106 protein-coding genes, 2 tRNA genes, 2 rRNA genes, 3 pseudogenes and 1 riboswitch (2 of these 114 cut by a window edge) are annotated in these 113329 nt (G+C 59.9%); of the genes and pseudogenes, 57 read left to right on the top strand and 56 right to left on the bottom strand.

Annotation, left to right across the window (positions count from 1 at the left end; translation table 11 throughout):
• Nucleotides 1–520, bottom strand: partial view of a two-partner secretion domain-containing protein gene (locus HU742_RS21825; protein WP_186644075.1) — the 5' portion only. 4979 nt of this gene lie to the left of the window's left edge; only the first 520 of its 5499 coding nucleotides appear in the window; the start codon lies at nt 518–520; its stop codon lies beyond the left edge, outside the window.
• Between the two features lie 300 nt (nt 521–820).
• On the opposite strand from HU742_RS21825, the gene HU742_RS21820 reads away from it, so the two are divergent.
• Nucleotides 821–1225: a DUF488 domain-containing protein gene (locus HU742_RS21820; RefSeq protein WP_186644073.1), complete on the top strand. Its 405-nt coding sequence runs from the start codon at nt 821–823 to the stop codon at nt 1223–1225.
• Between the two features lie 120 nt (nt 1226–1345).
• On the opposite strand, the gene HU742_RS21815 is transcribed toward HU742_RS21820, so the two are convergent.
• The gene (locus HU742_RS21815; RefSeq protein ID WP_186644071.1) at nt 1346–1831 is read right to left on the bottom strand and encodes a hypothetical protein; all 486 of its coding nucleotides are present in this window, start codon (nt 1829–1831) and stop codon (nt 1346–1348) included.
• Between the two features lie 287 nt (nt 1832–2118).
• Here HU742_RS21815 and HU742_RS21810 point away from each other — a divergent pair, with 287 nt between their 5' ends.
• Nucleotides 2119–3627: a DUF6630 family protein gene (locus tag HU742_RS21810; RefSeq protein WP_186644070.1), complete on the top strand. Its 1509-nt coding sequence runs from the start codon at nt 2119–2121 to the stop codon at nt 3625–3627.
• Nucleotides 3628–3797: 170 nt separating this feature from the next.
• Here the strand turns inward: HU742_RS21810 and HU742_RS21805 are convergent, their stop codons facing one another.
• Nucleotides 3798–4343 (bottom strand): DUF4256 domain-containing protein, encoded by a 546-nt coding sequence (locus HU742_RS21805; protein WP_186634692.1) that lies wholly within the window; start codon nt 4341–4343, stop codon nt 3798–3800.
• A 221-nt stretch (nt 4344–4564) separates the two neighbouring features.
• Here HU742_RS21805 and HU742_RS21800 point away from each other — a divergent pair, with 221 nt between their 5' ends.
• From HU742_RS21800 to HU742_RS26915, 4 genes are read left to right on the top strand one after another with little or no spacing between them, the layout of a single operon-like run.
• Complete coding sequence (locus HU742_RS21800) at nt 4565–5788, top strand: colicin E3/pyocin S6 family cytotoxin (protein ID WP_225923640.1); 1224 nt, start codon at nt 4565–4567, stop codon at nt 5786–5788.
• 7 nt (nt 5789–5795) lie between these two features.
• Nucleotides 5796–6035, top strand: a complete 240-nt coding sequence (locus tag HU742_RS21795) for a pyocin S6 family toxin immunity protein (protein WP_186644069.1) — start codon at nt 5796–5798, stop codon at nt 6033–6035.
• Nucleotides 6036–6064: 29 nt separating this feature from the next.
• Nucleotides 6065–6343, top strand: coding sequence for a DUF7683 domain-containing protein (locus HU742_RS21790; RefSeq protein ID WP_186644068.1), 279 nt, complete (start codon nt 6065–6067; stop codon nt 6341–6343).
• A gap of 14 nt (nt 6344–6357) precedes the next feature.
• The gene (locus HU742_RS26915; protein WP_367616112.1) at nt 6358–6597 is read left to right on the top strand and encodes a pyocin S6 family toxin immunity protein; all 240 of its coding nucleotides are present in this window, start codon (nt 6358–6360) and stop codon (nt 6595–6597) included.
• Nucleotides 6598–6805: 208 nt separating this feature from the next.
• Here the strand turns inward: HU742_RS26915 and HU742_RS21785 are convergent, their stop codons facing one another.
• Genes HU742_RS21785 through HU742_RS21765 form a run of 5 tightly spaced genes read right to left on the bottom strand, consistent with a single transcriptional unit; the run spans nt 6806 to nt 10359 of the window.
• Entirely contained in the window at nt 6806–7042 is a 237-nt protein-coding gene (locus HU742_RS21785) for a Rieske (2Fe-2S) protein (RefSeq protein WP_186612329.1), read from the bottom strand.
• A complete protein-coding gene (locus HU742_RS21780; RefSeq protein ID WP_186644067.1) occupies nt 7026–7883 on the bottom strand; it encodes an iron-containing redox enzyme family protein in 858 nt (285 codons plus the stop codon). The genes HU742_RS21785 and HU742_RS21780 overlap by 17 nt, the downstream gene beginning before the upstream one ends.
• Nucleotides 7880–8683 (bottom strand): dihydrodipicolinate synthase family protein, encoded by an 804-nt coding sequence (locus tag HU742_RS21775; RefSeq protein WP_186644066.1) that lies wholly within the window; start codon nt 8681–8683, stop codon nt 7880–7882. The genes HU742_RS21780 and HU742_RS21775 overlap by 4 nt, the downstream gene beginning before the upstream one ends.
• A complete protein-coding gene (locus HU742_RS21770) occupies nt 8673–9191 on the bottom strand; it encodes a DUF6190 family protein (RefSeq protein ID WP_186644065.1) in 519 nt (172 codons plus the stop codon). Before HU742_RS21770 ends, HU742_RS21775 begins: the two co-directional genes overlap by 11 nt.
• A complete protein-coding gene (locus HU742_RS21765; protein WP_186635464.1) occupies nt 9184–10359 on the bottom strand; it encodes an aminotransferase class I/II-fold pyridoxal phosphate-dependent enzyme in 1176 nt (391 codons plus the stop codon). The genes HU742_RS21770 and HU742_RS21765 overlap by 8 nt, the downstream gene beginning before the upstream one ends.
• 233 nt (nt 10360–10592) lie before the next feature.
• On the opposite strand from HU742_RS21765, the gene HU742_RS21760 reads away from it, so the two are divergent.
• Nucleotides 10593–11273, top strand: a complete 681-nt coding sequence (locus tag HU742_RS21760; RefSeq protein ID WP_186644064.1) for an acyl-homoserine-lactone synthase — start codon at nt 10593–10595, stop codon at nt 11271–11273.
• On the opposite strand, the gene HU742_RS21755 is transcribed toward HU742_RS21760, so the two are convergent.
• The gene (locus HU742_RS21755; protein WP_186634675.1) at nt 11243–11971 is read right to left on the bottom strand and encodes a helix-turn-helix transcriptional regulator; all 729 of its coding nucleotides are present in this window, start codon (nt 11969–11971) and stop codon (nt 11243–11245) included. The two genes, HU742_RS21760 and HU742_RS21755, sit on opposite strands and share 31 nt — an antisense overlap.
• 208 nt (nt 11972–12179) lie before the next feature.
• Nucleotides 12180–12818, bottom strand: a complete 639-nt coding sequence (locus HU742_RS21750) for a glutathione S-transferase family protein (RefSeq protein ID WP_186644062.1) — start codon at nt 12816–12818, stop codon at nt 12180–12182.
• 96 nt (nt 12819–12914) lie between these two features.
• Here HU742_RS21750 and HU742_RS21745 point away from each other — a divergent pair, with 96 nt between their 5' ends.
• Nucleotides 12915–14015 carry a transketolase-like TK C-terminal-containing protein gene (locus tag HU742_RS21745; protein ID WP_186644060.1) on the top strand — a complete coding sequence of 367 codons (1101 nt, stop codon included), beginning with the start codon at nt 12915–12917 and terminating at the stop codon, nt 14013–14015.
• A gap of 8 nt (nt 14016–14023) precedes the next feature.
• On the opposite strand, the gene HU742_RS21740 is transcribed toward HU742_RS21745, so the two are convergent.
• Entirely contained in the window at nt 14024–14476 is a 453-nt protein-coding gene (locus tag HU742_RS21740; RefSeq protein ID WP_186634666.1) for a MarR family winged helix-turn-helix transcriptional regulator, read from the bottom strand.
• Nucleotides 14477–14651: 175 nt separating this feature from the next.
• Between HU742_RS21740 and aceE the strand changes: the two genes are divergently transcribed.
• The 3 genes from aceE to HU742_RS21725 all read left to right on the top strand — a co-directional run bounded on the left by aceE (nt 14652) and on the right by HU742_RS21725 (nt 19452).
• On the top strand, nt 14652–17321 hold the full coding sequence (aceE, locus tag HU742_RS21735) for a pyruvate dehydrogenase (acetyl-transferring), homodimeric type (RefSeq protein ID WP_186644058.1): 2670 nt from the start codon (nt 14652–14654) through the stop codon (nt 17319–17321).
• Nucleotides 17322–17554: 233 nt separating this feature from the next.
• Nucleotides 17555–18697, top strand: coding sequence for a hypothetical protein (locus tag HU742_RS21730; protein WP_186644056.1), 1143 nt, complete (start codon nt 17555–17557; stop codon nt 18695–18697).
• Nucleotides 18691–19452: a hypothetical protein gene (locus HU742_RS21725; protein WP_186644054.1), complete on the top strand. Its 762-nt coding sequence runs from the start codon at nt 18691–18693 to the stop codon at nt 19450–19452. Before HU742_RS21730 ends, HU742_RS21725 begins: the two co-directional genes overlap by 7 nt.
• An 85-nt stretch (nt 19453–19537) precedes the next feature.
• Here HU742_RS21725 and HU742_RS21720 read toward each other — a convergent pair whose 3' ends face one another.
• Nucleotides 19538–20251, bottom strand: a complete 714-nt coding sequence (locus HU742_RS21720; protein WP_186644052.1) for a FadR/GntR family transcriptional regulator — start codon at nt 20249–20251, stop codon at nt 19538–19540.
• Nucleotides 20252–20347: 96 nt separating this feature from the next.
• Here HU742_RS21720 and HU742_RS21715 point away from each other — a divergent pair, with 96 nt between their 5' ends.
• Nucleotides 20348–21091 (top strand): FadR/GntR family transcriptional regulator, encoded by a 744-nt coding sequence (locus HU742_RS21715; protein WP_186634657.1) that lies wholly within the window; start codon nt 20348–20350, stop codon nt 21089–21091.
• A 3-nt stretch (nt 21092–21094) separates the two neighbouring features.
• On the opposite strand, the gene HU742_RS21710 is transcribed toward HU742_RS21715, so the two are convergent.
• From HU742_RS21710 to HU742_RS21680, 7 genes are all read right to left on the bottom strand, one after another.
• Nucleotides 21095–21817, bottom strand: a complete 723-nt coding sequence (locus HU742_RS21710; RefSeq protein ID WP_186644050.1) for an oligogalacturonate-specific porin KdgM family protein — start codon at nt 21815–21817, stop codon at nt 21095–21097.
• A gap of 132 nt (nt 21818–21949) precedes the next feature.
• Nucleotides 21950–22717 (bottom strand): ABC transporter ATP-binding protein, encoded by a 768-nt coding sequence (locus tag HU742_RS21705; RefSeq protein ID WP_186644048.1) that lies wholly within the window; start codon nt 22715–22717, stop codon nt 21950–21952.
• A 10-nt stretch (nt 22718–22727) separates the two neighbouring features.
• Nucleotides 22728–23567 carry an ABC transporter ATP-binding protein gene (locus HU742_RS21700; protein ID WP_186644046.1) on the bottom strand — a complete coding sequence of 280 codons (840 nt, stop codon included), beginning with the start codon at nt 23565–23567 and terminating at the stop codon, nt 22728–22730.
• A 10-nt stretch (nt 23568–23577) separates the two neighbouring features.
• The gene (locus tag HU742_RS21695; RefSeq protein ID WP_186644044.1) at nt 23578–24486 is read right to left on the bottom strand and encodes an ABC transporter permease; all 909 of its coding nucleotides are present in this window, start codon (nt 24484–24486) and stop codon (nt 23578–23580) included.
• Nucleotides 24486–25523 (bottom strand): ABC transporter permease, encoded by a 1038-nt coding sequence (locus HU742_RS21690; RefSeq protein ID WP_186644042.1) that lies wholly within the window; start codon nt 25521–25523, stop codon nt 24486–24488. Before HU742_RS21690 ends, HU742_RS21695 begins: the two co-directional genes overlap by 1 nt.
• A gap of 34 nt (nt 25524–25557) precedes the next feature.
• A complete protein-coding gene (locus HU742_RS21685; protein ID WP_186644040.1) occupies nt 25558–27180 on the bottom strand; it encodes an ABC transporter substrate-binding protein in 1623 nt (540 codons plus the stop codon).
• A 71-nt stretch (nt 27181–27251) separates the two neighbouring features.
• The gene (locus tag HU742_RS21680; protein ID WP_186644038.1) at nt 27252–28406 is read right to left on the bottom strand and encodes a mandelate racemase family protein; all 1155 of its coding nucleotides are present in this window, start codon (nt 28404–28406) and stop codon (nt 27252–27254) included.
• A gap of 258 nt (nt 28407–28664) precedes the next feature.
• On the opposite strand from HU742_RS21680, the gene HU742_RS21675 reads away from it, so the two are divergent.
• From HU742_RS21675 to HU742_RS21650, 6 genes are all read left to right on the top strand, one after another.
• On the top strand, nt 28665–29081 hold the full coding sequence (locus HU742_RS21675) for a VOC family protein (protein ID WP_186644036.1): 417 nt from the start codon (nt 28665–28667) through the stop codon (nt 29079–29081).
• A gap of 102 nt (nt 29082–29183) precedes the next feature.
• Entirely contained in the window at nt 29184–30179 is a 996-nt protein-coding gene (locus HU742_RS21670; protein ID WP_186644034.1) for a TRAP transporter substrate-binding protein, read from the top strand.
• Nucleotides 30180–30305: 126 nt separating this feature from the next.
• The gene (gene dctP / locus HU742_RS21665; protein ID WP_186644032.1) at nt 30306–31301 is read left to right on the top strand and encodes a C4-dicarboxylate TRAP substrate-binding protein DctP; all 996 of its coding nucleotides are present in this window, start codon (nt 30306–30308) and stop codon (nt 31299–31301) included.
• Between the two features lie 66 nt (nt 31302–31367).
• Nucleotides 31368–32000, top strand: coding sequence for a TRAP transporter small permease (locus HU742_RS21660; RefSeq protein ID WP_186634632.1), 633 nt, complete (start codon nt 31368–31370; stop codon nt 31998–32000).
• Nucleotides 31997–33280, top strand: a complete 1284-nt coding sequence (gene dctM, locus HU742_RS21655; RefSeq protein ID WP_186644030.1) for a C4-dicarboxylate TRAP transporter large permease protein DctM — start codon at nt 31997–31999, stop codon at nt 33278–33280. The genes HU742_RS21660 and dctM overlap by 4 nt, the downstream gene beginning before the upstream one ends.
• Nucleotides 33281–33413: 133 nt before the next feature.
• Nucleotides 33414–35321, top strand: a complete 1908-nt coding sequence (locus HU742_RS21650) for an alkaline phosphatase D family protein (protein WP_186644028.1) — start codon at nt 33414–33416, stop codon at nt 35319–35321.
• A gap of 27 nt (nt 35322–35348) precedes the next feature.
• Here HU742_RS21650 and HU742_RS21645 read toward each other — a convergent pair whose 3' ends face one another.
• The 5 genes from HU742_RS21645 to HU742_RS21625 all read right to left on the bottom strand — a co-directional run bounded on the left by HU742_RS21645 (nt 35349) and on the right by HU742_RS21625 (nt 44100).
• A complete protein-coding gene (locus HU742_RS21645) occupies nt 35349–35849 on the bottom strand; it encodes a methylated-DNA--[protein]-cysteine S-methyltransferase (protein ID WP_186634624.1) in 501 nt (166 codons plus the stop codon).
• A 60-nt stretch (nt 35850–35909) separates the two neighbouring features.
• On the bottom strand, nt 35910–38645 hold the full coding sequence (locus tag HU742_RS21640) for a winged helix-turn-helix domain-containing protein (protein WP_186634621.1): 2736 nt from the start codon (nt 38643–38645) through the stop codon (nt 35910–35912).
• 200 nt (nt 38646–38845) lie between these two features.
• Nucleotides 38846–40210, bottom strand: coding sequence for a DUF1329 domain-containing protein (locus HU742_RS21635; RefSeq protein WP_186612358.1), 1365 nt, complete (start codon nt 40208–40210; stop codon nt 38846–38848).
• 24 nt (nt 40211–40234) lie between these two features.
• Nucleotides 40235–42130: a DUF1302 domain-containing protein gene (locus tag HU742_RS21630; RefSeq protein WP_186644026.1), complete on the bottom strand. Its 1896-nt coding sequence runs from the start codon at nt 42128–42130 to the stop codon at nt 40235–40237.
• A 287-nt stretch (nt 42131–42417) separates the two neighbouring features.
• Entirely contained in the window at nt 42418–44100 is a 1683-nt protein-coding gene (locus HU742_RS21625; RefSeq protein ID WP_186644025.1) for a fatty acid--CoA ligase, read from the bottom strand.
• A 220-nt stretch (nt 44101–44320) separates the two neighbouring features.
• Between HU742_RS21625 and HU742_RS21620 the strand changes: the two genes are divergently transcribed.
• Nucleotides 44321–45310, top strand: a complete 990-nt coding sequence (locus HU742_RS21620; protein WP_496197676.1) for a glycosyltransferase family 2 protein — start codon at nt 44321–44323, stop codon at nt 45308–45310.
• Nucleotides 45307–45921, top strand: coding sequence for a CatB-related O-acetyltransferase (locus tag HU742_RS21615; protein WP_186644023.1), 615 nt, complete (start codon nt 45307–45309; stop codon nt 45919–45921). The genes HU742_RS21620 and HU742_RS21615 overlap by 4 nt, the downstream gene beginning before the upstream one ends.
• A gap of 41 nt (nt 45922–45962) precedes the next feature.
• Here HU742_RS21615 and HU742_RS21610 read toward each other — a convergent pair whose 3' ends face one another.
• Nucleotides 45963–46592: a LysE family translocator gene (locus HU742_RS21610; protein WP_186634610.1), complete on the bottom strand. Its 630-nt coding sequence runs from the start codon at nt 46590–46592 to the stop codon at nt 45963–45965.
• A 125-nt stretch (nt 46593–46717) separates the two neighbouring features.
• On the opposite strand from HU742_RS21610, the gene HU742_RS21605 reads away from it, so the two are divergent.
• The 3 genes from HU742_RS21605 (at nt 46718) to HU742_RS21595 (ending at nt 49563) form a co-directional block, all read left to right on the top strand.
• Nucleotides 46718–47683, top strand: coding sequence for a 2-hydroxyacid dehydrogenase (locus HU742_RS21605; protein ID WP_186634607.1), 966 nt, complete (start codon nt 46718–46720; stop codon nt 47681–47683).
• Nucleotides 47684–47716: 33 nt separating this feature from the next.
• Nucleotides 47717–48715: a methyltransferase gene (locus tag HU742_RS21600; RefSeq protein ID WP_186634604.1), complete on the top strand. Its 999-nt coding sequence runs from the start codon at nt 47717–47719 to the stop codon at nt 48713–48715.
• A 51-nt stretch (nt 48716–48766) separates the two neighbouring features.
• Nucleotides 48767–48888: riboswitch (yybP-ykoY riboswitch) on the top strand.
• Between the two features lie 90 nt (nt 48889–48978).
• Nucleotides 48979–49563 carry a TMEM165/GDT1 family protein gene (locus tag HU742_RS21595; RefSeq protein WP_186634601.1) on the top strand — a complete coding sequence of 195 codons (585 nt, stop codon included), beginning with the start codon at nt 48979–48981 and terminating at the stop codon, nt 49561–49563.
• A gap of 56 nt (nt 49564–49619) precedes the next feature.
• On the opposite strand, the gene HU742_RS21590 is transcribed toward HU742_RS21595, so the two are convergent.
• Complete coding sequence (locus HU742_RS21590) at nt 49620–50435, bottom strand: M48 family metallopeptidase (protein WP_186634598.1); 816 nt, start codon at nt 50433–50435, stop codon at nt 49620–49622.
• Nucleotides 50436–50653: 218 nt separating this feature from the next.
• Here HU742_RS21590 and HU742_RS27155 point away from each other — a divergent pair.
• Together HU742_RS27155 and HU742_RS27150 are read left to right on the top strand one after the other, a co-directional pair.
• A pseudogene (locus tag HU742_RS27155) lies at nt 50654–51934 on the top strand (methyl-accepting chemotaxis protein); the annotation flags it as partial.
• Nucleotides 51935–51949: 15 nt separating this feature from the next.
• Nucleotides 51950–52792 (top strand): methyl-accepting chemotaxis protein, encoded by an 843-nt coding sequence (locus HU742_RS27150; protein ID WP_434581160.1) that lies wholly within the window; start codon nt 51950–51952, stop codon nt 52790–52792.
• A gap of 15 nt (nt 52793–52807) precedes the next feature.
• Here the strand turns inward: HU742_RS27150 and HU742_RS21580 are convergent, their stop codons facing one another.
• Genes HU742_RS21580 through HU742_RS21570 form a run of 3 tightly spaced genes read right to left on the bottom strand, consistent with a single transcriptional unit; the run spans nt 52808 to nt 53921 of the window.
• Complete coding sequence (locus tag HU742_RS21580; RefSeq protein WP_186634592.1) at nt 52808–53431, bottom strand: SOS response-associated peptidase; 624 nt, start codon at nt 53429–53431, stop codon at nt 52808–52810.
• A gap of 36 nt (nt 53432–53467) precedes the next feature.
• Complete coding sequence (locus tag HU742_RS21575; RefSeq protein WP_186634589.1) at nt 53468–53728, bottom strand: putative signal transducing protein; 261 nt, start codon at nt 53726–53728, stop codon at nt 53468–53470.
• Between the two features lie 10 nt (nt 53729–53738).
• Nucleotides 53739–53921, bottom strand: coding sequence for a CPXCG motif-containing cysteine-rich protein (locus HU742_RS21570; protein WP_186634586.1), 183 nt, complete (start codon nt 53919–53921; stop codon nt 53739–53741).
• A gap of 138 nt (nt 53922–54059) precedes the next feature.
• Here HU742_RS21570 and HU742_RS21565 point away from each other — a divergent pair, with 138 nt between their 5' ends.
• Nucleotides 54060–55226, top strand: a complete 1167-nt coding sequence (locus HU742_RS21565) for a 1-acyl-sn-glycerol-3-phosphate acyltransferase (protein ID WP_186634583.1) — start codon at nt 54060–54062, stop codon at nt 55224–55226.
• A 4-nt stretch (nt 55227–55230) separates the two neighbouring features.
• Here HU742_RS21565 and HU742_RS21560 read toward each other — a convergent pair whose 3' ends face one another.
• Complete coding sequence (locus tag HU742_RS21560; RefSeq protein ID WP_186634580.1) at nt 55231–55512, bottom strand: hypothetical protein; 282 nt, start codon at nt 55510–55512, stop codon at nt 55231–55233.
• A 224-nt stretch (nt 55513–55736) separates the two neighbouring features.
• Here HU742_RS21560 and HU742_RS21555 point away from each other — a divergent pair, with 224 nt between their 5' ends.
• Entirely contained in the window at nt 55737–55943 is a 207-nt protein-coding gene (locus HU742_RS21555; RefSeq protein WP_047229420.1) for a hypothetical protein, read from the top strand.
• A 56-nt stretch (nt 55944–55999) separates the two neighbouring features.
• On the opposite strand, the gene HU742_RS21550 is transcribed toward HU742_RS21555, so the two are convergent.
• Nucleotides 56000–56584 (bottom strand): YajG family lipoprotein, encoded by a 585-nt coding sequence (locus HU742_RS21550; protein WP_186612372.1) that lies wholly within the window; start codon nt 56582–56584, stop codon nt 56000–56002.
• Between the two features lie 206 nt (nt 56585–56790).
• Here HU742_RS21550 and HU742_RS21545 point away from each other — a divergent pair, with 206 nt between their 5' ends.
• Both HU742_RS21545 and mqo read left to right on the top strand, forming a co-directional pair.
• Nucleotides 56791–57024, top strand: coding sequence for a hypothetical protein (locus tag HU742_RS21545; RefSeq protein WP_186612373.1), 234 nt, complete (start codon nt 56791–56793; stop codon nt 57022–57024).
• Nucleotides 57025–57758: 734 nt separating this feature from the next.
• Complete coding sequence (gene mqo / locus HU742_RS21540) at nt 57759–59267, top strand: malate dehydrogenase (quinone) (protein WP_186634577.1); 1509 nt, start codon at nt 57759–57761, stop codon at nt 59265–59267.
• Nucleotides 59268–59379: 112 nt separating this feature from the next.
• Here the strand turns inward: mqo and HU742_RS21535 are convergent, their stop codons facing one another.
• Entirely contained in the window at nt 59380–59667 is a 288-nt protein-coding gene (locus HU742_RS21535) for a PA4642 family protein (RefSeq protein WP_186634574.1), read from the bottom strand.
• Between the two features lie 61 nt (nt 59668–59728).
• Nucleotides 59729–60214, bottom strand: a complete 486-nt coding sequence (locus HU742_RS21530) for a hypothetical protein (RefSeq protein ID WP_186644021.1) — start codon at nt 60212–60214, stop codon at nt 59729–59731.
• A 285-nt stretch (nt 60215–60499) separates the two neighbouring features.
• Between HU742_RS21530 and dauA the strand changes: the two genes are divergently transcribed.
• Nucleotides 60500–62215: a C4-dicarboxylic acid transporter DauA gene (dauA, locus tag HU742_RS21525; protein ID WP_186634568.1), complete on the top strand. Its 1716-nt coding sequence runs from the start codon at nt 60500–60502 to the stop codon at nt 62213–62215.
• Here dauA and HU742_RS21520 read toward each other — a convergent pair.
• Together HU742_RS21520 and HU742_RS21515 are read right to left on the bottom strand one after the other, a co-directional pair.
• Nucleotides 62212–62685, bottom strand: coding sequence for a WbuC family cupin fold metalloprotein (locus tag HU742_RS21520; RefSeq protein ID WP_186644019.1), 474 nt, complete (start codon nt 62683–62685; stop codon nt 62212–62214). The two genes, dauA and HU742_RS21520, sit on opposite strands and share 4 nt — an antisense overlap.
• A gap of 4 nt (nt 62686–62689) precedes the next feature.
• Nucleotides 62690–63247: a hypoxanthine-guanine phosphoribosyltransferase gene (locus HU742_RS21515; RefSeq protein WP_181287867.1), complete on the bottom strand. Its 558-nt coding sequence runs from the start codon at nt 63245–63247 to the stop codon at nt 62690–62692.
• A 162-nt stretch (nt 63248–63409) separates the two neighbouring features.
• Between HU742_RS21515 and upp the strand changes: the two genes are divergently transcribed.
• Nucleotides 63410–64048, top strand: a complete 639-nt coding sequence (upp, locus tag HU742_RS21510) for a uracil phosphoribosyltransferase (protein ID WP_186612399.1) — start codon at nt 63410–63412, stop codon at nt 64046–64048.
• Between the two features lie 2 nt (nt 64049–64050).
• Nucleotides 64051–65325 (top strand): uracil-xanthine permease family protein, encoded by a 1275-nt coding sequence (locus HU742_RS21505; protein ID WP_186612401.1) that lies wholly within the window; start codon nt 64051–64053, stop codon nt 65323–65325.
• A gap of 89 nt (nt 65326–65414) precedes the next feature.
• On the opposite strand, the gene hemH is transcribed toward HU742_RS21505, so the two are convergent.
• Nucleotides 65415–66440, bottom strand: coding sequence for a ferrochelatase (gene hemH, locus HU742_RS21500; protein ID WP_186644017.1), 1026 nt, complete (start codon nt 66438–66440; stop codon nt 65415–65417).
• Between the two features lie 13 nt (nt 66441–66453).
• The gene (locus HU742_RS21495; RefSeq protein WP_186634559.1) at nt 66454–67353 is read right to left on the bottom strand and encodes a TIGR01777 family oxidoreductase; all 900 of its coding nucleotides are present in this window, start codon (nt 67351–67353) and stop codon (nt 66454–66456) included.
• 197 nt (nt 67354–67550) lie between these two features.
• On the opposite strand from HU742_RS21495, the gene HU742_RS21490 reads away from it, so the two are divergent.
• From HU742_RS21490 to HU742_RS21465, 6 genes are all read left to right on the top strand, one after another.
• A complete protein-coding gene (locus HU742_RS21490; RefSeq protein ID WP_186612407.1) occupies nt 67551–68537 on the top strand; it encodes an NAD(P)/FAD-dependent oxidoreductase in 987 nt (328 codons plus the stop codon).
• A gap of 173 nt (nt 68538–68710) precedes the next feature.
• On the top strand, nt 68711–69673 hold the full coding sequence (locus tag HU742_RS21485) for a YbgA family protein (RefSeq protein WP_186634557.1): 963 nt from the start codon (nt 68711–68713) through the stop codon (nt 69671–69673).
• The gene (locus HU742_RS21480; RefSeq protein WP_186634553.1) at nt 69673–70611 is read left to right on the top strand and encodes a MerR family transcriptional regulator; all 939 of its coding nucleotides are present in this window, start codon (nt 69673–69675) and stop codon (nt 70609–70611) included. The genes HU742_RS21485 and HU742_RS21480 overlap by 1 nt, the downstream gene beginning before the upstream one ends.
• Nucleotides 70612–70619: 8 nt before the next feature.
• Complete coding sequence (phrB, locus tag HU742_RS21475; RefSeq protein WP_186634550.1) at nt 70620–72095, top strand: deoxyribodipyrimidine photo-lyase; 1476 nt, start codon at nt 70620–70622, stop codon at nt 72093–72095.
• A gap of 89 nt (nt 72096–72184) precedes the next feature.
• Nucleotides 72185–72952, top strand: a complete 768-nt coding sequence (locus tag HU742_RS21470) for an SDR family NAD(P)-dependent oxidoreductase (RefSeq protein ID WP_186644015.1) — start codon at nt 72185–72187, stop codon at nt 72950–72952.
• 28 nt (nt 72953–72980) lie between these two features.
• A complete protein-coding gene (locus HU742_RS21465; protein WP_186634544.1) occupies nt 72981–73286 on the top strand; it encodes a YkgJ family cysteine cluster protein in 306 nt (101 codons plus the stop codon).
• 44 nt (nt 73287–73330) lie between these two features.
• On the opposite strand, the gene HU742_RS21460 is transcribed toward HU742_RS21465, so the two are convergent.
• From HU742_RS21460 to hemA, 6 genes are all read right to left on the bottom strand, one after another.
• A complete protein-coding gene (locus HU742_RS21460) occupies nt 73331–73849 on the bottom strand; it encodes an acyloxyacyl hydrolase (RefSeq protein WP_186634541.1) in 519 nt (172 codons plus the stop codon).
• Nucleotides 73850–73964: 115 nt separating this feature from the next.
• Nucleotides 73965–74756: a glutamate racemase gene (gene murI, locus HU742_RS21455; protein ID WP_186644014.1), complete on the bottom strand. Its 792-nt coding sequence runs from the start codon at nt 74754–74756 to the stop codon at nt 73965–73967.
• A complete protein-coding gene (locus tag HU742_RS21450) occupies nt 74749–75504 on the bottom strand; it encodes a molybdopterin-synthase adenylyltransferase MoeB (protein ID WP_186634535.1) in 756 nt (251 codons plus the stop codon). The genes murI and HU742_RS21450 overlap by 8 nt, the downstream gene beginning before the upstream one ends.
• A complete protein-coding gene (prmC, locus tag HU742_RS21445; protein WP_186644013.1) occupies nt 75498–76328 on the bottom strand; it encodes a peptide chain release factor N(5)-glutamine methyltransferase in 831 nt (276 codons plus the stop codon). Before prmC ends, HU742_RS21450 begins: the two co-directional genes overlap by 7 nt.
• Before the next feature lie 14 nt (nt 76329–76342).
• A complete protein-coding gene (gene prfA / locus HU742_RS21440; protein ID WP_186634529.1) occupies nt 76343–77425 on the bottom strand; it encodes a peptide chain release factor 1 in 1083 nt (360 codons plus the stop codon).
• The gene (gene hemA, locus HU742_RS21435; RefSeq protein WP_186634526.1) at nt 77422–78711 is read right to left on the bottom strand and encodes a glutamyl-tRNA reductase; all 1290 of its coding nucleotides are present in this window, start codon (nt 78709–78711) and stop codon (nt 77422–77424) included. Before hemA ends, prfA begins: the two co-directional genes overlap by 4 nt.
• 181 nt (nt 78712–78892) lie before the next feature.
• Between hemA and HU742_RS21430 the strand changes: the two genes are divergently transcribed.
• The 8 genes from HU742_RS21430 to ychF all read left to right on the top strand — a co-directional run bounded on the left by HU742_RS21430 (nt 78893) and on the right by ychF (nt 85809).
• Nucleotides 78893–80617 carry a tetratricopeptide repeat protein gene (locus HU742_RS21430; protein ID WP_186644012.1) on the top strand — a complete coding sequence of 575 codons (1725 nt, stop codon included), beginning with the start codon at nt 78893–78895 and terminating at the stop codon, nt 80615–80617.
• Between the two features lie 4 nt (nt 80618–80621).
• A complete protein-coding gene (gene lolB / locus HU742_RS21425; protein WP_186644011.1) occupies nt 80622–81239 on the top strand; it encodes a lipoprotein insertase outer membrane protein LolB in 618 nt (205 codons plus the stop codon).
• A 1-nt stretch (nt 81240) separates the two neighbouring features.
• The gene (gene ispE / locus HU742_RS21420) at nt 81241–82092 is read left to right on the top strand and encodes a 4-(cytidine 5'-diphospho)-2-C-methyl-D-erythritol kinase (RefSeq protein WP_186644010.1); all 852 of its coding nucleotides are present in this window, start codon (nt 81241–81243) and stop codon (nt 82090–82092) included.
• Between the two features lie 37 nt (nt 82093–82129).
• A tRNA-Gln gene (locus HU742_RS21415) sits at nt 82130–82204 on the top strand.
• Between the two features lie 47 nt (nt 82205–82251).
• Nucleotides 82252–83193, top strand: coding sequence for a ribose-phosphate pyrophosphokinase (locus tag HU742_RS21410; RefSeq protein ID WP_003171603.1), 942 nt, complete (start codon nt 82252–82254; stop codon nt 83191–83193).
• A 140-nt stretch (nt 83194–83333) separates the two neighbouring features.
• A complete protein-coding gene (locus tag HU742_RS21405; protein ID WP_186634517.1) occupies nt 83334–83936 on the top strand; it encodes a 50S ribosomal protein L25/general stress protein Ctc in 603 nt (200 codons plus the stop codon).
• A 166-nt stretch (nt 83937–84102) separates the two neighbouring features.
• Nucleotides 84103–84687 carry an aminoacyl-tRNA hydrolase gene (pth, locus tag HU742_RS21400; protein WP_003185374.1) on the top strand — a complete coding sequence of 195 codons (585 nt, stop codon included), beginning with the start codon at nt 84103–84105 and terminating at the stop codon, nt 84685–84687.
• Nucleotides 84688–84708: 21 nt separating this feature from the next.
• Nucleotides 84709–85809, top strand: a complete 1101-nt coding sequence (gene ychF, locus HU742_RS21395; RefSeq protein WP_186644009.1) for a redox-regulated ATPase YchF — start codon at nt 84709–84711, stop codon at nt 85807–85809.
• Between the two features lie 149 nt (nt 85810–85958).
• Here the strand turns inward: ychF and HU742_RS21390 are convergent, their stop codons facing one another.
• Nucleotides 85959–87176 (bottom strand): MFS transporter, encoded by a 1218-nt coding sequence (locus HU742_RS21390; RefSeq protein WP_186634513.1) that lies wholly within the window; start codon nt 87174–87176, stop codon nt 85959–85961.
• Between the two features lie 332 nt (nt 87177–87508).
• On the opposite strand from HU742_RS21390, the gene HU742_RS21385 reads away from it, so the two are divergent.
• Together HU742_RS21385 and HU742_RS21380 are read left to right on the top strand one after the other, a co-directional pair.
• Nucleotides 87509–89566 (top strand): methyl-accepting chemotaxis protein, encoded by a 2058-nt coding sequence (locus HU742_RS21385; protein WP_186644008.1) that lies wholly within the window; start codon nt 87509–87511, stop codon nt 89564–89566.
• 103 nt (nt 89567–89669) lie between these two features.
• Nucleotides 89670–89746: transfer RNA gene (locus tag HU742_RS21380), tRNA-Met, on the top strand.
• 135 nt (nt 89747–89881) lie between these two features.
• On the opposite strand, the gene HU742_RS21375 is transcribed toward HU742_RS21380, so the two are convergent.
• Together HU742_RS21375 and HU742_RS21370 are read right to left on the bottom strand one after the other, a co-directional pair.
• On the bottom strand, nt 89882–91207 hold the full coding sequence (locus HU742_RS21375) for an APC family permease (protein WP_186644007.1): 1326 nt from the start codon (nt 91205–91207) through the stop codon (nt 89882–89884).
• A 141-nt stretch (nt 91208–91348) separates the two neighbouring features.
• Nucleotides 91349–92170, bottom strand: a complete 822-nt coding sequence (locus HU742_RS21370) for a carbon-nitrogen hydrolase family protein (protein ID WP_186644005.1) — start codon at nt 92168–92170, stop codon at nt 91349–91351.
• Nucleotides 92171–92293: 123 nt separating this feature from the next.
• Between HU742_RS21370 and HU742_RS21365 the strand changes: the two genes are divergently transcribed.
• Together HU742_RS21365 and ggt are read left to right on the top strand one after the other, a co-directional pair.
• Entirely contained in the window at nt 92294–93094 is an 801-nt protein-coding gene (locus HU742_RS21365; protein WP_186634507.1) for a helix-turn-helix transcriptional regulator, read from the top strand.
• Nucleotides 93095–93189: 95 nt separating this feature from the next.
• Nucleotides 93190–95034, top strand: a complete 1845-nt coding sequence (gene ggt, locus HU742_RS21360) for a gamma-glutamyltransferase (RefSeq protein WP_367616111.1) — start codon at nt 93190–93192, stop codon at nt 95032–95034.
• A 67-nt stretch (nt 95035–95101) separates the two neighbouring features.
• On the opposite strand, the pseudogene HU742_RS27145 reads toward ggt, so the two are convergent.
• Nucleotides 95102–95533, bottom strand: a pseudogene (locus HU742_RS27145) (methyl-accepting chemotaxis protein); the annotation flags it as partial.
• Between the two features lie 108 nt (nt 95534–95641).
• Nucleotides 95642–96328, bottom strand: a pseudogene (locus HU742_RS27140) (PAS domain-containing protein); the annotation flags it as partial.
• A gap of 311 nt (nt 96329–96639) precedes the next feature.
• Between HU742_RS27140 and HU742_RS21350 the strand changes: the two are divergent.
• The 3 genes from HU742_RS21350 (at nt 96640) to HU742_RS21340 (ending at nt 100033) form a co-directional block, all read left to right on the top strand.
• Nucleotides 96640–98058, top strand: coding sequence for a short-chain fatty acid transporter (locus HU742_RS21350; protein WP_186644001.1), 1419 nt, complete (start codon nt 96640–96642; stop codon nt 98056–98058).
• A gap of 112 nt (nt 98059–98170) precedes the next feature.
• Nucleotides 98171–99331: a hypothetical protein gene (locus tag HU742_RS21345; protein ID WP_186643999.1), complete on the top strand. Its 1161-nt coding sequence runs from the start codon at nt 98171–98173 to the stop codon at nt 99329–99331.
• Between the two features lie 174 nt (nt 99332–99505).
• Nucleotides 99506–100033, top strand: a complete 528-nt coding sequence (locus tag HU742_RS21340) for an SET domain-containing protein (protein WP_186643997.1) — start codon at nt 99506–99508, stop codon at nt 100031–100033.
• 10 nt (nt 100034–100043) lie between these two features.
• Here HU742_RS21340 and can read toward each other — a convergent pair whose 3' ends face one another.
• On the bottom strand, nt 100044–100688 hold the full coding sequence (gene can / locus HU742_RS21335; protein WP_186643995.1) for a carbonate dehydratase: 645 nt from the start codon (nt 100686–100688) through the stop codon (nt 100044–100046).
• A gap of 133 nt (nt 100689–100821) precedes the next feature.
• Between can and HU742_RS21330 the strand changes: the two genes are divergently transcribed.
• Entirely contained in the window at nt 100822–101238 is a 417-nt protein-coding gene (locus tag HU742_RS21330) for a serine kinase/phosphatase (RefSeq protein ID WP_186612451.1), read from the top strand.
• Nucleotides 101239–101301: 63 nt separating this feature from the next.
• Here the strand turns inward: HU742_RS21330 and rimI are convergent, their stop codons facing one another.
• Both rimI and HU742_RS21320 read right to left on the bottom strand, forming a co-directional pair.
• Nucleotides 101302–101754, bottom strand: a complete 453-nt coding sequence (gene rimI, locus HU742_RS21325) for a ribosomal protein S18-alanine N-acetyltransferase (protein WP_186612453.1) — start codon at nt 101752–101754, stop codon at nt 101302–101304.
• Complete coding sequence (locus tag HU742_RS21320; protein WP_186644231.1) at nt 101747–102487, bottom strand: energy transducer TonB; 741 nt, start codon at nt 102485–102487, stop codon at nt 101747–101749. Before HU742_RS21320 ends, rimI begins: the two co-directional genes overlap by 8 nt.
• Nucleotides 102488–102707: 220 nt before the next feature.
• Between HU742_RS21320 and mksB the strand changes: the two genes are divergently transcribed.
• Genes mksB through mksF form a run of 3 tightly spaced genes read left to right on the top strand, consistent with a single transcriptional unit; the run spans nt 102708 to nt 107516 of the window.
• Nucleotides 102708–103988 (top strand): Mks condensin complex protein MksB, encoded by a 1281-nt coding sequence (gene mksB, locus HU742_RS21315; RefSeq protein WP_186643994.1) that lies wholly within the window; start codon nt 102708–102710, stop codon nt 103986–103988.
• Nucleotides 103978–104679: an Mks condensin complex protein MksE gene (gene mksE, locus HU742_RS21310; protein ID WP_186643993.1), complete on the top strand. Its 702-nt coding sequence runs from the start codon at nt 103978–103980 to the stop codon at nt 104677–104679. Before mksB ends, mksE begins: the two co-directional genes overlap by 11 nt.
• Entirely contained in the window at nt 104676–107516 is a 2841-nt protein-coding gene (mksF, locus tag HU742_RS21305; protein ID WP_186643992.1) for an Mks condensin complex protein MksF, read from the top strand. The genes mksE and mksF overlap by 4 nt, the downstream gene beginning before the upstream one ends.
• 99 nt (nt 107517–107615) lie before the next feature.
• On the opposite strand, the gene HU742_RS21300 is transcribed toward mksF, so the two are convergent.
• The 5 genes from HU742_RS21300 to HU742_RS21280 all read right to left on the bottom strand — a co-directional run.
• Nucleotides 107616–109919, bottom strand: coding sequence for a PqiB family protein (locus tag HU742_RS21300; protein ID WP_186643991.1), 2304 nt, complete (start codon nt 109917–109919; stop codon nt 107616–107618).
• Nucleotides 109912–110535 (bottom strand): paraquat-inducible protein A, encoded by a 624-nt coding sequence (locus HU742_RS21295; protein ID WP_186635459.1) that lies wholly within the window; start codon nt 110533–110535, stop codon nt 109912–109914. The genes HU742_RS21300 and HU742_RS21295 overlap by 8 nt, the downstream gene beginning before the upstream one ends.
• Complete coding sequence (locus tag HU742_RS21290; RefSeq protein WP_186634474.1) at nt 110522–111181, bottom strand: paraquat-inducible protein A; 660 nt, start codon at nt 111179–111181, stop codon at nt 110522–110524. The genes HU742_RS21295 and HU742_RS21290 overlap by 14 nt, the downstream gene beginning before the upstream one ends.
• Before the next feature lie 148 nt (nt 111182–111329).
• A 5S ribosomal RNA gene (gene rrf / locus HU742_RS21285) occupies nt 111330–111445 on the bottom strand.
• A gap of 161 nt (nt 111446–111606) precedes the next feature.
• Nucleotides 111607–113329, bottom strand: a 23S ribosomal RNA gene (locus HU742_RS21280); it runs 1169 nt beyond the window's last position.

Raw genomic sequence — 113329 nt, 5'->3', positions numbered from 1 at the left:
CACTGAAGCGGTAGTTGCCGGCGAGAAAATCTTCTGTGGATAAGTTGAGCGTCGAGGCCACCAGACCGCCGACATCAACCTGAGCGCTGGGGGTAAACAGCACGCCGTTGGGGTTGACCAAAAACACCTGGCCGTTGGCTTTCAACGCGCCCTGGATCACCGATACGTCCGAGCCCAACACCCGGTTCAATGCGACGGACGAAGCGCCAGGCTGGAAGAATTGGACGGTGTTGCCTTTGCCGATGGAAAAGCTCTGCCAGTCAATGGCGAGCTTATCGCTGCCCTGATGAATGGCCATGTTGTTGCCATTCTGATTAACGCTGCCGCTACCCGCCACGATAGTGCCGCCCGAAGGCAACCCTCCCGCCGCCGCGACCGAGGCGAAGACACCGCCGCCCACGCCGATGAAAAGGCTCAGGGATTGACGGCTTTTGTCTTTGCCATGGCTTTTGACCAACTCGGATGCCACTTGCCACGCGCCCATCACGGCATTCCAGACGACTCGGTAAGCTCTATTCATTTTTGTTCACTCATCCTTAATACGGCGGGTCGCGCCATGACGACCAGGCGGTTCGCTGTCGACAAATCAAATGGAAAAGCGCATCCGGACGGATGGCGGCTCGAAAATCCCACAGTGCTCCGCCCCATCATCTCTGCGACTTGTAGAGCGCGCTTTTGCTTGAGCGCCCAGGGCTTTTGAATGAAGGGATGCGATGAAAATTTTTTTACGCGGGGAGGGAGAGGTACGGCGGATGCAGGCTGGTCGCCTCGTCATGGGCGACCTATGCTGGGGCAGTCCCACTTCGACAGGCGAACCCTGATGATCCAATGCAAACGCGCCTATGAAACAGCGAGCGCCGAGGATGGCGTACGGGTTTTGGTTGACCGCTTGTGGCCGCGTAATTGCCGCAAGGATGCGTTGGTCATTGATGAGTGGCTGCCGGAGGTCGGGCCTTCACATGCGCTGCGCAAGGCGTTCAAAGCGGGGGGGCTTTCATTTGCCGAGTTCAGCGTGGCGTACCGGCGAGAGCTGGCGGGACGGCCGGAGCATTGGTGGAAGCTGGTGGATATTGCCCGGGATGGGACGCTGACGTTGGTGTATGCGGCTAAATCGATGGTTGAGAACAATGCGGTAGTGTTGGCGCAATGGTTGGAGGATGAGGTGGAGAAGCGGGCGGAGGGGAGTTCGCCTGTGTGCTATTTGTCTGATTTTCCGGAACAGTGATATGAGCCTCGTTGTGTTACGGCTCCCGCTTGGGGGTATCGCCTCGTTACACGCTTCGACAAGCTCGCGGGAACTACGCCGTTGTGCGTATCCCGCGGAGCGTGTGCCTTGGTTTTTTTATCACTTGGATCCGGGTACGGAGAGCTTAAGCTTAAAAGATCCTTTGAATGTTTTTTTGCCCCGATCAGTAAAACTAAATGTGCCATCATAAGAATAAAAGTGAAGGCCAACCTTTAGCGCGATCTCCCCCGTTGTCACCCGATGCTCCTGACCGTCCTGGTCGATGTAAAACCAGCCTAAAGAGGGACCGCTGAGGAAATCGCTTGGGTAGCTATATTTTTCTAACTTGTCGGCGCGGCAGTCAAGGACCGGAAAGCCTATATAGATATTCGACTCCGCAGATTTTCCTCCCTGTGCCGAGTTTTGCATAAACCCAACTATGTAGCCGGCACTGTGATAGCCATAGTCCTCGGGGTCGCGGAGCAAGTGTGCCTCAACTTTTTTGAAGATTTGTGGGGATTGTGGACGTTCCTCTATTATCTCTATTAGCTCTACCTGTCCCACCATCGGTAAGGGGCGCTTTGTTTTTTCGTTATCGTCTGTCATTTCCGGTTCCTCAGTAATTTTGCAACTTCCGCTGAAGTTACTCCGGGTACTGTAGGTGGGGGAAAATTGCACAACAACTGTAAGAGTTGACAGTCAATAAGATCATTTTGTTGGTTGGTTCCCCAAGGAGCAGCAAAAACGATATAACCGCCGCGGCTGGGCTCAACTGCAAAACCAGGCCAGTCGACGATCCGGCGCTTGCACCCTCGCCCAGGGACCATGGGTTTGCTTAAGTTCGGCGGTGTGCGGCTAAGATGCGCAGAGAATCCACAAGGAAGACAGGCGTGATGCAATCTCGTTTTGATCCATTGGTTCATATCGATTGGAAAACACCCGGCAGCGACTTGCTCGGGCTGTTACAGCATTACTATCCCGACATCGGTGTGTTTGCCGGCCCGGGATTCGAGGCGTTATTGGATGAACTGTCCAACGAGATGCCCGAGGTCTGCTTCGAGGCGTTGGCGCCGCTGTTGGCGGGTCAGGGTTATGACTTGTGGAACCTGGATGCCGGTGGCGATGATTATCGGCCGGTGATTGTCCCGGCCGATCAGCGCGAGACGTTTGCTCAGCATTGGCAGGACCAGCGCGGCGAGCCGAGGTTCACGGCGAGTTTGATCGAGCCGCCGGAGCCTGCCGCCGCCGAGCTCAAACCGGCCAAACCCAAGCGCGGCAAGGTGAAATGGCTGCAGGAAGTCCATGAGTACCCCGGCGCCACCTATGTACATGAATACAACTACCGCAACGGTTGGGCCGCCATTACCGAGCAGGACGAAGACCAGTGGTTGTGCTTTCTGATCGATTACAACCAATGGCCGCCCGCCGAGCAGGACATGCTCGAACATCGCACCGATGGCGTGGACGGCGCGGACTTGCAGCTCATCGATGCCGATGCCCAGCGCAGCCTGTGGAAGCGTCGGGTCGTACGCGGCGATTACAGTACGGACGACCGCTACCAATATGAAGTTCGGCAAGGCGACGAGATCGCGGCGTTCGGGCCTGTCGGGGTGCAGTGGCCGGAGTTTGAACAGCCTTGCGTGGTGGTGGGTTCGGAGATATTCGAACGCAAGCGCATCTACGAACCCGAGCATTTGACGCGGATCTGGCGGATCACGGCGCACAGCAGCGAGGTGATTTTCGAGTACGCGGATGAACTGACAATCCTGCCCATCGGCGCTGGCCGCTTGCTGTTCATGCAGCACAACGGTCCGAAGTGCTGGACTTGGAATCAAGACCCGCCGCACCAGGCCATTGTCGCCAAACCGATGCCCGCCGAGGCCTACAAGTTGCGCGCCGCAACGGCTTACTTGGGCGGTGACGAGATCCTGTTGTTCAGCGAAGGCGCACGGCAGAACGTCGAGCATACGGGTTATCAAGAGACGGTTCTGGTGGCGTGGCGCTTCAACTTCATCACCGGCGCCACGACCCGGGCGACGTTGGACGGTTTCGGCAGTGAACTGCGCCAGGACACACGCATGCTCGTCACGCAGCCCAAACAAGTCATCACGTTGCGCACGTTTCATGGGCAGCTTCAAGTTGCACGCGGGCATGGGGATTGGTGGGTGTGGAGTTATCGCGCCAACACTTTTGGCACGCAGACCTTGGCGTGGTTTTGGAATCAGGTCAGCAATGAGGTGGTGAAGCTGTCGACCAAAGATATCCCGCGGATCAAGCCGGAGATTCGCTATGTGCCGGCGCAGGATCGGTATCTGGCGTTTGAAGCGGATTTCGTGGCGCGGCTGCCGGCGTTTGCCGAGATGGTCGAGACCAAGGGAAGTGGGGTTTTGGTTTTTGAGTGAGGTGGTTCTGTTGCATGGCGGCGCTTCGAACGCATGAGTTTTTGTGGCGAGGGAGCTTGCTCCCGCTCGGCTGCGCAGCAGTCGTAAAATCTGCGACCGTTTTCCCCTGGCACACCGCAAGGGGCTGCTGCGCAGCCCAGCGGGAGCAAGCTCCCTCGCCACGGACTTGCTTAGACACGCAGCAACCCGCGAAACCCACGCGCCGCGTAATACGACTGCACGCCGTTGTGGTAGATGAACACCCGTTCATAACGGTAGTCACCAAACAACGCCCCGCCGAGGGCGCGAAGTTCGGAAGGTGTCGCCAGCCATGTGGACGTCTTCGCATCGAACTCGCCCAGCGTTTGCAGGGCTCGGTACTGGTCTTCGGTCAACAGGCTGATGCCCATTTCCTCGGCCATTTCCATGGCACTGCCTTTGGGCTTGTTCTCTTTGCGCGCGTCCAGCGCCGCGCGGTCGTAGCAAAGGCTGCGGCGGCCGGTCGGGCTTTCTTTGGCGCAATCGCAGAAGGTGATCACGTCCGTCTTCGGCTCATGGCCGATCACGTCGGGCTCGCCGCCGGTGGCTTCCATCGCCTGGAGCGATTTCAAGGCACCTGGCTGGTTTTCCAGTCGGGCCTGGACGTCGGCCCATGGGATGTCCGGGTGACGGTTCAGGTGGTCTTCGAAGCGCTTTTTCAAGGTTTGGATGAGGCTGTCTTGTTCTTGTTTTTTCATGACCGTGAAATCCCTGGTAATCCGTTAAGTGTCTGTACCGAAGACTGATCGCTGAAATCTCGCCACGTCCCGGCTCCCAGGCCAGACATATGCCGCAAAGGTCCTTGCGTTGCTGGCCGTAGCGCGCATCACCAGAATAGCCCGCCTAACTGAACGCAAGGAACGCAATGCGCTTGATAAGGAGTGCGGATCAGGGGCTCGAACCGACGGAGCTTCCCGAAATGGCCGCACGTTTGGTCGATGACGCGCTGATGCGCGGTCACCCCATCGACGGGCTGGATCAGTTTGGAACGCTGTCGAAGATCCCCCATGACAGCGATATCGTCGAAGCCGTCAGGAACGGCGATTTGTTGCTGGTGAAGCCAGGTTCCGCCGGCGCAGGTGGCAGCTTCATGCCTCGGTCGAGGCCTGCGCCAGAATCGGTCGACAGAGCCCCGGAACAATGGCCATTGCCCAAGCCCCGGGATGACTTGGTGTTCGCCAAATCCTGCACTGCCGCAAACTGGTGCCAAACGGGCATCGGTACGGCCACCGAAGCGGCCTCGAATTTCGGCCGGATCATGGTGGCGGGCGCCATGCTCATGCCCTCGGCGAGCACCGCGATTGCCTCAGCGCTCGGCGCGGATCTGGCGCTAGGCCGCATCGCCGGTGGCGGCATCATGCAGCAGCGCCTCACCTGGGCCATACGCGGCGCGGGCGGACCGGCCAGCGTCTTCGTCCTGGGCATGCTCCCCACCAAAATGGCCGACGGCACGCTTCACACCGATGACCAGCTACGCCGCATGAGCCACGCCACCACCCGAGTGCGCTTCCAATTCCGCCGCGACGCCGAAGGCGTGCTCCAGGTATACGGCATCCACAGCGGCCCCACCGGCGACGACTCCGTGCGCACGGTACAAGTGACCTGGAACGCCGACCAGACCGCCATGGAGGCCAACCTCAACGGCATCACGCTCATATGGACGCCGCAGCAAAGCCCACTCGGCTCGCTTCCACCGCTGACCTATCCCGAAGACATGGGCAGGCAGCTAGGCACGATCCTCGTCCATCCGATAGCGGAGGATGTCGACAGCCAGATCGACGGCCTACCGGGAGAAGATGTCACGGCGGATGACTGTATCTTGGTGTTCCCGGCGGATACGGGGCTGAAGTCGCTTTATGTGGTGTTTGCTCGGCCTTTGGGTGGGGATCATAGTTATTATCCGGCGCCTAAGGTGCTGACTGCTTTTCCTGATGCCCGCAATGTTAAGTTCAAATCGCGAGTGCAGGGAGGCGGCTCTTCTCGCAGAAGGTGGCAAGACAAAAAGGGACGGATCTACGAATGGGACTCCGAGAATGGGAGAGTGGAAGTGTATGACAGACAAGGCGCGCACTTGGGTGAATACGATGCTGAGACTGGCGCCCAAACTAAACCGGCCAAACCGGGCCGCAGAGTAGAGAAATAGGAAGCTTATGCATCTATGTATTAGCGGGTTCCTGCCAGACGAGGATGAAGATGATTCGCTTAAATTTGATCTCGATCTGGATGAATATTTTAACGACCGAATCATGCAGCTTTTAGGCCATAGCAGCCTGAACGCAATGGCTGTGGGGGAATGGTTGTTAACGAAGGATCAGATAAGAGAGATATCCGACATCATCGGCAAACCTCTTCCGACGGATCTGGATTTATTCATCGGAGTACTGGTCTAGCGGGCCTCAAAATATCGAAGAAACATAACATGAAGCACGAGATCCTCGCCTTCGACAAAAGTGTCGAACCGCTCGTTTTCCATGTCGTCGAGGCCTTCAGCAAAAAAAGCGAGACGTTAGCCTTTGAAGTGAAACTGCCTGCTGGCTGCGATGCACAACTTAAGCAAATCATGGGATGGTCGACACCCCTGCGTGGCGATGAGGGTTATGACCTGAGTCCCAGCCAAGCCGCCGCTATTGAAGCATTAACCGGAAAGCAGTTTTACGATGACGACCATATTTTTCAGCTCACTTGCAATGTTTATTGAAGCGGAAGCGCAACGTGCATCTAGAAATAACCGGCTTTTTCCCAGAAGACCACGAAGATGATTTTATTCAGTTCGAGCTAGACGTGGGGTCCGAATTTGAGTCGGCAATCATGGCTATTTTGGGGTGGGAGAGTTTGGCGGACGAGGTCGTTGGCGAGTTGCCCTTGAGCGACGCGCAAGTTCGACAAATAGAGCGAGCGATACAGCAAACACTACCTGAAAATCTCAATCTCTTTATTGGAGTACGGCCATAACGGGATGCGCCGGGAAGATGATGCCTCATCCAATAATGGTTTTTGCTTGCGGCCATGCCAGTAAATTGGTTGGGCTGCTACGCAGCCTAGCGGGAGCAAGCTCCAGTGCACCGGCAAATCGGCGCACAAGTGCCAGTTCTTCACCTCGACCGCCGCGCCTCAAAGGGACGCGGCGGCCGACAGCAATACCGCACCGTCAATATGTGCGCTAACTCAAGCGCTTCACCTCAAGGCGTCCACAAGGGGGCCCACTCAGTTGTTCGCCCGTTTCCAGGCTGAACACCGAAAAGTGCAAGGGACAGGTGATGCTCTTGCGTTGCTCATTGACCACGCCATGTTCCAACCATCCGGCGCGATGAGGACAGGTGTGCGGCACCTGGAAGTGTTGATCGCCAATGATGACGGCGAATGTGCCTGGGCGATGGAACTCAGATGGCTCGCTCAATCATCCGCTCCTTGTCGAAATACTTCTGGTGCCTGGCTTTATCAACAGCGGCATCAAAAGCAACGTTGGTTATTTCGCGTCCCATGCATATCCCCTCCCAGGCTTTGGTCGGGTTCAGGTCGCCTGCCGCCTCCATCGCCTTGAGCAGGCGCTGTCCTTCAATAGCGTGGAATACATCGATGTGGACGTGCTCGGAATAATAGGTATGGGCCTTGATCTGCAAACGTGAACATATCGAGGTGTAGCACTCGAAAAAGAACGGCACAACCGTTTCGAAATAGGTGATGACCCCAGCGAAATACGACGGGTCGTCTGCCCGCATCGCCAGCCAACAGAACATATTGGGAAACGAAAAACCGGCCGCCGCGTTGACGTCGATATAGAACCCCAAGTCGGTGGGCATCTGCAGTTCGTTAAGCAGGTCGATGTACAGGGTCGTGTGGGAACGCTTTAAGTTACCGGAGCCAAATTCGTCGATCATCATGCGCAACATCGGCATCTGGGCGGCGAGGCTCAGCCGCGGCATCAAGTGGTAAAACACCTGCGCCTCGGTCAAGCCATCAAGAGCGAACTCCTGCACCAGGATCTTGAATTCATCGAGGGTCATCTGATCGCTCACGTAAGCCGCGCTGGGCGGTATCACGCTGCGGTCCAACTCCACCAGTTCGGCCAGTTGCTTGCGCAATGCGCTCAGGTCGGTGGGCGGGTTGGCGGTTCGCGTCTTGTCGATGGTTGATTCGATCCAGTCACGTTCGAAGGCCAGGATGTGGCCGTCCAGCGGCTTGAGCTGCTTGATACAGGCGCGATTGGCCAGGAACAGTTGCTTTTGCAGTTCGCTCATGCGAGGGCCTCCTGCTCTGCCAATACCCGGTCGGTGCTGATGACGCCCCGGGCCTTGAGCTCTTTCTTGACCTGGGCATACCAATCGTCCGCGCCCAGTTCGAAATGCTCATTGAGGGTTTCCACCAGCCTGCCGACCGCCGTTTGCCGGGTGGCGATCGCCATTCGACAGAGCCCAGGTTCCAGGTTGGCCAACGACACCACGTTGCCGTCGGATTCCAGGTCCCGTGCCAAGAGCATTTCCCAGCCGATGAAATAATCCAGGCCTTCGCTGCGCAGTCGCTCGATTTCGCTTTGAACGCGCGGTTGCGATGGCGAGTCCTTGATGCCGATGACCCTTGGCAGTTGGGCGATGGCAAGCAACGTTTCAAAGCTTTTCTCGTTACCGGATAACGCCGATTCGTTGTAGATGAAGATATCCAGTGACGTGGCGTCATGCACCGAACGGTAGTGTTCGATGATGTGTTGCTGGCGGGTGCCGGGGGCAAAAGGCGAAGTAAACATGATCGCCTGGGCGCCCAGTTTTTGCGCCAACACTGCGTATTCGATTACCTCGGCTGTCGTCGCCCTTTCAATACCGGCGATGACGGTTTTATCCTGCGCATGCGCCAGCGTCAGCTCCAACATGCGCTGCCAATCCCGCCTGCCAAGCCGCCACCCTTCACCGGACGTCAGGCACGGAATGTAGCCATCAACAAACGGCCTCGAGCAATGCAGCAACCGGCGCACGCTGGCCTCGCAGATCCGCGACTGTTCGTCGAGCGGCGTGATCAAGGGCACATAGATATGCTTACCCGACATGCTGGAAATCCTCCTGCCCGATCGTCATTTCCATAGACTGCTCGTACAAACGCTGAAGTTTTTCAGGGAATGCGGACTGCGAAAGCGATGAAGGAAATGTTTTCAGGAACGGCTTCAACAAACTCAGCTCACGCAGCGAGTCGTCATGGGTAAAAAAGGGTTGTTGGTGCTCAACTACATGAGCCGCCAATAACCTCTTTTCCACGCTCAGGTGCGCCCAGTCAGGTTCCAGGCAGGCCCGTTTCAAAACCTTGTTGCAATAACCTCGGCGCTGGATATCCATGTCCGTGTGAAGGACATCCATGAACGGGTAGTAGACGTCCTGCAAGTGCCGGCTCTTTTTCCAGATGATGGCATCACATATCCCAATCTGGCCGAAGCTCATCAGCACCTGACGCGAATAAAATGCACGGAAGAAACCCAGCGATTTGGCCTGCAACTCAGGATCGCTGTGGTGCATGCCCATGAATACCGTGGCGTCGATAACCGGAACGGAGACTTCAGCCATGATAGTTCTCCAACGCCAGGGCGATGGTTTCGACCGCCTGTTCGAATTCCTCGGGTTTGCGCGCAAGCGCCAGGCGGATGTACTTCTGGCCGGCCTGCGGCTGGCTCCAATAAAAGTATTTGCCAGGCAGGACATAGACTTCGTATGCCATCAGGTAAGCCTGCAAATCATCGGCAGATACGTCATCGCGGAGGATTTCAAACCAGGCGACACTGGTCTCGACCATTGGCGTCAGGTAATTCAGAAAGCTACCTTGCAGATGGCGTCGGGCGACTGCGCGGTTAACGTCGAGTACGGAACGCACCGACTCGAAATCGTCATCACTGCTATCGCGAATATATTGAGTCACCACATTCAGGATGAATGGCGACACGTTCAACAATACGCTCGTCACGATGCTGTAGATGTCAGGGTTAATCGCCCGACTGGCCATGATCGTCGCGCATTTGGTGTCCTGTAGCGGCCAGGTTTTTCCGGTGTCTTCCATGATGATGTACTGGGTACCGATGTCATCCAGGATGGCATAGGCGTCAACACGACTGCCTCCTGCTGCTTTGAAAAAAGCGGCGAAGCAAAAGTCCAGGATGAGCAGTTTGCCGTGGTCCTTGCAGTAACGCGCCACTTCAACAAAGGTGTCGGCGCCCTTGGCAAACATGCTGGTACCGGTCGGGTTATTGGGATCCACCAGGAAAATCGCATCGACATTTGCCGCCGCCGATTGAAGCTTTGCATAGACGTTCGTCGGAGATTGCAGAAGGGTTTCGTCCAACGGCGTCAACGGCACTTCCATGTGCTTGAGCAGGTCATGCAGGTTGTCGAAACAAGGTTCGATCAACCCTACGCGCATATTGCGTTTGCGCAGGTAGGTCGCGGTGATGTGCATTGCAATCGAGGCAGCATAAACCAGATAAATTTCGTCATGTCGCTTGAGCGCATGCTCCTGCCCATGAAAGGTGAAAAAGGCCTGGATGAATTCTTGCTCGCTTTGATATTGGCTTTGGCCTTGCGCGCGATACCAGAGTTCGGGAAGACGGTTGACTATCTCTCGCTGGGTAACACTTTGGTCCTGATGCGTGTGGGCGTCAGCGAGATTGAAGCGTGTCTTCAAGGCAGAAATTTCATGTTGGGTGATATCTTCTTTATCATCCAGACGGGTCATGACACTCATATTGTTATTCCTATAGGTGCTAAAGATGTCTATCTCACTCGGCTGGCTCACGGCACTGTAGATAAACCCTGCGCTATAGTTAACGTTGTTTTCTTGTCCAACAACTGTACCTGGGTGCAGCTTTGTCTTTTCCTGCCTGTATCTAGGTACAGTTGCTTTATTTGAGCACTGTCGCCATGCTCGGCGCGCAATAGCAGTTCAGTATTCAAATACGCAAGGATATTGCAGGAAATATGGACAAGCTCAGCTTCCACGCCATCAACTATTCAGAAGCCTCACAAGAGTTGTTAAATGATTTGTATGGATTGAGAAAGGAAATTTTTTCCGATCGACTTGAATGGCGCGTCACGACTCACCACGGAAGAGAGATCGACGAATATGACAACGCCGAGGCAACCTATCTCGTAGGTTTGTATGCAGGGCGCCCACTGAGCAGTTTGCGCCTGATAAATACGCTGAATCCTTATATGGTCGAAGGCCCGTTCCGTAAATTCTTCAAGTGTGGACTTCCCAAACATGAATCGATTGCTGAATCCAGTCGCTTTTTTGTGGATAAGACCCGTTCCCGAGCCATGGGATTGAGCGAAGTACCGCTTACCGAAATGCTGCTTTTGGCAATGCACGATCATGCTGCCCGGCATAACCTCGATTCGATCATAACGGTGGTCAGCCAAGCCATGTCGCGCATCGTCCTCAGGGCTGGTTGGCGCTACGAAATCATGGATACTGGCGAAGCCTCACCCGGCGAAAAAGTCCTGCTGCTCAATATGCCAGTGCGCCCCGAGAACGATTGGAGCCTTAAGCAAACGATAGAGTCCAAGCAGCCCGGTGGCGTGCCAATGACCGCCAAACAGCCCGCTATCGCCAGCACGGCTGGCGATTTTCAGACCAGTCCCAAGCTGACAGCTTTGTAGACGGCCTGTTTAGCGTTGCAGACGCATAGCTTGTCTACAATGTTCGCCATATGGAATTTCACGGTGCGCACCGAGATGGCGTGGATTGTGGCGATTTCGCTGTAAGCCTTGCCCATGACGACCCATTTCAATACGCCAAGCTCTCGGTCCGACAGACCGGCCTCGGTCAGCTCCGGAAATAACTCGTTCAACGAAAAGCATTCGGTCAATCTGTGGTGAAACTGCACGAGCGTCATCTGGATTTCTGCCGCCCTGCGCATCATGGTTTGTTCGAAGTCTTTACGGCGCTCAGTATTGCTGATACTCAATGCAGCGAATAAACCATTGGCATCGTGCAGGTTGAAAGTAAAGCCGTCCGATATCTGATATTGCTCCGACGATGCAAAAACCGCCTGCCCTTGACCGGATGCCTTGGACTCAAGCGCCTCATGCCAGAAGAAAGGCGCTATGCACTTCATGCCGTGCTTGATGACCGGGTCGATAAGATGATAGTTCTCGGCCTTGTACACATCGAGCCAACGTTTGGGATAGTTGGAAAAAATTCTTGGCTTTACATCGCGCCCTTTATACATGACGAAGTAAGCGTAATGGCACCCTTCCAACGGACGCAGGCATTTTTCAAATGTACTCTTGAGTCTTTCATCCAGCTCAGACCCGGTATTTATGATTCGCCGGCCTTTCACAGCTTGACTGCTCATAAAAATTCCCTTTTTTATGGATTTATTTCTTTTACAGATTTCCTTGTAGAGCTGTGGAAGCATTCAATCCAAGTCTCAAGTCGTAGTAAAGCCAAATAACCACTACACGTACGATGACCCGGATGAAGCAGGACTTGACGATATTCATCTGCTGGAGAAGCCGGCCCTCGCCTGCAGCTCGGGCGGCGAACTCCAGAACAGGGCGGCATCAAGTTATAGGGGTGTCCCGAGACTCGGCTAGCCCGGCTTGCACGGCAGGACGGGACTCGATCGTTTTTAGCCAGCGCAGCACATGGGGGTACGGAGTGATATCCAAAGCCAGCTCCTCATAGGTGCGCAACCATGGGAAAGCCGCAATATCCGCGATGGAATATTGGTCGGACGCCAGGTAACTGCGCTCCGCCAGTTGCCTGTCCACCACGCCATAGAGGCGCAGGGCTTCTTTGCGATAACGCGTGATTGCTTCCTCGTTGCGCGTAGTGCTTGCATGCAAAAACCACCAGAGCTGGCCCAGCATCGGACCAATGGCCCCCACCTGGAAGAACAGCCACTGCTGTACCGCTAGCTGTTCGACAGCCCCATCAGGTTGCAAGCGGCCGTATTTCTGCGACAGGTAACCCAGGATGGCGGCGGATTCGAAAATCGATATCCCCGCCTGGTGATCCACGATCGCGGGGATCTTTCCATTCGGGTTTATGGCGAGGAATTGCGGCGAATGCTGACGCCCTTCAGACAGGTTGAGCTTCACCACTTCGTAGCCAATGCCTGCTTCTTTCAAGAAAATACTGATTTTTTGCCCGTTTGGCGTATCAGCCGTATACAGCGTGATGGGGGAAGCCTCGTTCATGAAGAACTCCATTCCTGACTTATTTAATTGCATTTGCAATCATATTAAGCCGTGCAGTATGGTGCAAGCACGACGGAACGCACGGGAGATTGTGGAATGATCGGCTTTTCCAGCTTCAGTAAAACGCCAGAAACCAGCCTGGCCGCACAGGTCTGCATCGATAAGATCCGTACTTTTTCACCGCAACACACCGCTGGTTTTTCCTCGCCGCTCTTCACCATGATCGACATCGCCAATCGCCTTGAAAGGGACCCGGGAACGGCCAGGCATATCTGGGTCATCCGCGACAACAAGCAACGTCAAACCGCGGATGCCCACACCCGTATCAGCGCGTGGCCCCTGCGTTTCAGCGCCACGGCCCGCGCCAGTGAAAAACCATTGCTGTACCTGACCAGTTCGGCGACATCAGCCGAGCTTTGTGCGCTTTCCAACGAGTCCGCTCACCGGGGCATCCTGTGCAATGACATAGAGACGCAGCCTTCACGCTGGCCCAAAGGTGCTCATCCGTGGGTGCCGCTCTGGTTGGTCGCCAACCCCCGATGCGTGCCGTTCGATCCGGCCAGCGGTGCCGAAGCGCATGCCATCGCCCTGGCGGCGTTGCAGAGTTTGTATGTGGAAGGCAACGAAGGTTTTTACTACATGGCGCTGCACGATGAGCCCAATGACTTCATCGCTCCCATCAGCGGCCTAAGCGCGAGTCAGGCCTTGAAAGGCATGTACCGGCTCAGCGGCGTCGAAGTCGATTCGGGGCAGTCCCGGGTGCGCTTGCTGGGGGCAGGCCTGGCCTTGCAATCGGTGGTGGCGGCGGCGCAGTTGCTGCGCGAGGATTGGGGTGTGGCCAGCGAACTGTGGAGCTGCCCCAGCTACACCCGCCTGGCTCGTGACGCGGACAAGGCGCAACGCTGGAACCGCCTGCATCCCGGGATGCCGCGACGGTCGGCGCATCTGCTCGACTGCCTGGACGTTGAAGACTGGCCAGTAGTGGCAGTGACCGGTTACGCCCGGCATGTCGCCGAGCAGATCGGGGCGCATGTCAAGTCACGGTTCGTGGCCATCGGTGCCGACTCGACCGGGACCACCATGGGCCGGGTGGACAAGCACTGGATCGTGGTACTGGCCCTGCAGGCGCTGGCTCAGGAAGGCGTGATCAACCAGGCACGCGTCGAGCAAGCCATGGAGCGGTACCTGCTGCAGTGAGCAACGCCTCACTTCGCCCGCCCACTATTGCGCGCTGCGCTGGCCGCACGCTCCAGCGCCTCGCTGAAAACCCGCTGCTGTTCGTCGTCGAACTGCGACAGGAACAATTCATCCACCGTCCCTTCGTAGATTTGCCACATCTTTTTGCGCAGCACTTTTCCGCTCTCGGTGATGGCGGCATACGCACCTCTGCCGTCATCGCTGGCGCGGCTGCGGGTGACCAGGCCCTCAGCCTCCAAGCGGTCCACCAGGCGAGTGAGATTGTAGCGCTCGATAGCCATGACATCTGCCAATTCGTTCATGCGCCGGGTTCCGTCGGGGCCGCTTTCCAAGCCCCACAACGCGTCGTACCAAGCGTAGGCCGGCAACCCGGCGGCGGCTAGCCGACGCTCGATTTCGCGGATCAGGCAGCGGTGCGCCCTGACGAATCTGAACCAGGTATCCGGCTCGCTGGAAGACATGCATCACCTTTTTCATGAGATCGATTTAGTTGCAATTGTAGCGCGCGACAGGCTAAGTTCTCGCACGTAGTTGCAATTGCAACTACAAACATTCTTGAAGGTTGGCGTCGACCCACGCCCCTTAGTCAGGCACCAAACGACTCGGTGCTGCTGCACTGTCCAGGAGACGACAACGATGGCACAACAATCCATGTTTCTCGACGAGGATCCACAAGAAACTCGCGAATGGCTCGAATCCATTGAATCGGTGGCGAGCGTCGAAGGACGGTCTCGCGCCCACTACCTGATTGACCAGATGCTGGATTTCGACGCCAACCGCCATGGCGATTTTTATGGGCGAGTCACCACGCCCTACGTCAATACCATCCCGGTCGACCGTCAGCAGCCGTACCCCGGCGACCTGGCCGTAGAGCGCCGGATCAACGCCTATATTCGCTGGAACGCGCTGGCCATGGTGCTGCGCGCCGGCAAGCATTCGAACGTGGGCGGGCACATCGCCTCCTACGCCTCGGCGGCGGTCCTGTATGACGTCGGCTTCGAACACTTCTTCCGTGGACGCACCGAGCAGTTCGGTGGCGACATGGTGTATATCCAGGGCCATTCCTCGCCGGGCATCTATGGACGCGCCTATCTGGAAGGTCGTCTGAGCGAAGAACAACTGGACAACTTCCGCCGCGAGACCGATCGCGACGGCATCTCGTCCTACCCGCACCCAAGGCTCATGCCGGACTTCTGGCAATTCCCGACGGTATCCATGGGCCTCGGACCGATCACCGCCGCGTACCAGGCACGGTTCATGCGCTACCTGGAGGATCGCGGACTGAAGGAACATCAGGGACGTAAAGTCTGGGCGTTTCTCGGCGACGGCGAAATGGACCAACCGGAATCCCTTGCGGCAATTTCCCTTGCCGGTCGGGAGAAGCTCGACAACATCATTTTTGTCGTCAACTGCAACCTGCAGCGCCTGGACGGGCCGGTGCGCGGCAACAGCAAGGTGATCCAGGAATTCGAAAGCCTGTACCGCGCGGCCGGCTGGAACGTCATCAAGGTGATCTGGGGTAGCGGTTGGGATGCCCTGCTGGAGAAGGACAAGACCGGCCTGCTGCGCCAGCGGATGATGGAGTGCGTCGATGGCGACTATCAGAACTACAAATCCCAGAATGGCGCCTATGTACGGGAGCATTTCTTCGGCAAATACCCCGAGCTGCTGGAGCTGGTCAGCGACTTGAGCGATGACGATATCTGGAAGCTGTCGCGCGGCGGCCACGATCCCGAAAAGGTCTACAACGCCTATGCCGCCGCCATGCGTCACACCGGCGGGCCGACGGTTATTCTGGCCAAGACTGTGAAGGGCTTCGGCATGGGTGAAGCCGGTGAAGGCCAGAACATCAATCACCAGCTCAAGAAGATGGGCGACGACGCGGTCAAGGCGTTCCGCGATCGCTTCGGCCTGGACCTCAGCGACGATCAATTGGGCGACATGCCCTACCTCAAGCCGACGGCCGACAGCGTCGAGGCGCTTTACCTGCAAGCCCGACGCACGCAACTGGGCGGGTACGTGCCTGCCCGATTCAGTGCGGTGGAGCCTTTGCAGATCCCGCCCTTGGCGACGCTGGATACCCAGCTCAAAGGCACCGGCGAGCGGGCGATTTCGACCACCATGGCCTTCGTGCGCATCCTCGGCACGCTGCTCAAGGACCCGAACATCGGCAAGCTGATCGTGCCCATCGTCCCTGACGAATCACGCACTTTCGGCATGGAAAGCCTGTTCCGCCAGATCGGTATCCACTCCCACGTCGGCCAGTTGTACACGCCTCAGGATGCCGGCCAACTGAGCTATTACAAGGAAGCCCGGGACGGCCAGATCATGCAGGAAGGGTTGAACGAGTCCGGCGGGATTTCTTCCTGGATCGCGGCGAGCACTTCCTACAGCACCCATGGCGTGATGACGGTGCCGTTCTACATCTTCTACTCAATGTTCGGCTTCCAGCGCGTCGGCGATCTCGCCTGGGCGGCAGGCGACGCTCGCGCCCGGGGTTTCCTGCTCGGCGCCACGTCCGGCCGGACCACGCTGATGGGTGAAGGCTTGCAACATGACGACGGTCACAGCCATGTGCTGTCCTCGACCATTCCCTGCTGCGTGTCCTACGACCCGACCTACGCCTACGAATTGGCGGTGATCATCCAGGATGGCATGCGGCGGATGTACGCCGAGGACGAGGACATTTATTACTACATCACGCTGCTGAACGAAAACTACGCCCATCCGCCGATGCCCGAGGGCGCCGAGCAAGGCATTCTCAAAGGCATGTACCGACTCTCGGCGCCTGAACAGCCCATCGAGGGCAAGCACGTGCAGCTGATGGGCTGCGGATCGATCCTGCAGGAAGTGGTAGCGGCAGCGCTGTTGCTGGAGCAGGATTTCGGCGTCAGCAGCGAGGTCTGGAGCGTCACCAGCCTGACCGAACTGCGTCGGGACGGGCAGGATGCCGAACGCTGGAATCTATTGCATCCGGAACATGCGCCGCGTATCGGTTACGTGGAAAGTTGCCTGCAGGACAAACAGGGCCCGGTAGTGGTCGCGACCGACTACATGAAAATATTCGCCGACCAGATCCGTCCGTTCGTGCCAAAACGACGCTTCGTAGCCCTCGGCACCGACGGTTTCGGCCAATCGGACACTCGCGAATCGCTGCGCAGATTTTTCGAAGTGGATCGCCATTTCATCGCGCTGGCCGCTTTGAAAGCGCTGGCCGATGACGGGGAAATACCGAGGGAAAAGGTCGCCGAGGCGATTGCACTTTATGGCATTGACCCGGAGAAACAGAACCCGGCGGCGGTTTGACTCCGCTCGCTTGCAGCGGCGTCATTTGGGCGCCGCTGCAAGCGAAAGGAGCAGGTCTACCTGCGCACCAACATGAACAGCGGTTATGCCATATGTGGCAAGGGCTTCAACTTTACGCCCGAGGCAAACGCCGAATACGACCGAGGCGCTGCGGGCGCGAGGAAATATCAAGATTTTTGCACAGTACCAATATCTCTGATACCGTGTTGAAATCGTGATACGGAAGAACGACTATGACTGTTATCCGCCAAGACCATGAACTCGCGCAAAGACCTGATCTGATTGATCTGAAAATCTATGTAGAAAACGTGCTTGGCCTGAAGCTGCGCTTAAAACCTTGGGAACATGTCAAGGCCCTTCCTTACGCGCTACGTGACCGATACGAATTTTTCATCACGAATATCTTCAATGCCCAGTGTCTCATCCTGAAGGAACGCCCAAAGCGCGAAGCCAGCGTTGCGGATGTCGCCAAGCACATCCAGGCCATCCACAACCTTCAGGCACACGACAAGTTGCCTGAGACCGGCGAGCTGATGATTTTTGTCACCGACACGCTTCCCAGTTATGACCGCAAGAGGCTGGTGGAAAAAGGCGTCCAGTTCATCGTGCCAGGTAATCAACTTTTTTTACCGGCCTTTGGCATGGATTTGCGCGAATACTATCGCCAGCGCCTGGAAAAACCTCAGGTCCTGAGTCCCGCCACCCAAGCCATGCTGATTCAATATCTGATCAAAGGATGGCATCACCCGCTACTGGCCACTCGCGCGGCCTTCGAGCAGTCTCTCTCCTACGCAAAAATGACCGTCACCCGAGCGATCAAGGAACTGACCGACTTGGACATTGTTAAGCCTGGAAAGGAACTGGGCGAAGCCGCGATCCTTTTTCATTTATCGCCCAAGGAAACCTGGGAAAAGGCGAAAGATGCCATGCGCACGCCGGTCAAAAAAACACTGTGGCTCAACGCAATCCCGGAGGCGTTTGACACGCCAATGTTGCTGGCAGGAGAAACAGCGCTGGCGCAGATGAGCCTTCTCGCCAGTCCGAAAGTTACTCACTTCGCATTGACTGCAGCGCAGTTCGATCGGATTCGAACACGCGCGCAACCTGCAATGAATGCGGCATACGGGAAAACGTTCGGCGCTTGGGGCTCAACCTCAAAAACGGCCCAGTCGAAACTCGAGGCCACCGCGCCCTATCGTGAAGTGCCGCAAAACCATGCCGAGTGTTGTATCCAGCTTTGGAGTTATGAACCACCGTGCAGCAACATCGCCGATGGAACAGTAGATCCTTTTTCCCTCTACCTGAGCCTCAAGGATGACCATGATGAACGCATACAAATGTGTCTGGATGAAATGATGGAGAACGTGAAATGGTAGTGGGTGTCGACCGGTTTCGAGAGTACTTCAAGGACTTCCAGGGCAGTTACGTTCTGATCGGCGGGGTGGCCGCCTCGATTGCCATGGAGGAACTGGGTGAGGCATTTCGACCGACCAAGGATCTGGATATCGTACTGATCATCGAAGCCCTTGATCGTAAGTTCGTCGGGCAGTTCTGGAGATTCATCAGGGACGGTGGCTACACCATTCGCCAGAATGGCGGCAGCGAAGGGGACTCTCCGGTTTTCTATCGTTTCCAGAATCCTGAGGACAAATCCTTTCCCGTTCAGATCGAGCTGTTTTCCCGTGTCCCGGACGGCCTGGAACACGAAGAAGCAGCCCGAATGACCAAGATTCCAGTGGAAGAACAAGCCGCCAGCCTGTCTGCGATTATCCTGGATGATGAGTACTACAAATTTCTCCTGGCCGGCGTCGATCATACCCGCGAGATCAGCCACATCGGTGCCGATCGGCTCGTTCCCCTCAAAGCCCATGCCTGGCTCAACAAGAAGGCGCAGCTTGAGCAGGGTATCGCCGTGGACAGTCGCGATATCAAAAAACATTTCAGGGATGTGATCGTACTGGCTGTCAGTCTTACTGAGGGAATGGCTCAGTTACCGGAACGATTGGCGCTCGATTTGAAGTCGTTTCTTAACCAGGTGCCTGCTGAGCTCGCCTCAAATCCTAAAGCCTATAAAGGAGTGGACGGAGACCGTTTGATCAAGACCATTCAAGAAGCCTTCAGTCTCGCTTGAACATCAGCGGGCTGTCTGGCCCGGTAATTTTGAATGCGACGGCATCATCGCGAGCAAGCTCGCTCACAGTGACCTGTGGTGGAAGTTAATCCCCCGTCACCTCGACCACACCGCGAACCCGCTGCAGCATATTGATCAGATGCAACCGCATCGACGCCCGCGCTGCTTCGCCATCCTGTCGCGCCAATGCCGCGTAGATCTGCTCCCGCTCACGCACCACCAGCGCTCGATTTTCCAACGTCACAGCCGGCCCGGCCTGTTGCACTACCGCGATCAGCGTATTGCCCACGTGTGTCATTGCGTCGATAAAAAAACTGTTGCCGGTGCATTGGGCGATTAGCAGGTGGAATTCGAAATCCATCCTGGCGCTTTCCTCATCCATTGCGTCAATAGCGTTCGCGGCGTCGAGCGCTTCACGCATTGCCTGCAACTGCTCCGGCGTGGCGCGTTGCGCGGCGATGGCGGCCGCTTCTACTTCCAGGCTCAGGCGCAGTTCGATGACCGCCAGCGCGTCGTAGGCACCGCCCTTGACGTGTTTGCTGCCTTGGAAATCGCCTGGGCGGGCGGTGTCGACGACGAAGGTGCCGATGCCATGACGGGTTTCGACCAAGCCTTCGGCCTGGAGCCGGGACATGGCTTCACGCACCACGGTCCGACTGACGCCGCGCTCCTTGATGATCACCTGTTCGGTCGGCAACTTGCTGCCCGCGGGCAGTTCGCCGGCGAGTATCTGCTGCGTCAGGTCGACCACCAGTTGCTGAGTCATGCTCAGGCGTCGATCGGTTGTGACACGCTCCATTGCACCTATCCATCAAGCCAGACGATCGCGGCATTATAGCCGCGACCTTGCGCTAAAACTCACTATAATGCCCGCTGATCACCCAAGAGCACGCCGATGACGGACCAAGCGTTATCTCCACTGAACAAACCGCGCCGCCTCGCCGAAACCCTGGTCGACCGTTTTGCCCAGCGCATGCGCGACGGCATCCTCAAGTGCGGCGAAAAGCTCCCCACCGAAGTGCACATCATGGAAGCCGAAGGCGTCAGTCGTTCGGTGGTGCGCGAGGCGCTGTCGCGCTTGCAGGCGGCGGGATTGGTGGAGACGCGCCATGGCGTTGGCACGTTTGTGCTGGACATGCCGGCGCCCGAAGGTTTTACCCTCGGGCCGGCGACGATTGCCACGTTGTCGGATGTGCTCAACCTGCTGGAGTTTCGCCTGAGCCTGGAAGTCCAGGCCGCTGGCATGGCCGCCGAACGCGCCACGCCCGAAGCCCTGGCCGAACTGGCCCAGGCGCTGGAGGCGTTGCTGCAAGGCCCGGAAAAATCCGGCACCACCATCAACGCCGACTTCCAGTTCCATCTGAAAATCGCCAAGGCGGCCGGCAATTACTACCTGATCGACATCATGAAGCACCTGGGCACGAAGCTGATTCCGCGCACCCGGATGAACTCCGCCTACTCAGGGCAAAGTGATCGCAGCGCCTATCTTCAAGGCATCAACGCCGAACACCAGCAAATCTTCGACGCCATCGCCAGTGGTAACGTCGATGCGGCGCGGGCGGCCATGTACTTGCACTTGAGCAACAGCCGCATGCGCCTGTGTGAAACGCAACGACGACAGGCTTTTTACAACGAATAACACTTAGAAGAAGCTGTACTTGACACCCACCCGCAGCCGCAACTGGCGATCACTGTCGACCGAGTTGACTTTAATATCGCCCACTTCAAAGAACGGCGCCCAGCGTTTATCCCACTGGTATTTGACCACGGCGTTCTGTTCATAATCATCGGTGCCGCCGTTATAGCGAATGTAGTCGGCATCGAAGTAAGTCAATTGATATTCATAGGCCCACGGTCCTCGGGGACCATAGTTGATATAGACATCGTAACGGTTGACCGTTTGATCGTCCTGCCCATTGTGCGGCACGTCACGGTCGATCTTGTCGCGGTCCAGCTTGGCTGAATCCAAACGGTAGCGACCGGCGATGCTCAGCTCCTTGCTCACGCGGTAGCCCAGGCGCAATCCCAATTTGTAGGTGGTGGATTCCTCATCGCTGTCCAGCGCCAACGAGGGCGTCAACATCCAGCGATCATTGATCTTGTGCTGGTAGTTGACGGTAAATTCATGACCGCTGCCGACGGTATTGTCGAAGGCGACGTCCTGCCGGTCACCGGCGGTCTTGTATTTGAGTTCGCCTTCCAGGCCCACGCCGTTATCCAGCCTAATGCCGAACTTGGCGCGGTCGGCGTGCATGCGGGTCTTTTCAGCGTATTGATGGCGAACGTTGATGTAACCGGTATCTGCCTGAGCGACAACCGAAGTGAACAGGGAAGCGATCGACAAAACTACGAGGGTCTTTTTCATGTTTTTTTATTCTTGTTGGTTGAAATAACTAGTTGGGTGAAACGCCAAATCGCAGGCGAGCGCGTGCGCGCGGTGAAACGTGCGATTCAACGGGTTCTGCGGTTTAAAAACGGGTACAGCGGGTTAATTACTTCAGACGGCGATAGGTATTCGTTGTATGTCGCGGCTGGCTTGCACCAACAGGCGTGTGTATTCGTGGGCGGCGCCACCGTTCGCCAGCAGATGACTGTCGAGTGTCTCCACCACCCTGCCCTGCTGCATCACCGCCAGCCGATCACACAAATGCGCAACGACGGCCAGGTCATGAGTGACCATCAGGTAGGTCAATCCTTCCTGGCGGCGCAAGTCGGCCAGCAGGTTGAGGATTTCTGCCTGCACCGAGACGTCCAGCGCCGAGGTCGGCTCGTCCAACAGCAGCACGCGTGGGCGCAGGATCAGCGCGCGGGCAACCGCCACCCGTTGGCGCTGGCCACCGGACAACTGGTGCGGATAACGGAAGCGAAAGCTGTCGTTCAAGCCGACCTTGCGCAGGATCTCGCTGACCTTCTGCGCACGCCCATCCATGCCATGGATGCGCAGCGGCTCCTGCAACGCGGCATCGATGGTGTAGCGCGGATGCAGCGAGGCATATGGATCCTGGAAAACCATCTGCACGGTGCGGTAGTGGTCCAGCGGCAGCTTGCGCGTCACCGCCTGACCCGCGACTTGCAGCCGTCCCGTCCAATGCTGGTACTGCCCGGCCAGGCAACGCAGCACGGTGGTCTTGCCCGAGCCGGACTCCCCGACCAAGCCGAATGCCTCGCCTTCGCCGACGTTCAAATCGACGTCGTGCAGTACCGCGTTCAGTGCCGCGCCGGTGCCAAAACTGAGGTTCAGCCCAGCGATTTCGATCATGCTCATGACAGGCTCCTCAAGCGTTCAACCAGTGTGGGTCGCGCTGCAACACCGGCAGCGTGGCGCGCGGATGGTCCAGGCTCGGCAATGCGGCCAACAGGCCTTGGGTGTAGGGATGGGTGGCGCTATCCAGATCGGCAGCGGCAATCGACTCGACCACGCGGCCGGCGTACATCACCAGCACGCGGTCGCAGAAATGCCGCACAAGATTCAGATCGTGACTGATGAAAATCAGCCCCAGGTCACGCTCGCTGACCAATTCTTCCAACACGTTGAGCACCTGTCGGCGCACCGATACATCCAGCGCCGAAGTAGGTTCGTCGGCGATGATCACCTGGGGATCGGTGATCACCATCATGGCTATCATGATCCGCTGGCCCATGCCGCCCGAGACTTCGTGGGGGTACAGGTCATAGACCCGCCGGGGATCGCGAATGTGCACCTTGGCGAGCATGTCCAGCGCTCGTTCGCGGGCTTCGCGATGGGGCACCTTGTGATGGGCCAGATACGCTTCGGCGATCTGTTCGCCCACGCGCACCACTGGGTTCAGCGAGTACTTGGGGTCTTGCATGATCATCGACATGCGCGCGCCGCGAATCGCCTGAATCTGCTTTTCGCTCGCCTTCAGCAAATCGATATCGGCGAAGCGCAGGGTCTTGGCAGTGACCTTCGCAGTCGGCGGATGCAGGCGTAACAGGCTGCGGCCGACGGTGGATTTTCCCGAGCCGGATTCGCCGACAATGGCGAGTTTTTCCCGCCCCAGGTTGAACGACACATCACGCACCGCCAGGGAAGTTTTGCCGGCGTTGCGAAACTCCACGCACAAGTCCTGTACCGCAAGTTTTATCTCAGTCATGGGCTGTTCCTCAGGATTGGCTGCGGGGGTCGAGGACGTCGCGCAAGCCGTCGCCCAACAGGTTGAAGGCCAGGCTCACCAGCATGATCGCCGCACCCGGTGCCGCCACCAGCCACCAGCTTTCGAGCATGTAGCGTCGCCCGGTGGAGATCATCGCGCCCCATTCTGGCAGCGGTGCCTGGGCGCCGAGGCCGAGAAAACCCAGGGCGGCGGCAGTGAGGATGATGCTCGCCATGTTCATGGTCAGGCGGATGATCACCGACGACAGGCACATCGGGATGATGTGGCGCAGGATGATCCGAGTGCTCGATGCGCCCTGGAGCTGCACCGCGACGACGAAGTCGGCGTTGCGCAGCGGCAGGGTTTCGGCGCGGGCGAGCCGGGCAATCGGCGGCCATGCGGTGAGTGCGATGGCGATTACTGCGTGCTCCAATCCCGGACCGAGGGCGGCAATGAAGGCCAGCGCCAACACCAGGCTGGGGAACGAAATGAAGATGTCGGTGATGCGCATGAACAGGCTGTCGACCCAGCCGCCGAAGTAGCCGGAAATGGTCCCGACCAACAGGCCGATGGGGCCGACAATCACCGTCACCAGCAAGACGATGTACAGCGTGATGCGCGAGCCATACACCAATCGGGCGAACACATCGCGACCGTACTCATCGGTGCCGAACCAATGCACGCTGCTGGGTGCTTGCAAGGCGCCGGCGAGGTTTTGCAGCAGTGGGTCGTGACCGGCGATCCACGGCGCAAAGATCGCGACCAACATCAAGGTCGCGACGACGACCAGGCCGGCAAACGTCATCGGGTTGCGCAGCAAAAATCGCAGCAGGCGCAGGCTGCTGGCGACCAGTGCTGCCGTACTCGAAGCGGGCAGCGCGGCACTGCCGGCTGCGCTGGAAGCAAGGGGCAGATTCATTAGCGAGTCCTCGGGTCGAAGATCTTGTACAGCGCATCGCTGATCAGGTTCAGCGTCACGAAAATGAGGCCGATCAGCAGCACACAGGCCATCACCGCGTTCATGTCACCGAGCAACAAACTACTCGTCAGGTACTGGCCGAAGCCCGGCCAGGCGAACACGGTTTCAATCAGCACCGCGCCTTCCAGCAGCCCGCCGTAGGCCAGCGCGACGATCGTCAGCAGTTGCACGCGGATGTTGCCGAAGGCATGGCCCCAGACAATCTTGCGCTGGGACAAACCCTTGACCCGGGCGGTGATGATGTACTCCTGGGACAGTTGTTCGAGCATGAAGCTGCGGGTCATGCGACTGATGTAGGCGACCGAGTTGAAGCTGAGAATCACCGCCGGCAACAGGATGTGGCGCAAGGCGCTGCGAAAGGCTTCCCAATCGCCGGACCAGGCGGTGTCGATCAACAGCAAGCCGGTGTGTCTCGGGATCAGCCCGTCATAGGCCAGGCCGATCCGCCCGACGCCACCGGCCCAACCCAGCCAGGCGTAGAACACCAGGAAGGCCATCATGCCGATCCAGAAAATCGGCGTGGAGTAACCGAACAAGGTGATCAGCCGCGCCACATGGTCACCGGCCCGTCCCTGATGCGTCGCCGCGTAGACACCCAACGGCAAGCCTGCCAACACGCCGAACAAAATCGCCAGGGTCGCCAGTTCCAACGTCGCCGGAAACACTCGGGCGATGTCCGTAATGACCGGGTTACCGGTCAGCAAGGCCATGCCGAAATCACCGTGCAGCAAGTCGCCGAGGTAGATCGCGAACTGGGTCCACAACGGTTTGTCCAGGCCCAGCTCTTTGTACACCTGGGCGTAGGCCGAGGCGTCGGCGTCCGGGCCGACGATGGCCAGCACCGGGTCCAGGGGCATCACCCGCCCGATAAAGAAAGTCAGCAGCAGCAACCCCAGCAGCGTCACCGCCACCGAGCCGCTGCGCCGGGTTGCCGAAGCGGCCCGGGTGCTCCAGATTGAAAAAGATGCAGTCGACATGTTCATTCCTGCCTTGGCCGAGTGGCCGTCGATTTCAGCGCTGCTTATAAACGTCGCGAAGGCGCGTGGTGGCGGCGGTGTGGCCGATGTAGTTGCGCACATCGGCGTGGATCACCACTTCGTCCACCATCTGCGAGACCGGCATGATTGCCCCGGCCTGTTGGTCGTAGAGGGTCTGGACCTGGGCGTACATCTGCCGCTGGCGCTCGGGGTCGCGCTCGCGCTCGGCCTGTTCGATCAACTGGTTGAGCTGCGGGTTGAAGAACGAGGTGCGCCAGCCCTGGAAATTGCTCAACTTGGCTTCGCTGCGGTTGTCCGGGTTGTACACCAAGGCCCGCAGGCTCGAATGCGGATGGCGCTCCGCCCCGCCACCGCCGCGCCCGACGAGGATGTCGAACTGGCGATCGCGCATCGCCCCGTAGATCTGGTTGCCGGTGCCGGTGATGATCGTCGCCTGGATGCCTGCCTGGGCCAGCGTCGCTTGCAAGCTGGTGGCAATGTTGATGAAGGGCGGATCGGTCAGCGAGCGAATGCTCACCTTGAAGCCCTCGGCATGTCCGGCCTCCGCCAGCAGGCGCTTGGCCTTGGCCACATCCAGGCGATAACCTGGATCGTCCAGGCGCGCCGGCAAGCCCAGTTGCATCGGCCGCTGATTGATCACGCCGTAGTGCGGCATCACCACGTCGTTGATGCCCTGGTAATCGATCAGCAGGCGGATGGCCTGGCGCACGCGGATGTCCTGGAACAGCGGCTGTTGCATGCTCATCGCCACGTAGTACAGCGTGCCGCGGGCAATGCTCTGGATGCGTACTTCATCGACCTTGCCCAGCGCCTTGATGTCGGTCGCGGCCATGCCGCGGGCGACGTCCAAATCACCGCGCTCGACCATCAGGCGCAGGGCCTGGGATTCGGTCATGTTGCGCATGATCACTCGGCGCAACTTCGGCGCGCCGCGCCAATAGTCGTCATTACGACTCATCAGGATGACGTCGTTGGCGCGCCAGATGTCGAGCTTGAACGCACCAGATCCGGCCGTATGGGTCGCCAGCCAGGCAGCGCCCTGGTCGTCGCCGACCTGATGTTGCAAGGCTACCGAACGATCAACGATGAAGGCGCTGGGCGAAGTTGCCAGGGTGTTCAGCACCAGCATCGGGTCGGTGACCCGCGGCAGCTCCATGACAAAGGTGTGCGGCCCTTCGGCGCGCATCAGTTTGACCACGTTGTCGGCGGTAAAACCGTAGGCTTTCCAGGTGGAAGCCAGGGCGCGGTTGAGGGTGACGACGCGCTGCAACGACCAGGCGACGTCCTGCGCGGTCAGCGGTGCACCGGAGTGAAAACGGACGTCATCGCGCAATTGGAAAGTCAGGCGCATGCGGTCGGGGCTGACTTCCCAGGTTTTCGCCAGGGCCGGAACCAGCGTGTCCGGCTGCGCCGCGTCCTGCTCCAGGAGCATGTCATAGACGTTCGCGTTGACTTCGGCGACCTCCAGCCCCGTCGCCGCGGCGGGGTCCAGGGACAGCAGATTGATCATGCTCATGCCCACCACCAATTGGTCGGGGGGCGTTTCGCCTTGCGCCAGGCTGACGGGCACCTGCACTGCGCACAGGGCCACGGTGACACACAGCAGCCTGGTCAGGCGCTTGGGCCAGAGATTCATGGTTCAGTCCTTTCTTATATTTATAAAGACTTGTCGCCCGGGCAGCCATCGGCCTCAGGCGTGGAACAGGATCAATGTCGGGACAAAGTGTTGGCCTCGATATATGCAAAATTGATGTCCTCGCCCAACCCCGGCCGGTCGGACAGGTGCACATAACCGTCGGCGTCCATGGGGTCGACGATGCTGTTGAGGTGCGCGGGCACTTCTTCATAGTCGAGGAACGGGTGCAGCAAGCCGCGCTCATACCAACGGCAATTGCTGATCGCCCCGACCACCGCCAGGTTCGCCGCACCGTTACCGTGGACTTCGCAGTCCATGCCGAACGACTCGGCCAGGTGCGCCACTTTCAGGCACGGCCCGATGCCGCCGACACCCGCCACGCCCGCGCGCAGGATGTCACAGGATTTCTGCGTCACCCAACTGGCGCGGCTGTGGAATTTACCGGCGATGCTCTCCGGGCCCAGCACCGGAATGTCCAGGTTGGCGGCGAGCCAGGCATAGGACTCAGCCGAGTCTTCCATCATCGGCTCTTCGAACCAGGCGAAATTCAGCTGCTCCAGCGCCTTGCCGATGGTCAGCGCGTCCATGCGGCTGTACCAGTGATAACCATCGAGCATCAGCGCGATGTCCGGACCCACCGCCTCGCGCACTGCCGCGCAGGCCTGGATGTCCATCCGCGGATTGGGCGCGAAGGAAATTGGTGGCATCCACGTGTGCAGCTTGATGGCCTTGTAGCCACGCTTGACGAGCTTTTCCGCGAACTGGCCGTACTCATCCGGGGTGGACAAACCGCCCGGCAAATCGTCGCCGCACATGGTCGAGCCGTAGGCCAGGACTTTGTCGCGGTAGCCGCCAATGAGCTTGTGCACCGGCAGCTTCAGCTTGCGTCCGGCCAGATCCCACAAGGCTTGCTCCACCAGCGCCAGCGCCCGGTCGGTGAACTGTCCGGCGCTGCCACGCTGCCAGTGCGCCAGGTCCTGCCAGATGCTTTCCCGGTCCATCGGGTTGCGGCCGATCAGCACCTTGCGAACGAACGATTCGATGATGTGTGGACGAATCAATTCAGGCGTACCAAAAGCATAACCTTCCGAGCCATCGTCGCAGCTGATTCGCAGCAGGGCCATCTTGATCATGACCTCGTCACCCGGATGGGCGTGGCCCGCACTGTCCTGGGCGCGGCGCGACGGGGTGGAAAAGATTTCGACGTGAACGCCTGTGATTCTCATAGGGAGGGGCCACCGTGTTGTTATTTTGATTTGTATGTCGTCATACAACGTGGCGGATTATTTGAACGTTTCATCGGGGCTGTCAACCCCTGTAATCAGTAAAAATTGACCACACCTCAACGCGGCGGCCTTTTGCGAAAGATGACGACTTGAAATGTCGTCATACCACGCAGATAGAAAACAACACGACTGCACCGCTGCGCAATTGTCCACTACAGTGTCAGGATCTATTGGCGCAGCACCCATGCGGAGGCCTCCATGACGCACTTCACCCTTCAACGCATCGACCATGTCGTCCTGCGTGTAAAAGACATCGAGCGCAGCATCGCCTTCTACACATCAGTACTCGGCTGCGAACTCAAAAAACGTCGGGACGATCTGGGCTTGATGCACCTCGGCGCTGGTGCGTCGATGATCGATCTGGTGGATGTGGACGGGCCGCTTGGCCGTCACGGCGGTGCGGCGCCTGGCAAGCAGGGGCATAACGTCGACCACGTCTGCCTGCGCATCGAACCGTTTGACGAACCCGCCCTGCTCGCACATCTGCAAGCAGCCGGACTGAAGGTCGAGAAAGCGCAAATGCGCTACGGCGCGGAGGGCGAAGGCTGGTCGATCTACTGCTTCGATCCGGACGGCAATCAGATCGAGCTGAAGGGTCCGGCGCTGGATTCGTAACACTCCGGCGGTCCGCCGTTTTTCTCCTAGACTTGCCAGTGTTTGCAGTTCGCCGGGGCCGGGATGGGCCCGTACGATAAACATGACTCGAAGGGATCCGCCATGCTCAAACTTCTTTGCAAAGCGCTCGCGTGCACGCTGGCTTTCATCACGCTGGGCACGGCCACGGCGGCTGACCCTATCGTCATCAGGTTTTCCCATGTGGTAGGCGAGCAGACACCCAAGGGCCAGGGTGCGTTGCTGTTCAAGAAACTCGTTGAGGAGCGTTTGCCGGGAAAGGTGAAGGTCGAGGTCTACCCCAACTCCACGTTGTTTGGCGATGACAAGGAAATGGAAGCGTTGCTGCTGGGGGACGTGCAGATCATTGCCCGTTCGCTGGCCAAGTTCGAGCAATACACAAAAACCGTGCAGTTGTTCGACTTACCGTTTTTGTTTCAAGACATTGCCGCAGTCGACCGTTTCCAAACCAGTCCTGAAGGCCAGAAGCTGTTGCGCGCCATGGAGCGCAATAACATCAAGGGCCTGGCCTATTGGCACAACGGCATGAAGCAATTGTCGGCCAACCGACCATTGCGCAAGCCCGAAGACGCCCGTGGCCTGACGTTCCGGGTGCAGACTTCCGCCGTGCTGGAAGAACAGTTCAAGGCCGTCGATGCCAAAGCGCAACAGATGATTTTTTCAGTGGTGTATCAGGGATTGGTGACCGGCGTGATCAACGCGACGGAAAACCCTTATTCGAACTTCTACAACCAAAAGCTGCATGAAGTGCAGAAGTACGTCACCGAGACCAATCACGGCGTGCTCGACTACATGCTGATCACCACGTCCGATTTCTGGAACGGCCTGCCGCCGGATGTCCGCAGCGAATTGGACAAGATCGTGATTGAAGTCACCGCCGACGTGAACAACCAGGCCGATCGTCTGAACGAACAGGACAAGCAACGCGTGCTTGCAGCCAAGACCACTGAAATCATTACCCTCACGCCAGAGGAACGCAACGCTTGGCGCGACAAGATGAAGCCGGTATGGGCGAAGTTTGAAAAAGCTATCGGGCCGGACCTGGTGAAGGCTGCCGAGGCGTCCAATCAGGCGCAGTAACGCGGCGCGTTTAATGTAACAATCGTCCGGCAAGCTATTTTTCTGCCTAGACTTGCAACTGTCCCACCGTGCGTTGTGTTTTGAATGAGCCCGCACGAGAAAAACTAAAAATAAAAGGAAACCCCAATGTTTAAACCTATGTGGAAAGCACTCGTCTGCGCGCTGGCCCTCAGCGCGTTGAGCACCGCCATGGCGGCTGACCCGGTGATCATAAAGTTCTCGCACGTAGTGGCCGAGCAAACCCCTAAAGGCCAAGGTGCATTGCTGTTCAAGAAGTTGGTGGAAGAACGGCTGCCGGGCAAAGTGAAGGTCGAGGTGTACCCGAACTCCTCGCTGTTTGGCGACGGCAAGGAAATGGAAGCCCTGCTGTTGGGTGACGTGCAGATGATCGCGCCGTCCCTGGCCAAGTTCGAGCAATACACCAAGAGCGTGCAGTTGTTCGACCTGCCTTTCCTGTTTGACGATATCTCCGCCGTGGACCGTTTCCAGCTGAGCCCGGAAGGCCAGAAGCTGCTCAAGTCCATGGAGAGCAAGAACATCACCGGCCTGGCCTATTGGCACAACGGCATGAAGCAGCTGTCGGCCAACAAAGCGCTGCGTGAACCCAAGGATGCCCGCGGCCTGAAGTTCCGCGTACAGGCATCGGCGGTGCTGGAAGAACAGTTCAAGGCCGTCAACGCCAACCCGCGCAAGATGAGTTTCGCCGAGGTTTATCAAGGCCTGCAGACCGGCGTGGTCAACGGTGCGGAAAACCCGTACTCGAACATCTACAGTCAGAAGATGCATGAAGTGCAGAAGTTCATCACCGAGTCCAACCACGGTGTGCTCGACTACATGCTGATCACCAACACCAAGTTCTGGAACGGCCTGCAGCCAGACGTGCGCAGCGAACTGGACAAGATCCTGGTGGAAGTCACCGCTCACGTGAACAAAGAAGCGGCGCAACTGAACCAGAACGACAAGCAGCGCATCCTCGATGCCAAGACCACCGAAATCATTACCCTCACGCCTGAACAACGCAACGAATGGCGCGACAAGATGAAGCCGGTCTGGAAGAAGTTCGAAGGGGACATCGGCGCCGACCTGATCAAAGCCGCCGAAGCCTCCAACACGGCTCAGTAATGGGTTGGCCGGTGTTGCCGTCCCTGGTGGCGCCGGCCTATCGTCCTCTAGCAGGAGATGTCATCCATGAACGCCCTTCGGCGCACCTGGGAACACTTCGAGGAAGGGTTCATTGCCTTCCTCCTGGCCGCCATGACGCTGGTCACTTTCGTCTACGTGGTCCTCAACAATCTCTATAGCGTTTTTTATAGCCTCGGTGACAACTGGCCGGCCGCCAGCGAACCGATGTTCGCCATCGGCGACGGCATCATGGGCATGGCCCAGGCCATGACCTGGAGCAGCTCGCTGACGAAGGCGCTGTTTGGCTGGCTGATTTTCTTTGGCCTGTCGTATGGCGTGCGCACCGCCGGGCACATTGGTGTCGATGCGCTGGTCAAGCTCGCCAGCAAACCGGTGCAGCGTTTGATCGGCGTGATCGCCTGCCTGTGCTGCCTCGCCTATGCCGGGTTGCTGGCGGTGGCGAGTTACGAATGGATCAACACCTTGATGATTGCCGAGATCGGCGCCGAAGATCTCGGCCATTTCGGCATCATGCAATGGCATGTCGGGCTGATCGTGCCAGTGGGTTTCGCCCTGGTGTTCATCCGCTTTGCGGAAATTCTCGTACGCATCCTGATGAATCGTCAGACAGGCCTCGGCCTGGCCGATGAAGCGGCCGAAGCGATCAAACTGACCGAGATCGAGGAAGACAAGCCATGACCATTGCCTTCCTGTTCATCGCGCTGTTCGTGCTGATGTTCATCGGCGTACCCATCGCCATTTCCCTGGGTTTGGCCGGATCGCTGACGATCATTTTCTTCAGCCCCGACTCGGTTCGCTCGTTGGCGATCAAGCTGTTCGAAACTTCCGAACACTACACCCTGCTGGCGATTCCGTTCTTCCTGCTGGCCGGTGCGTTCATGACCACCGGTGGCGTGGCGCGACGGTTGATCGATTTTGCCAACGCCTGCGTCGGACACATCCGGGGCGGCCTGGCGATTGCGGCGGTGTTGGCGTGCATGCTGTTCGCGGCGTTGTCCGGCTCAAGCCCGGCGACGGTGGCGGCGGTCGGCTCCATCGCGATTGCCGGCATGGTGCGCTCGGGTTATCCACAGGCGTTTGGTGCAGGCATCGTCTGCAACGCGGGCACATTGGGGATCCTGATTCCGCCCTCGATTGTAATGGTGGTCTACGCCGCCGCAACCGAAACGTCCGTCGGCAAGCTGTTTATGGCCGGTGTGATTCCTGGCGTGCTGCTGGGACTGTCCTTGATGGTGGCGATTTATATTGTCGCGGTGAAAAAGAACCTGCCTGCCCTACCAAGGGCCACGTTCCGTGAATGGTTAGCCACTGCGCGCAAGGCGCTGTGGGGCCTGTTGTTGATGGTCATCATTCTCGGCGGGATCTATTCCGGGATGTTCACACCGACCGAAGCGGCCGCGGTGGCAGCGGTGTACTCGGCGTTTATCGCATTGTTCGTCTACAAGGACCTGACGTTCCGCGAAACGCCGAAGGTGCTACTGGAGTCGGCCAAGCTGAGCATCATGCTGATGTTCATCATCGCCAACGCCATGCTCTTCGCTCACGTGTTGACCACCGAGCAGTTGCCACAGCAAATCACCGCCTGGGTGATCGATGCCGGGCTGACGCCGGTGACCTTCCTGCTGGTGGTGAACATCGTGCTGCTGATTGCCGGTGCGTTCATGGAACCGTCGGCGATCATCCTGATCCTGGCGCCGATCCTGTTCCCGATCGCCATGAAGCTGGGCATCGACCCGATCCACCTGGGCATCATCATGGTGGTGAACCTGGAGATCGGGCTGATCACGCCGCCGGTGGGGCTGAACCTGTTCGTCACCTCGGCGGTGACCGGCATGTCCTTGCCCGCCACCATTCGCGCGGCCATGCCGTGGTTGATGATCCTGCTGGCGTTCCTGGTGCTGATTACCTATGTGCCATGGATTTCGCTGGCGCTGCCGAACTGGTTGGGGATGAGTTGATTATCCCGAGCTGAACCATGGCGAGGGAGCTTGCTCCCTCGCCACATCATCAGGCCTGGACCTGGCTTCTCCAGCAACTCAGCACATTGCGTTATGATCCCTGCCTCATTCTGAAGCAGAGCTTTTCCCACGCATGTTGCCGTCCCCTTCCGACACAACCAACTCCCTGCCCCCCGTCCTCGTCGGTCCGCTGTTGCGGCGACTGGAAGCCACGCGGCTGGTGATGTGGCTGGTGGGGTCGCGACCGTTGACATTGACCTTGCGCCTGGATGAGCTGGGCGACATCGCGCTGGATGCCACGCATTGCACAATCGTGCCGGTGGGGCGCCAGGCGTTCGTGCACCTGATCGACGTGCGACTCGACGCCGCCCTGCCCTTGGATGTGGCGATCGAATACGACCTGCTGGTCGACAGTGCTCCTATCGCCGAATGGGCGCCGCATCTGTTGTATGACGGCGCGCAACGTCCGAGTTTCGTACTGCACTCGCGCATCGAGCAACTGGTCCACGGCTCCTGCCGCAAACCCCATTACCCGGCCAATGACGGATTGCTGTGTGTCGATCGCTTGTTGGCCCAGTCTCCCGAACAACGCCCAGCGTTGCTGATGATGAGCGGCGACCAAGTGTACGCCGACGACGTCGCCGGGCCGATGTTGCGGGCGATTCATGCCTTGATCGAGCGCCTGGGGTTGTTCGAGGAATGCCTTGAAGGGGCGGTGGTGGAAGACAGCGCCAAGCTCTACCAACATCCGGCCAGCTATTACCATCGCGCGGATCTGCTACCGGCGCTCGAGAGCAACGAAACCCTGCGCGAGCGATTTTTCGGCGGCGCACGCAAGCCGATTTTCACCAGCAGCAGCGCCGACAACCACCTGGTGACCTTCGCCGAAGTCATGGCGATGTACCTGCTGGTCTGGTCGCCGGTGCCGTGGACACTGATCGATCCGCAACCGCCGGAACTGACCGTCGAACGGCGCCAGCGCTACGACTTGGAACAGCAACGCATCGAGGCCTTCAAAACCGGGCTGGACGGCGTCGCCAGGGTGTTTGCGCATTTGTCCTGCCTGATGATTTTCGACGACCACGACATCACCGATGACTGGAATCTCTCCGCGCAATGGGAGGAAACGGCCTACGGCCATCCGTTCTCCAAGCGCATCATCGGTAACGCGCTGATCGCCTACATGCTCTGCCAGGGCTGGGGCAACAACCCGGACGCGTTTGGCGAGGTGGTCGAACAAACCGTGGCCTTGTGCGGCACCGCCAACGACCGCTACCTCGACAGCGAGCCCCAGGACCGGTTGATCGACACGCTGCTCAGTTTCCAACGCTGGCATTACGTGTTGCCAAGCTCTCCGGCGCTGGTCGTGCTCGACACTCGCACCCGGCGCTGGCGCAGCGAGAACAACCTCAAGCAACCGTCAGGCCTGCTGGACTGGGAAGCCCTGAGCGAACTGCAACAGGAATTACTGGATCATCCCTCGGCGATCATCGTGTCGCCGGCACCAATCTTTGGCGTCAAGCTGATCGAGTCGGTACAGCGGGTGTTCAGCTGGTGCGGATTCCCGCTGCTGGTGGATGCGGAAAACTGGATGGCCCACCGTGGCGCGGCCCAGGTGATTCTGAATATTTTCCGCCACTCGCGCACGCCTGGCAGCTACGTGGTGCTGTCCGGCGACGTCCACTACTCCTTCGTCTACGAGGTACTTATCCCACATCGCAAGGGCGGCCCGCGCATCTGGCAAATCACCAGCAGCGGCATCAAGAATGAATTCCCGCCGGCGCTGCTGGAATGGTTCGATCGCTTGAACCGTTGGCTCTATTCCCCACGCTCGCCGCTGAACTGGTTCACCAAGCGTCGCAGCATGCGCATCGTGCCTCACACCCCCGAGCACGCCGAGGCTGGGGAGCGGTTGTGGAATTCGGCGGGGATCGGCCAGGTATTTTTCAACGAACAGGGACAGCCGACGGACATCGTCCAGCACAACGCCAACGGCAAGCCGCCAACCCGCATGCTGGCGCCCAAGTTACCCCCAACCTGAGCGACCACTCGGAACCGGGCACGGGGTTCAGAACGCCAGTTGCAGGCTCTGCTGGCCTTCGAGGCTCAGCAGGAACTGCTTCGCCGCGAGGCCGCCGGCGAAACCGGTGAGGCTGCCGGAGGTGCCGATGACGCGGTGGCAGGGAGCGATGATCGAGATCGGGTTGCGTCCATTGGCAGCGCCGACCGCGCGGGTTGCGGTCGGTTGGCCGATCTGGATGGCGATGTCGCGATAACTGCGGGTTTCGCCGAACGGAATGGTCAGCAATGCCTGCCAGACCCGCACCTGGAAATCGGTACCGGCGAAATCCAGATCCAATTCAAAACCACGCCGCTGACCCGTGAAGTATTCAAGCAGCTGGCGCTCGGTTTCCTTGAGGGTCGGGTGAGCGTTGTCTTGCTCCAATGGCCCGAGGCGCACTCGGTTGAGCCGTTCGTTTTCCCACAGGATAGCGGCCAGCTTCGTGCCTCGGGCCACGAGGATCAGTTCGCCGACAGGAGATGGGATGGTTTTGTAGAGGGGCAACATTCGACTATTTCCCGGGTTCACACTCAATGGCTAGTTTGCTCACTGAGCAAAAAATCTTGCTCAGCCCAGCAACCCCAACGCCTTCGCTCGCGCCACGGCCTGGGTACGGCGTTCCACGCCCAGTTTACTGTTGATATGGCTGGCGTGGGTTTTCACGGTGTGCAGCGAAATGAACAATTGCTCACTGATTTCCTGATTCGAACATCCTTGGGCAATCAGTTGCAGCACTGCCCGCTCCCGGCTGCTGAGAGCTTCGACGTGCGCGCAGGACTCAGTCGGTTGCAGCGCCGCCGTCGGCAAGCGCTCGAGCAAGTGCTCGCGCAGGCCACTGGGCGGCGCCTGGAGCAGTTGCTCGCGCAACCATTCGTGATGTTTTTGCAGCAGCCACTCGAAGGGCTGCAGCGCGCCGCCAACAGCGGCATCGAACGCCTGGGCCAAGGCCACGCGAGCTTCCGGCTCGCGCCCCGCGCTCAACAGCAAGGCGACTTTCTGGTTGAGCACCATCACGCTGAGCATCTGCCGCCCGGTCTGCTGCGAATGTTCGAGCAACGCATTGAGCCGTCCTTCGGCCTGCATCGGTTGGCCGCGGATCGACTCGAGCAACGCCTGTTGCAGTTCGACATGCAGCGGCAGTTGTGGATGGAATTCCGGCGGGGCGGCGGCGCCTTCGCCCGTGTAGGTCTGCCCCAGCCGCACCAGCCAGGCTTCGGCCAGTTCGGTGCGGCCCTGGGCCAGCCAGAGCTCGCATTTGACCAACGTAATCATCGCCAGGTAATAAACCGGCGGAACGTCCCAGATATGCATCAAGCGCTCGGCTTCGGCCAGTTCGGCAAAGGCCCGGGCGAACTCGCCGCCCTGGCCTTCGACACGGGCGATCACACAGTGGCCGATCAACACGCTGATATCGCGGCAGGCCCGGGCTTCGGTCAGCCCCGCCTGCAACCGCGCCAACCCGGCCTGGTTCTGCATGCGCAGCGTCAGCAAAAACCCCTCATACAAAACCAACCGTGCCCGCACCGCGTATAGCCGTTGGGGTGACAGTGGGTGCAAGCGTTGCAGCCCTTGCTTGACCTCTTCGAGTGCCCGCAGGATCTCCCCTCGCGCCTGCAAGACCCGGGCGCGATCGTAATGGGCCAGGGCCTCGAAAAGTGGGTTGCCAACCCGCTGCGCCAACTCCAGGGACTCGCGGTTCAACGCCCGGGCGCGCCAAAGGTCCCCGTCGGCAATCGCCAGGTTCGACAGGGTGGACAAGCACATCAGGCGCTGGCCGTAGCGTTTTTGCGGCAGGCTTTCCAGCGCCTCGGTGCAATAACGCAGCGTGGCCTCACGATCACCACGACCGCGGGCAACAATGCCGCTCAGCGCCAGCCATTGGGCGAGCATGGATTTATGCGCGGTGGCTGACGGCGCCGGCAGGAAGCGGCTCAAATGGGCGGCCAATTCTTCGGCGGCATCCAGTTGGCAGGCCAGCCCCAGCGCCCAGCTGTACAGCACGATCAGCCGTGGGGTGCTGATGAGCAGGCTGTCGGGCAAGTCCATTTTCCAGCGCAGTAACATGCCGACGTTCTGCTCGGCCAGCAGTTGTTCCTCCGAGAGGTTTTGTACCAGGTTCGCCGCCACGTCCAGATGCCCGGCGCGCAGGGCCTGCTCCACGGCTTCGTCGATCAGGCCCTGGGCGTTGAACCAGCGGCAGGCACGCAAATGCAGGGTCCCGGCCGGCACCATGGCCGGCGCGCTCGGGCGACTGCGCAGCAGGTCGGAAAACAGATGATGGAAGCGATACCAATGCCCATGTTCGTCCAGCGGCACCAGGAATACTTGGTGGGCGGCGAGGAATTTGAGGATTTCGTGACTGTCATGGGCGTCGCGCACCGCATCGCACAGTTCGCTGCAAAAGCGATCCTGGGGGGCAATGTCGTAGAGAAACGCCTGCACCTCGGCGGGCAGGCAGTCGATGACTTCTTCCAGCAGATAATCGCGGATCAGCCCTTCACCGCCGTGCAACGCTTGGGGCAGTCGCCCTTCGCTGCCGGCTTCGGAAGCGGCCAGCAACCAGAAGCGCAGCCCGGCGACCCAGCCTTCGCTGCGCTGGATCAGGCTTTCCAAGGCTTCGCCACGCAACGCGCTGCTGTGATGCTGGAGCAAGGTCAGCGCTTCGTCGTGGGTCAGGCGCAGGTCCTGCTCGTTGAGTTCGAGTAACTGCCGCGACAGCCGCAGGCGTGCCAGGTGCCAGTCCGGTCGCTGACGGCTGGTGACCAGCACCAGCAACCCCTCGGGCAGGTGATTGAGGAAAAATTGCAGGCAGCGATCCAGCACCGGGCTCTGCGCCAAGTGGTAATCGTCGAGCACCAGCAGCAAGGGCGCGCTTGCTGATAAATGCGCGGACAGCTCATCCAGCAGGCCGTCGAGCCATTCTTCGAACGCGAAGGGTTGGTGGCGCTGACGCATTTTCAGCAAGCCCAAAGCGCGGCCACCCAACTGGGGGTAAAACGCCTGGAGCCCTTCGAGCAGCCGCTCCAGGAAACGCCCCGGATCGTTGTCCCTGGCACTGAGCCCCAACCACAGGCTTCGCCAATGGGCCGGCAACCCCTGGCAGAACTCCACCGCCAGCGAACTTTTACCGAACCCCGCCGGCGCGCTCACCAGCAGCAACCGCCCCCCCAGCCCAGCGCTCAGACGCTCGCACAACCGCGGCCGCACGACATGCCCGTCGGGCAGAGGTGGGCGGTAAAAACGCCCTTCCTGTACCGCGATGGCTGCACGGGAAGAATCCGGGGGTGAAGACAAATCAGTCATGGCCGGCTCTTGTTTGAAATGCGGATGGCGGCGTTGCAGATGTCCGCAGACTAGCCGTAAACGGAGAGGTATTGAAGGGAGTGCTACAAATGACTACAAAAAGGCTACAAGTGGCCAATTTCTGTTGGGGTTGCCCAAAAAAAAAACGCCCCGAACCAGTCGGGGCGTTTTCTTGAGGATGCGGCCTCGGGGAAAGCGGTTTAGCGAACGCCTTCCTGACGCAGTGCCGCCGGGGTGAAGTCGCTGGTGGACGCGGTGAAGCCGAAGTCGTAGGCCGATTTCTCTTCGTTCTTCATGCCCAGGGCCAGGTAGCGTCCGGACTGCAAGTCGTAGAGGGTTTCCAGGGCGTACCACGGCACTTGCTTGTCGTAGTAGTTCTCGGCATGGGCCTCGGCGACGCGCCACAGTTGGCCACGACCGTCGTAGTGATCGATGACCGCGGCTTGCCAGGTGTCTTCGTCGATGTAGAAGTCGCGCTTGGCGTAGATGTGACGCTGGCCTTCCTTCAGGGTCGCGGTCACGTGCCAGACGCGACGCAGTTCATAGCGCGCCAGGTCCTGGTTGATGTGGCCGGCCTTGAGAATGTCGGCGTACTTGAGCTGCGGCGAATCGATCTTGTGGCTGTTGGCGGCAATGTAGAGTTCTTTCTTGCCTTCGAGCTTCCAGTCGTAACGGTCCGGCGCGCCGTTGTACATGTCCAGGTTGTCGGATGTACGCAGGCCATCGGCGGCGGTACCCGGGCCGTCGTAGGCGACTTGCGGCGCCTGGCGCACGCGACGCTGGCCGGCGTTGTAGATCCAGGCCTTGCGCGGCTCCTTCACCTGGTCGAGGGTCTCGTGCACCAGCAGCACGGTACCGGCCAGGCGCGCCGGTGCGGTCACTTGTTGCTTGAAGTAGAACAGCACGTTGCCCGGGTTGGCCGGATCGAAGCCCTTGATCTTGTCGCGGAACACGAACTGGTCCTGGAAGTACACCAGGTTGTACGAACCGTTGGGCTGCGGCGTGGCCTGGGTCACCAGGCGGGTCACGCTGCCGCCGCGATAGCGGGTGATGTGGTTCCAGATCACTTCCAGCCCGCTCTGGGGAATCGGGAACGGCACGGCCGTCTCGAAATTCTCCAGGCCGTTGCCAGCGCCCACCAGCTTGGTGTTCACGGCATTTTTCTTGATGGAGGCCAAGACTTCATCCGGCACGGTGGCGCCGCGATGGGTCGGGTAGACCGGCATCTTGAAGGTTTCCGGGTAGCGCTTGAACATCGCGTACTGGCCTGGGGCGAGCTTGGCCTTGTACTGGTCGACGTTCTGCGACGTGATGGTGAACACAGGTTTCTCACTGGCGTACGGGTCGGCGAGGAAGCCCTTGCCGTCGACGCTGCCAGCGTTCTTGGCCATGGGTTTCCAGGCGGAAATCGACCCATCGGCATTGCCAGCCATCTCGGCGCCCATTGGCGTCAGGCTCTTGCCCAGCTTGTCGGCCTCGGCGGCAGGCACGGCGGCCATGACACTGGTCGCCAGCAGGGATAACCCCAGCGCACCGACTTGCAACAGATTTTTTGTTATTTTCATAGTGTTCGTCCTGAAATACGGTGCTTAGAAGTTCACGCCGACGCTGAGCGCCACGAAATCCCGGTCGTCCACGGTGGTGTACTTGCCGTCGAAGAAATTGGTGTACGCCAGGCTGGCGGTATAGGTGTTCTGGTACTCGGCATCAACACCCAGGCTCACAGCCTTGCGACCTTCTTCGAAGTTGGCGCCAGGACCTGGCGAGTAACCCTTCACGTCATGGGACCAAGCCACGTTCGGCCGCAGGTTTACACCGGCGAACACGTCGTTGTAGTCCCAGATCGCGCGACCGCGATAACCCCAAGAGTTTGCCGTGGTGAAGCCGTCATTTTCGCAATAGCGACTAGCGTTGTTCTGCGCTCCGCCCGCCAGGGTCGAACCGTTCAATATCTCGCATTGGCCGTTCGGCAATGGCCCAGGGCCATAGCTCGGATCACGCCCATAACGCGCCTTGGAAGTGCTTTCCAGACCACCGACGTGAGTGAAGCCGACCTCGCCCACCAATGTCAGGCGCTCGGCGCCCATAACCTGGTCGAAGAAGTGGGTAAAGGTGGTTTGCAGTTGTGTCACTTCCTTGCGGCGATAGCCTGGCTGGTCCGTGTCTGCCTGTCCTGGCAGTACGGAAACATCAGGGTTCAAAGGCGTTAATCCGGAAAACAGGATATCGGTGGTATTGAGCTGGACCGGTGCATTCGGGCGGTAGCTGATTTCGCCGCTCCATGCGGTACCTGTGGGCAATGTGGTCGAGAAACTCAGGCCATACAGGCGGATATCTTCAGGATACTCGACGTAGTAGTTTGAATTACCTGCGACCACCATCGGTACCATGGCTTGAGCCATGGCAACCGCTTGAGCAAACGGAACGCCAGCGGCCATCAGCGACCCTACCAACCCTGGTCCGCTGGTATAAGCGCTGGCTGGTGCACCATGACCGCTGAAAATTGGCGCACGGCTGTGGTAGTTCATGAAATAAGCGCCAAACTCAGTATCCAGCGGCTCATACATGTACTTGAAGGACACACCAAACTGGCCGCTGTCCCGAGCATCACGGTCGGGGCCACGACGAACCAAAGTGCCTTCACCATCTACGTCCACACCGAACGCACCCAACGTAGGCATGGCAGCCGCTGGAATCGCTGAAGCGCTCCTCAGCACTCGCAGGTTACTGTCACAACCATCGGAAATAACATCCGGCTGCGAGAAGAAAGTCCCGCAGTTATCAGTAACGGTCTGATCCCACTCCAACTGGTAGAAAGCTTCAGCCGACAAGTTGTCGGTCAGGCTCTGGGACACGTAGAACATATTGACCGGGATCAGGCCTTCCTTGACCTCGGCGCCTGGACGACGGAAGGCGGACACGTCAACCGGGTTGATGGCGTTGATGCCGTTCTGGATAAAGGTACTTTCACCCCAGCTGACCACCTGCTTGCCCAGGCGGACCGAACCCGGTTGATCGGCAATGGCGTAGTTGTGATAAATGAACGCATCGAGGATCTGCCCGCCGGAAGACTTGGCGCCTTCCTTGCGGTTGCTGTCGCTGATGTCCTTGAACGGACGGCTTTCGTCCTTCAGCTCAAAGTCATACCAGTATTTGCCGCGCACAAACACACCGGTGTCGCCGTACTTCAGTTCCAGATCGTGGATGCCCTTGAAGATCTTCGAAAACGTTTCCCCACGCTTGAAGTTCAGGTGGCCGTCATCGGAGGTCTGGGACAGGCCGTGACCACCGTTGTTGACGCCGATGAGGTTCTTGTTGGCCTTTTCCGTGGACCAACTCGCGCCCACCGACAGGGACGAATCGAACTGGCCTTCGATTTCACCGATGTTGAAGCTGACGCCGAATGCCGGGCCGGCGAGCGAGGAGGCAAGACTGACGGCCAGAGGCAGTTTTGCCCGGCGCCAGAAAATGTTTGCTGAGGTCATCGACGCAACTCCATGTGTTTTATTGTTATGGCAGTGGGCGTTTCCGGAAACCCTTCGCCGTGCTGGCACGCGCGTCCCATTCCGAAAATCCTTGAGCGGACTATAGCCAGCAGGTAGTACGGCTTGATCCCTCTAAAGTGTGATTTGCAGCCTTCGACCACTCTGGAACAGTCCTTCGCCAGGCCGACGGTTGTCGGCACGGCAAGGATGGCTGAATTTTCGGTTTTGACAAGACAAGCGCTTGCTTGGTGGGGCTGCCGTGCCCTTTTCGGGCACGGCGCGAACGCTTAAAGCGTCGAGAGGAAGGTGCTGTTGTTGCTCTGCCATTCGGTGATGTCGACCCGGATGCGCTTCTTGTCGAGCTTGCCGACGCTGGTCTTGGGAATTTCCGTAACAAGGGCGATCTGGCTCGGAATCGCCCACTTGCTCAGGTGCCCCAGTTCGACAAACGGCTTGAGGTGTTCCTTGAGCTCGCGAGCCCCGATCTGATGCCCTTCGCGGATGACCAGCAAGGCAAACGGCCGCTCGCCCCACTGCGGATCGGGGATGCCGACCACTGCTACTTCGCGTACCGCCGCATGCCGGCTGATGAGGTCTTCCAGGTCCAGGGACGAGATCCACTCGCCGCCGGTCTTGATCACGTCCTTGATGCGGTCGCGAATATCGATGAAGCCCATGCCGTCGAGCGTGGCGACGTCGCCGGTGTGCAGCCAGCCGCCCTTCCAGAGTTCGGCGCCTTTCTGTGGCTCGTTGAAATAACCCTCGGTGAGCCACGGCGCACGCAGCACCAGTTCGCCCTGGGTCTCGCCGTCCGCCGGCAGGAAACGCCCTTCACCGTCGACGATCGCCGCTTCCACCAACGGCCCCGGCACGCCGGCCTTGATCCGGTAAGTGATGCGCTCGTCTTCGCTGCCGTCCATCAGCTCGTCGTTGAGATGAGCGCACGACACCAGCGGGCCGGTTTCCGACATGCCGTAGGCGGCAGTGAGCTGGATGCCCTTGGCCTTCGCTGCCTCGTACAAGCTGCGGTTGAGCGCGCTGCCGCCGATGACGATTTTCCAGCCGCCAAAATCGGTGTCCTGGGCGCCCTTGGCGTTGAGGACCATTTGCAGGATGGTCGGCACGCAATGGGAGAAGGTGACCTTTTCCTTGCGCCACAGCTCGATCAGGAACTCTGGGTCGTAGCGCCCCGGGTAGACCTGCTTGAGCCCGAGCATGGTCGCAACATACGGCAAGCCCCAGGCGTGGACGTGGAACATCGGCGTGATCGGCATGTACACGTCGTTGGTGCCCAGCAGCCGCACGCTGTCGATGGACCCCATGATGGTCGACACGCCCATGGTGTGCAGCACCAGTTGCCGATGGGTGAAGTACACGCCCTTGGGGTTGCCCGTGGTGCCGGTGGTATAGAACGTGGTGGCGACGGAGTTCTCGTCGAAGTCCTGGAAATCGTGGACCGGGCTGGCGCTGGCCAGCAGTTGCTCGTATTCGCCCACGAGGTTCGGCAGGTCGGCGGTTTTTTCCGGCAGGTCGGTCAACAGCAGCGTCTTCCGCACCGTGGTCAGGTGCCCGGCGATTGCCTGGTACAACCCGACGAACTCGCTGTTGACCAGCACGAAGCGGTCCTCGGCGTGGTTCATCGTGTAGAGGATCTGCTCCGGCGACAGGCGCACGTTGATGGTGTGGATCACCGCGCCGATCATCGGGATCGCGAACATGCATTCCAGGTAACGATGGCTGTCCCAGTCCATCACCGCCACCGTGTCACCGGCCTTCACCCCTGCCTCGGTCAGCACATTGGCCAGGCGCGCGACACGCTCGATCAGCGTCGGGTAGCTGTAGCGCATCTGGTCGCGATAGATGATCTCGCGGGTTTTCTCATAGCGCGCCCCGGACATCAGCAGCCGCTTGATCAGCAACGGGTATTGATAAGCGCCCTCGGCTGGCGGAATAACGCGAGTCTGCAACATAGGAGTCCCTTTTCTGACTGCACGGTCTTGGCTGGTAGGTAAGCACTCTAGAGTGGTTATATGACGATCAAATCAGCCAAAGGAATGATTTGATTCGCCCGTGGATACTGGCGTCACGCCACCCTGCGCGGGTTATTTCCTGTCCAAACCTGTCAGGCGGGACGCGGCGAAGGCGCCGGTGCCAACCTGGATACAAAACTGTCGAGCAGGACGCTCCGGCATGGAAATTTGGTGCTTAACTTCGATGGCCGGTCATTCCCATTGCCCGACGTACATCACCAGTCATCAGCGGGAAACAATGAACACTGAATCGCCTCCCCAGCCCGACGCCCAGCGGCCACAACCCCTGGTATCGATCGTGGCTCCTTGTTACAACGGTGGAAAATACCTGGAGGAAGCCATCCGCAGCTTCTTTTCCCAGGATTATCCGAACTTCGAAGTGATCGTCGTCGACGACGGCTCCACCGATAACAGCCCGTCCCTGCTACGAGAGCTGCAACAAACGTACGACTTCCAGTTGTATACCCAGGCGAACCAGGGTGTCAGCGCCGCACTCAACCATGGGCTTGCCCATGCCAAGGGCGTCTACGTGTCGACCCCAGACCTGGACGATGTGATGCTGCCGCATTCGGTCAGGGTGCGTGCCGAGTACCTGGAGCAGCATCCGGAAATAGGCTGCGTCGGCGCGCTGATTACCTACATTGACGAGGAAGGCAAGGTCGTCAAGGAACAGCAGCGTTCGCAGATCAAGGTGCACAGGTTCGACGGCATCCTGCGCAAGGCCACCGTGATCGGCGCGCCCACGGCGCTGTATCGCATGAGTGCGCTGCGACGCGCGGACTTCTATGACCCTCGCGTGCGGGTGCAGGATTTCCAGATCACCCTGCGTATCGCCTACCAAGGTTTCGAGCTGCATGAACTGCCGGTCTGCGTGACGCTTTACCGGCGTCACTCCAATAACCTCTCCAGGAAATACCGGCTCATGCTTGAGGCGGATCTTCTGGCCATCGAGCCCTATCGCGACCATCCCGCCTACGAATGCGGTCGCACTGTGCTGATCCACAAGGCGCTCAAATACGCCGTGGTCCAGGACAAGAAAGAAGCTTGGCGGCTGCTGCGATCGATTCCGTGGCGCCATTTGAACAAGACCAGCTTCAAGCGCTTAAAGCGATTGGTCTTGCGCCGCCCATTCGCGAGGCCTCGCCCATGAAATTTTTGCAGAAGCTCAAGGAGCGCAAGGTTCGCAAGCACCTCAAGCGCCTGGAAAAACTGGAAAGGGCACCGGAGAAGATCCGCCTGCGCTATCCTCGATACGAAATAGGCGTGGGCACCTACGGCATTCCCGAGGTCACCGACTTTGGCGACGACACCGTTCTCAAGGTCGGCGCCTACACCTCGATTGCCCAGGACGTCCAGATCCTGCTGGGGGGCGGTCATCGCATGGATTGGGTCAGCACTTATCCCTTCCCGAAGATGATCGATGAGGCCAAGGACATTGCCGGCTGCAATCCGACCAAGGGGGATGTGGTGATCGGCAGCGATTGCTGGATCTGCGCCGGCGCGATGATTCTGTCCGGGGTAACGATTGGCCACGGCGCCGTGGTGGCGGCCGGCGCGGTGGTAACACGGGATGTCGAGCCTTACGCCCTGGTGGGCGGTAACCCGTGCCGGTTCATTCGCTGGCGCTTCGACGAGCCGGTTCGCCAGGCGTTGCTGGCATCGGCCTGGTGGGAATGGCCGGTGGAGGAAGTGAAGGCGGTGTCGCCTCTGCTGTGCAGCGACAACCTCGACGTTTTCCTGGACTACGCCCGTAATCGTTGAGCGTTACCCGCGCGCCACGTGGTGGCGCGCGGGGACCTCGATCAATGCGCCTCGGTAAACGCCAGCTTCACGCCAATGGCAATCAGCACCGCGCCCATGGTCCGGTCGAACCAATGGCCCATGCGGGCGAAACCGGCGCGCACCCGCGCCTGGCTAAACAGCATCGCCACCATGCAGAACCAGGCCGCCGTGGCGACGGCCAGGTAAACGCCGTAGCCGGCCTGGACCGCCAGCGGCGTATGGGGATTGATCACCACGGTGAACAGGGACAGGAAGAACAACGTCGCCTTGGGGTTCAAGCCGTTGGTGATGAAGCCAGCCGTGAACGCGCCGCGCGCGGTACGTTCGCCCACTGCCTTGTGCAGGTTTTCCTCGGTGGCCTTGGCCGGTTGCGCTCGCAAGGCCTTGAAGCCGATGTACAACAGGTACGCGGCGGCGGCCCACTTCAGTGCGTTGAACAGTACGATCGATTGGGACACGATCAGGCCGATGCCCAGCAGCGAATAGCCCACGTGCAGGAAAATCGCCGTACCCACGCCCAGCGCCGTCCACGTCCCGGCGCGGCGACCGTGGGTCACGCTTTCCCGTACCACCACGGCAAAGTCCGGGCCGGGACTGGCGACGGCCAAGAGGTGGATCAGGGCGACGGTGAGGAATTCGGCGAGGTACATGATGGGGCTCCTTGCGACAGTCTTGTGTTAAATGAAATCCCACGGGTCTACGGCACCACGGCCGCAACGCATCTGATAGGCTCGCCACATTACGCTTTCGGTCTTTTAGATAACAGGTACAGCTGATGACGAATACCGCTCGCGCCGTTTTTCTCGACCATCCTTCCCTGGACCTCGGTGACCTCGACTTGAGCCCGTTGCGCCAATGTTTCAGTGAGCTGCAACTGTTCGCCCGGACCACCCAGGATCAAGTGACAGAGCGGCTCAAGGGCGCCACGGTGGCAATCACTAACAAAGTGGTGATCGATGCCGCCGCCATGGCCGCCAGCCCGGAACTCAAACTGATCCTGATCAGCGCCACCGGCACCAACAACGTCGATCTGGCCGCCGCCCGCCAGCATGGCATCACCGTGTGTAACTGCCAGGGCTACGGCACGCCGTCGGTGGCACAGCACACGATCATGCTGTTGCTGAACCTGGCGACGCGGTTGGCCGACTACCAAAAAGCCGTTGGCGAAGGTCGTTGGCAACAGGCTCCGCAGTTCTGCCTGCTGGATTTCCCAATTGTCGAACTGGAGGGCAAGACCCTCGGCTTGCTGGGTCATGGCGAACTGGGCGGTGCCGTCGCGCGGCTGGCCGAAGCCTTTGGCATGCGCGTGCTGCCGGGGCAGATTCCAGGTCGCCCTGCCCGCCCCGACCGCGTGCCGCTGGACGAGCTGCTGCCGCAAGTTGACGCCCTGACCCTGCACTGCCCGCTCACCGAGCACACCCGCCATTTCATCGGCGCGCGCGAACTGGCATTGCTCAAGCCCGGCGCGTTCCTGGTCAACACCGCACGCGGCGGACTGGTAGACGAACAGGCCCTCGCCGACGCCTTGCGCAGCGGTCACTTGGGCGGCGCTGCCACCGACGTGCTGAGCGTCGAGCCGCCGACCCAGGGCAATCCGCTGTTGGCCGGCGACATCCCCCGGTTGATCGTCACGCCCCACAACGCCTGGGGCAGCCGCGAGGCACGCCAGCGAATCGTCGGCCAACTGACGGAAAACGCGCAAGGGTTCTTCAGCGGTACAGCGCGACGTGTCGTCAGTTGATAAACTGCCGCACTTTTTTTCAAGGAGCAGCCCATGGATCCGCGCAGTGAAGTACTGCTTCGTCAGGCCGAGTTATTCCAGGGTTCGGTCCTGCTGGCCGGCCTGCCCGCCGATGATCTGCTCGGCCGCTTGCCCGAGGCTCATGGCTGGTGCTGGCACGCCGGCGACCAGGCGGCGCTGGACGCGCGGTTCCCGGAACGCAGCCAGTTTGGCGTGAACGTTCCGGAGCGCGAATTCGACACCGCCGTGGTGTTCCTGCCCAAGGCCAAGGACCTCACCGACTACGTTCTCAATGCCGTGGCGTCACGCTTGGCCGGTCGCGAAGTGTACCTGGTGGGCGAAAAGCGCAGCGGCATAGAAGGCGCGTCCAAGCAGCTCAACCCTTTCGGCAAGCCACGCAAGCTCGACAGTGCGCGCCATTGCCAACTCTGGCAGGTCACGGTCGCCAATGCGCCCCAAGCCAAGCCCCTGGAAAGCCTGGCCCAAAGTTACCAATTGCCGCTCGCCGAGGGCCCGCTGACGGTGATCAGCCTGCCAGGCGTGTTCAGTCACGGTCGCTTGGATCGCGGCAGTGCGCTGCTGCTGGAACACCTGGACAAACTACCCAGCGGCCATTTGCTGGATTTCGGCTGCGGCGCCGGGGTGCTGGGAGCAGCAGTCAAGCGCCGTTACCCGCACAACACGGTGACGCTGCTTGACGTCGACGCTTTCGCGGCCGCCAGCAGTCGCCTGACGCTGGCCGCCAACGGCTTGGAAGCCGAGGTTTTGACCGGCGATGGCATCGATGCCGCGCCGATGGGCTTGAGCGCGATCCTGAGCAATCCGCCGTTCCATGTCGGCGTCCACACCGATTACCACGCTACAGAAAACTTGCTGCGAAAAGCAGCCAAACATCTGAAAAACGGCGGCGAGCTGCGCTTGGTGGCGAACAGTTTCCTCAAATATCAGCCATTGATCGAAGAGCATCTGGGTATCTGTGCGATCAAGGCCGAAGGCCAGGGTTTTCGCATTTACCGAGCCAAGCGCGGCTGAAGCGTTTTAGAAAAACAGCGCTTGCCCAAACGGATTTGCCTAGGCAGAATCCGCACCGTCCTAGGGGAGTAGTCTCCCGCGAGCGCCATGCTCGCCCGGCATACGTCAACATACTTGGTCAGCAGACCATGGCGTATGCGGCCCAAGCGCCCCCATAGAGGGTCGCTGGGTTTGACAAGACCTATGACACGCACACCTTACCCGGGGCGGGGAGGCTGTACGTGTCATAGCCGTGTCGACCCGCCCCTCTTAGGAATCCCCTGATGCTGGACTCTTTCCTCGTACCGACCGCTATCGTTGCGCTGGCCGAAATCGGCGACAAGACGCAACTGCTCGCGCTGATCCTCGCCGCTCGCTTTCGTAAACCCTGGCCGATCATCGCCGGCATCGTCGCCGCGACCCTGGCCAACCATGCGGCGGCCGGCGCGGTGGGCGCCTGGGTCGGCGGGTTCTTCTCGGACGCGGTGTTGCACTGGATACTGGCGGCCAGCTTCGCGGCAACGGCGCTGTGGACCCTGGTGCCGGACAAGCTGGACGACGACGAAGCCAATACCGCCCGCAAGTTCGGACCTTTCCTGACCACGCTGATCGCCTTCTTCCTGGCGGAAATCGGCGATAAGACCCAGATCGCCACGGTCATGCTCGCTGCGCAATACCCTGAACTGTGGCTGGTGATCATTGGCACCACCGTGGGCATGTTGATTGCCAACGTGCCGGTGGTACTGGCCGGCAACTTCGCCGCCGAGAAACTGCCGTTGACCCTCATCCGCCGCCTGGCCGCCTCGGCGTTCTTCATCCTGGCGATCGTGGCGGTGTACAAGGCGATGCAGAGCAGTGGATGGGTTTGAGGCTGTTGTGGCGAGGGAACAAGCCCCCTCGCCACAGCTTTACTGCATGACGACGCTTACTTTTTAGCCTGCTGATAAAGCGGCATAACCTTCGGAATCGCCGCCTGCAACGAAGCGATCCGGCTGCTCGACGCCGGGTGGGTGCTCATGAACTCTGGTGGCGCCCCCTCCGAAGCCTTGGCCATTTTATTCCACAAGGTGATTGCAGCGTTCGGGTCGTAGCCGGCCCGGGCGGCGAGTTCGAGGCCGATCAGGTCGGCTTCGTTCTCGTTGCCACGACTGTTGGGCAAGGTCATGCCGTAGTTGGCCACGGTATCGGCCAGCGCCAGGCTGTCCTGGCCCAGGCCGAATATGGCACCGGCACCCTGCTTGGCCATTTCGATGCCATAGGCCTTGGACATCGCTTCACGGCCGTGCTCGCGCAAGGCGTGGGCGATTTCATGGCCGATGATCGCGGCGATTTCATCGTCGTTGAGCTTCAGCTTTTCGATCAAGCCGGTGTAGAAAATGATTTTCCCGCCAGGGCCGCAGCTGGCGTTGAGCTCGTCGCTCTTGATCAGGTTCACTTCCCAGTTCCATTGCGCCGAATCCGGACGGAACACCGGTGCCTGGGCGATCAACCGGCTGGAGATGGCCTGGACGCGCTTGGCATCGCTGCTGGTCTTGTCCAACACGCCCTGGGCTTTCGCTTCGCCCATGCTTTTCTGATAGGACTGCGCATACATCTGGTTGACCTCAGCGGTCGACAGCATGCTGAACATGTACTGCTTGCGCTCCACGCCCACGGCTCCGCCGCTGGTGGTGTTGACCGACTGGCAACCGGCGAGCAGCAGACCCGCGCTCAAGGCACTCACGATCAAAGTCTTGTTCATACAAAAGAAGCTCCATGGAATCGTGGGCGTATCCTAGGCGTTGATTTGTATCGGCGCCAGATACACAGAAGCGGATTACCGATTTTTCGGTCAGATCCCAACCCGGCCATTTGCGACACCGACGATGCCAAAACAGTCATCCGACGAACAGCGCCTCATGTCGGGCCCGGAAAACGCCGATAAAAATTCCAGACGTCATTTCCGCGTCCGGAGCCTTTATGAAATTCAAATCGATCCAATTTTCCGTCGCCGCCCTGGCCGGAGCCATTGTGCTCAGCGTGGTCGGCGCCCTGGTGCTGTATGCATTGTTCGCCGGCGCCCGTACTCAGGAGATGGTGCAACAGCGGACCAAGGCGCAGTTTGAACAACTCATCGAGCAACGCCTCAGCGCCCTCGCCCATACCCAGGCCAGCTTGATCCAACGGGAGCTCGAAGCGCCACTGTTGCTCGCCCGGGGCCTGGCAACTACCAACGCCTTGATGGGCATGAGCGGCACGGATGGCAGCCCGCAGTTGAAGCTCCCTCGTGAACAGATGATCAGCCTGCTGCGGGAAACCGTGGTGCGCAACCCGAAAATCCTCGGTGCCTACATCGCCTGGGAACCGAACGCCATCGACCACGACGACGCCAACTATGTGAACAGCCAAGTGCTGGGCATGGAAACCAACGGGCGCTTCCTGCCGTGGTGGTTTCGTAATCAGGACGGCACCCTGGGCCTGGAAAAGCTCGCCGACGTGACCGACCAGAAACTGCTGTCCACGGGTATTCGCGCCAGTGAGTACTACCTGTGCTCCCAGGACAGCAAGAAAGCCTGCGTGATCGACCCGGCGCCCTACCGCGTCGGCAATACGATGACCATGCTCGCCTCGTTCATCGAACCGATCCTGGTCGAGGGCAAGTTCCAAGGCATCGTCGGCGCCGACCTGTCGGTGAACTTCATCCAGGACATGCTCGTCGCCGCGGACGCCAAGCTATACGGCGGCGCCGGGGAAATGGCCCTGCTCTCGAACAACAACCGATTGGTGGCCTTCACCAAAGACCCGAGCAAGCTCGGCGAGAAAGCCAGCGACCTGCTGGACGCCAGCGAGCTGGACAACCTGACCAAGCTCGGCATTGGCGAAGTGCGTTACGACATCGACGAAGAGCACGGCCACATCGAGGTGTACATGCCCTTCGGCATCGGCCAGGCCGAAGCGCGCTGGACATTGATGATGCAACTGCCGCTGAACGCGGTCATGGCCGACCTGCAAGCCTTGCAGAAGGACCTGGACGATCAGCGCGAGACCGATATTTTCGGCATGGCGATGGTCGGCCTGGCCATTGCCGCGCTCGGCCTGCTGGTGATTTGGCTGGTGGGCCATGGCATCGCCCGACCGCTCAAGCAAATGGTGGCAATGCTCGATGACATCGCCCAGGGCGAAGGCGACCTGACCCGCCGCCTGACCAGCGACCGCGCCGATGAACTGGGCGCCATCGCCAAGGGCTTCAACACGTTCCTGAGCAAGTTGCAGGGCATGATCACCCAAGTGGTGACATCGGTGCAGAGCGTCAGCGACTCATCGGAGCACACGGCCGACATCGCGATCCGCACCAACCAAGGTGTGCACAAGCAAATGTCGGAGATCGACCAGGTCGCCACCGCCGTGCAAGAAATGACCGCCACGGCGCAGGATGTAGCGCGCAACGCAACCCAGGCCGCCCAAGCCGCCAGTCACGCCGACCAGGCTGCCAGCCAGGGCATGCAGATCGTGCGGGATACCTCGACGTCCATCGGCGCGCTGGCCGTGGAAATCGGCAAGGCGGTGGGCGTGGTGCAAACCCTGGCCAAGGACAGCGAGAACATCAACGCAATCCTCACCGCCATTCGCGGGATCGCCGAGCAGACCAACCTGTTGGCGCTCAACGCGGCCATCGAAGCCGCCCGGGCCGGTGAACAGGGCCGTGGTTTTGCGGTGGTCGCCGATGAAGTGCGCAACCTGGCACAAAAGACGCAGCAGGCCACTGAAGAGATTCAGTCGATGATCCAGCAATTGCAGCAAGGCACACGGGACGTGGTGCGCGTGATGGAGGACAGCCAGCACCGTACCGACGAAAGCGTGCAGCACGCGGCGAAAGCAGCCCAGGCCTTGGAGACGATTACCCAGGCCGTGTCGGTGATCAACGACATGAACACCCAGATCGCCAGCGCCGCCGAGGAGCAAAGCGCCGTGGCCGATGACATCAACCGTAACGTGATCAACATCGGGCAGGTGGCGAACGAGGTGGCTAGCGGCGCCGACGAATCCAGCGCGGCCAGCGCCGGGCTGACCAAGCTGGCGGAGCAGCAGCGGCGGTTGATCAATCAGTTCAAGGTCTGATGCACAGTCGCGGATTCAAGCCGGGGTCAGGCACTCCGGCCCATTGAGTTTCGGGTCGTTGACCATGTTCGCCAGCACCCGCTCGCGCAATTGCCCCGGCTCGCTCGCCAGCAGTCCTTGCAAGACATGCAGCGGTGTCTCGGGGTCGAGCCACTGGCGCTGGCCCTCTTCATCGAGAATCAGTGGCCGGCGTTGACCGGCCGCCGGTTGAGTGATGACAGCGGTGCTCAGCCACACTTGCTCCTGCACCGGATAGGCTTCCCAGATCGCCGCGAAAAACAGCGACGAACCCTCGCCCGGGGTCAGCCAGTACGGGCGCTTGCGGGTGCCGCCGCGCCATTCATAAAACCCGTTGGCCGGCAGCAGGCAACGCCGCAAACGCAAGGCTTCGCGGAACATGGGCTGCTCGGCCACGGTTTCGGCCCGGGCGTGAGCCGGCGTGCGGGACAGATCGGTCAGCCACGGCGGCGTCAGCCCCCAACGCGCCCGGGCCAATTCGCGCTGGCCGTCGGCGCCGGCGCGCAGCATCAGCACCGAGTCATTGGGCGAGATGTTCCATTGGGCCTTCTGGTCGGCGGGGAAGCCGGGCAAGGCCGCAAAGGCGGGGTTCCAACGAAACAGGGCATAACGTCCACACATGGGGCAACACGGCTCTCGTATCAAACGGCGGCCAGCCTAACAGACCAGCGTACCGGGGTAACTGTCGGGTTCATCGCCAGGCACCGGCAGCGCGGCATTGTAGGCGGTGATCAATTCCCGGGCGTATTGCGCCTGATCGTCCTCAACCGCCAGCCCCAGCAGGCCGTACATCGGCAACTCACCCGCGCCACCCACCAGGTCGCGGCCGACCAGGTGCGCCGTGATGCCTTCGCTGGCGAGCATGCCCTGGAGCAATTCGCCTTCCATCAGGTTTTCCAACTCGTAGATTCGCTGCATGGCCGCCCCATCACTCGTTTTCGCTGAAGACCTCGAGGTGCCATTCGTCTTCGTGGACCTGCAGGACGAAGGTAATCGGTCGGCAACAGACCTGGCAGTCTTCGATGTAGGTCTGGTCGCCGCCGGAAAGATCCACTGAAGTCTCTACCTCTTCCCCACAATACGGGCATTCATAAAGAGCAGCTTCCAGCATCGCGGTCTCCCAAGTGACTTGTGCGTATAATCGCCGGTCTGTTTGCAGGGCTATTTTTGTCTGGCTTACTTTCAGACCGTGCCCTGTCGCGTTTTCGATCGAACCTTTACTTACCCTAGCCGTTTCCAACAAGAGAGCATGATGGGCGAATTCGATGCCATCCGACCTTACGACGACAGCGAAGTACCAGCGGTGCTGGCGCGGCTGCTCAGCGACAAGGCGTTTCTAGATATCCTCACCCACTTCCGCTTCCCGCGCCTGGCCGGCGCTTTTGGCTGGATGCTCAAACCTCTTATAGCGCAGAAATTGCGTCGAGAGTTCGCCGGTGTGACATCGGTCGCCACCTTGCAGGACAAAGTGGAGTTCTACGTCGACCACACTATCGAACGCGCCACCGATGGCGTGACGTACACCGGGGTGGAGCAATTCAAGTCCGGCAACGCGTACCTGTTCATCGCCAACCACCGCGACATCGTGATGGACCCGGCCTTCGTCAATTACGCCGTGTACCACGCCGGCCTGCCAACCCCGCGCATTGCCATCGGCGACAACCTGCTGCAGAAGCCGTTTGTCAGCGACCTGATGCGCCTGAACAAGAGCTTCATCGTGCACCGCTCCATTACCGGGCGCCGGGAAAAAATGGCGGCGTACCAGTTGCTGTCGGCGTACATCAACCACTCGATTCGCAACGATTGCGCGTCGATCTGGATCGCCCAGGCCGAGGGCCGCGCCAAGGACGGGGATGATCGCACCGAATCGGCGATCCTCAAGATGTTCCACATGAGCCGCAAGGACGAGCCGTTCGGCGAAGTCATCCGCTCGCTGAACCTCACTCCGGTGTCGATCAGCTACGAGTATGACCCGTGCGACCAGGCCAAGGCCCGCGAACTGTACATCCGCGCCACGACCGGCACGTACACCAAGGCGCCGGGCGAGGACGACGTCAGCATCGCCAAGGGCATCACCGGCTACAAGGGCCGGGTCCACGTGAATTTCGCCCCGCCGATCAGCGAGTTGTTCGAGGACACCAAGCAGTTGGCCCTGGAGATGGACCGGCAGATTCTCGGCGGCTATCGCCTGTTCCCGGTGCACTACCTGGCCTACGCCCAATGGGCCGATGCCGACCCGCAATTGCAGGTGCCGACGGCGGCCGAGGTATTCGGCGCCGAGGAACTGGCCAAGGCTGAAGAAGAATGGCAGCGTCGATTGGACGCTTGCCCGGAGGAACACCGACCGTTCCTGGTGCTGCAATACGCGACGCCGGTGCGCAATCAGTATCGGGTCAAGGCGGGGTTGGCGCTTTAGGGAGTCAGAGCTGAGTGCTGATCCACGACATCAGCAGTGCCAACCCCAGGCAGGCAAAACCGAACCGGTAGAAAAACCGGTTCATGCGCTGGGTGGCCAGGTCCAGCAGCGCTTCGAATCGTTCATTGCTTTGGCTGCTACGCGCTTCGAGACAGGCCCGCGCCCGCTGTTCGCGGCGACGCGTCGCGTGCAGCACCCAGCCACCCGGGCAGGCAAACAGCAGCGCGAGCAGGTTGATCAGTTTGGCGGGGTGGGCAGCGAACAACGAGAACAGTTGCAACGACATCACAAACCTCAAGGGAAAACGGACGCCTGGCGCCCGGGGACCTACGAACAGGGCGCGGATTCTACCGAAAGCCCGCCGCCCTGCGCCGTTTTTTCCGACCAATAACGATCCCCTACGGGGATGGTTGTTTTGTGGGTCGGGCTCATCTATCTAATTTCATCCGTCACGGTTTCGTCATATGGATAGGCCACCCTGTCGCCCTCCAAACCCACACGGAATCCGTCATGCTGCACGCCGAAAACCAGGACCGCCTCTATCTCATCAGCCCGAGCGATGAACAACAGAACCTTGTCGGCAGTTTGTCCTTCAACGTGCAAGACCGTCATTGGCTGGTGTATTGCGCCCTCGGCGGTCATCAGCATGCGGACCTACCGGAGACAGACCTGCTGACCGGGATCAGCGTGCTGGAGCTCTATTCCCAGGCCGCATGAAGATCGCGCCGACAAAAAAGCCCGCTTGTGCGGGCTTTTTCGTTCGGGACGCAGCCTTACTCAGCCAGCACCTGACCAATGGTCGGGTCCTTGAACAGACGAGTCAGGGCGTCGCTCAATACATCGCTGACCAACTTGGTGTTGGTGTCCTGGTTCGGCGCCATGCCGAAGCGTTGGTCCAGCGAAGCACCGTAGCGACCGCTGTAGCGGCGGCTGGCGTTCTGCACGTCCGAGCGGAAGGTCGCGCCAATCGTCGCTTCGGTCACGTACATGCCTTCCTTGGGCGACTGGTATTTCAGCTCGGCCAGGGTCACGGTCAGTTGCGGCGCGTTCATTGCGTTCGCAGTGGGCGTGAAGCCCAGCAAACGCACGGCTGCCTCGGCCTGGGCCTGCAACTTGGGCAGGATCTGCGCGCCTTGCACCGTGATCACGCTGGTCTCAGGGTACAGGCCACCGCGCGTGCCAAGGGTTGGCGACGGACGACCGTCCACCACTCGCACCACCACCGGTTGGCCCCGACCCACCGGCGCCAGTTGCGCGTTGAGCTTGGGTTCCGGGTTAAGTTGTTGCGGGCTGTGGGCACAGCCGACAAGGGTCAGACTGGTCACGGCGATCAAACCGAACAACAGGCGTTGCAACATGCTTTTCTCTCCAGAATCGGGCACAGACAGGCCGGCAGTATAGCGGTGCGCCATCGCGGCGAACTAGCGTCGCAGCATGAATACTGCAAAGTCTGACATGGGCCGTGCCGGACGGTTCCTGTCACCCCGTTGTCATGGTCCTTACACCGGTGTGTCATGGCCGGCTGTCAGGCTGTCCCCAAGCTCCTTCGACACGGTATCCGACCATGCGCTATCTCATCTCCCTGTTCACCCCACGCCCACATCACCGCTGCTTTGCCCTGCTGGACCGCACCGGTCGTTGCCAGGCATTCAAGCAATGCAGCTTGCAGCCCATGGGCGATGGCTGGGTGGAAATCGAAGAGATCCGTCTCAACTGGCTGCATCAACCATTGCCCGCCAGCGCCTTGGTACAAGCCCCTCGCGCTCGTTCGCGCAGCCGGCAACTGTTGGCCGTCTGACCGCGAGGCTAATAAAAGTCATAAAACACGACCATTTCCGCGCGTTTCTTCGCTACAATCTCCCCCCGATTATAAGGACGTCTCCTGATCGGGCCCCGCAACGCCGCTGATGCGCTTGTATTGGCACCCCGCACCGCCCACAGAGAGCCGCCCACACAGATCGAGTGAAGCTGGCGCGCTTGCTGTTTCCCTGGCAAATCACCACTTTTCGCGAATCTGCAGAGCTGTCATTACGCTCGGTCACTGAGCTGTCTGCCCGTTTTGCCTGTCATGTACTTCATGAGGGCATCCAAACCGGGCACGGTGCCAGGCTGGGACAGCCCTTTTTTGAGGTTCACGTCTTCAAAAGAGCGTGAAAAAACGGGTTTTCACAACTTCACAAGAGTGTGGCGAGCAAATGAAGAGTTTTGCGTCTGAACAAGCACCATTGGCGTCTGGAACAGCCCAACGACACAGGACCGGATATCGCTCAAGAACCGGCGCCTGAAGCCTGTCCGCTACGGATTTGGTTGCACGAACGGATGTCTCGGCCATAAGTCGAATTGCCTGCCCGGCGCTTAAATGAGTTCATGGGACTCTTGAGGCCAGGCTGCATGCATCCGCAGTGTTGCGAAGAATTGCGAAGATTCGGACATGGCGATCCTGGCCATGGATACCTGGGGCGCAACTGACCTGCCCCGCTTCCTGGCCGCTATGCCGACAATTTGGTGCTGCAGATTTTGGAGACGCGTTAAATGGCGCATAACGAAGCAGTCGATGTAGTTCTGGTAGGGGCCGGCATCATGAGTGCCACCCTGGCCGTGCTGCTCAAGGAGCTCGACCCCGCGATTTCGCTGGAAGTCGTCGAGCTGATGGACTCGGGTGCCGCGGAGAGTTCCAATCCCTGGAACAACGCCGGTACCGGCCACGCCGGGCTGTGTGAGCTGAATTACACGCCCCAGGCCGCCGATGGCAGTGTCGACATCAAGAAAGCCGTGCACATCAACACTCAGTTTGAAGTGTCGAAGCAGTTCTGGACGTACTTGACCAGGAAAGGCACGTTCGGCTCCTCAAAATCCTTCATTGCCCCGGTGCCGCACCTAAGCTTCGTGCAGGGCGAGAAAGGCGTGGAATTCCTGAAGAAGCGCTTCGAACTGATGCGCCAGCATCACGCTTTCGCCGACATGGAATACACCGAAGACCGCGAGCAGATGGCCGAATGGATGCCGCTGATGATGCCCGGCCGCCCGGCTGACGAAGTCATCGCCGCCACCCGTGTCATGAACGGTACCGACGTCAATTTCGGCGCCCTGACCAATCAGTTGCTCCAGCACCTGGGCAGCGCACCGGACACCCAGATCAAGTACTGCAAGCGCGTCACCGGCCTCAAGCGCAACGGCAACGGTTGGACCGTCAGCATCAAGGACGTCAACAGCGGCAACACCCGTGAAGTGGATGCCAAATTCGTGTTCCTCGGTGCCGGCGGCGCGGCGTTGCCGCTGCTGCAAGCTTCAGGCATTGAAGAAAGCAAGGGGTTCGGCGGCTTCCCGGTCAGCGGCCAGTGGCTGCGTTGCGACAATCCGGAAGTGGTCAAGCACCACCAGGCCAAGGTCTACAGCCAGGCCGCGGTAGGCTCGCCACCGATGTCGGTGCCGCACCTGGACACCCGCGTGGTCGACGGCAAGAAATCCCTGCTGTTCGGGCCGTACGCCGGTTTCACCACCAAGTTCCTCAAGCACGGCTCGATCATGGACCTGCCGCTGTCGGTACGCGCCGGCAACATCGGCCCGATGCTGGCCGTGGCCCGGGACAACATGGACCTGACCAAGTACCTGATCAGCGAAGTGATGCAGTCCATGGAGCAGCGCCTGGAATCCCTGCGTCGCTTCTACCCCGAGGCGAAAGCCGAAGACTGGCGCCTGGAAGTGGCCGGCCAACGGGTGCAGATCATCAAGAAAGATCCGAAGAAAGGCGGCGTTTTGCAGTTCGGTACCGAACTGGTCGCAGCCAAGGACGGCACCCTCGCCGCCCTGCTCGGCGCCTCGCCAGGCGCGTCGGTCACCGTTTCGATCATGCTTGACCTGATCGAGCGCTGCTTCCCGGACAAAGCCAAGGGAGAGTGGGCCGCCAAGCTCGCGGAGATCTTCCCGGCCCGGGAAAAAGTGCTGGAAACCGATGCGGCGCTGTATCGCAAGGTCAGCGCGCAGAACAACGTTGCGCTGGAACTGGTTGAAGAAAGCAGCGAGACCCAAAGCTACGCTTGATTCGACTGGATAAAAAAACGCCCCGCTCTTTCATGAGAGCGGGGCGTTTTTTTGGAAGCTTCGTGGCGAGGGAGCTTGCTCCCGCTGGCCTGCAAAGCAGGCCGCTGATCAATCAGCCACGCGCCTTCTCAACCAATTCGATGTACTCCTCGGCGTTACGCTGGTCCTGGATCAGCGCAACGAAATCGTTGCCGTGCTCATCCTTGCCGTTGAGGTCATGGCCGGCCTCGACAAAGAACGTCAGGAAGCGCTCGAAGTCGTGAGCACGCAGCCCACGGTAGGCCTTGATCAGTTTGTGCAACGACGGCGAAGTGGCATCGACCGGTTCGAAATTGAGGAACTGCTTGACCTGCTCGTCGCCAATCTCGTCACCAATCAGTTGTTTCTTGTCTTTACGCATTGCCGGCTCCAGCTCGCACAGTTCACGGGGCGGGCAGTTTACCCCCGCCAGGCCTCGGGGCTCAACGCGGGCGTGCGGCGCTGGTGTGCAGGTCCGCCCAGATATGGCCGTTGGCGTAGCTGAGAAACTGTACGTACACCGTGTCGTTGCGCAAAAGATCGATCACCACCCGGTACTGGGCCTGTGGATAAGACAGCGTCAGGGTCTTGCTCGCCTCGTCGTAGACCGGCTTCTTCAGGCTTTTGCTTTCACCGTCGAAATTGAGGATCACCTGGCTGATGGTGGCCCCCTTGTTCAAAGGCTTGCCCTTGAGGCGCACCATCAACGGCGACGTGACCGGGATCGGCTGCTGGTTGGACGGCCGCTGGTTGCCCAGCACCACCGAGTACTCGGTGACTTGCAGCAACTGCTGCTGTTCAGGCTGTTCCTGGCGCGCCACCAGATCATCGGGAGGCAGGAACTGGCTGTGCATCGGCGCGGCAATGGCCATGGACGGCAAGCTGGATATCAACAGCAAAGTGGCGCAGCGGCGGATCGATACACGCATGACAAGCTCCGAAGTCTTGGGCGGGCACTCTAGCATGCGCACGGACGGTAAAAATAAGCGACCCGGATCAATACATCCGGGCAGCGGGCGCGGCATACTCGATGTGCCATCAGTCCCGACGCCGAACAGATGCCGTTGCATGATCGTTCCCACGCTCCTGCGTGGGAATGCATCCAGTGACGCTCTGCGTCACATGGGACGCGGAGCGTCCTGGGCGGCATTCCCACGCGGAGCGTGGGAACGATCAGTACGGGGCCAATGCCAGCCCCCTTGCGAGGAGTATTCATGTCTTTCTCCGCCCCACCGTTATTCTCCGCCTGGCGCCAAACCTGGCGTGCCGGCTACACGCTGGAACGCCTGCGCGGCGATCTGGTGGCCGGGCTGACCGTCGGTATCATCGCCATTCCCTTGGCCATGGCTCTGGCGATAGCCGTTGGCGTACCGCCGCAACATGGCCTGTACACGGTGCTGGTGGCAGCGCCGCTGATCGCCCTCACTGGCGGCTCGCGCTTCAACGTGAGCGGGCCAACGGCGGCATTCGTCGTCATCCTGCTGCCTATCACTCAACAATACGGGCTGGGCGGCCTGCTGTTGTGCACCATGCTTGCCGGCGTGATCCTGATCGCCCTGGGCCTGATGCGCGCGGGACGATTGATCCAATACATTCCTTATCCAGTGATCCTCGGTTTCACCGCAGGCATCGGCGTGGTCATCGCGACCCTGCAACTGAAGGATTTACTGGGCCTGAGCACCGCGGGCCACGCCAAACACTACATCGAGCAATTAGGCGAATTGATCGTGGCGCTGCCCAGTGCCCGTCTCGGCGATGGGGTCATCGGCGCCGTGTGCCTGGCGGTGCTGATTGCCTGGCCGCGCTGGGTGCCACGGGTTCCCGGGCATTTGGTGGCGTTGCTGGTGGGCACATTGTTGGGCCTGGCGATGGAACGCGCGGGATGGCCGATCGCGACGTTGGGCGAACGCTTCAGTTATATCGTCGATGGCGTCGCCTACCCCGGCATCCCGCCATTCCTGCCGAGCTTCGACTGGCCCTGGAATCTGCCGGATGGCCAAGGCCGGCCGTTGATCCTGTCCTATGACTTGCTCCGCCAATTGCTGGCGCCCGCCTTCGCCATCGCCATGCTCGGCGCCATCGAATCGCTGTTGTGCGCGGTGGTGGCGGACGGCATGACCGGGAGCAAACACGATCCCAACGCCGAGCTGATAGGCCAGGGCCTGGGCAATCTCGTCGCCCCGCTGTTCGGCGGCATTACCGCCACCGCCGCCATTGCCCGCAGCGCCACCAACGTGCGCAGCGGCGCGTCGTCACCGCTGGCCGCGATCATTCACAGCCTGGTGGTGCTGGTGGCGATTGTGCTGCTGGCGCCGCTGTTCAGTTATTTGCCCATGGCTGCCTTGGCGGCGCTGCTGGTGATGGTCGCGTGGAACATGAGCGAGGCCGGGCACGTGCTGCATACGCTGCGCATCGCTCCGCGCAGCGACGTGCTGGTCCTACTGACCTGCCTGAGCCTGACCGTGCTGTTCGACATGGTGCTGGCCGTCGCCGTCGGCCTGTTGCTGGCCGCCGGCCTGTTCATCAAGCGCATGAGCGAGCTGACCGACAGTGCCGAGTTGCCACGCCATGCCCACCATGCCCTGCTGAACCTGCCCGAACACGTTCGTTGCTACGCCATTCGCGGGCCGCTGTTTTTTGGCGCGGCGGAAAAGGCCTTGGACGTATTGCGCCGGTTCGACCACGGCGTTCGGGTGGTGATCGTGGACATGAGCGCCGTGCCGATGCTGGACATGACTGCCCTGGTCGCGCTGGAAAATATCCTGCGCGATTATCGCAAGCAGGGCATTGGTCTGATCCTGGTGGGGACAGCGCCACGGGTGCGCCTGAAGCTGCGCCGCGCGGGGGTTCATCGCGAGCAGCGTCAATTGGTGTATGTACAGAATCTGGAGCAGGCGCGGGTCAAGAGCGAGAAATGGCTCGCCGCCTAGTCGAACTGGGCGCGCATCCAGGCTTGGTACTGCGCCACGCCCGCTTCGCCTTCGCGCGGCGCCCAGTGGGCCAGTTCGCCGTCGCCGACGGGCCGGTAAGGGCCGGCCTTGCATTCAAACATCAAGCTGTCCGCTTCGAGCACCACCAGGCCGTGATACACGCCTGCCGGCAGGTCGACACCGAGGCAATCGCCGCCGGCCTGGAGGATTCGCTTGTCGATCAGCGTCCCGGCTTCGTCAAAAATCAACACTCCGAGCCGGCCCCTGAGCACCAGCAGGGTTTCCGCCTTGTCGGCGCTCAAATGGCGATGCGGCGGGATGTAGGTCGACGGTTGCAAGCCAACCGCCATGCGATGGCACGGCTCATCCATCTCATGGAAGTTATGGTGCTGTCGCCCGCGAGGACTGGCCGCGGCTTTCTCGGCCAGTTCATCGAACAAGGCTTGATCCAGAAAGGCCGGCCGAGTCATTCGATTACATCCCTTTGACGGCGAAAATACCGTTGGCGTTGCGCCAGTAGCCTTTGTAGTCCATGCCGTAGCCGAAGATGTAGCGATCGATGCACGGCAAGCCAACAAAATCGGCTTTCAGGTCGGGACGGGCCTTGCGGTCGTGGTCCTTATCGATCAGCACTGCAGTGTGCACCGCGCGAGCGCCGGCGTGTTTGCAGAAATCGATGATCGCGCCCAAGGTATGCCCTTCGTCGAGGATGTCGTCGATGATCAGCACGTCGCGGTCGATGAACGAGACTTCCGGCTTGGCTTTCCAGAAAAGGTCGCCGCCGCTGGTTTCGTTGCGATAACGGGTGGCGTGCAGGTAGGAGGCTTCCAGCGGGAAATTCAGGTAGGTCAGCAGCTTGCCGGAGAAAATCAGCCCGCCGTTCATGACACAGAACACCACCGGATTGCTGTCGGCCAACTGATCGTTGATTTGCGCACCGACACGGGCGATGGCCGCTTCGACTTCAGCTTCGGTGTACAGGCAGTCAGCCTCTCGCATGACTTGACGGATATGCTCGAGATCAGCGGACATGGTGCTCTCCAAGGGTGGCAATGCGGAAAAGCCGGCAAAGGTACGCATCCCGCCCGGCCAGATCAAGCATTTGTGGACTAACGTTCTGTATTGTCTATAGGACAACACCCTCGGATAGATTAATCTAGGCCGGTTTTTTTGCCCGCCGCCGGAGCCTTCCCCATGCCCATCCTCGAGATCCGCCACCCGCTGATCAGACATAAACTCGGCCTGATGCGCCGCGCTGACATCAGCACGAAGAACTTCCGCGAGCTCGCCCAGGAAGTCGGTGCCCTGCTCACTTACGAAGCCACGAAGGACCTGCCGCTGGAATCCTACGAGATCGCCGGTTGGGCCGGCACGGTACAAGTGGAAAAAATAGCCGGGAAAAAAATCACCGTGGTGCCGATCCTGCGCGCCGGCATCGGCATGCTCGAAGGCGTGCTCAGCCTGATCCCGGGCGCCAAGGTCAGCGCTGTCGGCGTGGCTCGCAACGAGCAGACCCTGCAGGCCCACACCTACCTGGAGAAACTGGTGCCGGAAATCGATGAGCGCCTGGCGATGATCATCGACCCGATGCTTGCCACGGGCAGCTCGATGGTTGCCACCATCGACCTGTTGAAGAAGGCCGGCTGCCGGGACATCCGCGCCATGGTGCTGGTCGCCGCGCCCGAAGGCATCAAGGCCGTCGAGGATGCGCACCCCGACGTGACCATCTACACCGCGTCCATCGACGAGAAACTCAACGAGCACGGCTACATCATCCCGGGCCTGGGCGATGCCGGCGACAAGATCTTCGGCACCAAGCAGAAGGACGCTTGAGCATGCAGGACGAATTCAACGATCCGCTCTGGCGCCAAGTGCTGTCCGGCGCGCAGATGCTCTTCGTCGCCTTTGGCGCGCTGGTGCTGATGCCGCTGATCACCGGCCTGGACCCGAACGTGGCGCTGTTCACGGCGGGCCTGGGGACGATCCTGTTCCAGATCGTCACCGGGCGCCAGGTGCCGGTGTTCCTGGCGTCGAGTTTTGCCTTTATCACGCCGATCATCCTCGCCAAGGGCCAATTTGGCCTGGCGGCGACCATGGGCGGCGTCATGGCGGCGGGTTTCGTCTATACGTTCCTGGGCCTGGCGGTGAAGATCAAGGGCACCGGGTTCATTGATCGGCTGCTGCCGCCGGTGGTCATCGGCCCGGTGATCATTTCCATCGGCCTGGCAATGGCGCCGATCGCCGCCAACATGGCGATGGGCAAGGCCGGCGACGGCTCCGAGCTGATTCATTATCAAACCGCGATGCTGATCTCGATGCCGGCGTTGCTCACCACCCTGATCGTGGCAGTGTTCGGCAAAGGTATTTTCCGCCTGGTGCCGATCATCTCCGGCGTACTGGTGGGCTTTGCCATGGCGTTTTATTTCGGCGTGGTCGACACCGCGAAAATCGCCGCCGCGCCCTGGTTCGCCGTGCCGGCCTTTACCGCGCCGGAGTTCAACTGGCAAGCAATCCTGTTCATCGTGCCGGTAGCCCTCGCGCCGGCCATCGAGCACATCGGCGGGGTAATTGCCGTGGGCAGCGTGACCGGTCGCGATTACTTGAAGAAGCCCGGCCTGCATCGCACGCTGTTTGGCGACGGCATCGCCACCACCGCCGCCGGCCTGTTCGGCGGCCCGCCCAACACCACCTATGCCGAAGTCACTGGCGCGGTGATGCTGACCAAGAACTACAACCCGAAGATCATGACCTGGGCGTCGATTTTCGCCATCAGCCTGGCGTTCATCGGCAAGTTCGGTGCGCTGCTGCAAAGCATCCCGGTGCCGGTCATGGGCGGCATCTTGTGCCTGCTGTTCGGCTCGATCGCGGCGGTGGGCATGAACACCCTGATCCGCCATAAGATCGACCTGGGCGAAGCCCGCAACCTGGTGATCGTTTCGGTGACGCTGGTGTTCGGCATTGGCGGCGTGCTGGTGGGCACCGGCACAGGCCCGGACGACTTCGGCCTGAAAGGCATCGCGTTGTGCGCCGTGGTGGCGATTGCGCTGAACCTGATCTTGCCGGGCAATGATGGTTGGAAGCAGAAGAAGGCGGATGAGCCGCTGCTGTAAATCTATTGATCGTTCCCACGCTCCGCGTGGGAATGCTTCTACGGACGCTCCGCGTTCGGCTCTTTGGCGCGGAGCATGGGAACGATCGGCTACAGCGCGATCGGCGCTCGCTCGCACAAGGTACTCAACGCCCGCGCCCACTGCGGATCGTCATTGAGACACGGCACCAGCACCAACTCCTCTCCTCCCGCTTCTCGGAACTGCTCACGGCCGCGGTCGCCAATTTCTTCCAGGGTCTCGATGCAGTCAGCGACGAACGCCGGGCACATCACCAGGATTTTCTTCATGCCGCTCTTGGCCAGCTCGTCCAGGCGCGCTTCGGTATAGGGTTCGATCCACTTGGCGCGACCCAGTCGCGACTGGAACGACACCGACCATTTGCCATCGGCCAATCCCATGCGCTGGGCGAACAGCTCGGCGGTGCGAATGCACTGGGCGCGGTAACACGTCGCCATGACTTCCGGCGGCGCATTCTTGCAGCAATCGGCGTCCTTGAAGCAATGAAAACCCGTGGGGTCGAGTTTGGTCAGGTGCCGTTCCGGCAGGCCGTGGAAACTCAGCAACAAGTGATCGTAATCCTGCATCAGGTACGGCTTGGCGCTGGCAACCAGCGCATCGAGGTATTCCGGCTGATCATAAAAAGGCTGGAGAATCGAAAACTCGACATCGAGCTTCTTCTCACCCACGACCCGCTTGGCTTCTTCGATGACCGTCGTGACGGTGCTGTCGGCAAATTGTGGGTACAACGGCGCCAGCGTGATGCGCTTGTGGCCCTGGCTCGCCAGGCGCACCAAGGTTGATTCAATGGATGGCTCGCCGTAACGCATCGCCAGTTCTACTGGCCCCTGCGTCCATTGGGCGGTCATGGCCTGTTGCAAGCGGCGGCTGAGCACCACCAGCGGCGAGCCCTCTTCCCACCAGATCGACGCGTAAGCGTGGGCCGACTGCTCTGGGCGCTTGATCAGGATCAGCGACACCAGCAACCGCCGCACCGGCCATGGCAGGTCGATGACGTACGGGTCCATCAGGAATTGGTTGAGATAGCGGCGCACATCGGCCACCGAGGTAGAGGCAGGCGAACCCAGATTCACCAGAAGCAACGCGTGATCGGTCATGCAACGTCCTATTTCAAAGGCGACCCGACAAATCTTCCAGGGCCGCAGGCAAATCAGTGAACCGGAATGAAAACCCCGCCGCCTGCAATCGGGCCGGCGTGGCGCGCTGGCCGCCCAGCAACAGCAATGACAACTCACCCAGCGCAATTTTCAGCGCCAGCTCCGGCATCGGCACCACGGCCGGGCGATGCAATACGTGCCCCAGGGCCTTGGCAAAATCTCGGTTGCGCACCGGGTTCGGCGCGCACGCATTATAAGGACCGCTGGCGTCACTGCGGTGCAGAAGAAAATCAATCAAGGCGATTTGATCGTCGATATGAACCCACGGCATCCACTGCCGCCCATTGCCGATACGCCCGCCCAGCGCCAGTTTGAACGGCAGCAACAGCCGCGACAAAAAGCCGCCCTCGGCGGACAGGACCAGACCCGTGCGAATCAGCACCACGCGTATGCCCATGGCCTCGGCTCGCTGCGCGGTCTCTTCCCAGGCGATGCACAACTGACTGGCGAAATCCTCGCTGACCGGCCCCGACTCCTCCGTCAATTCTCGCTCGCCACCGTCGCCGTACCAGCCCACGGCGGAACCGGAGATCAGCACCTGCGGCTTTTGCTCGCAACGCTCCAGCCAAGCGAGCAGCACCTCAGTCAGCGTGACGCGGCTGCTCCACAGCAACATCTTGCGCTTGTGCGTCCAAGGCCGGTCGCCGATGGGCGCGCCTGCCAGGTTGACCACTGCATCGACCGGCTCGCCAATCTCGTCGAGCTTGGCAATGCCTTGCACCTGCGCTCCGCAGATTCCTGCCACTTGTTCGGGTCGACGACTCCATACTGTCAAGCGGTGCCCCTGCTCCAGCCAGTGCCGGCAGAGCTGACGTCCGATCAAACCAGTACCGCCGGTCAGCAATATGTGCATGAGGTGTTCCTCGCATCGCGTTTTACCCGGCCCATTAGTCTATTTTTATAAATAGGCATTTTTCATATCGGACAGGGTCTGTGTCTAAACAATAGGACAACCTGCCAAAACGCGAACGGTAAAACTTATACCAAAAACCAAAATTGTACAGGATTAAACGACGGCGTAGTCTGTACAGAAAGGTAAACGAGGCCCTCATGACTGTACCTATCGCAATCATCGGCACCGGCATCGCCGGTTTATCAGCCGCCCAGGCCCTGACGGAGGCTGGGCACGTCATCCAACTCTTCGATAAAAGCCACGGCAGCGGCGGACGCATGTCGAGCAAACGCAGCGACGCCGGCGCCCTGGACATGGGCGCGCAATACTTCACCGCCCGCGACCGGCGCTTCGTCACGGAAGTGCAGCGCTGGCAAGCCAACGGCTGGGCGGCTGAATGGAACCCGCAGCTCTATCATTTCCAGGACGGGCAGATGAGCCCCTCGCCCGACGAGCAGACCCGCTGGGTGGGAACCCCGCGCATGAGTGCGATTACCCGCGCCCTGCTTGGCGACCTGCAGGTGCAGTTTTCCTGCCGCATCACGGAAGTCTTTCGCGGCCAGGAACATTGGCATTTACAGGACGCGGAAGGATTTACCCACGGTCCCTTCGGCCAAGTCGTGATTGCCACGCCTGCGCCCCAGGCTACGGCATTGCTCGCGGCCGTGCCGAAATTGGCCGGCGTCGCCGCCGGGGTAAAGATGGACCCCACCTGGGCCGTGGCGCTGGCCTTCGAAACACCGTTGGATACGCCTATGGAAGGCTGCTTCGTACAGGACAGTCCCCTCGACTGGCTGGCGCGCAACCGCAGCAAGCCGGGGCGCGACACCCAGCTCGATACCTGGGTGCTGCACGCCACCAGCGACTGGAGTCGCCAGCACATCGACATGCCCAAGGAAGCCGTCATCGAACACCTGCACGGCGCCTTCGCCGAACTGCTGCACAGCGCGATGCCCGCGCCGAGCTTCAGCGTGGCTCATCGATGGCTGTACGCTCGCCCTGCCGGCAGCCATGAATGGGGAGCGCTGGCCGATGCCGACCTGGGCTTGTACGTATGCGGCGACTGGTGCTTGTCCGGCCGGGTCGAAGGGGCCTGGCTCAGTGGCCAGGAGGCCGCCCGTCGTTTGCACGCCAGCCTTCAGTAAATCGCATCACCTGCGCTGTTCGCTGCTGTCGAGTCAGACAGCAGCCCCTCTGCGAACGTATCCACTGCGCCTCACTACGTAATTCCCGGTTGACATGCACGCATTCGGACCTATGATGAAAATATTGTACATAAATTAAAATATGTACAAGATTTACTCATCAGAGGTAGCCCATGCCCAACGAAACGATCGCCAAACCCAGAATCGCCGTCAGCGCTTGCCTGATGGGCGCTGAAGTTCGCTTCAATGGCGGGCACAAGCAATCGCCGTTGTGCAGCCGCACGCTCATCGAATACTTCGATTTCGTCCCGGTTTGCCCCGAAGTTGCCATTGGCCTGGGCATTCCTCGCGAGCCGATCCGGCTGGTGGGCGACCCTGAACACCCCAACGCGTTGGGAACAGTTAATCGCGACCTCGACGTGACCCGGCCGTTGGCCGAGTACGGGCAGCAAATGGCCGGCGAGCTGGACGATGTCTGCGGTTATATCTTCATGCAGAAATCCCCTTCTTGCGGGCTGGAACGGGTCAAGGTCTATGGCCACAACGGCGCTCCCCAGGACGGTGGCGGGCGCGGTATTTATGCCCAGGCCTTTTGCGAGCGCCATCCGGACCTGCCGGTGGAGGAAGACGGCCGCCTCAACGATCCGGTCCTGCGGGAAAACTTCCTGACGCGGGTGTTCGCCTATGCCGCCTGGCAACCGCTTCGCCAACGCGGCCTCACCCGACGCGACCTGATTGAATTCCACTCGCGCTATAAATACTTGCTGATGGCGCACAATCCGGTTATGTACAGGGCCCTTGGCAACCTGTTGGGCAACATGGGCAAGACCGACCCCAACGAGTTGGGCCCACGTTATTTCAGCGCGCTGATGGCGGCCCTGAAGAAATGCGCCACCCGTCGCACCCATGCCAATGTCCTCCAGCACCTGAGCGGCTACCTCAAGCGCGTTATCAACGCGCAGGACAAGCAGGAAGTCCAAGAGCTCATTGGTCAGTATCGCCTCGGCATCGTGCCATTGGTGGTACCGCTGACTTTGCTCAAGCATCACTTGCGCCGGCACCCCGATGCCTATCTCGCGCAGCAGGTCTACCTTCAACCCCACCCGGAAAACCTCAGCTTGCGAAACGCCATTTGATGAACAGCAAACCCGACTCCAGCGCCAGCGAAGACCTCGGCGCCGACTTTGCCAAGGCACTGGCGCAGGGCTGGCTTCCCATACGCGAAGTGGCCCGGCAAACCGGCGTCAACGCCGTCACGCTGCGAGCGTGGGAGCGCCGTTACGGCTTGGTCGTGCCGCACCGCACGCCCAAGGGCCACCGGTTGTTCAGCCCCGAGCACGTGCAACGCATCCAGAGCATCCTCACCTGGATCAATCGTGGCGTGGCGGTGAGTAAGATCAAGCCGTTGCTCGACACACCGCAGCCACCCGGCGAACCTTTGGAAGACGATTGGCAGCGCCAGCGCCATGCGCTTGTGTTGGCGGTAAGCCAACTGGCCGAGCGCCAGATCGATGACCTGGTCAACCAGGCCATGGCGCTGTACCCGCCGTGGACCGTATGCGAGCAGCTGCTGTTGCCTTTGCTGGCCGAATTGCAGATGCGTTGGCAGGGCCAGTTTGGCGCGCAAATGGAGCAGGTATTCTTTTATTCCTGGCTGCGCAGCAAATTCGGCAGCCGGATCTATCACAACAACCGCCAGCTGCATGGGCCGCCGTTGCTGCTGGTCAATCACTCGCAATCGCAGGAGCCTCACTTGTGGCTCATCGCCTGGCTCGCCAGCAATGCCGATTGTCCGGTGGAAATATTCGATGGTCCCCTGCCTGCGGGCGAGTTGGCCTTGGCCGCCGAGCGTATGAAGGCTCGCGCCGTGCTGTTGTATTCCAGCAACGCCATGAACCTTTCCCAACTGCCTAAGCTGCTGAGCGCCATCGACTGCCCAATCGTCATTACTGGCCCGGCGGTATCGATCCATCACGCCAAATTATCCACAGGCGTCTCGATGATGAACGTCAGCTGGGCCGAAGACCCACTCTCCGCTCACCGCGAACTGAGCCGCAGAGCACTTCTCCAATGAGCAATCCCATGCAACTGATCTGGCTGCGCAGCGATTTGCGCCTGCACGACAATACCGCCCTGGCAGCGGCTGCGGCGCGCGGCCCATGTGTCGCGGTGTATTTGCCCAGCCCCGGGCAATGGCATGCCCACGATGACGCGCCGTGCAAAATCGATTTCTGGCTGCGCAACCTCGCATCGTTGAACACGGCCCTGGGCCTGTTGAACATACCGCTGCTGATCCGTCATGCGTCGCATTGGCACCAGGCGCCGCAGGTACTGGCCACGCTGTGTCGCGAGCTGAACATCAGCGCCGTGCATGTCAACGAAGAGTACGGCCTGAACGAAACCCGACGCGATGCCGAAGTGGCTCGGGTGTTGAATGATCAAGGCGTTGAGTTTCATAGCCATCTCGACCAATTGCTGTTCAAGCCCGGCAGCGTTCTGACCAAGTCTGGCGGCTACTTCCAGGTGTTCAGCCAGTTTCGCAAGGTCTGTTACAGCCGCCTGCACTTTTCTGTGCCTGGTCTCGTCCCCGCACCCACGACGCAGGCGCCCGTCCCGATCGCCAGTGACCCGGTGCCGACCCAGGTCGAAGGGTTCGCCCCGCCCAGCGAAGCGCTGCGCGTGCTTTGGCCCGCGGGTGAAGATGAAGCCCGCCGGCGCCTGGACACTTTTGCCGAACAGCATCTGGACTATTACCAGAGTGAGCGGGATTTCCCGGCCAGGCCAGGTACGAGCCAGCTTTCGGCCTATCTGGTGGCTGGAGTCATTTCCCCGCGCCAATGCCTGCACGCCGCGCTGCAAGCCAATCAGGGCGAGTTCGAGAGCGGTAGCGCCGGGGCGGTGACATGGATCAACGAATTGCTCTGGCGCGAATTCTATAAACACATATTGGTGGGATATCCACGCGTCTCACGGCATCGCGCCTTCCGCCCGGAGACCGAAGCGCTAGCCTGGCGCAACGCCCCCGATGAACTGGCGGCCTGGCAACAGGCGCGCACCGGCCTGCCAATCATTGATGCGGCCATGCGCCAACTGCTCGAAACCGGTTGGATGCATAACCGTTTGCGAATGGTCGTTGCCATGTTCCTGACCAAGAACTTGCTGATCGACTGGCGCGAGGGCGAGCGTTTTTTCATGCGACACCTGATCGATGGCGACCTGGCCGCCAACAATGGCGGATGGCAGTGGAGCGCCTCCACCGGGACGGACTCGGCGCCTTGGTTTCGCATCTTCAACCCGTTGAACCAATCGGAAAAATTCGATCGAGAAGGATTATTTATCAAACGCTGGTTACCGCAATTGAACGATCTGGATACACGACGGGTCCACAATCCCAACGCCCAGCGAGAATTGTTTGGGGTAACGGATTACCCGGCGCCGATCGTCAACCTGCCTCAATCTCGGGCGCGAGCATTGGAAGTCTTCAAGCGACTTCCGGCACGTCAAGGAGTGAAACCGAACGAATGGGCGGTTACCGAACATGAAATTGCTGAAGGCTGAATGCAAATCCAAAATGGCCCGATATAGTCCAATTAATATCGGGGTCTTTATCATGCAGGCGGCGTGTTAGAGCGCTCGCGCGCAATGGGATGGGGAAGAAAATGGGGCGAAGGTATTGGCTGACCGGTGCAGGTAACGGCTTGGGCGAATCGCTGGCCGAGGCGTTGCTTAAAAGCGGCGCACGGTTGGCCATCAGTGCGCTCCAATCCTGCCAGGCCCTTTCCGAGCGTTACCCAGGACAGGTACTGGCGGTGCCCGGCAATCTGACCGACAGCCAGACTGTCCGGGAAACCTGTCAGCAGATTACCCAGCAGTGGGGCGCGTTGGACACCGTCATCATCAATGCCGGTACCGCTGAATATGTTCCTGAACAGTTGGTGGACCACACGGTCATCGAACACATCGTGCGCAGCAACCTGTTGGTGGCCAGCTTGTGTATCGACGCGGCCTTGCCGTTGCTGCGCGCCGGAACGACGCCTCATCTGGTGGGCATTACCAGCCCCCTCACTCATTTGCCTCCATCGCGCATCGAGGCCGGTGGCAACGGGATGCGCTATCTGTTCGAGTCGGCTCGCGTCGACTTGGCGGGTGACGGTATCGATGTGACGTTGGTGCACCCCGCCTTCGACATCCCGTCGCCAAACCTCGATGATTGTTTCGTCGCCCCGGTTCATTGGTCAGTCGAAACAGCAGCGAACCACATATTGACCCGACTGAGCGACCATCCTCAGGAACTGGCGTTCCCCGCCGCCGCCATGACGAATCTCTGGCCGTTGCCTACATCGACGGAGGCAGGCCAGACAGACACGGTTTCAGACAGGGCGAGAGACGGGTACCCGATCAAGGGCCAACCTTGAGCCGTCCGGTTGCCTTACACTGCGCACCATGAAAACCATTCCCCTTGTTGAGCTTCCCGCGCCGGTCGTTACGTGTTCGACATGCGCGGCCTGCTGCTGCCAGCTTGAAGTGCTGCTGATCACCGATACTGGCGTTCCGGAGCGCTTTATCGATACCGACGACTGGGGCGGGGAAGTCATGTTGAGGCTTGACGACGGCTGGTGCGCGGCGCTGGATCGCGACAGCATGATGTGCACGATCTACGAAAAGCGCCCGCTGATCTGCCGGGAGTTCGAAATGGGCGCGCCGGAATGCATCGAAGAACGCTTGGGGATTGCGACGGCGTATCGCTAGGCATCCATAATGGGAGCGACTGCTCGCTCCCATTATTTCGAGTGTTACAGCGGCATTGTGTAGTGCAGCGCGTAGCTTTCCACACCGTCATTGGTCGACTTGATGCCGGCGTTGGAGTAGTGAGTGGCGCGGATGCCAACTTCATGTCCACCCTTGAAGCGCAGGCCGAAACCGATTCGGTCTTCGAACTGGAACGCCGTGCCGAGTTTGTTGGATTCCACTTCGGTGTTTTCAAACAACGCAACACCTACACCCGCCTCGATGTAGGGTTTGACGTTCTGGCCAGCGAACTCATACACAAGGACAGGCGAGAACGACAAACTGTGATTGCTGGAGGTCTCATCACCCTCCCAATAGGTGTAGGCCCCGCTCCAGTAACCAGTCAGGCGACCAACGTCGCTCTGCAGCCAGCTTTTATCCCAGTCGAATTGCATGCCCAGTCGATAAGTCATGGTCGAGTCGCCGGTCTGGCCAACCCCGAACTCCACACCCGCCGCCTGCGCGGTATAAGTGTGCCCCAGCAATGCAGCCGCAAACGCGGCAAAGCAGAATAAGCGCTTCATTAGAAACATCCTTTTCCGACAGACTTAGTTAGTTTTTTCTTACAAACAGACACAGCTATAGAAATCCGCGCCAAATCAGAAGTTCAGCAGGATTTACACAATTTTCACGATTTTTTTACAGACCGAAGCTTCGCACAATGTCAGACGAATTCCATAGCACCGGTAGGATTTTTCTTAAATGTATCGGATCAGCGCTGGTCCAGAACTGGGTTTCGCTGGCAGGCCCGTCTGCCGAAAGCGCTCGTTCAGCCAGTAGCCGCTGAAGTTGACGAGCCACTGCGGCGCCAGTGTCGATCAGAATGACAGACTCCGGAACCATCTGCCTGAGCAGCGGCTTGAGGAAGGGATAGTGCGTACAGCCGAGGATCAATGTGTCGCAGCCGGCCGCCAACAGCGGCGTGACGTAGCCTAGCAGCAGTTGGTGCAAGGCCGGATTGTGCAAGTCGCCCGCCTCGATCAACTCCACCAGCCCCGGGCAGGGCTGCGTGATCACGCGCACGTCCGAGGCGAACCGGTCCAGTAGCGCGGCGAATTTGGCGCTCTGCAGGGTGCCTGTCGTCGCCAGCACACCGACGATGCCGCTTCGCGTGGCGGCGGCAGCCGGCTTGACCGCCGGCTCCATACCGACGATGGGCCAATCGGGATAATCGCGCCGCAAGTCAGCGACCCCGGCGACGGTTGCGGTGTTGCACGCCACTACAAGCGCCTTGGCCCCCTCACGCCGAAGAAAATCGGCAATGATCGCGCATCGCTGCCGGATAAATTCCGGGCTTTTTTCCCCGTAGGGAATATGCCCGCAGTCGGCAACGTACAGCAGGGACTCATTGGGCAGCAGCCGACGGATTTCTCCCAGCACCGACAGTCCGCCGACGCCCGAATCGAACACACCGACCGGTGCTTCACTCATGTCGGCTACCGCAGACGCTGCAACCCGGATCGCGTTTGACTCGCAATTCGCGGAAGCGCGTGCCCAGCGCATCGATCAGCAGCAAGCGCCCCACCAGCGGCTCGCCGAACCCCGCCAACAGTTTCAAGGCTTCGAGCGCCTGCAGACTGCCCACCAGCCCCACCAGCGGGCCAAGCACCCCGGCTTCGCTGCAGGTCAGTTCGGCTTCGCTGCCATGCCCATAGAGGCAGTGATAACAAGGACTTTCGGGACGACGCGGGTCGAATACCGACAGCTGACCCTCCAGGCGGATCGCCGCGCCGCTCACCAGGGGTTTGCCTGCGGCGACACAGGCTGCGTTCACCGCTTCGCGGGTGGAAAAATTGTCGGAACAGTCCAGCACCACATCCACTGCCGACACTGCACTTTTCAGGGAATCTTCATCCATTGCCGCCGGATGCGGAACCAGTCGAACCTCAGGATTGATCGCAGTCAGGCGTCGAACCGCCGAATCGACCTTGGTCATGCCGACGCTATCGGTGTCATGGATGATCTGCCGCTGGAGATTGGTCAGGTCGACCGTGTCGAAGTCCGCCAGGTGCAACTCGCCGACGCCTGCGGCGGCCAGGTACAACGCCACCGGGGCGCCCAGGCCACCCAGGCCGATGATCAATACGCGGCCCTGCTTGAGACGCAGTTGTCCATCGATGTCGACGTGCTGCAACAGGATCTGTCGACTGTAGCGCAGCAGCTCTTGATCATTCAGCACGGCAGGCGTCCCAGGCTGATGCGCTCGTGATTGCCCAGGTCCTTGCGGCTATGGACTTCGACAAATCCCTGATCCTGCAGCAGCCCACGCACCGCGTCGGCTTGATCATAACCGTGCTCGAGCATCAACCAGCCATCCGCTTCTAGGTGCTGGGGGGCCTGGGCAATGATTGCGCGCAAGTCGTCAAGGCCGTCCGGTCCCGCCACCAGCGCACTGGCCGGCTCGAAACGCACGTCGCCTTCGGCCAGGTGCGGATCGCTGGCGGCGATGTACGGCGGATTGCTGATGATCAGTTCGAACCGTTCGCCGTCCAGTGCACTGAACCAGTGACTGCTCAGCACCGTGACATTACGCAAGCCCAGGCGCTGGCGATTGCGTTCGGCCAGGGCCACGGCTTCCAGCATGCGATCGACCGCCGTGACCTTCCAGGTCGGACGCTCGCTGGCCAGTGCCAGGGCAATCGCGCCGCTGCCGGTGCCCAGGTCCAGGACCCGGGCCGGTGTCGCGGGCAACAAGGCCAACGCGGTTTCCACCAGCAGTTCAGTGTCGGGACGCGGGATCAGCGTATGGGGCGCCACTTCCAGATCGAGCTTCCAGAAGCCCTGTTGTCCGAGGATGTAGGCCACCGGCTCGCCGGAACGACGGCGGCGCAAGTATTCGGAAAACAGCAGCGCCGCCTCGCTCGGCACGATCCGCTCGGGCCAGGTGTGCAGGAAGCTGCGGGACTTGCCCAGCGCAGCGGCCAGCAGCAACTCGGCGTCCAGGCGTGACGTGGGCGAGTCCGGTAATTCGGCGGCGCGTAGCAAACTGGCGATGATGGTCATTTATTCACCTGTGCTTACTCGCCAATCGCGGCCAGTTGGTCGGCCTGGTATTCAGCGAGCAGAGGCTCGATGACGGCGTCGACACCACCGGCAAGAATTTCGTCGAGGGAGTACAAGGTCAGGTTGACGCGATGGTCAGTGACCCGGCCCTGGGCAAAGTTGTAAGTGCGGATCCGCTCGGAGCGGTCGCCCGAGCCCACCAGCAGTTTGCGCTCGCTGGCGATGGCGTTGGCGGCGGCGCTGGTCTGCTGATCGTTGAGCTTGGCCGACAACCAGGCCATGGCGCGTGCGCGGTTCTTGTGCTGGGAACGTTCTTCCTGGCACTCCACCACGATGCCCGAGGGCAAGTGGGTGATGCGGATCGCCGAATCGGTCTTGTTGACGTGCTGGCCGCCCGCTCCGGAAGAACGGTAGGTATCGACCCGCAGGTCCGCCGGGTTGATTTCGATGGCTTCCTGCTCGTCCGGCTCGGGCAATACCGCCACGGTGCAGGCCGACGTATGGATACGGCCCTGGGATTCGGTGGCCGGCACACGTTGCACGCGGTGGGCGCCGGACTCGAACTTCAGCTTGCCATAGACGTTGTCGCCTTCGACCCGGGCGATGACTTCTTTATAGCCGCCGTGTTCGCCTTCGTTTTCCGAGAGGATTTCCACCCGCCAGCCGCGGCGTTCGGCGTAGCGCGAGTACATGCGAAACAGGTCGCCGGAAAAAATCGCCGCCTCGTCGCCGCCGGTACCGGCGCGGATCTCGAGAAACACGTTGCGCCCGTCGTTCGGATCCTTGGGCAGCAGCATGCGTTGCAGTTCGCTTTCCAGCTCGACCAACCGATCCTTGGCTTCGCGCACTTCCTCGACCGCCATTTCACGCATGTCCGGATCGCTGTCCTTGAGCAGCGCCTGGGCGCCCTCAAGGTCGCCTTGCACCTTCAGCAACTGTTTATAGGTCGCGACAATCGGCTCGACCTCCGCGTACTCCTTGGAGTAGGTGCGGAACTTGTTCTGGTCGGAAATGACTTCGCCATCGCCCAGCAAGGCGGTCAGTTCCTCGAAACGGTCCTGGAGAATGTCCAGCTTATTGAGCAGTGACGCTTTCATTGCGTTTTTTTATCCGAAAAGCTATCCGGTGAAGCTTCACCGAGAGCGAAAAGTTCCTGGGCCATGGCCAGCGCATCGAGGCGGCCTTCGGCGGTCAGCTTCTTGAGCTGGACACTGGGGGCGTGGAGCAATTTGTTGGTCAGGCCGCGCGCCAGCTGCACCAGCACTTCTTCGGCGCTGCCGCCATTGGCGAGCAGGCGCTGGGCTTTTTGCAATTCTTCGTCGCGCAGGCGTTCGCCTTGCTGACGATACGCCTTGAGCACGTCCACCGCCGCCAGTTCGCGCAGGCGCACCATGAAATCGTCGGCGCCGACGGTGATCATTTCCTCCGCCGCCTGCGCCGCGCCTTGCCGGCTCTTCAGGTTTTCGGCGACGACTTCATGCAAATCGTCGACGCTGTAGAGATAAACGTCGTCCAGTTCGCCAACTTCGGGCTCGATGTCACGGGGAACCGCAATGTCGACCATGAAGATCGGCTTGTGCTTGCGCAGCTTCAAGGCGCTTTCCACCGCGCCCTTGCCCAGGATCGGCAATTGGCTGGCGGTGGAACTGATGACGATGTCGCTGTGCACCAGCTCAGCCGGAATATCCGACAGCAGCACGGCGTGTGCACCGAACTGCTCGGCCAAGGTACTGGCGCGCTCCAAGGTACGGTTGGCGACAACGATGCGCTTCACGCCCAGCTCGTGCAGATGGCGGGCGACCAGGGTGATGGTCTCGCCGGCGCCAATCAGCAGCGCCTGGCTGCGTTGCAAGTCACTGAAAATCTGTTTCGCCAGGCTGACGGCGGCAAACGCCACAGACACCGGGTTTTCGCCGATAGCGGTGTCGGTGCGTACTTGCTTGGCGGCGTTGAAGGTGGCCTGGAACAGTCGCCCCAGCAGCGGACCGACGGTTCCGGCCTCGCGGGCCACGGCGTAGGCCGACTTCATCTGGCCGAGAATCTGCGGCTCGCCCAGCACCAACGAATCGAGCCCGGAGGCGACACGCATCATGTGACGAACGGCCGCATCGTCTTCGTGCACATAAGCACTGGCACGCAGCTCTTCGAGGCTCAAATCATGGTATTCAGCCAGCCAGCGCAACACTGACTCGGCCGAAACGTGATCCTGCTCTATATAAAGCTCGCTGCGATTGCAGGTGGAAAGGATCGCAGCTTCGCGACTGTCGGTGAGTCGGCAGAGTTGCTGCAGGGCCTCCACCAGTTGCTCAGGCGTAAAGGCCACGCGCTCGCGGACGTCTACTGAAGCAGTCTTGTGGTTGATACCAAGTGCAAGGAAGGCCATTCAAGGTCGCTGATGGTGACGTGAAGCCGGCAATTGTCCTACTTCGCCAGATTCAGAACAACCACCACCGGCTATTGTCACAATTACCTGTGCCTATAAAGCATCCGCCGAGACTCGGTTATGTTTGACCGATGGCTTGTGTCATGATGATCCGACCGCAGGTAAGTCGTCCTCTTCCTATATGAATAGATCTTTTGCGTTGCTCCTCGCTTTTGCCTTCCTCAGCGGCTGCCAGTCCATGGCCCCCGTATCGACGGAGGGTACGCCACCGGTCGAAGGCAGCACCCCGGCCCCCGAAAAGCCAAAGGTCTACGGCTCGTTCAGCGAAGAAACCATCTTCAGCCTGTTGAGCGCCGAGCTGGCAGGCCAACGCAATCGATTCGATATTGCGCTGGACAACTACGTCACCCAGGCGATCAACACCCAGGATCCGGGCATCTCCGAGCGGGCCTTTCGCATTGCCGAATACCTGGGCGCCGACCAGCCGGCGCTGGATACCGCGCTGATCTGGGCCAAGAACGCCCCGGACGATCTCGAAGCGCAACGCGCCGCCGCCGTGCAACTGGCGCGTGCCGGGCGTTATGACGATTCCATGATGTATATGGAAAAAGTCTTGCTGGGCAAGGGTGACACCCATTTCGACTTCCTTGCGTTGTCTGCGGCCGATACCGACCAGGAGACCCGCAACGGCCTCATGAAGAGTTTCGATCGCTTGCTGCAGCGCCATCCGAACAACGGCCAGCTGATTTTCGGCAAAGCGCTGCTGCTGCAACAGGACGGCGACACCCAGGGCGCCCTCACCCTGTTGGAAGACAATCCGCCGGAAGCAGGCGAAGTGGCCCCTATCCTGCTGCGCGCGCGCCTTCTGCAAGGCCTGAACCGTGGCGACGAAGCCCTCCCGCTGCTGGAAAAGAGCATCAAGAAATACCCGGATGACAAGCGCCTGCGCCTCACCTACGCGCGCATGCTGGTGGAAAACAACCGCATGGACGATGCCAAGGTCGAGTTTTCCAGCCTGGTGCAGCAGTACCCCGAAGATGACGACCTGCGCTATTCCCTGGCGCTGGTCTGCCTGGAAGCCAAGGCCTGGGAAGAAGCCAAGGGCTATCTGGAAGACCTGATCGCCCGGGAAAGCCATGTCGATTCGGCCCATTTGAACCTGGGTCGCATCGCCGAAGAACGCAACGATCCGGAGAGCGCACTGATCGAGTATGCGCTGGTCGGCCCAGGCAACGACTATTTGCCTGCACAATTGCGCCAGGCCGACATCCTGATAGGCAATGGCAAGACGGCCGAGGCCCAGAGTCGCCTGGCCGTCCAGCGCGACACGCAGCCAGACTATGGCATCCAGCTTTACCTGATCGAGGCCGAGACCCTGGCGGCCAACAACCAGGGCGACAAAGCCTGGAGCGTGCTGCAGCAGGCCTTGAAGCAATACCCGGACGATCTGAACCTGCTGTACACCCGCGCCATGCTGGCGGAAAAACGCAATGACCTGGCCCAGATGGAAAAGGATCTGCGCCTGATCATCCAGCGGGACCCCGACAACGCCATGGCCCTCAACGCGCTCGGCTACACGTTGTCGGATCGCACCACCCGCTACGACGAAGCCAAGGTATTGATCGAACAGGCCCACCAGATCAATCCGGAGGACCCGGCTGTGCTCGACAGCCTGGGCTGGGTGAATTACCGCCTGGGCAATCTCGACGAAGCCGAGCGCCTGTTGCGCCAGGCCCTGGAACGCTTCCCCGACCAGGAAGTCGCCGCTCACCTGGGCGAAGTCCTGTGGGCCAACGGCAAACAACGCGAAGCCCGGCAGGTCTGGAGCAGATTCCTCAAGGAACAGCCCGACAGCCAGATCTTGCGCAGCACCATCAAACGCCTGACCGGATCAGAGACTCTTTAAGATTATGTTCTTGCGCCATTTCATTGTTTTCAGCTTCATCGCCCTGCTCGCCGGTTGCGCGGGCTTCGGCGCTCGGGAATCCGTCCAGGGTCATGGCAACCCAGCCCTGTGGCGCGAACACAAAGAACAACTCAGCGGCCTCGACGGCTGGCAGATCGACGGCAAGATCGGCATCCGCGCGCCAAAAGACTCGGGCAGCGGTACTTTGTTCTGGCTGCAGCGCCAGGATTACTACGACATTCGCCTCTCCGGCCCGCTGGGTCGTGGCGCGGCACGCTTGACCGGCCGGCCCGGCCAGGTTTCGCTGGAAGTCGCCAACCAGGGCCGCTATGAGGCGCCCAGCCCGGAAGCGCTACTGGAGGAACAGCTGGGCTGGAAACTGCCGGTTTCGCACCTGACCTGGTGGGTTCGCGGGCTCCCGGCGCCGGACAGCAAAAGTCGCCTGACCCTCGACGCCGACAGCCGCCTGTCCAACCTGGAACAGGACGATTGGCAGATCGAATACCTCAGCTATACCCAGCAGAACGGCTATTGGTTGCCCGAGCGCATCAAGCTGCACGGCAGCAACCTCGACGTCACGCTGGTCATCAAGCAATGGCAGCCGCGCAAGCTGGGGCAGTGACATGAGTGAGACACGCCTGACGCTGCCGTCCCCGGCGAAGCTCAACCTCATGCTGCACATTCTCGGCCGCCGCCCGGACGGCTATCACGAGTTGCAGACGATTTTCCAGTTCCTGGACTACGGCGACGAGATCACCTATGCCGTGCGTGATGACGGCGTGATCCACTTGCACACCGAATTCGATGGCGTTCCCCATGACAGCAACCTGATCGTCAGGGCGGCAAAAAAACTCCAAGAGCAATCCGGTTGTTCATTGGGCATCGATATCTGGATTGAAAAAGTCCTGCCCATGGGCGGGGGCATCGGTGGCGGCAGCTCGAACGCGGCCACCACGCTGCTGGGGTTAAACCACTTGTGGCAGCTTGGCTGGGACATGGATCGCCTGGCAGCCCTGGGCCTGACGCTGGGGGCCGACGTGCCGGTTTTCGTCCATGGCCACGCGGCTTTTGCCGAGGGCGTCGGGGAAAAACTCACCCCGGTCGAACCCGAAGAACCTTGGTACTTGGTGCTGGTGCCGCAAGTATCTGTAAGTACAGCAGAAATTTTTTCAGATCCGCTGTTGACACGTAACACTCCTCCCATTAAAGTGCGCCCCGTTCCCAAGGGAAACAGTCGAAATGACTGCTTACCGGTGGTAGCAAGGCGTTATCCAGATGTTCGTAACGCATTGAATTTGTTAGGTAAATTTACCGAAGCAAAACTCACCGGAACTGGAAGTTGTGTGTTTGGGGGCTTCCCAAGCAAAGCTGAAGCTGATAAAGTCTCGGCCCTTCTGACAGAGACCCTTACAGGGTTTGTAGCAAAAGGAAGCAACGTTTCGATGTTGCATCGCAAGCTGCAAAGTCTGCTCTAAAAGGAAACGAGTGCTGGGCACTCGCAGCAACAGATACAGGGGCGTCGCCAAGCGGTAAGGCAGCAGGTTTTGATCCTGCCATGCGTTGGTTCGAATCCAGCCGCCCCTGCCATTTTCCTATACTCATCCAGGTATACCCTCAGCCTTCAGGTACTGCGCGTGTCCAAGATGATGGTCTTTACGGGGAACGCCAACCCCGATCTGGCTCGGCGTGTAGTACGTCAGCTGCATATCCCTCTCGGTGACATTTCTGTCGGTAAATTTTCCGACGGCGAAATCACTGCCGAGATCAATGAAAACGTTCGCGGTAAAGACGTCTTCATTATTCAGCCGACTTGCGCTCCGACCAACGATAACCTGATGGAACTCGTCGTGATGGCTGATGCCTTCCGCCGCTCCTCGGCTACTCGTATTACTGCTGTTATTCCTTACTTTGGTTATGCCCGCCAGGATCGCCGTCCGCGTTCCGCACGTGTGGCTATCAGCGCGAAAGTCGTGGCTGATATGCTGACCGTAGTCGGCATCGATCGTGTCCTCACGGTTGATCTGCATGCTGACCAGATCCAGGGCTTCTTCGATATTCCCGTGGATAACATCTACGGCTCCCCGGTACTGGTGGATGACATTGAAGATCAGCGCTTCGAAAACCTGATGATCGTGTCCCCGGATATCGGCGGCGTCGTGCGTGCACGGGCCGTTGCCAAATCCCTGGGCGTGGATCTGGGTATCATCGACAAACGCCGCGAGAAGGCCAATCACTCGGAAGTGATGCACATCATCGGCGATGTCGAAGGGCGCACCTGTATTCTGGTCGATGACATGGTCGATACCGCCGGCACCCTGTGCCACGCGGCCAAGGCCCTGAAAGAGCATGGCGCTGCCAAGGTCTTTGCCTACTGCACACACCCTGTGCTGTCGGGTCGAGCGATCGAAAATATTGAAAATTCCGTGCTGGACGAGCTGGTGGTGACCAACACCATCCCGCTGTCCGCTGCAGCACAAGCCTGTGCGCGTATCCGCCAACTGGATATCGCACCGGTAGTTGCCGAGGCGGTTCGCCGCATCAGCAACGAAGAATCGATCAGTGCGATGTTCCGTTAAGGGCCCTGCCCTTTCCAGGATATCTCGTTGACGAAAAGCGCCCCGCCCCAGCACTCATGTTGGGGCGGGGCTTTTTTGCCCATACCGCTTTGGCGTCGGTCGCAGACGTCATTCGGAAATGGCTATTTTGGAGATACAACATGAACGATTTTACTCTGAATGCTGAAGTGCGTTCCGACCTGGGGAAAGGTGCGAGCCGCCGCCTGCGTCGTCTCGCAAGCCTGGTTCCAGCTGTAGTCTACGGTGGCGACAAAGCCCCTGAGTCCATCAGCATGCTGGCCAAAGAAGTTGCCAAACTGCTCGAAAACGAAGCGGCCTACAGCCACATCATCGAGCTGAACGTTGGCGGCACCAAGCAAAACGTCGTGATCAAGGCCCTGCAACGTCACCCGGCCAAAGGCCACGTGATGCACGCTGACTTCGTCCGCGTTATTGCCGGTCAGAAGCTGACTGCTGTTGTTCCAGTGCACTTCGTCAACGAAGCTGCCCCGGTCAAGAAAGGCGGCGAGATCTCGCACGTGACTTCCGAGCTGGAAGTGTCCTGCCTGCCGAAAGACCTGCCTGAATTCATCGAAGTCGACCTGGCTGACGCCGAAATCGGCACGATCATTCACCTGTCTGACCTCAAGGCTCCTAAAGGCGTTGAGTTTGTTGCCCTGGCGCACGGCGATGACAAGGCTGTTGCCAACGTCCACGCTCCACGTGTTGCTCCAGAAGCTACTGAAGAAGGCGCTGCAGAGTAATTTCACTCTGTTGCCGGAGTGACCGGAAACATCGCGGACTGGAACGTAGCGAGACAGCGGGCAAGAACGCGAAGTTTACTTAACGGTAGATCCGCAATTTTAGTTCGTTGTCGCCGCGCCGTCTGATCGCGACATGTTATCCACCACTCCAGGAAGGGCCCCTATCGTGACTGCCATCAAACTGATCGTTGGCTTGGGAAATCCAGGCGCTGAATACGAACAGACCCGGCATAACGCAGGGGCCCTTTTTGTTGAGCGCATCGCGCACGCACAAGGCGTCAGCCTGGCCGCCGATCGCAAATATTTCGGCCTGACCGGGCGCTTTTCGCATCAGGGTCAGGATGTTCGTCTATTGATCCCCACCACCTACATGAACCGCAGCGGCCAGGCCGTGGCGGCATTGGCCGGTTTCTTTCGCATCAAGCCTGAAGAAATCCTGGTGGCCCACGACGAACTCGATCTGCCTCCGGGCGTTGCCAAGCTCAAGCAGGGCGGCGGCCATGGCGGTCATAACGGGCTGCGCGACATCATCGCGCAGCTGGGTAATCAGAATACCTTTCACCGCCTGCGGCTCGGCATAGGCCACCCGGGCGTTGCCAGTATGGTTTCAAATTTTGTCCTGGGTCGTGCGCCTCGCGCCGAACAGGAAAAACTCGATGCCAGCATCGACTTTGCCCTCGGCGTGCTGCCGGATATCCTCGCCGGTGAATGGAACCGCGCGATGAAAAACCTGCACAGCCAGAAGGCCTGACTCTTACCGAGGGGAAATACCATGGGATTCAATTGCGGCATCGTCGGCCTGCCTAACGTCGGCAAGTCCACCCTTTTCAACGCCCTGACCAAATCCGGGATCGCGGCCGAGAACTTCCCCTTCTGCACCATCGAGCCGAACACCGGTATCGTCCCAATGCCTGACCCACGCCTGGCGGCATTGGCGGCGATCGTCAACCCCAAGCGCATCCTGCCGACGACCATGGAATTCGTCGACATCGCAGGCCTCGTGGCTGGCGCCTCGAAAGGTGAAGGCCTGGGTAACAAATTCCTGGCCAACATCCGTGAAACCGATGCCATCGCCCACGTGGTGCGCTGCTTCGAAGACGAGAACGTGATCCACGTTTCCAACAGCGTCGACCCGAAACGCGACATCGAGATCATCGATCTGGAACTGATCTTTGCCGACCTCGACAGCTGTGAAAAACAACTGCAGAAAGTCGCCCGCAACGCCAAGGGGGGCGACAAGGATGCAGTCGCTCAGAAGGCCCTGCTGGAGCAATTGATCGCCCATTTCACCGAAGGCAAGCCTGCGCGCAGCCTGATGAAAAAGATGAGCGCCGACGAAAAGCTGGTGATCAAGGGCTTCCACCTGCTGACCACCAAACCGGTCATGTACATCGCCAACGTCGCTGAAGACGGTTTCGAGAACAACCCGCACCTGGACGTGGTCAAGGCCATTGCCGAAGAAGAAGGCGCCATGGTTGTTCCCGTCTGCAACAAGATCGAAGCGGAAATCGCCGAGCTGGACGACGGTGAAGAGAAGGACATGTTCCTCGAAGCCCTGGGCCTGGAAGAGCCTGGCCTGAACCGCGTGATCCGCGCCGGCTACGAAATGCTGCACCTGCAGACCTACTTCACCGCTGGTGTCGAAGAAGTCCGTGCCTGGACCGTACGCGTCGGCGCCACCGCACCGCAGGCCGCCGGCGTGATCCACACCGATTTCGAGAAAGGTTTCATCCGCGCCGAGGTCATCGCCTACGACGACTTCATTCAGTACAAGGGCGAAGCCGGGACCAAGGAAGCGGGTAAGTGGCGTCTGGAAGGCAAGGAATACATCGTCAAGGATGGCGACGTGATGCACTTCCGCTTCAACGTCTAAGCGTTATCGGGACCTGAAAAAGCCGCGTTGATTCGCGGCTTTTTTGTGGGCGTTTTTTGACACCTGAGCCCCGATACGTGACCAGAACAGATACTCCATATAGATCGCAGCGCTGCCGCTGATGTGTTCGAGTCATGCAACGGGCCGTCTCAGGCCTTTTTCGTCCGCGGCAGGAAAATCGCCAACGCCCCCAGCAACGGCAGGAACGAGCACAGCCAGTACACATATTCGATGCCATGGATGTCTGCCAGATGCCCCAGCAGCGCGGCACCAATCCCGCCGAAACCGAACATCAATCCGAAGAATATGCCGGCAATCATCCCGACGTTGCCAGGCACCAGTTCCTGGGCGTACACCACGATGGCGGAGAACGCCGAGGCGAGGATGAAACCGATCACCACGCTGAGGATACTGGTCCACAGCAGGTCAACGTGGGGCAGGATCAGGGTGAATGGCGCCACTCCAAGGATAGAGAACCAGATCACGGCCTTGCGACCGATCTTGTCGCCGATCGGACCGCCGAAGAACGTCCCCGCTGCTACCGCGCCAAGAAACAGGAACAAGTGCAACTGCGAAGAGGCCACTGACAGGTCGAACTTCTCGATCAGGTAGAAGGTGAAGTAGCTGGTAAAGCTGGCCATGTAGAAATACTTGGAAAACACCAACAGCCCAAGCACCACCAGCGCACTGGTCACGCGCCCCTTGGATAACCCGTGAGTCGCCGCCTGGCCTTGCTTGAGCTTGAACAGGTTCAGGTGATTGGCGTACCAGCGACTGATGCGGTACAGCACGAACAACGCAAACACCGCGAACAGCCCAAACCAGGCCACATTCCCCTGGCCGTAAGGAATGATGATCGCCGCCGCCAACAACGGACCGAAGGCGGAGCCGGCGTTCCCGCCCACCTGGAAAGTCGATTGCGCCAAGCCATAGCGACCGCCAGAGGCCAGTCGGGCCACGCGTGACGCCTCGGGGTGGAAGGTTGACGAGCCGATCCCGATCAACGCCGCCGCCACCAGGATCAAGGCAAAACTACCGACCATGGACATCATCACGATGCCTATCAATGTGCACACCGTTCCCGCCGGCAAAAGCCAAGGCTTGGGATGCCGATCGGTGTGATAACCCACCCAAGGCTGAAGCAGGGATGCGGTGAGCTGGAAGGTCAGTGTGATCAGGCCGACCTGGGTAAACGTCAGGCCGTAGCTCTCCTTTAGCATTGGATAGATCGAAGGCAATACGGCCTGGATCAGGTCGTTGATCAGGTGCGCCAATGCCACCGCACCAATGATGCGCATGACCAACGGGCTGCTTTGAGGCGTGACGGCTACCGACGTCGTGTCGGCCTGGGTATTGCTGATAGCCATGGGAAGTTTCCATACGGCAGATGAGTGCACATGGGCAGGTTCATCAATGTGCCATTTTTCAGTGCGGCAAGGCTATCCCCTTAGCTTGCTATCGACCTACAAAAAATAGTCGGCAAACAAGATGATAGCGCTACGCCATGGTCTGAATCTTGCCTTGCTAATGCTCTACGACGCGGCCCCTTACAAAGGGACCGAGAATGGGAAGTTTCGCTACAGAGCAGGCCTACAGAGCCGGCCTGGACAAGCTTTCGAGGCCTTTTAAAAGGGCACCTGTTGCAGCACTGTGTAAAAACGCACAAAAACAGTGCAAGGGTGTTCAGGGGAGTATGGGCATGCAGGCTTTTCTATCACCGGGAATCCGGTTGCTGGGGCATTTTGGTTTCGCCCGCAAATTCCAATTGTTGTTCCTGTTGTTCATCCTGCCGCTCATGGGCAGTCTGTGGCTCATCGGCCAGGACTACCGCGACAAGCTCAACCTGATTTCCGGCGAGCGCGCCGGGGTCCGTCAGTTGCTGGCCCTGGATAACCTGGACAACCTGCTCGCCGCCCAACGCAATCGCGCGGCTCGCTGGCGAGCCACGGAAACCAATCGACAACCGACGCCCGCGACGCTTGCCGCCATGGCCGCGTTCGATGCCGTGCAGCCGGCGCTCAACCAGGCCGCCGACGACCTGGGCGCGACTCTTCAGGCCGAAGGCGCCGAAGCCGACACCCTCGCCCGCTACCAAACCTTGCAAACCAATCTCAAGGGCCTGGATTCCAAGAGCCTGGGGACCGTGGGGTGGTGGCCGGATGGCTATGATCGCTTCGCCTCGGCACTCGGCGCGCTGCAAGCCCTGCGCGAGCAGATCGTCATGGACAATCGCCTGACCCTTGCCTCCTGGCTGGAAACCTATCTGCTGACCCAGATCTCGACCCAGCAGACACCTGAGCTGATCGAACGCGTCGGGCGCCTGGCCAGCATTGGCCAGGCCTCGGTGGTATCGGGCCAATTCACCCTGCAGAGTCGCCTGCAATTGCGCGACTTGCGCAGCCGCATGGGCGACGCTCGGGACCAGTTGGTCAAGACCGGCGCATTGCTGGAAACACGCTTGCCCAGCGAATTGCAAACCTGGGCCGGCCAGTTCCAAGGCAGCGTCAAGCGTCTGGACGCGGGCTTGAAGGTCCTCGATGACGGGGTTTTCGGCGGCGCCATCAATCTCAAGCCGGAAGACTTCGAGAAGCAGATGGACAGTCTTCTTCTGGATCTGGCCACCCTGCGCCAACAATCGTTGGTGGCGCTGGATTCTCGGCTTGACCATTATCACGGTTCGGCGATTCGCCAATTCACCTTGGTCGCCACCGTGCTGGGCTGCCTGCTGCTGGCGGCGCTTTACCTGTTCATCTGCCTGCAAGCGTCTATCCGGCGCAGCGCCAGCGGCATCACTCTGCTGGCCGAAGCTTTGCGCGATGGCAACCTGAGCCTGCAAGTGCCGGTGCAGGGTCGCGATGAGCTGGCAGCGATCAGCACCGCCCTCAATGTCGCCGTGGTGCAGTTGCGCAACAGCCTGTTGGGTGTGGACCACGAAACGCTGCAACTGAGCAACGCCGTGCGCATCCTCAATACTCATTCCAGCGGTGCCCTGGGCGAAGTCGAGGCGCAACAGATACAGATCAGCCAGATCGCCGCTGCCGCGACGCAGTTGGCCGCGACCTCCCAAGGTGTCGCCAGGAGTTGCGAGCAGGCCTCCGACAGCGCGCAGCAGACCCGTCGCATCGCCGCCGACAGCAGCCGTGACAGCCAGCGCACCACCGCCAGTATCCAGCAGCTCAATCAACGCCTGAACGAAACCGCCGCCGCGCTGGGCCGGGTCAGTGAACAGGGCCAGCAGATCCAACTGGTGGTAGATACCATTCGTGGCGTGGCCGAGCAGACCAACCTGTTGGCGCTCAACGCCGCCATCGAGGCCGCTCGCGCTGGGGAACAGGGCCGCGGGTTCGCCGTAGTGGCTGATGAAGTACGCAGCCTGTCACAACGCACCCAGTCCTCGACACAGCAGATTGCCGGCACCGTCGACAGCCTGCGCGCCACGGTCAACGAAGCCGTAAGCCTGATGGAAGCCGCCTGCGGCCAGGCCCAGACCGATGCCCAAGCCGTCACTGGCCTTGGCGAACGGCTGGGCGAAATTGCCAGCGCCGTGCAAAGTGTTACCGATACCCTGGCGCAAATCGCCACGGCGGTAGACGAACAGGCCAGCACCGCCGACGAGGTCAGTGGCAATATCCAGCAGGTCGACCAAGCGGCCATGCGCCTGCTCGAAGGCGCCCGCGCCGTGAACCTGGCGGCCGACACCTTGAGCCAAGGCAGCCAGGCCTTGAGCGCGAACACAGGGAGATTTCAACTCGGTTGACGGGTATTTGCAGCGGGGACGGATAAGCGGTTGAAAGTGCAGAGAAATATTTTAGGTTTGCGCTTGACACATCTCCGTTACCAGCGAATAATGCGCGCCACTTGGCTACATAGCTCAGTTGGTTAGAGCATAGCATTCATAATGCTGGGGTCCGGGGTTCAAGTCCCTGTGTAGCCACCAAGTACCGATCCATAGATGTCTACAGCAGTCTATGAATCACCTCAAGAAGCCCGCCTCGTGCGGGCTTTCTTGTTTCTGGCTGTTCTCCTTTCTCTCCTCCTTAGCACCGCCTGTTCCAACAGGGCGCAGTGGGATTCATGTAGTTTCCTGGAAATCCATCTCCGGTGGCTGGCGCTGGAAGCCGCCCGTCAGTACCGCCAGATACACCACGCCAATCGCCAACCAGCTCAGGCCGAGATAGATCGCCAGGTGATCGAGGCTGACCATTAGCCACACATCCGCGGCCAGACCGATAAACGGGAATATCAGGAACAGCACGAATTCACGCGGCCCTCTGTTCTTTGCGCCGATCCAGTAGTGAAAGATCACCGACAGGTTCACCAGACTGAACGCCAGGAATGCGCCGAAGTTGATGAACGAGGTTGAGGTGGTGACGTCCAGTTTCAGCGCCAGCAACGCGACCACGGCGCACAATAGAATGCTGTTGATCGGCGTACCAAAGCGCTCATGCAGGGTGCCGAAAAATGATTTGGGCAGTACCCCATCGCGCCCCATGGCGAACAGCAGCCGCGAGCCGCTGGCCTGGGCCGACAGCCCCGACGCGAACTGGCCAACGATCAGGCCGATCAGGAAGAACGACACGAACAGGTCGCCACCGATATTGCGGGCAATTTCATAGGCCGCCGCGTCGACGCTGTCGAACTGGAACGATGGATGCGCGATCTGCACGAAGTACGACACGCTGACGAAGATCGATCCGCCAATCAGAGTAATCAGCATGATCGCTCGCGGGATCGTACGGCGCGGGTCGCGGGTTTCTTCGGTCAAGGTGCTGACCGCATCGAACCCGAGGAATGAATAACAGGCGATGGCTGCACCACTCATGATCAGCGGCATCTGCATGTCACCATTGAAGAACGGCTTGATCGACCACAACGGCGTGCTCGCATCGCCAGCGACGTAATGAACGCACAGCGCAACGAAGGCAATCAGCACCAGGAACTGCACCAGCATCAATAACGCGTTGATGCCGTTGGCCAGTTTCAGGCCGACAATATTGATCCCGCTCGTGATGCCGATGAACAGCAGCACCCAGAGCCACTGCGGTACGGCCGGGAATGCGGAATGGAGGTAGGCCGCGCCGATCAGCCAGATCGCCATGGGCAAGAACAGATAATCGAGCAACACCGCCCAACCGGCGATAAACCCGAGTTTCGGGCTGATCGCCTTGCGCACGTAGCTGTAGGCCGAGCCGGCGACGGGGAACGCCGCGGCCATTCGGCCATAGCTCATCGCGGTGAAAAACATCGCCACCAGTGCCGCCAGGTAAGCGGCGGGAACCATGCCCGAAGTGGATTGAGCGAGGATGCCGAACGTGCCGAGGACAATGATCGGTGTCATATAAGCGATGCCGAACAGCACCACCGACCCCAATGACAGGGTGCGTTGCAAACGAGCCATGAGCGACTACTCCGAATTATTAGATTTATGGCAGAGCCGAGGTCGGCGCAAATTTCGGGTGTTACGTTGTTGTTCTGGTTTTTAGGTGAACAGCGTTGAGTTGCTTGCGATAACTTCAGCCCTTGCAACACGGGCCCTGGATCAATGCAAAGGAATCAGCAGCTCCCGCAATCCACCCGCACGCTCGACAATCTCCCCCGGGATCTTCAGCCGCTGGTCATCCAGGTACCGATAATCACGCCGGGCGGCCGCCAGCTGTTGCAAGTCCAGCTCCACCGCAAACTGCCCCTCCTCACGCCCGGCCTCGAATAACAAAGTGCCTAGCGGGTCGACCAACGCACTGCCGCCTGCAAACACCAGTCCGCCATCGCCCTGTTCCACCCGGTTGACCATCAATGCAAACGCCTGGTTTTCCTGAGCGCGGGCCATGATCGCGGTACGGTGCGTCGGGCCGTAAGGGTCCATGTTGCCGTTGGTGACGATCAGCAGCTCGGCGCCTAGTTGCGCCAGGGCTCGGGCGGTTTCGGGGAATTCGATGTCGTAGCAGATCAGCAGGCCGACCCGCACACCCTTCCACTCACACGTGGCGTAACGGTCGCCGGCCTCGAACACGCCGCGATCCGACGCCCAGAGGTGCGTCTTGCGATATTTCAGGGCAATGCCTCGGGGTGTGATCAGCAACGTGGTGTTGTAGAAATGGCCGCGGTCGTTCTCGGCCACGCCGATCACCACGGCGACGTCATGTTCCCGGGCCGCAGCAATCACCGCGCTGACGGTCGGACCGTCCAGCGGTTCGGCGGTTTCGGCCACCGTCTCGATCGACGGAAAGCCCATCAGGTGGGTTTCGGGAAATACAATCAGCTGCGTATCGGCAGCACAGGCGGCCATCGCCTGAAGCGCGCGTTCGAGGTTGTAAGCCGTGTCGTTATCACGGCCCGCTAACTGGGCAAGTTCGACTCTCATGGTATTCCTTGTTCTAGACCTGGCTGCAGAAAGATTGCCCGGTCGGTGTCTGTGCGCCAGTATGCGCAGCAAGCCAACAGCCGGGAAATCACGCCGCTGGGGTAACCCGATGGGGGTAGAGGCATGACACTTTCATTCGACGACATCGCGTGGCACCGCTCGGTCGGGCAATTGATCGACGCCTTGGACAAGCCCAACTTCTGGACGCAACTGGTACGTTTGCTCGACCAGTACGTGCCGTTCGACAGTTGGGTGGCGCTGCTTTTCAGTGCCGATCAGCATCCGCAAGTGTTCGCCGAATGCCCAGGCGAGGACGGCAGTCCCGATCAGCTTTTTCAGGATTATCTGCGTGGGTTGTACCTGCTCGATCCGTTCTACATTGCCTGTCGCGAGCAGTCGCGCACCGGGCTGTATCGCCTGTCGGAAGTGGCACCGGAACATTTCGAATTGACCGAGTATTACCAGCGTTATTTTCGTTTGAACGTGGTGTCCGATGAAATCCAATTCAATTGCCAACTCGAAGGCGACCGCACGTTATGCCTGTCGTTGGGCAGCAAGCAGCGGTTCAGCGGCCAGCAGATCGCCCTGCTGTCGCTGATCCAGCCCTGGGTGCTCGGCCTGTTGCGCCAACGCCTGCCTTACGAAATAAACGAAGTGGTGTCCCTCGCCCCAGCACCGCCGCAAATCGACTGGCGCGTGCAGCTGGAAGCGTCAGTGCAGCAACTCAAAGGTGCGCAATTGACGGCGCGGGAGCTGGATGTCGGGCGCTTGATGCTCAGTGGCTGCTCCAGTAAGGAAATCGCCCGCAAGCTGGAAATTTCTGTCGAAACCGTGAAAGTCCATAAGAAACACATGTACAGCAAATTGGGGATCAAGTCCCAGTCCGAGCTGTTTTCGATATTTCTCCAGGCGCAGAATGCCTGACGCTCCTGTACTGCCCTACCCCGGCTGATTTGCACCCTACGTCTCGCATCGCTACAGTCGTTCTCAATATCCCTGGCCCACGGATGGAGCGACACGTGCTTTCGGACCTCAGACCAAATCTTCAACGCCTGTCAGCCGTTTCGCTGTTGGCTGTCGCCCTGACCCTCGTCGCCTGTAAGGCACCGCCCTCTTCCACAACCACGCCCGCATTACCCAGCGCGCCGGAAATCGCTTCCGGCTACCGCACCGATCTGCAGACTCGCCATGCCGACAGACACATGGCGGCTGCGGCCAATCCCTTGGCGGCCGAGGCCGGACGAGAGATGTTGCGGCGTGGAGGCTCGGCCATCGACGCAGCGATTGCGATGCAGGCGGTGCTGACGCTGGTGGAACCGCAGTCTTCCGGCATTGGCGGCGGCGCGTTCATCGTATTGTGGGACGGTAAGGCGGTGCGCACCTATGACGGTCGCGAAACGGCACCGGCCGGCGCCCGCGAAGACCTCTTCCTGCAAGCCGACGGCAAGCCCATGCCGTTCAGTGCTGCACAGATCGGTGGTCGTTCGGTCGGCACGCCGGGCGTGTTGCGTGCGCTGGAGCTGGCCCATCGCAAGCATGGTCGCCTCGAATGGGCGACGCTGTTCGAGCCGGCGATTGCACTTGCGGAACAGGGCTTCAGGATTTCTTCCCGATTGCACTCGATGATCGCCGCCGACGCCTCCTTGCCCGGCTCGCCAGACATGGCCGCCTACTTCCTGAATGCCGATAGCAGCCCGAAAGCGGTTGGCACGCTGCTGAAAAATCCGGCCTTGGCGGGCGTCCTCAAGCGTATTGCCAGCGAAGGCGCCAAAGCGCTGTATGAAGGGCCCATCGCCGAAGAGATGGTCGCGAAGGTGCGCGGCCACGCCAATCCCGGCAGCCTGTCGTTGAACGACCTCAAGGCTTACACCGCCCGCGAGCGCGCGCCGTTGTGCACCGACTACAAGCGCTGGCAAGTCTGTGGAATGGCGCCGCCTTCGTCGGGCGGCATTGCCGTCGCGCAAATCCTCGGGATCCTGGAGAAACTCGAACAGCGCGACAGCCGTACCGCCCTCGCCGCGCTGAAGCCACTCAAGTCTGACCGGCCCGCTGGCATCGAGCCCCAGCCGAAAGCGGTGCACCTGATCGCCGAGGCGGAACGCCTGGCTTACGCCGACCGAGCCCAATACGTCGCCGATTCGGATTTCGTTCCTGTGCCGGTCAAGGGCTTGGTCGACCCGGACTATCTGGCCAGCCGCGCGAGCCTGATCGGCCCGCGCAGCATGGGCATCGCCAAGCCCGGGACACCGCCGGGCATCCAGATGGCCTTCGCGCCCGACCGCTCACCCCTGCGTATTTCCACTTCGCAAGTGGTTGCAGTGGATGACCTGGGCGGTGCCGTGTCGATGACCACCACCGTGGAGTCGGCATTTGGCTCGCACTTGATGGTCCAGGGTTTCATGCTCAATAACCAGATGACGGATTTCTCGTTCATACCCGAGGAAAACGGGCAGAAAGTCGCCAACCGCGTCGAGCCGGGTAAACGTCCGCGCTCATCCATGGCGCCGACGCTGATTTTCGACCGCCAGAACGGCGAATGGCTGGCCGCGGTCGGCTCCCCAGGCGGCTCGCAGATCATCGAATACGTCGCCAAATCCGTAATCGGCTTGCTGGACTGGAATCTCGATCCGCAAACAGCGATCAACCTGCCCAATTTTGGTAGCCGCAATGGCGCAACCGAATTGGAGCAAGGCCAATTCAGCCCAACGCTGATCCAGGCGCTGAAGGAACAAGGTCACACCGTGAGCGAAATTGACATGACCAGCGGCACCCAGGCGATTGTCCGGGTGCGTGATGCGCAGGGGAAAACGTCATTGGCTGGCGGAGCGGATCCGCGACGAGAAGGACAAGCGCTGGGAGATTGAGCGCTCTACCGCCGGAGCAATGTGTTAGAGCGAGCTGCTCACGATAGCGGCAGCTCGCTCAGTTCTTTCAGGTCGACAACTGATTGGCAAACTGGCTGACCGCATCCACGACTTTTTTCGCTCCGTCCTGAATCTCGACGATTACCGTTCCCGCCTCGGCAGCCAGGGCCAGGCCCTGTTCTGCCTGGTGTTGGCCGTCGGTCATCAGCGCCACGGCGTTGCGGGCCATGTCCTGGTTCTGACGGACCACGCCAACAATCTCGTCAGTTGCCTGACTGGTACGCGACGCCAGTTGCCGTACTTCATCGGCCACTACCGCGAAGCCTCTGCCCTGCTCGCCCGCCCGGGCCGCTTCGATGGCTGCGTTGAGCGCCAGCAGGTTGGTCTGTTCGGCGATGCCACTGATAGTCTTGACGATGGTCCCGATCACCAGGGATTGCTCGTTCAGCGCCTCGATACCCTCGCCGGCGGTCTGCATGTGCCGGGCCAGGTCGCGCATCACATCCACCGCCTGGGTCACGACGGTCGTCCCGCGCTGGGCACAATTGTCAGTTTGCAGCGAGGTGCTGTAGGCGATGTTGGCTGCTTCGGCGACGGCTTTCTCTTGATTGACCTGATCGGTGATGTTGGTGGCGAACTTGACCACTTTATAAAGCCGATCGTTGGCATCGACCACCGGGTTGTAGGAGGCTTCCAACCACACTTCGCGACCGCTGGCGTCGATGCGCTTGAAGCGGCCAGCCACGAACTCGCCGCTGTTCAGACGCTTCCAGAAATGCTGGTAGGCCGGGCTGTTGTATTCCTCTGGCTCGCAAAACGTGCGGTGGTGCTTGCCCTTGATTTGCGCAAGGCTGTAACCCATGGCGTTGAGGAAGCGATCATTGGCCGTCAGTACATGGCCGCCCAGATCGAACTCGATCACCGCCGTTGAGCGCACCAGCGCGCCGATGAGGTTTTCGTGTTCGCGGGAATTCTCGATGGTTCGCGTCAGATCATTGGAGTACATCGAGAAATAACGAATTCGCCCCTCGGCGTTGCGTACCGGCTGGAGGATCGAGCGCAACCAGGCCTCCTTGCCGTCGCCTCGCGTCAGGCGCACGGCGCCCGAGAAGTGCTCGCCACGGGTCAGCGCGGTCTTGAAGCGAATCTGGAACTCATTGGACCTCAGGTAAGCCGGCACCAGATCCTCGACGGACCGGCCAATCAAGTCTTGGCTCTTGTAGTGCATGTCGTCGAGAAAGTTCTGATTGACTGACTGCACCCGCCCTTCCGCATCAAGGGTTAGGCCGAGCATTTCACGATCCAGGCTCTCTTTTACTTGCATGAGACTGGAGAGTTCTTGGCGAAGAGCGAGCAGCTCCTGCTTCAGGCGATTGTTGAACATGGAGATGCTCCGACAGACAGGAGAATTTTTTATGTATTCCCTTGGCATCGGCCCGGCAAATTCTTTCTAAAGAGTGCCACTGGTCGGTCTGAAAAATAATCAGCTCGCCCTCGAACGCCAACCAGCCTTCTACGGTCATTGGATTGTTCTACTGTTGGCACCTGACCGTAGAGGCTTCGTCGGTCCAGATACCTATAACCATAAAAACCGAGGTGATTGCCGTGACCACTGACATTGAAGACAGCCGTTCCGCCCGCTTCGCGCTGCGCTGTTCGAATTTTGCCGAGCGCTGGTTTCCCGACTCCTGGGTCTTCGCCGCGCTGGCGGTGCTGGTGGTCGCGGTGGCGACGCTGTTCATCGGCGCCAAACCTACCGCGGCGGCCATGGCCTTCGGCGACGGCTTCTGGAGCCTGATCCCGTTCACCATGCAAATGGCCTTCGTGGTGATTGGCGGTTACGTAGTCGCCAGCTCGCCACCGGCCGTCAAGCTGATCGACCGCCTGGCACGCATCCCCAAAAACGGCCGCAGTGCCGTGGCGTGGGTGGCGCTGATCTCGATGGTCGCGTCATTGCTCAACTGGGGCCTGTCGCTGGTTTTCGGCGGCCTGCTGGTACGAGCCCTGGCCCGTCGCACCGATCTGAAAATGGACTATCGCGCCGCCGGCGCTGCCGCTTATCTGGGCCTGGGCGCGGTCTGGGCGCTGGGGTTGTCGTCATCGGCCGCGCAACTGCAGGCCAACCCAGCGAGCCTGCCGCCCTCGATCCTGTCGATCACCGGCGTCATTCCTTTTACCCAGACGATTTTTCTCTGGCAATCCGGGGTGATGCTGCTGGCGCTGATCGTGATTTCGTTGATCGTCGCCTACGCCACGGCTCCCGGTCCGAACAGCGCCCGTGACGCCGCCGCCTGCGGCATCGACCCGAGTTTCAGCATGCCGGCGTTGCAGCCTCGCACGCGTCCGGGAGAATGGCTGGAGCACAGCCCATTGCTGACCATTGCGCTGGTGCTGCTGGCCGCCGGCTGGCTGTTCCATGAGTTTTCGACCAAGCCTGCGATCAGTGCCATTTCCGGGCTCAACACTTATAACTTCCTGTTCATCATGCTCGGAGCCCTGCTTCACTGGCGACCACGCAGCTTTCTCGATGCGGTAGCCCGCGCAGTGCCAACCACCACAGGCGTGTTGATTCAGTTTCCGCTGTACGGCTCGATCGCCGCGCTGCTGACCACGGTCAAGGGCAGCGATGCCCAGACGCTCGCCCACCACATCTCGACCTTTTTCGTACAGATCGCGTCTCATGACACCTACGCCTTGCTGATGGGCGTCTACTCCGCCGTGCTGGGCTTTTTCATTCCTTCCGGCGGCGGAAAGTGGATCATCGAAGCGCCCTACGTCATGCAGGTGGCCAACGATCTCAACTACCACTTGGGCTGGGCCGTGCAGATCTACAACGCCGCCGAAGCGTTGCCGAACCTGATCAATCCGTTCTATATGCTGCCGCTGTTAGGCGTGCTGGGATTGAAGGCACGGGATCTGATCGGTTTTTCCTTCGTGCAACTGCTCGTGCACACACCGCTGGTGTTGGCGCTGTTATGGGCGCTGGGTACAACGCTGACCTATTTGCCGCCGGTGATGCCATAAAGCCATAAAAAAGGGCCGGAATTTCCTTCGGCCCACTTCTCCTTCGGCTCGGTCTGTTTCAGTATGGATACACCCTGTTTCGAGGGGTCCACACGCTGAAAAGGATCTGAGCATGTTCAAACTCGCAGCACTTCCACTTGCCGCCCTGATCTTGAGCGCTAACGCCCAAGCCGCTGACATCGATGTAAACCTCGGCAGCACCGAGCGCGTCACCCGTCTCTTCGCTTATCCCAACAACTGCAACGTCATCTGCTTTCGCGACTGGACACTGGAACAGACCGTTGAGCATTACCTGACGCAAAGTGTGCAGCGCGACGGCTACGACGAGGCCAAGGTCAGCGTCAAACGCGACAACGACACGGTCTATGCCAATATCAGCGGCGTGCCTAAGAGCTATGGGCAACCTTTGACTGCGCTGCTCAAGGCCGGCGACCTTGCTTATGACGGTGCCACGAAACTCAACAATGATAAAAAATGGGCCTATGACTGGTACCTGTTCCTGCCGTTGGGCATGGCTCTGGAGAACCGCAAGAGCGTAGAGTTGCTGCACTTCCCACCGGACTACTCCCTGACCCAGGCCCAGGATTACCTGGAGTCAGCCACCACCGATCGCTGGGCCACGCTGCTGACCGTCAACGGTATCGCTGCTGACCAGACCCCCGCGTACCAGACCATCATCGACATTGCGCCCATCGCGGCGCCGTCCAATGCCGGCAGCACGCTTGCAGGGCTCTACAGTTATTTTAACGATTACCAGACCACCATGGTCACGCAGGTCACCCAAACCGCAAGCGGCGCCGCGTTGCCAATGGTGGCCTTCGGCGCGCCCGTTCGGGACTGGATCAAGACCCAATATGGCCAGACAGTGAACGTCCTTGGCCTGGCGACCATTACACCGACCGGGGGGGTCAAGGTTCCCGTGTTGGGCTCCAACCATCCGAGCTATATCTGGTATGCCGCCGATCCTGAGAGCTATGACGGCGACCAAGCCAAGGCAGATGCCGCAGGCCTGAAAGTCATGGGCCAGGACCTGACTGCTGCTTGCTGGCAAGCCGGGATGGGCAGTAAACCGAACACTGATCCTACCCAGCAGCTGAATCAATGCACGCAGACGTGGCAGGTCACGCAGAAAGAGCAGACCTGTGAATTGTTCTACACCTCGATTCGCAAACTGTCCCCGGATGACGCAGCGAAAAAGTGCGCAACGCCTCCGGTCAAGTCGCAACTCCAACAACTGAAGGTACCCATGCCGTTGCCTGCCGAAGCGGTGTAAACCTGATAGACCCTCCCGTGTAAGCCTGCGCTCACACGGGAAAACACCTTTGACGCCTGTCAGAGTCGACAGTAGATGCGCTGCTGGGTTTGGAGGAAGCTATCAGGGTTTCCAACGACCGCTGGCAGGACGCCAGCTCTGAACGTCGAGTGTTTAGCACCGACAGGGACTGTCATGACCAAGTTGACTGCTGGTGGCGCCAGCCCACAGAACCGGGACTGCCTCTACCCGGAAACACAACTCAGCACCCGCCTGGGCTATCCCTCTGCGCGCGATTTTGACGTGCATCGGACGAAAGACGGACGCGGCAATGGGATCGTCGCACGCAAGCAGTTCACCCCCATGACGCGAATGTGCAGGGTCTCAGGAGTGCTGGTGGGCCGCCCACGCCTGCATACCCTGCAGCTCCTGCCCAATGTCCATATGTACGACCCCTACTTCGCCGGACTGCTGCTGCATTCATGCAATCCGAATGTCTTCCTGGACATGAGCGAACTGTGGTTGTGGTCCCTGACCGAGATCCGCGAAGGCGACTGCCTGACGATGGACTACGCCAGTACCGAACAGAAGCTGTATCGGCAGTTCGCCTGCCGGTGCGGTTCGTCCAACTGTCACGGCTGGATCACCGGCTATGACGAACCGCCCAACGAGCAAGGAATGGAGTTCCTGCGGCACTGGCGTCGTCGCTGTCATCGCAACTGAAGCACTGGGCTCAAGGCGCGTCTACTGGGCGCAACCGATACTGCGGCGGCAATTGCTCGAAGCCACTGATCGTGGTGTCCAGGCTCTTCCAGCGTCCATCCTTGATGCCGTAGATGCAGCCATGGATCGATAACTTCTGCCCACGGTGCCAGGCGTTCTGCACAATACTGGTGTGGCCGACGTTGGCCACTTGCTGGATCACATTGAGTTCGCACAGGCGGTCTACGCGCTCTTCTTCGGTTGGCAACTTGGCCAATGCGTCGCGATGTTCGTAGTACAAGTCGCGAATCGAGCGCAGCCAGCCGTCGATCAGTCCCAACTGGCGGTCCTGCATCGAGGCACGCACGCCGCCGCAGCCATAATGGCCGGTAACCAGGATATGTTTGACCTTGAGCACATCCACCGCGTACTGAATGACCGAAAGGCAGTTCAAGTCAGTGTGCAGCACCACGTTGGCGACGTTGCGGTGCACGAACAGATCGCCCGGCAACATGCCGACGATCTCGTTGGCCGGCACCCGCGCATCGGAACAGCCAATCCACAAATACTCAGGGGTCTGCTGACGAGCCAGCTTGGCGAAGAAGTCAGGATCCTCCTGCTTGATCGCATCGGCCCAGCGCCCGTTGTTATCAATCAGATCTTGTAATTCATTCATGCTGTCCAGCCTCGATAGAGAGTGCGCAACTGTGACAGACGACCGTCGGTCGAGGTCACGTTGGCGATGCATTGGAATTCCTGGCCCCGCTGCCGGTCGACTCTTAGTAAGGCCCACAGTATGAGGAATTGCCATGAATGATTCACGACGTCCCTTCGATGCGACGCAACCGGAGCCCATCGATGACAATGAAGATCGCATGGGCTCGATGCATGAGTTGGACTTCGACGATGAACCCGGCGCGAAAATCGGCGACGAATTGCCAGCGGACGAACGTGAGCAATTGATGCCGGAAGAACGTGTCCGCGAAGCGGGCATGACCGGTGCTTCGATGGATGACCGCCAGCCAACCGAAGATGATATGAGCCCCGAAACGCTGATCCGCGACGACGGCTCTCGGGACGCCAATGAAGCCGGCGACGACGAACAGGCCGATTGGGATCTGAGCATCGTCGACGAAAACGATATAGGCGGAGGCGATGGCTTGGACGAAGCGGAAATGGCCGATATCGATCCGTTGGATGGAAGCCGTAACCGGGGTCGGTCCTGATGGAGTGTTGTCGCTATCGCGAGTTTGCTCGCGATAGCGACAGGCCGGTCAACGAGAAAACCGTCAGTCGACCAAAGTGCAAGCCATGACCACCGCGTCCTCGCGGCCTCCCACCGCCGGATAGTAGTCACGCCGCCGTCCGATCTCATTGAAGCCATAACGTTCGTACAACCGGAACGCGGTGCGATTGCTGTCACGCACTTCCAGGAAGCATTCACGAGCCTTAGCCTCATAGGCAATCGACATCAGATGCTCCAACAGCCGCAAGCCGAGCCCGCGACCCTGGTTCTCCGGCTTGACGGTAATATTGAGTAGATGGGCTTCATCCAGAATGATCTGCACTACGCCATGACCCACTTGCTGCTGGCCTTCGAACATCAGCCAGATCTGGTATTTGCCCAATCCATCGAGAAATATCCCCCGGGTCCAGGGGTGGCTGTAGGCCGCGTATTCGATTTTCAGTACAGCGTCGAGGTCCGCCTCGGTCATCGGGCGGAACGATACAGCGTCACTCATTCGATTCTTTCCAGCGCGCCATCAGCCGGCGCATGGCTTGCCAGACATCAGCCTTGCGCTGTGGCGCTTCCATTAACAGTTCCAGCCCAGGCAATGCCCAGGCCGAGCCCAGGCCTTCGACCTGCAATTCACGATTGAACGCCTCGGCATCCGCCTCGCCAGCAAATTTCACCGCCGGCAGGCCAACCAACCAGAGGCACACGCAAGGCTCGTCTTCGAGACGCGCCGAAACGAAGCCCTGGACGAAGTCTCGAGCGGCCTCGGGCCCTTGGTCCATCGTGCCGCGTGACAGCAGCGGCCAACGCACCGGCTCGCCGATAATTTGCGGGCTGTCCGGCAGGCCGGCGGCGCGGAGCATGTCCTTGAGCAGCAAGTAAGCTGGGTCGCGGCTCTGGAACGGATCGCCTGTGGGTAACTCCACCAACAACAGGCAACGCCCGGCACGCAGCAGTTGCAGGGCAAAACGCGGCGGGGCGACGTAGGGTGCCTTGGGCGGCGCCTCGACAACCTCTTCCGCCGGTTTGGCATTGGTGCGGGTCGAAGCCAGGCTCGGGCGCGGGACTTCGACCTTCGGCCGCTCGACGGCGGGCGCCACCGGTTGCGCAGCGGTCTTGGCGACCGGCATCACCTGCACCGGCTCGATCTCCACCGGTTCTGGCGATTCCAGCAGCTCGGGCCGCGACGGGGCGGCGAACGGCAATTCGGTACGCGGCAGCCAGTTGACCACCTGCATGGCGGTCAGATAGGCGCGGCGACGGGACTCGATAAGCAAGGGTCGGCCACTTGTGGATAACTGAAAGTGAGGGGATTCTACCGCCCTTCGGCGCGGATCGCTGCCCCGTTGGCTTCATTAGTTGATCAATACGCAACGACAGTCCGTCTCAGGGGTGAATCGCAACCGGTCCGATGCAGTACAATCGCGGCTTTTAATTGCCAACCCGACGGCCATTGCGATGATCGAACCCAAGCGCGTCTTGCGCGCCCTCGCTGAACACTGGGCATTGCTGGAACCTTTGTGCGAGCACTTCGACCAGGGCACCCTGAGCCTCAACGAACTGCGTTCACAACTGGCCGCCCAACAACTGGACAGCACGCCCCAGGACATCACCAGCCTGCTGGACGTATGGATCCGCCTGGACATCCTCGTACCGGTGGCGAAAAGCCCGAACCGTTTCGAGCTCAATGCCCAGATCCATGACTTCCTCGCCTACCTGCGCCGCGAACATCGCCTGGGCCTGTGCCTGGAAATCGAAGCCTACCTGCGCCACCTCGAACGCCTGGCCGGTTACATCCAGGACGCTTTCGACGTGCGCGACGGCAATGACCTGGCCCGCCAGTTGCGCCTGCTGGACATGCGCGTGCGCGACGTGCTCAAGAAGCTCGCCAACGATGAACAGGCCTTGGTAGCCGTCGCCGAACGGGCCAAGACCAGCGACCGGCAGATCCCGCTGCGCCAGCGCTACGCTGAAGTGCTGGCGACCTGGGACGAATACGTCGAGCCGATGATCCAGCTGGTGAACGCCGACGGCGCGTTCGAGCAGGGCGTGCGCAGGGTCGAGAATGTGCTGTTACGCATGCTCACCGAACAGCAGCGCCTCGGCCACCTGGTGGACGACGACATGTTGCTGCGCACCCACGCGCGCATCCTGGAGATGCAGACCAGCGCCCAGTTGACCCTGCGCCATGCCCGTGAACTGCTCCTGCCGTTGCGTGAAGAAGCTCGCCGCCACAACGCCGTGACCCGCGGCGCGGCGCTGGCCCTGGCAGCCATTCGCCGCAAAGGCATCGACGCCGTGCCGCAAGCTGCCATGCCGCTGTTCACCCGGCCGCAAAGCACCTTCCTGGGCAGCGCCAGCCAGGTCGAAGCCTACGTCTATGCCCTGGCCCGTTTCGAACCGAAACCGGCGCGTTTCCCCAAGTCCCACAAGACCCACAAGGGTGGTGAAGCACCGCGTGCGCCGCGTACCGTGCGCGAGATGGTCGAGCGCTGCGAAGACGCCCTGCCGATGCCGGACTTGATGACCTGGCTGCTGGAGCAGGAACCGGACGGCGCCACCGACGAATTGCTGTACTGGTTCTCGCGCCTGTCGCGGGAAAAACGCTTCAAGCGCGAGCGTCTGGAACGCCGCGAATACCACACTCACGAGCATCAGGTCAGCCTGCGCTCCTTCGCCCTGCTCTCGGCCGGCGACACCGCCGCCGAGGATTCTGCGAGCATCCCCCATGCATCTTGATCTATCCGAACTGTCCCAGCTGGCGCCGATCTTCCGCGAGCTGTTCAAGGGCTATCACGTCAGCCGCCGCGACCCGGAGCTGTACGCGCAATTGTCGAACTGCCAAGACCAGTACCGCACGCTGTTCAAGGCCCTGGGCTTCGAGCTGGTGTGCGACACCCGTGGCTTCTACTACTTCGTGCCGGACCTGGCCGCCGCCGCGGTGAACAAGACCGCCCAGCGCCTGGCCCTGTTCACTTTCATCCTCGTTGAGCACTTGGCCGACCAGGGCCGCGACCCGATCGCCGTGCTCGACGGTGGCAGCCTCGGGCGCGACGAGCTGCCTTCGTTGCTGGAAAAATACCGCGACTTGTTTCTCCAGGCCGAAGTACAGACCCAGGAAGAACTGGAAGAAAAAATCATGCGGCGCATGACTCAACTGGGTTTTGCCAGCGAAGACAACGGCGTGTACCGCTTCCTGCCGCCGATGCATCGCTTCCTCGATGTCTGCCTGTCGGTCCAGCAGGACCGCGACCTGGCCGCCAGCCTGCACAGCGTGCTGCCGTTGCCCGCGCCGGTATTGATCGACGAAGACAGCGACGAAAAACTGCTGCAGACCGATGATCCGTTGGACCTCAGCGAATTCGAAGGTGAAAGCGAAGAAGACGCACTGGCCCGGGCCGTTGCCGAAGAACAGGAGACCGACGCATGAGCAAGGAACGCTACGGCATCCGCCGCTTTGCCCTTTTGAACACGGCCGGCTACAGCCTCGGCTTGTTCCCGCTGGAAGAACCGCTGTCGGTATATGGCGCGAACAACCTCGGTAAATCCGCCTCGATCAACGCCTTGCAGTTCCCGATCCTGGCGCGCATGTCGGACATGAGCTTCGGTAAATACAGCCTGGAACAATCGCGGCGTTTCTACTTTGCCTCGGACACCAGCTACATCCTCGTGGAGGTCGCCCTGCCTCATGGCCCGCACGTGATTGGCGTGGTCGGTCGCGGCCCCGGCGGCGGTTTCGGTCACCAGTTCTTTGCCTATGCCGGCAAGCTGGACCTGGCCCACTACCAGAAAGACGACACCTGCCTGCGCCAGAAAGAGCTGTTCACCAATCTGGAGCGCGAAGGTCTGAAAGCCTACGAGCTCAAGCCGGATGAACTGCGACGCCTGCTGGTGGGTGGCCACACCTCGATCCCCTTGGACCTGACGCTGATCCCGCTGCGTTCCACCAGCGAGCAAAGCCTCAAGACCTTCCGCGCGCTGTTCATCAACCTGCTGCACATGCGCGAAATCACCGCGGCCAAGCTCAAGCAGCTGTTCCTCGACGCGTTCGAACACAGCCTGCGTTCCGGCAGCGTGGATTACATCGCCGCGTGCGAAGAAGCCTTCCGCGACGTACGACGCATGGAGCAGGACTACAACTCCCTGGTGGCCGCCGGCCCGTTGGTGGAAGCCTTGGCCAATGGCGTGGCCCAGCGCGATATCCTGCGGGGCAAGTTGCATCGTCTCTCGCCGTTGCTCGACTCGCTGCTGGGCACTTGGTCGGATTACGCCAGTGCGCGCAAGGAAGAGCTGACTATCCAGGCCGAACACTACCGCAACGAGCAGGATTCGCTGCAGAACGACCAGCGCGGTGGCACTCAGGAGCTGATGCGCCTGGAGCGGGAAATCAGTGGTATCCAGCGTTGGCTCGGCGAGCTGTCGGTACTCAAGAACCGCTTCGCCCTGGTGGATGACGTCAAGGTCCTGGAGCAACAACTGCTCGCCGCCAAGGACGCCCACGACGAACTGGCCGGTGCCCTGGCCCAGTCCCGGCAGTTCAGCGCCGAAGACTTGGAAGAGCGCCTGCGGGACCTGGAAAAACGCCTGAAATCGGTCAAGCAGCAACTCGATCACGCCGACAACAACAGCTACGCGCGCCTGCGGGAAGAGTTCTCGCAGCAGGATGTCGAGCGCCTGATGCGCTTGTTCAACAGCGCCCTGTTCAGCCTGCCGCTGGGCGAACACGGCATCGCGCTGGACGAGAACGGCGAGTGGGTCAAATCCATGGAACTGATCCTCGACGGCTTCAAGGGCGAGCGCTTCGAAGTGCCAGGACTGTCCATCGACCTGTCCCACATCGAGCCGCCGGCCCTGCAAGCCCTGGCCGACCGTGCCGCGCTGCGTGACCAGAAAGAGCGCCTGGAAAAAGAGCTCAAGCAGCTCAAGACCCAGCAAGCCGTGGCCGCCGACCGCGCCGCGAGCAAGACCCAGACCGAGGCGCTGTACCAGCAGGTCCTCGATGCGCAGAAAGCCTTGGAAGACTTCCGTCGCAGCCAGACCCTGAGCGCCGAGGAAGGCGAGAAGCTCGAGCAACTGGCGCAGATGGAAGCCGCCCAGGACGAACTCAAGCGCTCTAGCGATGCCTTCACTGAGCGCGTCCAGCAATTGTCCGCCAAGTTGCAACTGGTGGGCCGGCAGATCGCAGACATGGAAGCCAAGCAGCGCACCCTCGACGACGCCCTGCGCCGTCGCCAATTGCTGCCGGCGGACCTGCCGTTCGGTACGCCGTTCATGGATCCGGTCGACGATTCAATGGATAACTTGCTGCCGCTGCTCAACGATTACCAGGACAGCTGGCAAGGCCTGCAGCGGGTCGATGGCCAGATCGAAGCGCTGTACGCCCAGGTGCGCCTCAAGGGCGTGGCCAAGTTCGACAGCGAAGATGACATGGAGCGACGTCTGCAACTGCTGATCAACGCCTATGCCCACCGCACCGACGAAGCCTTGACCCTGGGCAAGGCCCGCCGTGCAGCGGTCACCGACATCGCCCGGACCCTGCGCAACATCCGCAGCGACTACGACAGCCTTGAGCATCAACTGGCATTGTTCAACCGCGAGATCAACAAGCGCCAGGTGTCCAACCTGCAGAGCTTCCGTATCGTCCTGGCACCGAACAAGGAAGCGCTCAAGCACATCGACCAGATCATCCACAGCGCCGGCCAGTACGAAGAAGGCGAGACGTTGTCGGTGTTCGATCTCAGCCAGAGCGCCGAGCAGGACAACAAGAACGAAGAAGCCAAGGAATACCTGGCGCGGCTGGTGGCGGCGAACCACAACCAGCTCGGCTTGAAGGACCTTTTCGAGCTGGCGTTCGAGATCACCAAGGTCAACGGCCAGCCGGTCATTCACACCGACATCGACGGCGCGGCGTCCAACGGCACCACCATGACCATCAAGGCGCTGACCAACATGTATTTGTTGCTGCACCTGATGGATCGCGAACAGGCCGGCCGCGTGCGCCTGCCGTACTACCTGGACGAAGCGGCAGACATCGACGAGAAGAACCAGGCGGCGCTGCTGGAAACCAGCCTGCAACTGGGCTTCGTGCCGATCCTCGCCAGTGTGAAGCCACAGGTCTGCGCCAGTGTCGCCATCGACCTGGAAGGCGGCAGCGGCCCGAACGGCATCTACATCGACGAGGCGGACTGGAAGTACATTCGTCGTCACGATGCGGTGAAAGCCACGGTGAACGTACAGGCCGACGAGCCGGAGCTGGACCCTGTTTGAGGTAAATAGCCGGAAATGAAAAAGGCCGCGATCCTGATGGATCGCGGCCTTTTTCATGGTCAGGTGAAACCTTGGGCGAGGGAGCTATGCCCAATAATCCTATTGGCTTATTTTGATCTTCGGCGCCCAGGTCAGCCATTCATCCTCAAATTGATCGAACAGCGCAAATGTCTGCTGCGGTCGTGCCGGACTGCCCATTCGCTCGCCATCCGGGGTGGCAAAAGCGATACCGCCCTGAATCAGCGTCTCCAGCGACTCGGTTCGCACCGTCGCGCCTTTGAACAGGCCAAAATCCAGGCCGAACCCACTGGTATTCCAGAACCGCGTACCACCTCGCACCAACGGCGCGTACTTGGGCTCAATCAGGATATGGATCAATACCCGGTCTGCCGTTTGCCCCAGCTCGTAGCCCGTGACCTTGCCCACGGCAATCTCACGATAGGTTACCGGAACGCCGACCTTCAACGAACCGCGGCGGGCCGCGCTCAGTACCAGGCTCAACCCAGCCTCGGGAACTGCGCTTTGCGGCGGCTCGGCCAGGGCCACGAAGTTTTTCTGCGGCCCGAGGTTCTTTACCGCAGGCTGCACCTCAATGTATTGACCGGTCACCAGGGTTTCCAGGTTGGATGTTTTCATCAAGCCCAGCTCAGGCTTGACCACCCAGAACAGTGAACCGACACGGGCAATACGCTCCGGCACTTCGGTGATACGCGCAGTAACCAAAACCGACTGCATATCGGCGCTGAGATCGACGTCCTCGATCTTGCCTACGTCCAGCCCTTTGAAACGGACCGGCGTACCGCTGCGCAAACCATCGGCACGATCAACCTTGATCGTCACCAGCGTCCCTTTCTGCTGCGCGGCTTCGCGATCCTCGTGCAAGCGGAACCGTGGAATGCGCCGTTTCAACGGTACGTTCGGCTCCGGCGTTTCGAAGGCAATTCCCCCGGCCATCAGGCTTTGCAGAGATTCGCTCTTGACCTGGATACCACCGGTCAAACCGCCCGTGAGCGTCACGCCGCTTGCGTTCCAGAACCGCGTCGAACCGTTTACCAGCCCTTCGTATTCCTTCTCGATGTGCACACCAATGATCAGTTGCTTCTTCTTGCGGGAAAACTGGTAGCTCTGGACCGATCCGACTTTGACTTGCTTGTAGAGGATCGGACTGCCGACCTCCAGCGAACCGAGATTTTCAGTCAACAAGACCAGGTGCAGGCCGGGCGAGCGCAGATCCAGCGGTGGCGCCTTCGCCCGGGCTTCGAACTCGCGCTGTGGCGCGCCGCCCTTGTCGCCCGGGCGTACGGCAATGTAGTTGCCCTTGACCAGCGCTTCGAGGCCAGTGATACCCGCCAGGGAAATCGACGGCTTGACCACCCAGAACTGGGCGCCCGCCACCAGGTAATCTTCGGCCAACGGATCGAGAGTCAGCTCGGCGCTGGCGCTGGACAGGTCCGGGTCGACTTTCAAGGTTTTCAGGCTGCCGACCTGGATGCCCTTGTACATCACCGGCGTACGACCGGCCTGCAATCCTTCGAAGTCGCTGAGCTTGACCTTGACCCGAATCCCGGCAGCCGCAGCGTCGAAATCCTCATACAGGCGGAACGGCAGGCTTGGGTCCGTAGGCGGACTGTCCTTGCGGTTTTCCGGCGTCGCGAACGCAATACCGCCCGCGACGATACTCGCCAGGGATTCGCTGCGTACTTTGACGCCTGAGAGGTTGGCATCGATGCTGATACCGCTGGCATTCCAGAACCGCGTGTGTTTGCGGACCAGGCTGGCGTAGGTGGGCTCAATGAAGACCTTGATCTCCACCGTGCGTTGATCCTCGGACAACAGGTAGCTTTTCACCTGGCCCACCTGAATCTGTTTATAGAACACCGGGCTACCACGGTTCAGCGAGCCCAGTCGATCTGCCTTGATCGTCAAGTGCAGGCCCGGCTTGGCGTCCGACAGGGGCGGCTCCTCAGCCAACGCCTTGAATTTACGGGTCGACTCACCCTCGCCGGGGCTGATGGCAACGTAGTTACCTGAAACCAGCGTTTCCAAACCAGTGATCCCCGCCAGCGTCACGCTCGGCTTGACCAGCCAGAAACGCGTTCCGGTCTTGAGGTATTGCTCGACGTCCTTGTTCATTTCGATGGTCGCGATGACGCCCTTTGAGCTGCCTTCATCGTCGAGCGTGAGGGCTTTTACCTTGCCGACTGTCATGCCTTTGTAGACGACCTCAGTCTTGCTGACCTGAATGCCTTCGCCACTTTCAAAACGCACGTTGATCTCGATTCCGGTCTCGTTATAAGCCCGCCAACCAAGCCATCCGCCGATGATCAAGGCAATCAGCGGCAGTACCCAGATGGCCGACCAGTTTGAAGCTGGTCGGGTTTTAGCAGTAGGCAAATCAGTCATGGTCGTCATCCGACTCCGTGTTATCCCAAATCAGTCGGGGATCGAAGGTTACTGCGGCAATCATTGTCAAAATCACTACGCTGGCAAAAGCGATGGCGCCGAGACCGGCTTCGACACTGGCGAGCCGCCCGAAATTCACCACTGCCACCAAGATGGCGATTACGAAAATATCCAGCATCGACCAGCGGCCGATGAACTCGATGAAGCGGTACATGAGGATGCGCTGTCGCGCGGACATGGGTTGGTGCCGTTGCACCGAAAACAACAACAAGGCGATGCCCACCAACTTGAAGGTGGGTACAACGATACTGGCGACGAACACCACTGCGGCGATGGGAATCATGCCGTGCTGAACCAACTCGATCACGCCGGCCATGATGGTGCTTGGCGCTCCCTGGCCCAGCGAGTTGATCGTCATGATCGGCAGCATATTGGCAGGAATGTAGAGAATCGCTGCGGTGATCAACAATGCCCAGGTCCGCATGAGACTGTTGGGGCGACGGGGGTGGATTCGTGCGCCGCAACGGGTACAGGTCTGTTTGCCAGCGTCTGCGTCCTGTCGATTCAATTCATGGCATTCGGTACAGACCAGGATGCCCGCATCAATTGCTCGCATGGCCGTCTTCTCCTGATAACGCATGCCATATCTGATGGGGTGACATCACCACTTCCAGCCAGACCTGAACCAGCAACAAACTGACAAAGCACACCAGGCCCAGCCCCACGGTAATCGCCGCCATGTCTGCGAGCTTGACGATAGCAACCAGCACGCCCATGAGATAAACCTCGAGCATCCCCCAGTCCCTTAAATGATGATAAATGCGATACAACAGCAGGCCGTAGCTTCGTCCGATATTCCAGCGAATAGTCAGCAGGACAATCAATTGGCACAGCAACTTGAGCAGCGGAATAGCCATGCTGCACAGGAACACCACGACGGACACGCCCTGCATACCGGTATCAAACAAACCGACCACGCCACTCCAAACAGTGTCTTCGGAGGACTGCCCGAGCAGATTGAGCTTCATGATGGGTAAAAAGTTCGCTGGCACAAATAACAGCAAAGCGGCGATCACCAGGGCCAGGCTACGCTCAACGACATTGTGCCGGTGAGCGTAGAGCTCGTATCCACACCGAGGGCATTCGGCTTTTTCGCCATAGGCCAACTGAGGCTTGCACATCAACAGGTCGCACTCATGACACGCCACCAGATCGCTCAGGGGTAGATCTGACAACCTATCAATGTCTGACGGATCGGGCATAAAGCGCTCTGGCTCAACTAAGTTGGGGCTATTCTAGTGCTCCAGCTCGAAAATAACTGTGCAAATTTATCATGAGCGTTCACAGCTTTTTATAGCGGGCAAAACAAAACCCCTACCTGCATCAGCAGATAGGGGTTTTGGAATTTAATCTTGACGATGACCTACTCTCACATGGGGAAACCCCACACTACCATCGGCGATGCATCGTTTCACTGCTGAGTTCGGGATGGGATCAGGTGGTTCCAATGCTCTATGGTCGTCAAGAAATTCGGGTACCGAGTCGTGGCCGGCTGGCCTCGCTTCAGCAAATTGGGTATGTGATAGCTTCGGTGTTCTTGTGAGATTCGAACTTTCGGTTCGTTTCGTCTTCACACACCGCAATCTGGCGCCCTGCAGGCAGGATCAGCAAATTGCTTGGGTGTTATATGGTCAAGCCTCACGGGCAATTAGTACAGGTTAGCTCAACGCCTCACAGCGCTTACACACCCTGCCTATCAACGTCGTAGTCTTCGACGGCCCTTCAGGGGACTCAAGGTCCCAGTGAGATCTCATCTTGAGGCAAGTTTCCCGCTTAGATGCTTTCAGCGGTTATCTTTCCCGAACATAGCTACCCGGCAATGCCACTGGCGTGACAACCGGAACACCAGAGGTTCGTCCACTCCGGTCCTCTCGTACTAGGAGCAGCCCCTCTCAAATCTCAAACGTCCACGGCAGATAGGGACCGAACTGTCTCACGACGTTCTAAACCCAGCTCGCGTACCACTTTAAATGGCGAACAGCCATACCCTTGGGACCGGCTTCAGCCCCAGGATGTGATGAGCCGACATCGAGGTGCCAAACACCGCCGTCGATATGAACTCTTGGGCGGTATCAGCCTGTTATCCCCGGAGTACCTTTTATCCGTTGAGCGATGGCCCTTCCATACAGAACCACCGGATCACTAAGACCTACTTTCGTACCTGCTCGACGTGTCTGTCTCGCAGTCAAGCGCGCTTTTGCCTTTATACTCTACGACCGATTTCCGACCGGTCTGAGCGCACCTTCGTACTCCTCCGTTACTCTTTAGGAGGAGACCGCCCCAGTCAAACTACCCACCATACACTGTCCTCGATCCGGATAACGGACCTGAGTTAGAACCTCAAAGTTGCCAGGGTGGTATTTCAAGGTTGGCTCCACGCGAACTGGCGTCCACGCTTCAAAGCCTCCCACCTATCCTACACAAGCAAATTCAAAGTCCAGTGCAAAGCTATAGTAAAGGTTCACGGGGTCTTTCCGTCTAGCCGCGGATACACTGCATCTTCACAGCGATTTCAATTTCACTGAGTCTCGGGTGGAGACAGCGCCGCCATCGTTACGCCATTCGTGCAGGTCGGAACTTACCCGACAAGGAATTTCGCTACCTTAGGACCGTTATAGTTACGGCCGCCGTTTACCGGGGCTTCGATCAAGAGCTTCGCGTTAGCTAACCCCATCAATTAACCTTCCGGCACCGGGCAGGCGTCACACCCTATACGTCCACTTTCGTGTTTGCAGAGTGCTGTGTTTTTAATAAACAGTCGCAGCGGCCTGGTATCTTCGACCGGCGTGGGCTTACGCAGCAAGTGCTTCACCCTCACCGGCGCACCTTCTCCCGAAGTTACGGTGCCATTTTGCCTAGTTCCTTCACCCGAGTTCTCTCAAGCGCCTTGGTATTCTCTACCCAACCACCTGTGTCGGTTTGGGGTACGGTTCCTGGTTACCTGAAGCTTAGAAGCTTTTCTTGGAAGCATGGCATCAACCACTTCGTCACCCAAAGGGTAACTCGTCATCAGCTCTCGGCCTTGAGATCCCGGATTTACCTAAGATCTCAGCCTACCACCTTAAACTTGGACAACCAACGCCAAGCTGGCCTAGCCTTCTCCGTCCCTCCATCGCAATAACCAGAAGTACAGGAATATTAACCTGTTTTCCATCGACTACGCTTTTCAGCCTCGCCTTAGGGACCGACTAACCCTGCGTCGATTAACGTTGCGCAGGAAACCTTGGTCTTTCGGCGTGGGTGTTTTTCACACCCATTGTCGTTACTCATGTCAGCATTCGCACTTCTGATACCTCCAGCAAGCTTCTCAACTCACCTTCACAGGCTTACAGAACGCTCCTCTACCGCAT

The organism is Pseudomonas marvdashtae, assembly GCF_014268655.2.
Taxonomy (GTDB): Bacteria; Pseudomonadota; Gammaproteobacteria; order Pseudomonadales; family Pseudomonadaceae; genus Aquipseudomonas; species Aquipseudomonas marvdashtae.
This window is presented reverse-complemented; position numbering and strand designations above follow the sequence as displayed.

Coding starts and splice junctions, on each gene's coding strand:
- HU742_RS21820 (WP_186644073.1), top strand. CDS start 821: ATGATCCAATGCAAACGCGCCTATGAAACAGCGAGCGCCGAGGATGGC.
- HU742_RS21815 (WP_186644071.1), bottom strand. CDS start 1,831: ATGACAGACGATAACGAAAAAACAAAGCGCCCCTTACCGATGGTGGGA.
- HU742_RS21810 (WP_186644070.1), top strand. CDS start 2,119: ATGCAATCTCGTTTTGATCCATTGGTTCATATCGATTGGAAAACACCC.
- HU742_RS21805 (WP_186634692.1), bottom strand. CDS start 4,343: ATGAAAAAACAAGAACAAGACAGCCTCATCCAAACCTTGAAAAAGCGC.
- HU742_RS21800 (WP_225923640.1), top strand. CDS start 4,565: ATGGCCGCACGTTTGGTCGATGACGCGCTGATGCGCGGTCACCCCATC.
- HU742_RS21795 (WP_186644069.1), top strand. CDS start 5,796: ATGCATCTATGTATTAGCGGGTTCCTGCCAGACGAGGATGAAGATGAT.
- HU742_RS21790 (WP_186644068.1), top strand. CDS start 6,065: ATGAAGCACGAGATCCTCGCCTTCGACAAAAGTGTCGAACCGCTCGTT.
- HU742_RS21780 (WP_186644067.1), bottom strand. CDS start 7,883: ATGAGCGAACTGCAAAAGCAACTGTTCCTGGCCAATCGCGCCTGTATC.
- HU742_RS21775 (WP_186644066.1), bottom strand. CDS start 8,683: ATGTCGGGTAAGCATATCTATGTGCCCTTGATCACGCCGCTCGACGAA.
- HU742_RS21770 (WP_186644065.1), bottom strand. CDS start 9,191: ATGGCTGAAGTCTCCGTTCCGGTTATCGACGCCACGGTATTCATGGGC.
- HU742_RS21765 (WP_186635464.1), bottom strand. CDS start 10,359: ATGAGTGTCATGACCCGTCTGGATGATAAAGAAGATATCACCCAACAT.
- HU742_RS21760 (WP_186644064.1), top strand. CDS start 10,593: ATGGACAAGCTCAGCTTCCACGCCATCAACTATTCAGAAGCCTCACAA.
- HU742_RS21755 (WP_186634675.1), bottom strand. CDS start 11,971: ATGAGCAGTCAAGCTGTGAAAGGCCGGCGAATCATAAATACCGGGTCT.
- HU742_RS21750 (WP_186644062.1), bottom strand. CDS start 12,818: ATGAACGAGGCTTCCCCCATCACGCTGTATACGGCTGATACGCCAAAC.
- HU742_RS21745 (WP_186644060.1), top strand. CDS start 12,915: ATGATCGGCTTTTCCAGCTTCAGTAAAACGCCAGAAACCAGCCTGGCC.
- HU742_RS21740 (WP_186634666.1), bottom strand. CDS start 14,476: ATGTCTTCCAGCGAGCCGGATACCTGGTTCAGATTCGTCAGGGCGCAC.
- aceE (WP_186644058.1), top strand. CDS start 14,652: ATGGCACAACAATCCATGTTTCTCGACGAGGATCCACAAGAAACTCGC.
- HU742_RS21730 (WP_186644056.1), top strand. CDS start 17,555: ATGACTGTTATCCGCCAAGACCATGAACTCGCGCAAAGACCTGATCTG.
- HU742_RS21725 (WP_186644054.1), top strand. CDS start 18,691: ATGGTAGTGGGTGTCGACCGGTTTCGAGAGTACTTCAAGGACTTCCAG.
- HU742_RS21720 (WP_186644052.1), bottom strand. CDS start 20,251: ATGGAGCGTGTCACAACCGATCGACGCCTGAGCATGACTCAGCAACTG.
- HU742_RS21715 (WP_186634657.1), top strand. CDS start 20,348: ATGACGGACCAAGCGTTATCTCCACTGAACAAACCGCGCCGCCTCGCC.
- HU742_RS21710 (WP_186644050.1), bottom strand. CDS start 21,817: ATGAAAAAGACCCTCGTAGTTTTGTCGATCGCTTCCCTGTTCACTTCG.
- HU742_RS21705 (WP_186644048.1), bottom strand. CDS start 22,717: ATGAGCATGATCGAAATCGCTGGGCTGAACCTCAGTTTTGGCACCGGC.
- HU742_RS21700 (WP_186644046.1), bottom strand. CDS start 23,567: ATGACTGAGATAAAACTTGCGGTACAGGACTTGTGCGTGGAGTTTCGC.
- HU742_RS21695 (WP_186644044.1), bottom strand. CDS start 24,486: ATGAATCTGCCCCTTGCTTCCAGCGCAGCCGGCAGTGCCGCGCTGCCC.
- HU742_RS21690 (WP_186644042.1), bottom strand. CDS start 25,523: ATGTCGACTGCATCTTTTTCAATCTGGAGCACCCGGGCCGCTTCGGCA.
- HU742_RS21685 (WP_186644040.1), bottom strand. CDS start 27,180: ATGAATCTCTGGCCCAAGCGCCTGACCAGGCTGCTGTGTGTCACCGTG.
- HU742_RS21680 (WP_186644038.1), bottom strand. CDS start 28,406: ATGAGAATCACAGGCGTTCACGTCGAAATCTTTTCCACCCCGTCGCGC.
- HU742_RS21675 (WP_186644036.1), top strand. CDS start 28,665: ATGACGCACTTCACCCTTCAACGCATCGACCATGTCGTCCTGCGTGTA.
- HU742_RS21670 (WP_186644034.1), top strand. CDS start 29,184: ATGCTCAAACTTCTTTGCAAAGCGCTCGCGTGCACGCTGGCTTTCATC.
- dctP (WP_186644032.1), top strand. CDS start 30,306: ATGTTTAAACCTATGTGGAAAGCACTCGTCTGCGCGCTGGCCCTCAGC.
- HU742_RS21660 (WP_186634632.1), top strand. CDS start 31,368: ATGAACGCCCTTCGGCGCACCTGGGAACACTTCGAGGAAGGGTTCATT.
- dctM (WP_186644030.1), top strand. CDS start 31,997: ATGACCATTGCCTTCCTGTTCATCGCGCTGTTCGTGCTGATGTTCATC.
- HU742_RS21650 (WP_186644028.1), top strand. CDS start 33,414: ATGTTGCCGTCCCCTTCCGACACAACCAACTCCCTGCCCCCCGTCCTC.
- HU742_RS21645 (WP_186634624.1), bottom strand. CDS start 35,849: ATGTTGCCCCTCTACAAAACCATCCCATCTCCTGTCGGCGAACTGATC.
- HU742_RS21640 (WP_186634621.1), bottom strand. CDS start 38,645: ATGACTGATTTGTCTTCACCCCCGGATTCTTCCCGTGCAGCCATCGCG.
- HU742_RS21635 (WP_186612358.1), bottom strand. CDS start 40,210: ATGAAAATAACAAAAAATCTGTTGCAAGTCGGTGCGCTGGGGTTATCC.
- HU742_RS21630 (WP_186644026.1), bottom strand. CDS start 42,130: ATGACCTCAGCAAACATTTTCTGGCGCCGGGCAAAACTGCCTCTGGCC.
- HU742_RS21625 (WP_186644025.1), bottom strand. CDS start 44,100: ATGTTGCAGACTCGCGTTATTCCGCCAGCCGAGGGCGCTTATCAATAC.
- HU742_RS21620 (WP_496197676.1), top strand. CDS start 44,321: ATGGAAATTTGGTGCTTAACTTCGATGGCCGGTCATTCCCATTGCCCG.
- HU742_RS21615 (WP_186644023.1), top strand. CDS start 45,307: ATGAAATTTTTGCAGAAGCTCAAGGAGCGCAAGGTTCGCAAGCACCTC.
- HU742_RS21610 (WP_186634610.1), bottom strand. CDS start 46,592: ATGTACCTCGCCGAATTCCTCACCGTCGCCCTGATCCACCTCTTGGCC.
- HU742_RS21605 (WP_186634607.1), top strand. CDS start 46,718: ATGACGAATACCGCTCGCGCCGTTTTTCTCGACCATCCTTCCCTGGAC.
- HU742_RS21600 (WP_186634604.1), top strand. CDS start 47,717: ATGGATCCGCGCAGTGAAGTACTGCTTCGTCAGGCCGAGTTATTCCAG.
- HU742_RS21595 (WP_186634601.1), top strand. CDS start 48,979: ATGCTGGACTCTTTCCTCGTACCGACCGCTATCGTTGCGCTGGCCGAA.
- HU742_RS21590 (WP_186634598.1), bottom strand. CDS start 50,435: ATGAACAAGACTTTGATCGTGAGTGCCTTGAGCGCGGGTCTGCTGCTC.
- HU742_RS27150 (WP_434581160.1), top strand. CDS start 51,950: ATGATCACCCAAGTGGTGACATCGGTGCAGAGCGTCAGCGACTCATCG.
- HU742_RS21580 (WP_186634592.1), bottom strand. CDS start 53,431: ATGTGTGGACGTTATGCCCTGTTTCGTTGGAACCCCGCCTTTGCGGCC.
- HU742_RS21575 (WP_186634589.1), bottom strand. CDS start 53,728: ATGCAGCGAATCTACGAGTTGGAAAACCTGATGGAAGGCGAATTGCTC.
- HU742_RS21570 (WP_186634586.1), bottom strand. CDS start 53,921: ATGCTGGAAGCTGCTCTTTATGAATGCCCGTATTGTGGGGAAGAGGTA.
- HU742_RS21565 (WP_186634583.1), top strand. CDS start 54,060: ATGATGGGCGAATTCGATGCCATCCGACCTTACGACGACAGCGAAGTA.
- HU742_RS21560 (WP_186634580.1), bottom strand. CDS start 55,512: ATGTCGTTGCAACTGTTCTCGTTGTTCGCTGCCCACCCCGCCAAACTG.
- HU742_RS21555 (WP_047229420.1), top strand. CDS start 55,737: ATGCTGCACGCCGAAAACCAGGACCGCCTCTATCTCATCAGCCCGAGC.
- HU742_RS21550 (WP_186612372.1), bottom strand. CDS start 56,584: ATGTTGCAACGCCTGTTGTTCGGTTTGATCGCCGTGACCAGTCTGACC.
- HU742_RS21545 (WP_186612373.1), top strand. CDS start 56,791: ATGCGCTATCTCATCTCCCTGTTCACCCCACGCCCACATCACCGCTGC.
- mqo (WP_186634577.1), top strand. CDS start 57,759: ATGGCGCATAACGAAGCAGTCGATGTAGTTCTGGTAGGGGCCGGCATC.
- HU742_RS21535 (WP_186634574.1), bottom strand. CDS start 59,667: ATGCGTAAAGACAAGAAACAACTGATTGGTGACGAGATTGGCGACGAG.
- HU742_RS21530 (WP_186644021.1), bottom strand. CDS start 60,214: ATGCGTGTATCGATCCGCCGCTGCGCCACTTTGCTGTTGATATCCAGC.
- dauA (WP_186634568.1), top strand. CDS start 60,500: ATGTCTTTCTCCGCCCCACCGTTATTCTCCGCCTGGCGCCAAACCTGG.
- HU742_RS21520 (WP_186644019.1), bottom strand. CDS start 62,685: ATGACTCGGCCGGCCTTTCTGGATCAAGCCTTGTTCGATGAACTGGCC.
- HU742_RS21515 (WP_181287867.1), bottom strand. CDS start 63,247: ATGTCCGCTGATCTCGAGCATATCCGTCAAGTCATGCGAGAGGCTGAC.
- upp (WP_186612399.1), top strand. CDS start 63,410: ATGCCCATCCTCGAGATCCGCCACCCGCTGATCAGACATAAACTCGGC.
- HU742_RS21505 (WP_186612401.1), top strand. CDS start 64,051: ATGCAGGACGAATTCAACGATCCGCTCTGGCGCCAAGTGCTGTCCGGC.
- hemH (WP_186644017.1), bottom strand. CDS start 66,440: ATGACCGATCACGCGTTGCTTCTGGTGAATCTGGGTTCGCCTGCCTCT.
- HU742_RS21495 (WP_186634559.1), bottom strand. CDS start 67,353: ATGCACATATTGCTGACCGGCGGTACTGGTTTGATCGGACGTCAGCTC.
- HU742_RS21490 (WP_186612407.1), top strand. CDS start 67,551: ATGACTGTACCTATCGCAATCATCGGCACCGGCATCGCCGGTTTATCA.
- HU742_RS21485 (WP_186634557.1), top strand. CDS start 68,711: ATGCCCAACGAAACGATCGCCAAACCCAGAATCGCCGTCAGCGCTTGC.
- HU742_RS21480 (WP_186634553.1), top strand. CDS start 69,673: ATGAACAGCAAACCCGACTCCAGCGCCAGCGAAGACCTCGGCGCCGAC.
- phrB (WP_186634550.1), top strand. CDS start 70,620: ATGCAACTGATCTGGCTGCGCAGCGATTTGCGCCTGCACGACAATACC.
- HU742_RS21470 (WP_186644015.1), top strand. CDS start 72,185: ATGGGGAAGAAAATGGGGCGAAGGTATTGGCTGACCGGTGCAGGTAAC.
- HU742_RS21465 (WP_186634544.1), top strand. CDS start 72,981: ATGAAAACCATTCCCCTTGTTGAGCTTCCCGCGCCGGTCGTTACGTGT.
- HU742_RS21460 (WP_186634541.1), bottom strand. CDS start 73,849: ATGAAGCGCTTATTCTGCTTTGCCGCGTTTGCGGCTGCATTGCTGGGG.
- murI (WP_186644014.1), bottom strand. CDS start 74,756: ATGAGTGAAGCACCGGTCGGTGTGTTCGATTCGGGCGTCGGCGGACTG.
- prmC (WP_186644013.1), bottom strand. CDS start 76,328: ATGACCATCATCGCCAGTTTGCTACGCGCCGCCGAATTACCGGACTCG.
- prfA (WP_186634529.1), bottom strand. CDS start 77,425: ATGAAAGCGTCACTGCTCAATAAGCTGGACATTCTCCAGGACCGTTTC.
- hemA (WP_186634526.1), bottom strand. CDS start 78,711: ATGGCCTTCCTTGCACTTGGTATCAACCACAAGACTGCTTCAGTAGAC.
- HU742_RS21430 (WP_186644012.1), top strand. CDS start 78,893: ATGAATAGATCTTTTGCGTTGCTCCTCGCTTTTGCCTTCCTCAGCGGC.
- lolB (WP_186644011.1), top strand. CDS start 80,622: ATGTTCTTGCGCCATTTCATTGTTTTCAGCTTCATCGCCCTGCTCGCC.
- ispE (WP_186644010.1), top strand. CDS start 81,241: ATGAGTGAGACACGCCTGACGCTGCCGTCCCCGGCGAAGCTCAACCTC.
- HU742_RS21405 (WP_186634517.1), top strand. CDS start 83,334: ATGAACGATTTTACTCTGAATGCTGAAGTGCGTTCCGACCTGGGGAAA.
- ychF (WP_186644009.1), top strand. CDS start 84,709: ATGGGATTCAATTGCGGCATCGTCGGCCTGCCTAACGTCGGCAAGTCC.
- HU742_RS21390 (WP_186634513.1), bottom strand. CDS start 87,176: ATGGCTATCAGCAATACCCAGGCCGACACGACGTCGGTAGCCGTCACG.
- HU742_RS21385 (WP_186644008.1), top strand. CDS start 87,509: ATGCAGGCTTTTCTATCACCGGGAATCCGGTTGCTGGGGCATTTTGGT.
- HU742_RS21375 (WP_186644007.1), bottom strand. CDS start 91,207: ATGGCTCGTTTGCAACGCACCCTGTCATTGGGGTCGGTGGTGCTGTTC.
- HU742_RS21370 (WP_186644005.1), bottom strand. CDS start 92,170: ATGAGAGTCGAACTTGCCCAGTTAGCGGGCCGTGATAACGACACGGCT.
- HU742_RS21365 (WP_186634507.1), top strand. CDS start 92,294: ATGACACTTTCATTCGACGACATCGCGTGGCACCGCTCGGTCGGGCAA.
- HU742_RS21345 (WP_186643999.1), top strand. CDS start 98,171: ATGTTCAAACTCGCAGCACTTCCACTTGCCGCCCTGATCTTGAGCGCT.
- HU742_RS21340 (WP_186643997.1), top strand. CDS start 99,506: ATGACCAAGTTGACTGCTGGTGGCGCCAGCCCACAGAACCGGGACTGC.
- can (WP_186643995.1), bottom strand. CDS start 100,688: ATGAATGAATTACAAGATCTGATTGATAACAACGGGCGCTGGGCCGAT.
- HU742_RS21330 (WP_186612451.1), top strand. CDS start 100,822: ATGAATGATTCACGACGTCCCTTCGATGCGACGCAACCGGAGCCCATC.
- rimI (WP_186612453.1), bottom strand. CDS start 101,754: ATGAGTGACGCTGTATCGTTCCGCCCGATGACCGAGGCGGACCTCGAC.
- HU742_RS21320 (WP_186644231.1), bottom strand. CDS start 102,487: ATGCAGGTGGTCAACTGGCTGCCGCGTACCGAATTGCCGTTCGCCGCC.
- mksB (WP_186643994.1), top strand. CDS start 102,708: ATGATCGAACCCAAGCGCGTCTTGCGCGCCCTCGCTGAACACTGGGCA.
- mksE (WP_186643993.1), top strand. CDS start 103,978: ATGCATCTTGATCTATCCGAACTGTCCCAGCTGGCGCCGATCTTCCGC.
- mksF (WP_186643992.1), top strand. CDS start 104,676: ATGAGCAAGGAACGCTACGGCATCCGCCGCTTTGCCCTTTTGAACACG.
- HU742_RS21300 (WP_186643991.1), bottom strand. CDS start 109,919: ATGACTGATTTGCCTACTGCTAAAACCCGACCAGCTTCAAACTGGTCG.
- HU742_RS21295 (WP_186635459.1), bottom strand. CDS start 110,535: ATGCGAGCAATTGATGCGGGCATCCTGGTCTGTACCGAATGCCATGAA.
- HU742_RS21290 (WP_186634474.1), bottom strand. CDS start 111,181: ATGCCCGATCCGTCAGACATTGATAGGTTGTCAGATCTACCCCTGAGC.